109 protein-coding genes, 8 pseudogenes and 1 riboswitch are annotated in these 112487 nt (G+C 54.3%); of the genes and pseudogenes, 64 read left to right on the top strand and 53 right to left on the bottom strand.

Annotated elements, in window-relative coordinates:
• From ACR8BN_RS18940 to ACR8BN_RS18955, 4 genes are all read left to right on the top strand, one after another.
• The gene (locus tag ACR8BN_RS18940) at positions 1-930 is read left to right on the top strand and encodes a RepB family plasmid replication initiator protein (protein ID WP_010246820.1); all 930 of its coding nucleotides are present in this window, start codon (positions 1-3) and stop codon (positions 928-930) included.
• A gap of 351 nt (positions 931-1281) precedes the next feature.
• Positions 1282-1722, top strand: a complete 441-nt coding sequence (locus tag ACR8BN_RS18945; RefSeq protein WP_434747714.1) for a hypothetical protein — start codon at positions 1282-1284, stop codon at positions 1720-1722.
• 1262 nt (positions 1723-2984) lie between these two features.
• On the top strand, positions 2985-4184 hold the full coding sequence (locus tag ACR8BN_RS18950) for an AAA family ATPase (RefSeq protein WP_031591167.1): 1200 nt from the start codon (positions 2985-2987) through the stop codon (positions 4182-4184).
• 7 nt (positions 4185-4191) lie between these two features.
• Positions 4192-5163 (top strand): ParB family protein, encoded by a 972-nt coding sequence (locus tag ACR8BN_RS18955; RefSeq protein WP_424998878.1) that lies wholly within the window; start codon positions 4192-4194, stop codon positions 5161-5163.
• Positions 5164-6305: 1142 nt separating this feature from the next.
• Here the strand turns inward: ACR8BN_RS18955 and ACR8BN_RS18960 are convergent.
• The 4 genes from ACR8BN_RS18960 to ACR8BN_RS18975 are packed head-to-tail and all read right to left on the bottom strand — an operon-like array spanning position 6306 to position 10275.
• Positions 6306-7316, bottom strand: a complete 1011-nt coding sequence (locus ACR8BN_RS18960) for a transketolase family protein (RefSeq protein ID WP_031591166.1) — start codon at positions 7314-7316, stop codon at positions 6306-6308.
• Position 7317: 1 nt separating this feature from the next.
• The gene (locus tag ACR8BN_RS18965; protein ID WP_434747715.1) at positions 7318-8160 is read right to left on the bottom strand and encodes a transketolase; all 843 of its coding nucleotides are present in this window, start codon (positions 8158-8160) and stop codon (positions 7318-7320) included.
• A gap of 12 nt (positions 8161-8172) precedes the next feature.
• Entirely contained in the window at positions 8173-9471 is a 1299-nt protein-coding gene (locus ACR8BN_RS18970) for an MFS transporter (protein ID WP_434747716.1), read from the bottom strand.
• Positions 9472-9525: 54 nt separating this feature from the next.
• Entirely contained in the window at positions 9526-10275 is a 750-nt protein-coding gene (locus ACR8BN_RS18975) for an SDR family NAD(P)-dependent oxidoreductase (protein ID WP_434747717.1), read from the bottom strand.
• Between the two features lie 197 nt (positions 10276-10472).
• On the opposite strand from ACR8BN_RS18975, the gene ACR8BN_RS18980 reads away from it, so the two are divergent.
• The 4 genes from ACR8BN_RS18980 (at position 10473) to ACR8BN_RS18995 (ending at position 15443) form a co-directional block, all read left to right on the top strand.
• Complete coding sequence (locus tag ACR8BN_RS18980; RefSeq protein ID WP_311975193.1) at positions 10473-11375, top strand: LysR substrate-binding domain-containing protein; 903 nt, start codon at positions 10473-10475, stop codon at positions 11373-11375.
• Positions 11376-11574: 199 nt separating this feature from the next.
• Complete coding sequence (locus ACR8BN_RS18985) at positions 11575-13026, top strand: sugar porter family MFS transporter (RefSeq protein WP_031591158.1); 1452 nt, start codon at positions 11575-11577, stop codon at positions 13024-13026.
• A gap of 338 nt (positions 13027-13364) precedes the next feature.
• Positions 13365-13925 (top strand): lipid IV(A) palmitoyltransferase PagP, encoded by a 561-nt coding sequence (pagP, locus tag ACR8BN_RS18990; RefSeq protein WP_010246837.1) that lies wholly within the window; start codon positions 13365-13367, stop codon positions 13923-13925.
• A gap of 18 nt (positions 13926-13943) precedes the next feature.
• Positions 13944-15443, top strand: a complete 1500-nt coding sequence (locus ACR8BN_RS18995; RefSeq protein WP_434747718.1) for an alpha/beta hydrolase — start codon at positions 13944-13946, stop codon at positions 15441-15443.
• Positions 15444-15482: 39 nt separating this feature from the next.
• Here ACR8BN_RS18995 and ACR8BN_RS19000 read toward each other — a convergent pair whose 3' ends face one another.
• Entirely contained in the window at positions 15483-16337 is an 855-nt protein-coding gene (locus ACR8BN_RS19000; protein ID WP_434747719.1) for an aldo/keto reductase family oxidoreductase, read from the bottom strand.
• 95 nt (positions 16338-16432) lie between these two features.
• Here ACR8BN_RS19000 and ACR8BN_RS19005 point away from each other — a divergent pair, with 95 nt between their 5' ends.
• Complete coding sequence (locus tag ACR8BN_RS19005) at positions 16433-17380, top strand: LysR family transcriptional regulator (RefSeq protein ID WP_434747720.1); 948 nt, start codon at positions 16433-16435, stop codon at positions 17378-17380.
• Here ACR8BN_RS19005 and ACR8BN_RS19010 read toward each other — a convergent pair.
• Positions 17345-21874 carry an ATP-dependent helicase gene (locus tag ACR8BN_RS19010; RefSeq protein WP_434747808.1) on the bottom strand — a complete coding sequence of 1510 codons (4530 nt, stop codon included), beginning with the start codon at positions 21872-21874 and terminating at the stop codon, positions 17345-17347. The genes ACR8BN_RS19005 and ACR8BN_RS19010 overlap by 36 nt on opposite strands.
• A gap of 112 nt (positions 21875-21986) precedes the next feature.
• A complete protein-coding gene (locus ACR8BN_RS19015; RefSeq protein WP_434747721.1) occupies positions 21987-23177 on the bottom strand; it encodes an MFS transporter in 1191 nt (396 codons plus the stop codon).
• A gap of 152 nt (positions 23178-23329) precedes the next feature.
• Here ACR8BN_RS19015 and ACR8BN_RS19020 point away from each other — a divergent pair, with 152 nt between their 5' ends.
• From ACR8BN_RS19020 to ACR8BN_RS19030, 3 genes and pseudogenes are all read left to right on the top strand, one after another.
• Positions 23330-23602, top strand: a complete 273-nt coding sequence (locus ACR8BN_RS19020; protein ID WP_022624564.1) for an AbrB/MazE/SpoVT family DNA-binding domain-containing protein — start codon at positions 23330-23332, stop codon at positions 23600-23602.
• A complete protein-coding gene (locus ACR8BN_RS19025; protein ID WP_099257194.1) occupies positions 23602-23967 on the top strand; it encodes a type II toxin-antitoxin system PemK/MazF family toxin in 366 nt (121 codons plus the stop codon). Before ACR8BN_RS19020 ends, ACR8BN_RS19025 begins: the two co-directional genes overlap by 1 nt.
• A gap of 289 nt (positions 23968-24256) precedes the next feature.
• Positions 24257-24649, top strand: a pseudogene (locus ACR8BN_RS19030) (VOC family protein).
• Between the two features lie 123 nt (positions 24650-24772).
• Here ACR8BN_RS19030 and ACR8BN_RS19035 read toward each other — a convergent pair.
• Positions 24773-25390: a pyridoxamine 5'-phosphate oxidase family protein gene (locus ACR8BN_RS19035; protein ID WP_434747722.1), complete on the bottom strand. Its 618-nt coding sequence runs from the start codon at positions 25388-25390 to the stop codon at positions 24773-24775.
• Positions 25391-25800: 410 nt separating this feature from the next.
• Here ACR8BN_RS19035 and ACR8BN_RS19040 point away from each other — a divergent pair, with 410 nt between their 5' ends.
• Both ACR8BN_RS19040 and ACR8BN_RS19045 read left to right on the top strand, forming a co-directional pair.
• Positions 25801-26349, top strand: a complete 549-nt coding sequence (locus ACR8BN_RS19040; RefSeq protein ID WP_434747809.1) for a GNAT family N-acetyltransferase — start codon at positions 25801-25803, stop codon at positions 26347-26349.
• A gap of 401 nt (positions 26350-26750) precedes the next feature.
• Positions 26751-27317 carry a TetR/AcrR family transcriptional regulator gene (locus ACR8BN_RS19045; protein ID WP_033779949.1) on the top strand — a complete coding sequence of 189 codons (567 nt, stop codon included), beginning with the start codon at positions 26751-26753 and terminating at the stop codon, positions 27315-27317.
• Here the strand turns inward: ACR8BN_RS19045 and ACR8BN_RS19050 are convergent.
• Positions 27304-28185 (bottom strand): LysR substrate-binding domain-containing protein, encoded by an 882-nt coding sequence (locus ACR8BN_RS19050; protein WP_434747723.1) that lies wholly within the window; start codon positions 28183-28185, stop codon positions 27304-27306. The genes ACR8BN_RS19045 and ACR8BN_RS19050 overlap by 14 nt on opposite strands.
• 96 nt (positions 28186-28281) lie before the next feature.
• Here ACR8BN_RS19050 and ACR8BN_RS19055 point away from each other — a divergent pair, with 96 nt between their 5' ends.
• From ACR8BN_RS19055 to ACR8BN_RS19065, 3 genes are read left to right on the top strand one after another with little or no spacing between them, the layout of a single operon-like run.
• A complete protein-coding gene (locus ACR8BN_RS19055) occupies positions 28282-28587 on the top strand; it encodes a carboxymuconolactone decarboxylase family protein (protein ID WP_069026867.1) in 306 nt (101 codons plus the stop codon).
• The gene (locus tag ACR8BN_RS19060) at positions 28587-28976 is read left to right on the top strand and encodes a tautomerase family protein (RefSeq protein WP_033773596.1); all 390 of its coding nucleotides are present in this window, start codon (positions 28587-28589) and stop codon (positions 28974-28976) included. Before ACR8BN_RS19055 ends, ACR8BN_RS19060 begins: the two co-directional genes overlap by 1 nt.
• Positions 28973-29500 carry a DUF4865 family protein gene (locus ACR8BN_RS19065; protein ID WP_064703895.1) on the top strand — a complete coding sequence of 176 codons (528 nt, stop codon included), beginning with the start codon at positions 28973-28975 and terminating at the stop codon, positions 29498-29500. Before ACR8BN_RS19060 ends, ACR8BN_RS19065 begins: the two co-directional genes overlap by 4 nt.
• 25 nt (positions 29501-29525) lie before the next feature.
• Here ACR8BN_RS19065 and ACR8BN_RS19070 read toward each other — a convergent pair whose 3' ends face one another.
• Positions 29526-29903 carry a RidA family protein gene (locus ACR8BN_RS19070; RefSeq protein ID WP_069026865.1) on the bottom strand — a complete coding sequence of 126 codons (378 nt, stop codon included), beginning with the start codon at positions 29901-29903 and terminating at the stop codon, positions 29526-29528.
• A gap of 992 nt (positions 29904-30895) precedes the next feature.
• Here ACR8BN_RS19070 and ACR8BN_RS19075 point away from each other — a divergent pair.
• Positions 30896-31201 carry a hypothetical protein gene (locus tag ACR8BN_RS19075; protein WP_434747724.1) on the top strand — a complete coding sequence of 102 codons (306 nt, stop codon included), beginning with the start codon at positions 30896-30898 and terminating at the stop codon, positions 31199-31201.
• A 64-nt stretch (positions 31202-31265) separates the two neighbouring features.
• Here the strand turns inward: ACR8BN_RS19075 and ACR8BN_RS19080 are convergent, their stop codons facing one another.
• The 3 genes from ACR8BN_RS19080 to ACR8BN_RS19090 all read right to left on the bottom strand — a co-directional run bounded on the left by ACR8BN_RS19080 (position 31266) and on the right by ACR8BN_RS19090 (position 32302).
• Positions 31266-31505, bottom strand: a complete 240-nt coding sequence (locus ACR8BN_RS19080) for a hypothetical protein (protein WP_052259218.1) — start codon at positions 31503-31505, stop codon at positions 31266-31268.
• A gap of 116 nt (positions 31506-31621) precedes the next feature.
• Positions 31622-32053, bottom strand: a complete 432-nt coding sequence (locus tag ACR8BN_RS19085) for a hypothetical protein (RefSeq protein WP_434747725.1) — start codon at positions 32051-32053, stop codon at positions 31622-31624.
• Positions 32054-32110: 57 nt separating this feature from the next.
• Complete coding sequence (locus tag ACR8BN_RS19090) at positions 32111-32302, bottom strand: hypothetical protein (RefSeq protein WP_235321457.1); 192 nt, start codon at positions 32300-32302, stop codon at positions 32111-32113.
• An 892-nt stretch (positions 32303-33194) separates the two neighbouring features.
• On the opposite strand from ACR8BN_RS19090, the pseudogene ACR8BN_RS19095 reads away from it, so the two are divergent.
• Both ACR8BN_RS19095 and ACR8BN_RS19100 read left to right on the top strand, forming a co-directional pair.
• A pseudogene (locus ACR8BN_RS19095) lies at positions 33195-33317 on the top strand (transposase); the annotation flags it as partial.
• An 87-nt stretch (positions 33318-33404) separates the two neighbouring features.
• Positions 33405-33638 (top strand): annotated as a pseudogene (locus ACR8BN_RS19100) (IS3 family transposase); the annotation flags it as partial.
• A gap of 28 nt (positions 33639-33666) precedes the next feature.
• Here the strand turns inward: ACR8BN_RS19100 and ACR8BN_RS19105 are convergent.
• Entirely contained in the window at positions 33667-33987 is a 321-nt protein-coding gene (locus ACR8BN_RS19105) for a hypothetical protein (RefSeq protein WP_069026862.1), read from the bottom strand.
• 115 nt (positions 33988-34102) lie between these two features.
• A pseudogene (locus ACR8BN_RS19110) lies at positions 34103-34797 on the bottom strand (B3/B4 domain-containing protein).
• Between the two features lie 43 nt (positions 34798-34840).
• On the opposite strand from ACR8BN_RS19110, the gene ACR8BN_RS19115 reads away from it, so the two are divergent.
• Entirely contained in the window at positions 34841-35443 is a 603-nt protein-coding gene (locus ACR8BN_RS19115; protein WP_039387877.1) for a helix-turn-helix domain-containing protein, read from the top strand.
• A gap of 5 nt (positions 35444-35448) precedes the next feature.
• Here ACR8BN_RS19115 and ACR8BN_RS19120 read toward each other — a convergent pair whose 3' ends face one another.
• Positions 35449-35955: a MarR family winged helix-turn-helix transcriptional regulator gene (locus tag ACR8BN_RS19120; RefSeq protein ID WP_045139980.1), complete on the bottom strand. Its 507-nt coding sequence runs from the start codon at positions 35953-35955 to the stop codon at positions 35449-35451.
• A 137-nt stretch (positions 35956-36092) separates the two neighbouring features.
• On the opposite strand from ACR8BN_RS19120, the gene ACR8BN_RS19125 reads away from it, so the two are divergent.
• The 4 genes from ACR8BN_RS19125 (at position 36093) to ACR8BN_RS19140 (ending at position 39325) form a co-directional block, all read left to right on the top strand.
• A complete protein-coding gene (locus ACR8BN_RS19125; protein ID WP_434747810.1) occupies positions 36093-37250 on the top strand; it encodes an MFS transporter in 1158 nt (385 codons plus the stop codon).
• 67 nt (positions 37251-37317) lie between these two features.
• Positions 37318-38010, top strand: coding sequence for an aspartate/glutamate racemase family protein (locus ACR8BN_RS19130; protein WP_434747726.1), 693 nt, complete (start codon positions 37318-37320; stop codon positions 38008-38010).
• A gap of 33 nt (positions 38011-38043) precedes the next feature.
• Positions 38044-38373 (top strand): DHCW motif cupin fold protein, encoded by a 330-nt coding sequence (locus ACR8BN_RS19135; protein WP_010670565.1) that lies wholly within the window; start codon positions 38044-38046, stop codon positions 38371-38373.
• Between the two features lie 211 nt (positions 38374-38584).
• Positions 38585-39325 carry a YoaK family protein gene (locus ACR8BN_RS19140; RefSeq protein WP_424998890.1) on the top strand — a complete coding sequence of 247 codons (741 nt, stop codon included), beginning with the start codon at positions 38585-38587 and terminating at the stop codon, positions 39323-39325.
• Between the two features lie 46 nt (positions 39326-39371).
• Here the strand turns inward: ACR8BN_RS19140 and ACR8BN_RS19145 are convergent, their stop codons facing one another.
• Positions 39372-40097 carry an SDR family oxidoreductase gene (locus ACR8BN_RS19145; RefSeq protein WP_434747727.1) on the bottom strand — a complete coding sequence of 242 codons (726 nt, stop codon included), beginning with the start codon at positions 40095-40097 and terminating at the stop codon, positions 39372-39374.
• Between the two features lie 99 nt (positions 40098-40196).
• On the opposite strand from ACR8BN_RS19145, the gene ACR8BN_RS19150 reads away from it, so the two are divergent.
• Positions 40197-41081: a LysR family transcriptional regulator gene (locus ACR8BN_RS19150; protein ID WP_069026858.1), complete on the top strand. Its 885-nt coding sequence runs from the start codon at positions 40197-40199 to the stop codon at positions 41079-41081.
• A gap of 20 nt (positions 41082-41101) precedes the next feature.
• Here the strand turns inward: ACR8BN_RS19150 and ACR8BN_RS19155 are convergent, their stop codons facing one another.
• Together ACR8BN_RS19155 and ACR8BN_RS19160 are read right to left on the bottom strand one after the other, a co-directional pair.
• Positions 41102-41497 carry a (R)-mandelonitrile lyase gene (locus ACR8BN_RS19155; RefSeq protein ID WP_031591120.1) on the bottom strand — a complete coding sequence of 132 codons (396 nt, stop codon included), beginning with the start codon at positions 41495-41497 and terminating at the stop codon, positions 41102-41104.
• A gap of 116 nt (positions 41498-41613) precedes the next feature.
• Positions 41614-42630: a substrate-binding domain-containing protein gene (locus ACR8BN_RS19160; RefSeq protein ID WP_115759093.1), complete on the bottom strand. Its 1017-nt coding sequence runs from the start codon at positions 42628-42630 to the stop codon at positions 41614-41616.
• A gap of 425 nt (positions 42631-43055) precedes the next feature.
• On the opposite strand from ACR8BN_RS19160, the gene ACR8BN_RS19165 reads away from it, so the two are divergent.
• Positions 43056-43250 (top strand): hypothetical protein, encoded by a 195-nt coding sequence (locus ACR8BN_RS19165; protein WP_109651422.1) that lies wholly within the window; start codon positions 43056-43058, stop codon positions 43248-43250.
• Between the two features lie 475 nt (positions 43251-43725).
• On the opposite strand, the gene ACR8BN_RS19170 is transcribed toward ACR8BN_RS19165, so the two are convergent.
• The 4 genes from ACR8BN_RS19170 to ACR8BN_RS19185 form a co-directional block, all read right to left on the bottom strand.
• A complete protein-coding gene (locus ACR8BN_RS19170; protein ID WP_031591116.1) occupies positions 43726-43980 on the bottom strand; it encodes a biofilm/acid-resistance regulator YmgB/AriR in 255 nt (84 codons plus the stop codon).
• Between the two features lie 161 nt (positions 43981-44141).
• A complete protein-coding gene (locus ACR8BN_RS19175) occupies positions 44142-44435 on the bottom strand; it encodes a hypothetical protein (protein WP_010670560.1) in 294 nt (97 codons plus the stop codon).
• A 174-nt stretch (positions 44436-44609) separates the two neighbouring features.
• The gene (gene ycgZ, locus ACR8BN_RS19180) at positions 44610-44855 is read right to left on the bottom strand and encodes a regulatory protein YcgZ (RefSeq protein ID WP_010246891.1); all 246 of its coding nucleotides are present in this window, start codon (positions 44853-44855) and stop codon (positions 44610-44612) included.
• 247 nt (positions 44856-45102) lie between these two features.
• Complete coding sequence (locus ACR8BN_RS19185) at positions 45103-45396, bottom strand: hypothetical protein (protein WP_137229245.1); 294 nt, start codon at positions 45394-45396, stop codon at positions 45103-45105.
• A 482-nt stretch (positions 45397-45878) separates the two neighbouring features.
• On the opposite strand from ACR8BN_RS19185, the gene ACR8BN_RS19190 reads away from it, so the two are divergent.
• The 5 genes from ACR8BN_RS19190 (at position 45879) to ACR8BN_RS19210 (ending at position 49656) form a co-directional block, all read left to right on the top strand.
• Positions 45879-46769 (top strand): metal ABC transporter substrate-binding protein, encoded by an 891-nt coding sequence (locus tag ACR8BN_RS19190; RefSeq protein ID WP_374044885.1) that lies wholly within the window; start codon positions 45879-45881, stop codon positions 46767-46769.
• Positions 46766-47581 carry a manganese/iron ABC transporter ATP-binding protein gene (locus ACR8BN_RS19195; protein ID WP_031591112.1) on the top strand — a complete coding sequence of 272 codons (816 nt, stop codon included), beginning with the start codon at positions 46766-46768 and terminating at the stop codon, positions 47579-47581. The genes ACR8BN_RS19190 and ACR8BN_RS19195 overlap by 4 nt, the downstream gene beginning before the upstream one ends.
• 2 nt (positions 47582-47583) lie before the next feature.
• Complete coding sequence (sitC, locus tag ACR8BN_RS19200) at positions 47584-48444, top strand: iron/manganese ABC transporter permease subunit SitC (protein WP_010246899.1); 861 nt, start codon at positions 47584-47586, stop codon at positions 48442-48444.
• Positions 48444-49295: a metal ABC transporter permease gene (locus ACR8BN_RS19205; protein WP_064703906.1), complete on the top strand. Its 852-nt coding sequence runs from the start codon at positions 48444-48446 to the stop codon at positions 49293-49295. Before sitC ends, ACR8BN_RS19205 begins: the two co-directional genes overlap by 1 nt.
• Before the next feature lie 97 nt (positions 49296-49392).
• On the top strand, positions 49393-49656 hold the full coding sequence (locus tag ACR8BN_RS19210) for a hypothetical protein (RefSeq protein WP_064703907.1): 264 nt from the start codon (positions 49393-49395) through the stop codon (positions 49654-49656).
• Between the two features lie 130 nt (positions 49657-49786).
• On the opposite strand, the gene ACR8BN_RS19215 is transcribed toward ACR8BN_RS19210, so the two are convergent.
• The 3 genes and pseudogenes from ACR8BN_RS19215 to ACR8BN_RS19225 all read right to left on the bottom strand — a co-directional run.
• Positions 49787-50212, bottom strand: coding sequence for a putative T6SS immunity periplasmic lipoprotein (locus ACR8BN_RS19215; protein WP_109651426.1), 426 nt, complete (start codon positions 50210-50212; stop codon positions 49787-49789).
• Positions 50212-50739, bottom strand: a complete 528-nt coding sequence (locus tag ACR8BN_RS19220; protein WP_311967839.1) for a type IV secretion protein Rhs — start codon at positions 50737-50739, stop codon at positions 50212-50214. Before ACR8BN_RS19220 ends, ACR8BN_RS19215 begins: the two co-directional genes overlap by 1 nt.
• Before the next feature lie 528 nt (positions 50740-51267).
• Positions 51268-51384, bottom strand: a pseudogene (locus ACR8BN_RS19225) (phosphohydrolase); the annotation flags it as partial.
• Between ACR8BN_RS19225 and ACR8BN_RS19230 the strand changes: the two are divergent.
• A pseudogene (locus tag ACR8BN_RS19230) lies at positions 51384-51605 on the top strand (metal ABC transporter permease); the annotation flags it as partial. The pseudogenes ACR8BN_RS19225 and ACR8BN_RS19230 overlap by 1 nt on opposite strands.
• 20 nt (positions 51606-51625) lie before the next feature.
• Here the strand turns inward: ACR8BN_RS19230 and ACR8BN_RS19235 are convergent.
• Positions 51626-52519, bottom strand: coding sequence for a LysR family transcriptional regulator (locus tag ACR8BN_RS19235; protein WP_031591109.1), 894 nt, complete (start codon positions 52517-52519; stop codon positions 51626-51628).
• A gap of 439 nt (positions 52520-52958) precedes the next feature.
• On the opposite strand from ACR8BN_RS19235, the gene ACR8BN_RS19240 reads away from it, so the two are divergent.
• The 5 genes from ACR8BN_RS19240 to ACR8BN_RS19260 all read left to right on the top strand — a co-directional run bounded on the left by ACR8BN_RS19240 (position 52959) and on the right by ACR8BN_RS19260 (position 58459).
• Positions 52959-53447: a (2Fe-2S)-binding protein gene (locus ACR8BN_RS19240; protein ID WP_022624540.1), complete on the top strand. Its 489-nt coding sequence runs from the start codon at positions 52959-52961 to the stop codon at positions 53445-53447.
• Positions 53444-54436 (top strand): FAD binding domain-containing protein, encoded by a 993-nt coding sequence (locus ACR8BN_RS19245; protein WP_311967841.1) that lies wholly within the window; start codon positions 53444-53446, stop codon positions 54434-54436. Before ACR8BN_RS19240 ends, ACR8BN_RS19245 begins: the two co-directional genes overlap by 4 nt.
• Positions 54433-56817 carry a xanthine dehydrogenase family protein molybdopterin-binding subunit gene (locus tag ACR8BN_RS19250; RefSeq protein WP_109651436.1) on the top strand — a complete coding sequence of 795 codons (2385 nt, stop codon included), beginning with the start codon at positions 54433-54435 and terminating at the stop codon, positions 56815-56817. Before ACR8BN_RS19245 ends, ACR8BN_RS19250 begins: the two co-directional genes overlap by 4 nt.
• A gap of 95 nt (positions 56818-56912) precedes the next feature.
• Positions 56913-57479 (top strand): nucleotidyltransferase family protein, encoded by a 567-nt coding sequence (locus ACR8BN_RS19255; protein ID WP_039387890.1) that lies wholly within the window; start codon positions 56913-56915, stop codon positions 57477-57479.
• Positions 57476-58459 carry an XdhC family protein gene (locus ACR8BN_RS19260; RefSeq protein WP_425035756.1) on the top strand — a complete coding sequence of 328 codons (984 nt, stop codon included), beginning with the start codon at positions 57476-57478 and terminating at the stop codon, positions 58457-58459. The genes ACR8BN_RS19255 and ACR8BN_RS19260 overlap by 4 nt, the downstream gene beginning before the upstream one ends.
• On the opposite strand, the gene ACR8BN_RS19265 is transcribed toward ACR8BN_RS19260, so the two are convergent.
• Together ACR8BN_RS19265 and ACR8BN_RS19270 are read right to left on the bottom strand one after the other, a co-directional pair.
• Positions 58448-59554, bottom strand: a complete 1107-nt coding sequence (locus ACR8BN_RS19265) for an ABC transporter substrate-binding protein (protein WP_434747811.1) — start codon at positions 59552-59554, stop codon at positions 58448-58450. The genes ACR8BN_RS19260 and ACR8BN_RS19265 overlap by 12 nt on opposite strands.
• Before the next feature lie 22 nt (positions 59555-59576).
• A complete protein-coding gene (locus ACR8BN_RS19270) occupies positions 59577-61697 on the bottom strand; it encodes a TonB-dependent siderophore receptor (protein ID WP_434747728.1) in 2121 nt (706 codons plus the stop codon).
• 472 nt (positions 61698-62169) lie between these two features.
• Here ACR8BN_RS19270 and ACR8BN_RS19275 point away from each other — a divergent pair, with 472 nt between their 5' ends.
• The gene (locus tag ACR8BN_RS19275; RefSeq protein ID WP_163658741.1) at positions 62170-63060 is read left to right on the top strand and encodes a MurR/RpiR family transcriptional regulator; all 891 of its coding nucleotides are present in this window, start codon (positions 62170-62172) and stop codon (positions 63058-63060) included.
• Positions 63061-63264: 204 nt separating this feature from the next.
• A pseudogene (locus ACR8BN_RS19280) lies at positions 63265-65238 on the top strand (autotransporter outer membrane beta-barrel domain-containing protein).
• A 145-nt stretch (positions 65239-65383) separates the two neighbouring features.
• Here the strand turns inward: ACR8BN_RS19280 and sfnG are convergent.
• On the bottom strand, positions 65384-66469 hold the full coding sequence (sfnG, locus tag ACR8BN_RS19285; protein WP_191938837.1) for a dimethylsulfone monooxygenase SfnG: 1086 nt from the start codon (positions 66467-66469) through the stop codon (positions 65384-65386).
• A 311-nt stretch (positions 66470-66780) separates the two neighbouring features.
• Here sfnG and ACR8BN_RS19290 point away from each other — a divergent pair, with 311 nt between their 5' ends.
• Both ACR8BN_RS19290 and rluF read left to right on the top strand, forming a co-directional pair.
• Positions 66781-67251, top strand: coding sequence for a GNAT family N-acetyltransferase (locus ACR8BN_RS19290; protein WP_031594134.1), 471 nt, complete (start codon positions 66781-66783; stop codon positions 67249-67251).
• 103 nt (positions 67252-67354) lie between these two features.
• On the top strand, positions 67355-68233 hold the full coding sequence (rluF, locus tag ACR8BN_RS19295) for a 23S rRNA pseudouridine(2604) synthase RluF (protein WP_434747729.1): 879 nt from the start codon (positions 67355-67357) through the stop codon (positions 68231-68233).
• 57 nt (positions 68234-68290) lie between these two features.
• On the opposite strand, the gene ACR8BN_RS19300 is transcribed toward rluF, so the two are convergent.
• Positions 68291-69349, bottom strand: a complete 1059-nt coding sequence (locus tag ACR8BN_RS19300; protein WP_115758171.1) for an SDR family oxidoreductase — start codon at positions 69347-69349, stop codon at positions 68291-68293.
• Between the two features lie 97 nt (positions 69350-69446).
• Here ACR8BN_RS19300 and ACR8BN_RS19305 point away from each other — a divergent pair, with 97 nt between their 5' ends.
• From ACR8BN_RS19305 to ACR8BN_RS19320, 4 genes are all read left to right on the top strand, one after another.
• Positions 69447-70358, top strand: coding sequence for a LysR family transcriptional regulator (locus tag ACR8BN_RS19305; protein WP_434747730.1), 912 nt, complete (start codon positions 69447-69449; stop codon positions 70356-70358).
• An 89-nt stretch (positions 70359-70447) separates the two neighbouring features.
• Positions 70448-70792, top strand: a complete 345-nt coding sequence (locus ACR8BN_RS19310) for a toxin (protein WP_069026837.1) — start codon at positions 70448-70450, stop codon at positions 70790-70792.
• Complete coding sequence (locus ACR8BN_RS19315) at positions 70785-71099, top strand: helix-turn-helix domain-containing protein (RefSeq protein WP_109651448.1); 315 nt, start codon at positions 70785-70787, stop codon at positions 71097-71099. The genes ACR8BN_RS19310 and ACR8BN_RS19315 overlap by 8 nt, the downstream gene beginning before the upstream one ends.
• 209 nt (positions 71100-71308) lie before the next feature.
• On the top strand, positions 71309-71980 hold the full coding sequence (locus tag ACR8BN_RS19320) for a hypothetical protein (RefSeq protein ID WP_115388259.1): 672 nt from the start codon (positions 71309-71311) through the stop codon (positions 71978-71980).
• 90 nt (positions 71981-72070) lie between these two features.
• Here the strand turns inward: ACR8BN_RS19320 and ACR8BN_RS19325 are convergent, their stop codons facing one another.
• On the bottom strand, positions 72071-72922 hold the full coding sequence (locus tag ACR8BN_RS19325; protein WP_434747731.1) for a Vmh family MBL fold metallo-hydrolase: 852 nt from the start codon (positions 72920-72922) through the stop codon (positions 72071-72073).
• Positions 72923-73067: 145 nt separating this feature from the next.
• Here ACR8BN_RS19325 and ACR8BN_RS19330 point away from each other — a divergent pair, with 145 nt between their 5' ends.
• The 3 genes from ACR8BN_RS19330 (at position 73068) to ACR8BN_RS19340 (ending at position 75197) form a co-directional block, all read left to right on the top strand.
• A complete protein-coding gene (locus ACR8BN_RS19330) occupies positions 73068-73949 on the top strand; it encodes a LysR family transcriptional regulator (protein ID WP_031594128.1) in 882 nt (293 codons plus the stop codon).
• A gap of 38 nt (positions 73950-73987) precedes the next feature.
• On the top strand, positions 73988-74407 hold the full coding sequence (locus tag ACR8BN_RS19335) for a bleomycin resistance protein (RefSeq protein WP_031594127.1): 420 nt from the start codon (positions 73988-73990) through the stop codon (positions 74405-74407).
• A 487-nt stretch (positions 74408-74894) separates the two neighbouring features.
• A complete protein-coding gene (locus ACR8BN_RS19340; protein ID WP_434747732.1) occupies positions 74895-75197 on the top strand; it encodes a type 1 fimbrial protein in 303 nt (100 codons plus the stop codon).
• A gap of 314 nt (positions 75198-75511) precedes the next feature.
• Here the strand turns inward: ACR8BN_RS19340 and gabP are convergent, their stop codons facing one another.
• Both gabP and gabT read right to left on the bottom strand, forming a co-directional pair.
• A complete protein-coding gene (gene gabP / locus ACR8BN_RS19345) occupies positions 75512-76927 on the bottom strand; it encodes a GABA permease (RefSeq protein WP_109651458.1) in 1416 nt (471 codons plus the stop codon).
• A 76-nt stretch (positions 76928-77003) separates the two neighbouring features.
• Complete coding sequence (gabT, locus tag ACR8BN_RS19350) at positions 77004-78290, bottom strand: 4-aminobutyrate--2-oxoglutarate transaminase (protein WP_434747733.1); 1287 nt, start codon at positions 78288-78290, stop codon at positions 77004-77006.
• 110 nt (positions 78291-78400) lie between these two features.
• On the opposite strand from gabT, the gene ACR8BN_RS19355 reads away from it, so the two are divergent.
• From ACR8BN_RS19355 to ACR8BN_RS19370, 4 genes are all read left to right on the top strand, one after another.
• The gene (locus ACR8BN_RS19355; RefSeq protein WP_182687041.1) at positions 78401-79891 is read left to right on the top strand and encodes a PLP-dependent aminotransferase family protein; all 1491 of its coding nucleotides are present in this window, start codon (positions 78401-78403) and stop codon (positions 79889-79891) included.
• A gap of 97 nt (positions 79892-79988) precedes the next feature.
• Positions 79989-81365, top strand: coding sequence for a glycoside hydrolase family 10 protein (locus tag ACR8BN_RS19360; RefSeq protein ID WP_311967852.1), 1377 nt, complete (start codon positions 79989-79991; stop codon positions 81363-81365).
• Positions 81366-81448: 83 nt separating this feature from the next.
• Positions 81449-82189 (top strand): nitroreductase family protein, encoded by a 741-nt coding sequence (locus tag ACR8BN_RS19365; RefSeq protein ID WP_039389726.1) that lies wholly within the window; start codon positions 81449-81451, stop codon positions 82187-82189.
• Between the two features lie 166 nt (positions 82190-82355).
• On the top strand, positions 82356-83558 hold the full coding sequence (locus ACR8BN_RS19370; RefSeq protein WP_434747734.1) for an MFS transporter: 1203 nt from the start codon (positions 82356-82358) through the stop codon (positions 83556-83558).
• A 63-nt stretch (positions 83559-83621) separates the two neighbouring features.
• Here ACR8BN_RS19370 and ACR8BN_RS19375 read toward each other — a convergent pair whose 3' ends face one another.
• Both ACR8BN_RS19375 and ACR8BN_RS19380 read right to left on the bottom strand, forming a co-directional pair.
• Positions 83622-83837, bottom strand: coding sequence for a YdgH/BhsA/McbA-like domain containing protein (locus tag ACR8BN_RS19375; protein WP_434747735.1), 216 nt, complete (start codon positions 83835-83837; stop codon positions 83622-83624).
• 109 nt (positions 83838-83946) lie between these two features.
• On the bottom strand, positions 83947-84864 hold the full coding sequence (locus ACR8BN_RS19380) for a LysR substrate-binding domain-containing protein (protein WP_083069838.1): 918 nt from the start codon (positions 84862-84864) through the stop codon (positions 83947-83949).
• 161 nt (positions 84865-85025) lie between these two features.
• Between ACR8BN_RS19380 and ACR8BN_RS19385 the strand changes: the two genes are divergently transcribed.
• Positions 85026-85706: a type 1 glutamine amidotransferase domain-containing protein gene (locus tag ACR8BN_RS19385; protein ID WP_434747736.1), complete on the top strand. Its 681-nt coding sequence runs from the start codon at positions 85026-85028 to the stop codon at positions 85704-85706.
• 1101 nt (positions 85707-86807) lie between these two features.
• Here ACR8BN_RS19385 and ACR8BN_RS19390 read toward each other — a convergent pair.
• Positions 86808-87716, bottom strand: coding sequence for a LysR family transcriptional regulator (locus ACR8BN_RS19390; protein WP_434747737.1), 909 nt, complete (start codon positions 87714-87716; stop codon positions 86808-86810).
• Between the two features lie 160 nt (positions 87717-87876).
• Here ACR8BN_RS19390 and ACR8BN_RS19395 point away from each other — a divergent pair, with 160 nt between their 5' ends.
• Positions 87877-88392: an SRPBCC domain-containing protein gene (locus ACR8BN_RS19395; RefSeq protein ID WP_434747812.1), complete on the top strand. Its 516-nt coding sequence runs from the start codon at positions 87877-87879 to the stop codon at positions 88390-88392.
• 857 nt (positions 88393-89249) lie between these two features.
• Positions 89250-89774, top strand: a complete 525-nt coding sequence (locus tag ACR8BN_RS19400) for a phenolic acid decarboxylase (protein WP_434747738.1) — start codon at positions 89250-89252, stop codon at positions 89772-89774.
• Between the two features lie 19 nt (positions 89775-89793).
• Here the strand turns inward: ACR8BN_RS19400 and clcA are convergent.
• Both clcA and ACR8BN_RS19410 read right to left on the bottom strand, forming a co-directional pair.
• Positions 89794-91181 (bottom strand): annotated as a pseudogene (gene clcA, locus ACR8BN_RS19405) (H(+)/Cl(-) exchange transporter ClcA).
• Positions 91182-91275: 94 nt separating this feature from the next.
• A complete protein-coding gene (locus ACR8BN_RS19410) occupies positions 91276-91584 on the bottom strand; it encodes a YicS family protein (RefSeq protein ID WP_039389748.1) in 309 nt (102 codons plus the stop codon).
• Positions 91585-91749: 165 nt separating this feature from the next.
• On the opposite strand from ACR8BN_RS19410, the gene ACR8BN_RS19415 reads away from it, so the two are divergent.
• Together ACR8BN_RS19415 and ACR8BN_RS19420 are read left to right on the top strand one after the other, a co-directional pair.
• Entirely contained in the window at positions 91750-92976 is a 1227-nt protein-coding gene (locus ACR8BN_RS19415) for an FAD-dependent oxidoreductase (RefSeq protein WP_434747739.1), read from the top strand.
• Positions 92977-93128: 152 nt separating this feature from the next.
• On the top strand, positions 93129-94901 hold the full coding sequence (locus ACR8BN_RS19420) for a sensor domain-containing phosphodiesterase (protein WP_434747740.1): 1773 nt from the start codon (positions 93129-93131) through the stop codon (positions 94899-94901).
• A 35-nt stretch (positions 94902-94936) separates the two neighbouring features.
• Here ACR8BN_RS19420 and ACR8BN_RS19425 read toward each other — a convergent pair whose 3' ends face one another.
• The 6 genes from ACR8BN_RS19425 to ascF form a co-directional block, all read right to left on the bottom strand.
• On the bottom strand, positions 94937-95872 hold the full coding sequence (locus tag ACR8BN_RS19425; RefSeq protein WP_434747741.1) for an ABC transporter substrate-binding protein: 936 nt from the start codon (positions 95870-95872) through the stop codon (positions 94937-94939).
• Between the two features lie 23 nt (positions 95873-95895).
• The gene (locus ACR8BN_RS19430; protein WP_434747742.1) at positions 95896-96657 is read right to left on the bottom strand and encodes an ABC transporter permease; all 762 of its coding nucleotides are present in this window, start codon (positions 96655-96657) and stop codon (positions 95896-95898) included.
• Positions 96654-97394: an ABC transporter ATP-binding protein gene (locus ACR8BN_RS19435; protein ID WP_424996696.1), complete on the bottom strand. Its 741-nt coding sequence runs from the start codon at positions 97392-97394 to the stop codon at positions 96654-96656. Before ACR8BN_RS19435 ends, ACR8BN_RS19430 begins: the two co-directional genes overlap by 4 nt.
• Positions 97391-98092, bottom strand: a complete 702-nt coding sequence (locus tag ACR8BN_RS19440) for a TenA family protein (protein WP_434747743.1) — start codon at positions 98090-98092, stop codon at positions 97391-97393. The genes ACR8BN_RS19435 and ACR8BN_RS19440 overlap by 4 nt, the downstream gene beginning before the upstream one ends.
• 68 nt (positions 98093-98160) lie before the next feature.
• Positions 98161-98263: riboswitch (TPP riboswitch) on the bottom strand.
• Between the two features lie 106 nt (positions 98264-98369).
• Positions 98370-99800, bottom strand: a complete 1431-nt coding sequence (locus ACR8BN_RS19445; RefSeq protein ID WP_039389761.1) for a 6-phospho-beta-glucosidase — start codon at positions 99798-99800, stop codon at positions 98370-98372.
• Between the two features lie 36 nt (positions 99801-99836).
• Positions 99837-101303: a PTS cellobiose/arbutin/salicin transporter subunit IIBC gene (gene ascF / locus ACR8BN_RS19450; protein ID WP_418157152.1), complete on the bottom strand. Its 1467-nt coding sequence runs from the start codon at positions 101301-101303 to the stop codon at positions 99837-99839.
• Between the two features lie 256 nt (positions 101304-101559).
• Here ascF and ACR8BN_RS19455 point away from each other — a divergent pair, with 256 nt between their 5' ends.
• Positions 101560-102579, top strand: coding sequence for a LacI family DNA-binding transcriptional regulator (locus ACR8BN_RS19455; protein ID WP_434747744.1), 1020 nt, complete (start codon positions 101560-101562; stop codon positions 102577-102579).
• On the opposite strand, the gene ACR8BN_RS19460 is transcribed toward ACR8BN_RS19455, so the two are convergent.
• Positions 102576-103325, bottom strand: a complete 750-nt coding sequence (locus ACR8BN_RS19460; RefSeq protein WP_083069797.1) for a DeoR/GlpR family DNA-binding transcription regulator — start codon at positions 103323-103325, stop codon at positions 102576-102578. The genes ACR8BN_RS19455 and ACR8BN_RS19460 overlap by 4 nt on opposite strands.
• Positions 103326-103400: 75 nt before the next feature.
• Positions 103401-104663 carry a DUF1479 domain-containing protein gene (locus ACR8BN_RS19465; protein WP_434747745.1) on the bottom strand — a complete coding sequence of 421 codons (1263 nt, stop codon included), beginning with the start codon at positions 104661-104663 and terminating at the stop codon, positions 103401-103403.
• A gap of 254 nt (positions 104664-104917) precedes the next feature.
• On the opposite strand from ACR8BN_RS19465, the gene ACR8BN_RS19470 reads away from it, so the two are divergent.
• A complete protein-coding gene (locus ACR8BN_RS19470; RefSeq protein ID WP_139794655.1) occupies positions 104918-105739 on the top strand; it encodes a Cof-type HAD-IIB family hydrolase in 822 nt (273 codons plus the stop codon).
• A gap of 29 nt (positions 105740-105768) precedes the next feature.
• Here ACR8BN_RS19470 and ACR8BN_RS19475 read toward each other — a convergent pair whose 3' ends face one another.
• On the bottom strand, positions 105769-106161 hold the full coding sequence (locus tag ACR8BN_RS19475; RefSeq protein WP_039389774.1) for a winged helix-turn-helix transcriptional regulator: 393 nt from the start codon (positions 106159-106161) through the stop codon (positions 105769-105771).
• A gap of 111 nt (positions 106162-106272) precedes the next feature.
• Here ACR8BN_RS19475 and ACR8BN_RS19480 point away from each other — a divergent pair, with 111 nt between their 5' ends.
• Positions 106273-107322 carry an NAD(P)-dependent alcohol dehydrogenase gene (locus ACR8BN_RS19480; protein WP_143789356.1) on the top strand — a complete coding sequence of 350 codons (1050 nt, stop codon included), beginning with the start codon at positions 106273-106275 and terminating at the stop codon, positions 107320-107322.
• A gap of 221 nt (positions 107323-107543) precedes the next feature.
• Here the strand turns inward: ACR8BN_RS19480 and ACR8BN_RS19485 are convergent, their stop codons facing one another.
• From ACR8BN_RS19485 to ACR8BN_RS19495, 3 genes are all read right to left on the bottom strand, one after another.
• A complete protein-coding gene (locus tag ACR8BN_RS19485) occupies positions 107544-108230 on the bottom strand; it encodes a RipA family octameric membrane protein (protein ID WP_033760640.1) in 687 nt (228 codons plus the stop codon).
• Positions 108231-108323: 93 nt separating this feature from the next.
• Positions 108324-108566, bottom strand: a complete 243-nt coding sequence (locus ACR8BN_RS19490; RefSeq protein WP_045140060.1) for a hypothetical protein — start codon at positions 108564-108566, stop codon at positions 108324-108326.
• A 2-nt stretch (positions 108567-108568) separates the two neighbouring features.
• Positions 108569-108793, bottom strand: a complete 225-nt coding sequence (locus ACR8BN_RS19495) for a hypothetical protein (protein ID WP_010670434.1) — start codon at positions 108791-108793, stop codon at positions 108569-108571.
• Between the two features lie 230 nt (positions 108794-109023).
• Here ACR8BN_RS19495 and ACR8BN_RS19500 point away from each other — a divergent pair, with 230 nt between their 5' ends.
• A complete protein-coding gene (locus ACR8BN_RS19500; protein ID WP_031591637.1) occupies positions 109024-109332 on the top strand; it encodes a hypothetical protein in 309 nt (102 codons plus the stop codon).
• A 202-nt stretch (positions 109333-109534) separates the two neighbouring features.
• Positions 109535-110629 (top strand): sensor domain-containing diguanylate cyclase, encoded by a 1095-nt coding sequence (locus tag ACR8BN_RS19505; protein WP_115388274.1) that lies wholly within the window; start codon positions 109535-109537, stop codon positions 110627-110629.
• A 35-nt stretch (positions 110630-110664) separates the two neighbouring features.
• Here ACR8BN_RS19505 and map read toward each other — a convergent pair whose 3' ends face one another.
• Both map and ACR8BN_RS19515 read right to left on the bottom strand, forming a co-directional pair.
• Entirely contained in the window at positions 110665-111450 is a 786-nt protein-coding gene (map, locus tag ACR8BN_RS19510; protein ID WP_010247003.1) for a type I methionyl aminopeptidase, read from the bottom strand.
• Positions 111447-111692, bottom strand: a complete 246-nt coding sequence (locus tag ACR8BN_RS19515; protein WP_010247005.1) for a ParD-like family protein — start codon at positions 111690-111692, stop codon at positions 111447-111449. The genes map and ACR8BN_RS19515 overlap by 4 nt, the downstream gene beginning before the upstream one ends.
• Positions 111693-112019: 327 nt before the next feature.
• On the opposite strand from ACR8BN_RS19515, the gene ACR8BN_RS19520 reads away from it, so the two are divergent.
• Complete coding sequence (locus ACR8BN_RS19520) at positions 112020-112436, top strand: cell envelope integrity TolA C-terminal domain-containing protein (RefSeq protein ID WP_227028325.1); 417 nt, start codon at positions 112020-112022, stop codon at positions 112434-112436.
• Positions 112437-112487: the final 51 nt, after the last annotated feature.

Consider the following 112487-nt stretch of genomic DNA (forward strand, 5'->3'; position numbering starts at 1 on the left):
ATGGCAGATAAAGACAACGAAAACAAAGCGTTACTTGAACCTTTTCTGTCAGTGACAAAAAACAGTGGTGAAGTTATTCAGCTTCATCCCAACAAGAATAATACCGTTCAGCCTGTCGCTTTAATGCGTCTTGGGCTGTTCGTGCCGACGCTGAAATCTACTGCACGCGGTAAATCCGGTGCTATGGCATCAACGGATGCGACGAAAGAGCTGAAGAATCTGACGCTGGTGAAAGCGGAAGGCTACGAAAAGATTACCATTACCGGCGCGCGGCTGGATATGGATAACGATTTCAAAACCTGGGCGGGTATTATTCAATCTTTTTCCCGCTACCCGACCAAAGGCGATACCGTCACGCTGCCGTTTATCGACTTTGTGAAGATGTGTGGCATTCCCTCTGCCAACTCTTCAGCCGCCCTGCGTAAGCGTCTTGATGCCTCTCTGCGCCGCATCGCGACCAATACACTCTCTTTTGAAGGTAACGGTAAGGCGTATCATACCCACCTTGTTCAGTCTGCTTATTACGATCGCGAAAAAGATATTGTGCGCATCCAGGCCGACCCCAAGCTGTTCGAACTCTATAACTTCGACCACAAGGTCCTGCTTCAGCTCCGTGCGATATCCCGTCTGAAGCGTAAAGAGTCTGCACAGGCGCTTTACACCTTCCTGGAGAGCCTGCCAACCAATCCGGCGCCTATCTCGCTTGCACGCCTGCGTATGCGCCTGAACCTCGGCTCTAAGACCACCACGCAGAACCATGTCGTACGGCGCGCGATGGAGCAGCTGAAAGAGATCGGTTATCTGGATTACTCAGAAGTGAAGCGTGGACGCTCAGTCTTTTTTATTATCCACAGCCGTACGCCTAAGCTTGATGGCATCAGTAATCTGGAGAGCATCGATTCGCTGGATGAGATCGAGTTTGATGATTAACCCCTCACGTTCACTGTAATCAGTATTCCTGCGTGGCAGTGTCACTTTTTGCGTTACCGGTGACATTGCGCCATCTGCACTTCGTTCACTGTAATCAGTATTCTCCAGGCATTCACTGAGATCAGTAACGTTCACTGTAATCAGTATCCGGGCCGCTGCGCAAAAGTGTTTTCATCCCCCTCTCCCTTCTGCGTGCAATATTATAAGGCTTTGTAAGTAAGTTAGTACTTACTCTCGTACTGGTTAGCACTCACTTATACCGGCTTTACTGATTACAGTGAATGCCCTGAATCCGGTTGGCTAAGCCCCTTTCTGCTGATTACAGTGAATCCTTTATACTGACTATAGTGAATGCCCTTGCTCTGCCCTGTTCTCAAAGAGCATTACCGGCTGAACAGCAAATCAGGGTCTGATGCGCTTTACCGTGATGGGTCTGTTCAGCGTGTATCAGATGATACTTATGACCAGAAGGACCAGAAGGAGCAGAAGGACCAGAAGGAGCAGAAGGAGCAGAAGGAGCAGAAGGAGCAGAAGGAGCAGAAGGACCAGAAGGAGCAGAAGGACCAGAAGGAGCAGAAGGACCAGAAGGAGCAGAAGGAGCAGAAGGACCAGAAGGAGCAGAAGGACCAGAAGGACCAGAAGGAGCAGAAGGACCAGAAGGACCAGAAGGACCAGAAGGAGCAGAAGGACCAGAAGGACCAGAAGGAGCAGAAGGACCAGAAGGACCAGAAGGACCAGAAGGAGCAGAAGGAGCGCGTGACACTGTTACTGATTACAGTGAATGTTTGCTGATGGGCACAATTCTCGCAGTCTGGTGAGTTTCCTTCAACGGCTTTCCGAATCGCTACTGATTACAGTGAATGTTGTTGCAAGATGCCCGGTCTGAGGCATGTCATTACCGCCATGGCGGTATGCTGAAGTCCTACTGATTACAGTGAACGTTCTGCTGATTACAGTGAATGTTTGCTGCGGTGTAGCTGAAGGCATCGTGCACTCACTGATTATAGTGAACGTTAAAGTGAAACTGAGACTGCTGACGGCATTGCGAATGTATACGGGGCTGGTGCATGACTGCCTGTAGGGCGACAGATGAAGCCGTTGCTCGCATGGCCTGAGTCTTTCACGACCACTCGGCACACACTGATGCAGAACGGAATCGCCTCTGTCTTCTCACTGCTAACTACTGAATCATATTACGACCCTGTCGGCACGCCCTGATGCAGAACAGAATCGCTTCTGTCTACTTACTGCTAACTACTGACTACAGTGAATGTTTGTGTGGCTATTCTCCTTCTCATCCCTCTTCCACTAGTGTTGTTACTGACTATAGTGAATGTTTACTGCTTTCTGGATTTACTGATTACAGTGAACGTTAATGGGCGGTACGCTTCTGTATCGCAGACCAGAGTCGGTTGTGACGTTGCCGGTGTATATTCCCTCTCCAGATTCCGATGCTTTTATCATCCGCTGAGGATTTTTCAACCCATCCTTACTGACTACAGTGAACGTTTACTCTGCCCTGCTCCCTCTTCTGACCGCTGATCGGCAAGTTTACTGATTACAGTGAACGTTGCTCTTCACAGAGCTGAAAACGTAAAACGCCACTGACTATAGTGAATGTTGAAGTGATGCAGTGGCAAAGATCAGTCAAGCCATCTGCAACTACTGCCTGAAAATCCGTTTAAAACTGTATCCATAGCTCATTCGCCTGCTCCATAAGGTCACCGGATGAGACACAAGCTTTACTGACTACAGTGAACGTTTGATGTCGCCGGGGCTGTCTCCTGAGTTCTCCCCTTTCCCGCTTACTGTACCCGGTTTGTCTGATGATTTTTTAAACCTGTTTGCTCACTACAGTGAATGTTCTGCTGATTACAGTGAATGCCGACCGCAATTCACCTGCAAAATATATTCGACAAGACGAAATAATGTGATGAAGCTCACCACAACCCGTGCGGTTACATAAAAACGGAGATTATGTTGAGAAGATAATTTATTGCCTCACGTGCAGGATTTCTGTATAAAGTCATAAATCCTACATGTTTGGAGCAACTATGGCTAATGATGACAAGCAGGTGATGAAGGTTGCGCAGCGTTCAGAACGCATGCTGTTAAGCCTCACCGAGCAAATTCAGGCGCAAAAGCAGGAACTGCATGAAAATACCTACTATCAGGTCTATGCCAAAGCGGCGCTGGCAAAGTTGCCCAAACTGACCCGGGCCAGTGTGGATTACGCAGTTAATGAGATGGAAGAGAGCGGTTATCAATTTGATAAACGTGCGGCCGGTTCTTCCGTTAAATACGCCATGTCGATTCAGAATATTATCGATATCTATCATCATCGTGGCGTGCCCAAGTATCGCGATCGCCACACGGATGCTTACACCCTGTTTGTCGGCAATCTGAAGGGCGGTGTCTCCAAAACAGTTTCAACCGTCTCGCTGGCACATGCGCTACGTGCACATCCCCATCTGCTTTTTGAAGATTTGCGCATCCTGGTTATCGACCTTGATCCTCAGTCCTCAGCAACGATGTTTCTGAACCACGAGCGCTCCGTCGGGCTGGTGGAAGCGACTGCGGCACAGGCAATGCTACAGAATGTCTCACGAGATGAGCTGGTCAACGAGTTTATTGTTCCGTCTATCATTCCGGGTGTGGATGTGCTGCCTGCCTCGATTGATGACGCCTTTATCGCCTCAAGCTGGGATCAGCTTTGTGCTGAGCATCTTCCGCAACAGAACGTTCATGCCGTGTTGTACGACAACGTTATTGCCAAACTGAAAAAAGATTATGACTTTATCTTTATCGACAGCGGCCCGCATCTTGATGCTTTCCTGAAGAATGCGATTGCAGCGTCAGATCTGTTGATGACTCCGGTGCCACCGGCTCAGGTGGACTTTCACTCGACACTAAAATACCTGACACGTCTTCCGGAACTGATTGCGATTATCGAAGACTCCGGCGCGACCTGTCGGCTGCAGGGCAATATTGGCTTCATGTCGAAGCTCTCCAATAAAGCAGACCACAAACTCTGTCATAGCCTGGCAAAAGAGATTTTTGGTGGCGACATGCTTGATGCTGCCCTTCCCCGCCTTGATGGTTTCGAACGTTGTGGCGAATCCTTTGATACGGTTATCTCCGCCAATCCTTCGACCTATGTCGGCAGCAGCGAAGCGTTGAAGAATGCACGATCCGCCGCAGAAGACTTTGCAAAAGCCGTCTTCGACCGTATCGAATTTATTCGCCTGAACTGAGGTTTGTATGAGTGCAAAAAGAATTACGATTGGCAGAACCTTCAGCCAGACTCCACTGGAAAATGACACGCCAGACAGCCAGCACAACCAGACATTCGTTCTGGCAACAGGCAAACGCGCCCTGTTTCGTTTTGAACGCATTGCCGCCAGCGACGTTGAAAGCAAAACATTTGTCACAATGGAAACCAACGGTCGCGATCAGGCAGGCCTGACACCCGATTCACTGCGCGACATTATCCGGACCATTAAGCTGCAGCAGTTCTTTCCCGCTATTGGCGTGATGCGCGAAGACCGCATCGAAATCCTCGACGGCTCACGTCGTCGGGCAGCCGCACTCTACTGCAAAACCGGCCTGGACGTGCTGATCACTGACGCGGCCATTACCGCTGATGAAGCTCGCCGACTGGCGCAGGATATTCAGACGGCACGGGAACACAATCTGCGCGAAGTGGGGATGCGTCTTTTAACGCTTAAAGATGGCGGTTTGTCGCAGAAAGAGATTGCTGAAAATCAGGGCTTATCACAGGCAAAAGTGACGCGTGCCCTGCAGGCCGCCAGCGTTCCGTCAGATTTGATTTCACTTTTTCCTAATCACGCCGAGCTGACCTATCCCGACTATAAAGCGTTGTTACAGGCAGCTGACAAGTTAAGTGAGTCCGGGCAAAGCGTCGAAGCTTTGATCAAGTCTATTTCCAGGGAAATTGATGTGGTCTGTGCCCGTGAAGGTCTGGCCGAGGACGAGCTTAAAAATCATATCCTGCGTCTGATTCGACAGGGCAGCCAGACTCTGATCAAAGAACCTGAAAAAGATAAAACCCAGGCGACTGCGCTCTGGTCTTTTGCTGATAAAGATCGCTTCGCACGCAAAAAGGTACGCGGACGGATGTTCAGTTATGAATTTAACCGGCAGTCGAAAGAGTTGCAGGAAGAGCTGGATAAAGTTATTGCGGAGACCCTGAAAAAATATCTCAACCGTTAACATATCCGCACTCAAATCAGCCAGCGATGAACGCTGGCTTTTTTTTGATTTTTTAGCGAATCGTCGTTAAAAGAGATGGCGGACACCCAGATTTCAGGCTGAAATCGCCAGCTTTTTGAGGGTTGTTATTTAATTAAGTTATTGAAAATTAATAATATAATTTATTGCGTCTTGCTGAAAAACCGCATGAAATCGCCATTTCGCCGAACTATTTCGCCACATACCGATGCCGCCTCCAAATCCCCCAGGTCACTACAAACAGAGTTAACGCTTTTCGTCTGATGTTGTCGTTGTTCAATCTGATCGCCGCCAGCGCGCATCCGACGGTCAGAATATTGCAAGTAATGATTTTTCGGGGCTGGTTCATTAGTGACCAATCAACCTTGCTAAACCTCAGTCACAGCGTACCGCCTTCACGCACTCCGCTAATCCCTCTGCTTAGCCTTTCTCCATGCATTAGCCCGCCAGTGATATTTCATGATTAACTGATTGTTTTTAATATAAAAGATTAAAGAATTTCAGCCTGAAATCGCCATGCCTGCAGCTAATAGCTCCTTCGTTTCACTACTGTGGGATAACAGATAAGATCAGAAAAGAGGCGTATCTCACGGACATTAAAGTCCTGAACAGAGACTGAAAAAAGATACTCAGAAACTATCCCTCACTTATCCACAGAAAAAGTGGATAACTTTTAACGTGCGATAAAATTTTTTTTGAAGAGGTGCACCAGAAGACGCAGCTTTGGCTTTGACTACCCTGGAATCCTGATCAGTGGAAAAAGATTGTCACAGTCTGGTCATAACGGAAAGGTAGTTGCATGGCATCAGATTCATTGCATTGGGTAAAGCAGATGAAATCGGCGGCTTACGGATGAAGAACCCCTATCGGGCCAACTGATAAAAGGCGATGGCTCAATGCACTGCTGTTTACAGTGAATGGCGACAAATAACGGCTATATGGCAGTGAACCGGGTGATCAGTGGCTGTTATCGGCATACAGCGTAGTTGCTGATGCGCAGAGAGTGCTGACCACTGCAATCAGTAATCAGACCGTTGTGAAGTGACGTAATGCAATGATGATCTTCCACGGCAGTACCGAACCTATGCAGAAGAAAACCGGGCCAGGCCCGGTTTTGATATGAATCAGGCTTCAAGCCAGGCGGTTATTTGCTTAACCATGGCATCAGTTGAGATGCCATAACGGTCATGCAGCGTCGGTAGTGCACCTGCTGCAAGGAAAGCATCCGGCAGAGCAATCTGTTTAAAGCGAGGCGTCACATGGTTTCGCATTAACAGGCCGGCAATAGCTTCGCCTAATCCACCCGTTATCGAATGATTTTCAGCGGTGATAACCAGCTGGTGATGATGCAGTGCTTCCCCCGCCTCACGCAGGATGGTCTCTTCATCCAGAGGCTTAATCATGGGTGAGTGAACCACACCTACCTCAATCCCCTGCTTCTCCAGCGTTTCAGCGGCTTCAAGCGCGCGCATGGTCATCAATCCGCTGCTGATAATGACGGCATGCTTACCGCCTCGCAGGCGCTGAGCCTTACCGTGCTGATAGCGATAGTCATATTTATCCAGCACCAGCGGAACCTTACCGCGCAGCAGGCGCAAATAGACCGGACCCTGATGTTCAGCAATAGCCGGTATTACCTGGCTAATCTCCAGTGCATCGCAGGGATCGATGATAGTCAGGTTCGGCATGCCCCGGAAGATTGCCAGGTCATCAGTCGCCTGATGACTTGGTCCATAACCGGTGGTCAGGCCCGGCAGCGCGCAGGCGATTTTAACGTTCAGATTCTCTTCTGCGATAGCCATGCAGATAAAATCATAAGCGCGGCGGGAAGCAAAGACGGCATACGTGGTGACAAAGGGCATAAAGCCTTCGCGCGCCATACCCGCTGCGGCGCTCATCAGTAACTGTTCCGCCATGCCCATCTGATAAAAGCGTTTCGGAAAAGCCTCTGCGAACAGGTGCAGATCGGTGTATTTACTTAAATCAGCCGTCAGCCCGACCACATCTGAGCGCTGCTCTGCCAGAGAAACCAGAGCATGCCCAAAAGGAGCTGAAACCGTGGGCTGACCTTCAGCGGCGATCGAGGCGATCATGGCGGATGTGGTCAGACGTTTTTTTTGCGGTTGTGAACTCATCTCATACTCCTTGCTCAAGTGCGGTCAGGGCTTTGTCCCACTCATCGGCATCAACCCGAATAAAGTGGGTTTTCTCACGACTTTCCAGAAACGGCACGCCTTTGCCCATTCGGGTATCGCAAATGATGACGCGCGGCTGGGGTTCGGGCCAGCTGCGAGCCGCATCAAAGGCGGCCTGCAAAGCAGAGATATCGTTGCCATCAACCCGCTGGGTGTACCAGCCAAAAGCCTGCCAGCGATCCACAATGGGTTCAAAAGCGAGAATCTCACTGCTATGGCCGTCAGCCTGCTGATTGTTGACGTCGATAAGGGCGATCAGGTTATCAAGTTGCCAGTGTGAGGCGGACATTGCCGCTTCCCAGGTAGAGCCTTCATTCAGTTCACCATCTGAAAGCAGGTTATAGACTCGTGCCTGCGAGCCTTTCTGCTTCAGCCCAAGACAGGTACCCACAGCAATACCTAACCCATGTCCCAGTGAACCGCCGGTAATTTCCATGCCTGGGGTATAGGCGGCCATGCCGGACATCGGCAAGCGGCTCTCATCAGTCCCATAGGTTTCCCTCTCCTCTTCAGGTATCACGCCTGCTTCCAGCAGGGCGGCGTAAAGGGCGATAGCGTAATGGCCAATCGACAGATAGAAGCGATCGCGCTCTTCCCACTCAGGTTGATCCGGGCGGTAATTCATGGCGTGGAAATAGCTGACAGCAAGCAAATCGGCGGCACCCAGCGCCTGACCGATGTATCCCTGCCCCTGAATCTGCCCCATTAATAAGGCATGGCGGCGAATATTGGTGGCTCGTTGCTGCAATGAAATCTCGTATGAAATGTGACGAGGGTCAGTCATGTTTCCTCCTGATTAACGATTAACGTCCGCTGCCCGGATGCGCAGCACGCATATCGCGCCACCCAGCAGGACGGCAGCAATAAAGTACATTCCGGAAGCGGGCGTACCGGTTGCGGTGGTGATGGTGCCTATCAGCCACGGTGAGAAAAAACCGGCCAGATTAGCAATGCAGTTCACGGCGGCGATGCCTGCGGCGGCAGAGACGCCACCTAACAGATTGGTCGGCAACATCCAGAACAGTGATGAGGCGGAAAGAATGCCCGCAGCGGCAATACAGAGGGAGAGCAGTGACAGGGGGACGCTATGGCTCAGCAGAGTTGCCAGCGTCAGTCCGGTGAGTCCGATCAGCATCGGAACAATCAGATGCCAGCGGCGTTCACGATAGCGATCGCCACTGCGTCCGGCCAGCAGCATAAAGATAATGGCGCAGAGGTAGGGCAGACTGGTCAGCAGCCCAATATGCAGTGGCTCACTGACGCCTGAGTTTCTCACCAGCGTCGGTAACCAGAACGTCAGGGCGTACTGACCCATCACCACACAGAAGTAGATCAGCGCCAGCAGCCACAGACGACGGTCGGCGACAAAGGCTTTTACCGTGCCATGACAGGCTTTCTGCTGATTATCCTCGTCCAGATCGGCACGCACCCGGCGTTTCTCATCTTCATCCAGCCACTCTGCCTGTTCAACGCGATCCTTCAGCACCAGCAGTACCACTAATCCCATAACAAGGGTGGGGATAGCTTCAAGCATAAACATCCACTGCCAGCCTGCCCATCCGTGAAAGCCTGCAAAGGTCGCCATAATCCAGCCTGAGAGCGGGCCGCCAATCATCCCTGAGAGCGGAATGGCGACAAACCAGAGCACGGTCATACGTGCGCGACGATGTGATGGAAACCAGTAGGTCAGGTAGAGCAACAGACCAGGCGCAAGACCGGCCTCGGCGACGCCGAGCAGAAAGCGCAGCAGGTAGAACTGCCATGCGGTTTCTACAAAGGCGAACAGGGCTGAGATGATTCCCCATGTGATCATAATGCGGGCAATCCAGCGGCGTGCGCCGACACGGTGCAGGATCAGGTTACTCGGCACCTCAAAGAAGAAGTAGCCGATAAAAAATATCCCGGCACCCAGTCCATACACGGTTTCGCTGAGTGACAGGTCATCCATCATCTGTAATTTAGCGAAGCCCACATTGACGCGATCAAGATAGGCGCAGAGATAACAGAGCATCAGCCAGGGCATCAGGCGCCAGGCAATTTTGCGATAGGTGATATCGCGCGCAGCAGAGGCTGCGCTCAGGTTAAGCGTGGTCATGGTGTTCACTCCCGAAGTTAGCCCGCCAGGCGTGCGGGCAGGGAAGGGCGCTATTTAATGGATCAGCATGCCGCCGTTCACATCCAGCGTGATGCCGGTGAGATAACCGGAGAGATCGCTGGCGAGGAACAGCGCAGCGTTGGCGACGTCACTGGCGGACCCAAGGCGGCCGAGCGGTATCCCATCGAGAATGGCGTGGCGGCGTTCATCCTGTAACAGGCCACCAGTGATGTCAGTCTGGATCAGACCGGGCGTCAGGGCATTAATGCGTATCTGGTCAGGGCCAAATTCGCGCGCCATCGCTTTTGTCAGGCCCAGAACGCCCGCTTTAGCGGCACTGTAGTGCGGGCCACCGAAAATCCCGCCGCCGCGCTGTGCTGAGACCGAGGACAGGCAGACGATGCTGCCGCCTTTCTGCTGCTGCATGGTGGGGATCACCGCCTGAGACATCAGCAGCGTGCCGCGCAGATTGACATCAAGAATACGGTTGTAATCCTCGATGCCGATTTCCAGTGTTTTAACCGGCTGAGTAATACCTGCATTATTGACCAGCACATCAATACGGCCGAAGTGCTCAAAGACCTGGTCGATGGCCCGACGAACAGAGAGGGGATCGGTCACATCGGTGGCCAGGCCGAGATGCCCGTCACCACAAGACAGTGCGCTGGCCTGGGCGGCCTGCAGATCTAAATCGAGCACTACCACGCGCGCGCCATGCTGAGCAAAACAGGCGGCTGTGGCCCGGCCAATGCCGCGCTGAGAGGCGGCACCTGTAATAATCGCAACTTTATTTTCGAGTAACATTGTCCACTCCAGAAAAATAATTATTAGTGGTTCGGTATCGCTACCGGCAGGGTCACGATCAGAATTGATAAAGCGGCTAATATTGGCAATGCAAAAAAATTCATTTGATGCTGAATGAATTTGTTGGTTTGATGCAGTTAACAATTCTGCGATTTAAAAATGGACACATATCACAAAATTCCAGTGTGGAGAGGCGGATGGAAAAGCAGTCTGATCACTTACCTTCGATTAAATCACTGCGGGTTTTTGAGCAGGTGGCCCATTTTGGTAATGTCGCGCGTGCGGCCGAGGAATTAAGTATTACGCCTTCGGCGGCCAGTCATCAGCTGGCAAAACTGGAGCGTGAACTGGGCTGTATTCTGTTTAATCGTTCGGCAAAGGGCGTAGTGCTGACGCTGTCGGGTGAGCATTACCTCAGGGAGATTGGTCCGATACTGCTGAGTCTGACGCAGGCGACTGCACGCATCAGTAACGAGAAAGCCCGCAGCAACCTCAGGATCCACTGCGCGCCCAGTTTCGGTCTGCTGTGGCTGTTGCCGCGCATCCATAAATTTCGCGACAGCTATCCTGAGTTCCAGCTCACGCTCTCCTGCTCTTATGAGAATTTATCTTTCAGCCGCGACAATATTGATATTGCGATACGCCATGGATTTCCGGACTGGAACTCATTCGAGATTAAAACGATCCGCCACGAAAGAATGTCGGTGCTGGCCTCGCCTGAATATCTGAAAAAGCATCCTGTTAATCAGGCCGCTGATTTAATTCATCATGCGCTGATATTATCGGAGTCGCCGCTTATTCAGTGGCCGCAGTGGTTTGCTTCTCAGCAATTACCTCAGCCGGATAAAGAGTGGTTATTTCGCTTCGATCGCTCTTATATGAGTCTTGAGGCGGCGATGTTAGGCCACGGTCTTATATTTGAAAGTGAATTGCTGGCGGAGGATTATCTGCGCAGCGGAAAACTGGTCAGAGTCTTATCCGAACAGGAGAGTCTGCCCGTTAGCGCCCATCATCTGGTCTTCCCGCGTGGATTTGCCCAGTTTCCCCGCGTCGCGCATTTCCTGAGCTGGATCCAGCAGGAACTAAAAGTGTTAAGCTAATGTTAAAATAACTTTCGCGGCGTCATTATTGCGCTGGTTTATTTCTCAGGTTAACTATCCCCGTTATAAAAATCGCATTGCTAAAGCTAACTTTTAAATACCGTCTACACTTCTTTACCCACTCGGTAAATATGATCCATTTCTATTCCGTATGAAATTTAATCAAACGGATGTTTAACTAATTAATGGCAGGGATATTATGAGTACGAATACACCAGACTCTGGTGAAGCGGGCGATCACGCGCCTGCGGATACGGTACGCCAGCGCATTTTTTTAGTGGTACTGGTTGCCACTATGGGCGCGCTGGCTTTTGGTTATGACACCGGGATTATCTCGGGTGCGTTACCTTATATGACCTCACCACCCGATCAGGGTGGACTTGGACTGAACTCATTCACTGAAGGGCTGGTAGCCTCTTCGCTGGTGTTTGGTGCCGCGATCGGTTCTTTCCTGAGTGGTTTCTTCTCTGACCGGTTTGGCCGGCGTATTACCCTACGCAGCCTGGCGGTTATTTTTGTGCTGGGTTCACTGGGAACAGCGCTGGCGCCTTCTGTCAACGTCATGGTGGCAATGCGCTTCCTGCTGGGGATTGCTGTCGGCGGCGGTTCTTCTACCGTGCCGGTGTTTATCGCCGAAATTGCCGGACCGCGCCTGCGTGCGCCGCTGGTCAGCCGCAATGAGCTGATGATCGTTACCGGACAGCTCATTGCTTATGTTGCCAGTACGCTGCTGAGCTATCTGCTGCATGATGAGCACCTGTGGCGCTACATGCTGGCAATTGCCATGGTGCCGGGGCTTTTACTGTTTATCGGCACGTTCTTCGTTCCCGCCTCACCACACTGGCTGGTGGCGGAAGGGCGTCTGAAAGAGGCTAAAAAGATCCTGAAGTACCTGCGTGAAACGCCGCGTGAAGTGCGCCATGAGATGGCGCAGATGAAGAAGCAGGCGAGGGCAGCAGAACGTGGGCCGGATGCGAAAACCCTGATCCGTGAGAAGTGGGTGATTCGCCTGATGGTTATCGGCGTCGGGCTGGGCTTTGTTGCCCAGTTCACCGGGGTAAATGGTTTTATGTATTACACCCCGATCATCCTTAAACAGACCGGACTTGGCACCAGCGCGTCGATTGCCGCGACCATCGGTAACGGCGTGGTCTCAGTGGTGGCGGCGATTGTCGGTATCTGGGCGGTCAGTCGCTTCCCGCGCCGGACGATGCTGATTACCGGCCTGTGTCTGGTGGTCGCTTCGCAGATTATGCTGGGCAGCGTGATGACCTTTATCGCTCCCAGCCTGATGCAGAGCTACCTCGCTCTGGGCTGCATTCTGCTGTTCCTGTTCTGCATGCAGATGTGCATCTCGCCGGTCTACTGGCTGATGATGTCGGAACTGTTCCCGATGCAGTTGCGCGGCGTGTTAACCGGCGGCGCTGTCTCACTACAGTGGATCTTTAACGCGATAGTCGCCTTTGGTTTTCCACCGATAATGGAATATGCCGGCAGCACCACCTTCTTCATCTTTGCCGCGATTAACGTCGGGTCGCTAATCTTCGTGATGGCGATGGTGCCGGAGACGCGGGGCAAAAGCCTGGAAGAGATTGAGTCACACATGAAAGAGAAGTTCGGTGAAAAGCCGAAAGAGGCTGAAGCCTCCTGAGTCTCCCACCGGATTCAGCCCACCGGCTGAATCCGGTTTTACCTCCTTACCTCCTTACCTCGTTATCTTCTTACTTACTATTGCACCGCATTTTCCCGGTCCTTGTCCTCATTAAGTCCTATACGACAACATTCACTGTAATCAGCCATTTTTCCCCGATTAATTTCCATACAGGGTCTGGCGATTTCAGGCTGAAATCGCCAGACCCTGTTTAATGATCGGTCGTTGTTGTCTTCAGAAACTACCGGTTAAGCGAAGCATGACCGCTGACAAAGATTGCCTCAGGCTCTGCGCTATACTCATTTTTCATCTGCTCCGCACGCTGACCGGTACGCACTATGAAAATTTCAACCACGACGGCAGTTTTTGCCGCATTGCTGACTGCTGCGCCATTGCATGCTGAAAACACACCAATCTCCTCCTGGTGGAATGGATTCACTGACGATGTTGCGCAGACCTGGAACGCGCCTCAGCATACCGATCTCTACCTGCCATTTATCAGCTGGCACGCCCGCTTTATGTACGACAAAGAAAAAACCGATAACTATAACGAGAATCCCTGGGGAGGCGGTCTGGGCATTTCCCGCTACAGCGACAGCGGCAACTGGAGCGCGCTTTATGCAATGGCTTTCAAAGACTCACACAATGAGTGGCAACCGATTGTCGGTTATGGCTGGGAGAAGGGCTGGTATCCAGGTTCGAATCAGGACTTTCGTCTTGGCGCGGGATTAACCGCGGGTATCACCGCACGTGAAGATTTTGGTAACTATATTCCGCTACCGATTATTCTGCCGCTGTTCTCTGCCGGTTATAAGGCGCTGAATGTACAGTTCACCTATATTCCGGGCACGTACAATAATGGCAACGTGCTGTTCGCGTGGTTTCGCTATGCATTTTAATTTTTCAGGAAAGGATTTATGAGCCGGAGATGGAAAACCATCACCCGCAGGCTCTGGCGCCTTGCGATTGCGTCTGGAGTACTGTTACTGCTGCTACTGATTGTCCGAATCTATGAAGCAGAGCGCGGGCCGGAGTTACATCGCTGGCACACCTGGGTCCCGCATGAACTGACAGTGGAACAGCTCGATAATGCGACGTATGCCGACTACCTCAAGGCCGAAAATCATCTATTTGACGAGATGAAGCAGCAGGTCAGCGACCGGCTGGATGCGGAAGAAAAAACACCACTCAACCGATACTATGCTGGCAGCATGATCTATCCGGGGCATTTTGCGCAGGACTGGAACCGTTCCTATATTCTGCAACCGACGGGCACGCCGCGCGGTGCGGTGGTGCTGTTGCATGGACTGACCGACAGTCCTTACAGTCTGCGGCATGTGGCAGAGGCTTACCGTCAGCAGGGTTATGTGGCAGTGGCGATACGGTTACCGGGTCACGGTACGGTGCCTGCGGGTCTGACCGATGTTGACTGGCAGGACTGGATGGCCGCTACACGCCTGGCGGTGCGGGAAGCGACCCGGCTGGCGGGCAAGCAGACGCCGCTGCATCTGGTGGGTTTCTCGAACGGTGGAGCGCTGGCGGTAAAATATGCGCTCGACAGCCTGGGCGATCAAACGCTGCGTCGTCCGCAGCAATTGATTCTGTTATCGCCGATGATCGGTGTGACTCGTTTTGCCCGGTTCGCAGGTGTTGCCGGGCTGCCCTCTGTTTTCCCTGCCTTCTCGAAAACGGCCTGGCTGAATATCGTACCGGAGTTTAATCCGTTTAAATATAACTCTTTTCCGGTTCACGCTGCCCGGCAGACCTATTTGCTGACGCAGGCGCTGCAGAAAGAGATCCTGCAATACGCGCGTAATCAGCAGCTCTCCGGTTTCCCGCCCGTGCTGACCTTTCAGTCGGTCATGGATTCCACCGTCAGTACGCCATCGGTCATCCGCGCGCTCTATAACTATCTGCCAGTGAACGGCAGCGAACTGGTGCTGTTCGATATCAATCAGGCGGTCAGCGTCAGTCCGTTATTCCGCCACTCCTCATATACTGCGGTTAATCAGCTGTTGCCTGCGGCGCGTCGGAATTACTCATCCACGGTGATCACCAATGCCACCACCACCTCGCTGGAGATGGTGACAAAAAGCGTTCCCGCCGGAGAGATGCAGGAACGGATTCAGCCGCTGTCAATTGCCTATCCGGCGGGTCTCTACTCGCTGTCGCACGTTGCGATTCCGTTTCCGGCTGAGGATGGGTTATATGGCAGTGCGCCCGTGAAGAAGAATGAGTTTGGTATCAGTTTTGGTACTTTATCACTACGCGGTGAGAGTGCGGTGCTGATTGTCGGGCTGGACTCGATTATGCGCGCCACCTCTAACCCGTTTTATCCTTATATGATTAACCGAATCGATCACCACATCAGTTGTAGCGACAAGCCGCAACTTGCGGCCTGCCTCAGCAGTTTCTGAATCAGTACAGCATCAGGCCCGCATCGTGCGGGCCTGATGTTAAATAGCGTTCAGCTTTTCCATCACCTCATCCGACAGTTCCAGGCTGCCGCTGGCAAGGTTCTCTTTAAGATGTTCCGGGGAAGAGGTGCCTGGAATAAGTAAAATATTGGGCGATCGCCGCAGCAGCCATGCGAGTGCGACCTGCATCGGCGTGGCATTCAGGGATGCAGCCACTTCATTAAGCTGATCCGACTGCAACGGAGAGAAGCCGCCCAGCGGGAAGAACGGCACATAAGCAATTCCCTGCTGCGCCAGCTGATCCACCAGCTCATCATCCTGTCGATGCGCCAGGTTATACATATTCTGCACGCAGACAATCGGCGTCATCGCCTGAGCTTCTGCGATCTGCGTGGCGGTAACGTTACTCAGGCCAATATGGCGAATCAGTCCGCGCGCCTGTGACGCCAGCAGCGCCTCCAGTTGTGGCTTCAGAGAGCCTTCTTTCGGCCTGGCCGGATGCAACATACTGCGCAGGTTCACCACCTCAATCACATCCAGCCCCAGGTTGCGCAGGTTATCTTCAACTGCCTGCGTCAGCGCCTCTGGCTCCATCGCCGCCAGCCAGCCGCCTTTGGCGTCGCGGCGGGCACCCACTTTGGTGACAATGCAGAGATCCTGCGGATAGGGATGGAGCGCCTTTTTAATCAGCTGGTTGGTTTCGTGCGGGCCATAAAAGTCGCTGGTGTCGATATGATTAACACCTGCCGCGATAGCGTCGCGCAAAACCTGAATTGCCCGGGCTTCATCTTTTACCGGGCCAAACACGCCCGGCCCGGCCAGTTGCATAGCGCCGTAGCCAATACGGTTAACTTCACGATCGCCTAACGTAAAAGTCATGGTGATGTTTGACATGAAAACCTCCTGCGTGAATGTAGATCAATTGTAACGGTGATTCAGCTGTGCAACTATCCGGTAAAATCAGGACAGACTGTACGGGGTGATGCACAATGGCGATCGATATGGCGCTGCTGGATGCCGTCGTGGCGGTGGCAAAAGCGGGGGGATTTAGGGAAGCGGCACGCGTCACCGGCAGCAATGCGTCACGCCTGAGCGATGCGGTACGACGGGCGGAACAACAGCTGGGTATTCGTCTGTTTCACCGTACCACCCGCACCGTGGTATTAACCGAAGCAGGCAGGGCGCTGATGGAACGTCTGCTGCCCGCGATCAATGAAGTTAACGCCGCGCTGGATGCGGTGAATCGCTACCGTAACACCCCTGGTGGCACGCTGCGGCTGAATGTGCCGGTCAGTGCTACGCGGCTGGTGCTGCCCGCGCTGGTGCCGGAATTTTTGCAGCATTATCCCGACATCCGGCTGGAAATTGTGGCGGAGAGCAGCGTGCAGGATGTCTTTCGTGACGGTTGTGACGCCGGGATTCGTTATGATGAGCGGCTGGAGCAGGATATGGTGGCGATGCCCATTGGCCCCAGACAGCAACGGTTCGCGCTGGCGGCTTCTCCGGCTTATCTGGCAGAACATGGACGGCCGGAACATCCGCGCGACCTGATCAATCATCGCTGTCTGCGTGGCCGTTATGCCAGCGGCATCATGGCTGACTGGACCTTCAGCCACGAGGGCGAAGAGATCAGCGTTGAAACCAGCGGGCCGCTGGTGGTTTCGGTCGGTGGCGCAATGGATCTGGCGGTGGAGGCGGCCATCGCCGGAAGCGGCGTGATATATCTGTTTGACGAGTGGCTCAGGCCAGCCCTCGACAGCGGCAGGCTGGAACCGCTGCTGCAACCCTGGTGGCTGACTTTCTCCGGTCCGTGGCTTTACTACAACGATCGCCGCCTGATTCCTGCCCCGCTTCAGGCGTTTATCGACTTTGTGCGCGAAAAAAACGGGCGCGAAAAAACCTCAGCTATACCAGCTGAGCCCCTGCGGCACCCGTGAAAATCCGGCATGTCGCAACGCGTTAAGCAGCGGTGACTGCGACACCGGTTCACCATCTACCTTCTCCAGCGTGAAACTCGCGGGCTTTTCACGTTTCAGCGCCAGGCCCAGTGCCGCCACCGCGACCTGCTGCAGCGCGGGATCGTCGATGAATGTCAGCAACTCTTTGCCTCCCGGCGTCAGGTAGAGTACCAGCGCGCCGCCTGTAATCACCACGCGTCCCCCCTGACGGCGGGTCGGGCGGATGCCGCTGGCGTGGAGCGGCCAGCTCAGCAACGCGCCAAACGGATTCGCCGGGTCCGGTGCGGCCAGCGCCACCGTCTCTGTCGCGGTCAGCGGCTTTTCTGCCAGCTCCCGCAGCCGCTCAATGGTGTTATGGTCGGCAAACTGCGCACCGCCCGCACCAGCGACAAACCGGCCACGCAGCAGTCGTCCGGCATCTTCCATGCTGCGTAATATCGGCTGTAACGCCGGGAATCCGCCGGGGATCTGTTCCGATATCGCGCTACCCCGGCTGATCACCCCATAACGGTCGAGAAGATTTTCCACCAGCGACAGGGCCAGCCGGGCAGGGGCTATCTCCAGTCGGTTAACCCGCGACCATCGACCAGCCAGCGTGTTGACCGCCGGTCGGCGTGCAGAAAGTGCGCCCGGGGTGAAGCGCTGACCAAAACGAGTGCGCAGGGTACGCGCCGGACGTGAGCGGGTCGCGCCTGGCGTGGTCAGCAGCCCACGCACCGCAATCCAGCTATCGGCAGTGACATAGCCCTGCCACACCAGTTGCCACAGGGCAGCATAAATATCGGTGGTTTGCGTCTCTGCCTCGTTCATCTGTGCCATGATCTCATGAACAAACCACGATCCACCCCGGCTCAGTGCGTCGAGAGTCGCCTGCTGAATCGGCGTCAGAGGCTGCGTAGTGTCATTCACCGGCAGTGTTTCAGCGGCATATTCCGTGAGGTGCAGTGAGATCAACCCATCATTCTGACCCAGGGCTTTGTGTCCGCACCAGGTAACCTCGCCACTGGCTAACAGTTCATCGAGCATCGCGGGCTGGTAGTCGGCTATCCTGGCGCGCAGGATTTGTGACTCCCACAGCGATGCCGGTAGCGGCACGCCCGCAAGTTGCTCAATCACCCGTAACAGCCCGCTGACACCCTGATGCTCTTCACGCTGCGTGTTAAGCACACCGTGACGCTCCAGCAGCAGACTAATCCAGGCGGCAGGTGGAACAGGCCGGGTTGCCTCACGTGCTGATTGCAGTGAACGTAAGCGTAACCGTTTGAAGATCTCTGTGGAAACCCACTCCGTTTCCGATGCGCCCTCTGGCGAACCCATATTGAGCAGGTTGCCCTGCTGATGCAGGGAAAGCAGCACCTCATTCACAATGGCGATACCCAGACCAAAATACGTGGCCAGCTGTCGGGCAGTGAACAGGGTATGGGTTCGGGCGTAGCGGTTAATGAGATCGCGTAGCGGATCGGCCTGCGGCTCCAGAAATGTTTCGGGCAGATCGTCAGGCAGTACAACGGCCAGTGCATCGCGCAGGCGGGCTGCATCTTCAATGATCGCCCAGCGCTCTTCACCGGCGAGGGTAACCGGAATCATTCGCTGCACGGCCGCGAACTGCGTCATGGCTTCCGCGATCTGCTGGCCGTTGCCACTGAAACGTGCCGCAATACCGGCAGCCGGGAGCGGGCCAAGATCGCGCAGCAGATCGATAATGCCTTCGGTGTGCTGCGCCTGATAGCGGGAATCGATGCGCTGCAGTTCCTGTTCAACCTGCTCAACGACGTCAGGTGCCAGCAAATCACGCTTGCTGGTCTGGCCGAGTAGCTCACCCAGCAGATTACTGTCGAGCGCCAGCAGTGAGGCGCGCCGTTCTGCCTGGGGGGCGTCGCTGGCGTAAATAAACTCTGCAACATAGCCAAACAGCAGCGGCGCGGCAAAAGGGGAGGGCTGTTCGGTCGTCACCTCGACCAGCTTTACTTTCCCCTGTGCTATCTGTTCCATCAGCTGGTGCAGGGCAGGCAGATCGTAGACATCCTGCAGACATTCGCGTGCAGTTTCGATAAGGATGGGGAAATCGTCATACTGTCGTGCGACTTCCAGCAACTGACCGGCGCGCAGCCGCTGCTGCCAGAGCGGCGATCGTTTGCCCGGATTACGCCTCGGCAGCAGCAGAGCGCGTGAGGCACATTCACGGAAGCGGGCGGCAAACAGCGCCGACTGACCGACACTCTCAGTAACTTCCCGGGTCAACTGGTCAGCGTCGAACATAAACAGGTCAGCGCCGGGTAACACTCCCTCGCTGGCGGGAAAGCGGGCCACAATGCCGTCATCGCTGGCCGCAACAGAAGCATCAATGCCCAGGCGTTGCTGGATTCGGGCGGCAATCGCCAGCGCCCAGGGTGCATTGACCCGCTTTCCCCAGGGCGAATGCAGGATCACCCGCCAGTCGCCGATTTCGTCACGACAGCGTTCAATCAGCAACGTGCGATCGTCCGGCAGTACGCCGGTGACGGCGCGTTGTTCAGCCAGCAAAGCCAGCAGATTCGTGACTGCGCGGGCATCCAGCCCCAGCGCGCGCAACTGCTCCTGCGCATCCGCCGGTAAAGCCGCATCCAGATGACGCAGAAACAGCCCGAGGCTGGCACCCGAATCGGCCGAGCGGCCCACACCTTCTCCGCGCCAGAAAGGCAGACGAGCCGGACGGCCTGGCGCAGGCACCACCAGTACCTGGTCGTGGGTAATCTGCTGAATCCGCCACGACGTTGCGCCCAGGGTAATAATGTCATTGACCCGCGACTCATAGACCATCTCTTCATCCAGCTCACCGACACGACGTGAGCCAGCCTGCTCTTCGCCTTCCGGCAGGATGACGCTGAACATGCCGCGATCGGGAATGGTGCCGCCGCTGGTCACGGCCAGATGCTGAGCGCCGGGTCGCGGCGTCAGCAGTCCGCTCTGACGATCCCACACCAGCTGCGGCCGTAGCTGAGCAAAGGCGTCTGAGGGAAACTTGCCCGCCAGCATATCGAGCGTGGCATCAAACAGCCGACGCGACAGAGTGCGAAACGGATCGGCCCGACAGACCTGCGCGTACCACGCATCGACCTGTAAGGGATCCATTGCGACGGCCGCCAGGGTTTGCTGCGCCAGAATATCGAGCGGGTTACGCGGCGGAGCCAGCGCATCGAGCTGGCCCGCACGCATTGACTGCAATATGACGGCCGAATCCAGCAGATCGCGTCGGGTGCGCGGAAACAGGATGCCGGTTGATACGCCGCCGACCTGATGCCCGGCGCGTCCCACCCGCTGCAGTGCGCTGGCGACTGAAAGCGGTGCGCCCACCTGGATCACCAGATCCACCGGCCCCATATCAATGCCCAGTTCAAGACTGGAAGTCGCCACCACGCAGCGCAGTCTGCCCAGTTTCAGTGCGGCTTCAATCTCGCCTCGCTGCTCTTTCGAGACGGAACCGTGATGCGAGCGGGCAATAAGATCGTCACTGTCGTCGCGTTCTGCATCCCGATCGCCAGCGGCTGTCTGCTGCGCCAGATAACGCGCATTGAGCCGCGCCGTCAGCTTTTCTGCCAGGCCACGCGAATTCACAAACACCAGCGTGGCGCGATGGGCCATGACCTGCTGCAGAATGCGCGCTTCAATGTGCGGCCAGATCGAACCGCTGGCAGAGGTGGCTTCACCGGTCAGATCATCGGCGCTGGCGATATCGGTCATATCTTCGACCGGCACCTCGATGGTCAGGTGCAGCGTCCGGTCGGCGGCCGGATTAACGACCTGAACGGGCTGACAGCCGCCAAGGAAGGCGGCCACCCGCTCAACCGGCCGTACCGTGGCGGAAAGCCCGATACGCTGGGCGGGCTGTGGCAGCAGCGCATCGAGCCGCTCCAGGCTCAATGCCAGCTGGGAACCCCGCTTTGTTCCCGCCACCGCATGCACCTCATCGACGATGACCGTGGTCACGCCCTGCAGCGTCGTTCGCGCTTTTGAGGTCAGCATCAGAAACAGCGACTCGGGTGTGGTGATCAGGATATCGGGCGGGCGGCGCACCAGCCTGGCGCGCTCTGCACCGGGCGTATCGCCGGAACGCATTCCGATATTCAGAGTGATCTCTGGCTCATTCGTTGCCTGCCGCTCAGCGTAAACGCCCGCCAGCGGCAGATTAAGGTTGCGCTGTACGTCCGCGGCCAGCGCTTTAACCGGTGAAATATAGAGTATGCGGGTGGTCGTTTCACGCGAGGGTGAGGGCTGGTTGGTTCGGAACTGAAACAGCGTGTCGATGGCGGTGAGGAAGGCCGCCAGCGTCTTCCCTGAACCGGTCGGGGCGATCACCAGCGCATGTTCTCCGCTGGCTATCGCCTGCCATGCCGCCTGCTGCACCGGCGTGGGTGCAGCGAAGGTGGCAGAAAACCAGCGTCGTGTGGCGGATGAAAACCGGGCTAAAACCGCATCAGATTGGGATTTCGACATCATACTCACGGTATCACGCAGCAACTGCGCCTGAAATTAATCCGTTGAGTGTATGTGAAAATTACCGTTTGTGGATGACGCGGCAGATATCTGGCCGCGTCGGGTGGGTTTGTTAACTGACCGCTCCGGCTAAAGCGCGACCCCTGATCGCCAGCAGCGACACCAGTGCCAGCACGATGATGGTCATGCCATAGAACCAGGCGGTCTGGTTCAGCCCGATATGGGGCGCTGCCATTCCGGCGGCAATCGCAGGCAGGGCAAAGGCGAGATAGCTTTTGATCAAAAAGGCGGAGAACAGTCCGGCGCGTTCATGACTTTCAGCTAACTGCATAATGATCTTCAGCACGCTGGAGAAAATCGATCCAAATCCCTGACCCGCAATCGCGGTGCCGAGATAGAGCCAGGCTACGCTGTGCAGAGAAAGGCCTGTAAGCGTGACGCTGACGCCCGCTATCAGCATCAGCGTACCGATAACTAATGCCCGCGCAGGCGGTAACGGGCGGAAGAGAAATACTGCTGCCGTTGCGCTCAGCATCAGCGTCGCCACAATCGAGCCGCCGATAAAAGGCGATGTCAGGCCGGTTGCGTTCGCCACCATTGAGGGCATCAGTGAAAGGTAAAATCCGCCCAGCATCCAGGTTGCGACGTTAACCGGCGTCACCATTAACAACGGACCCAGTGCGCGTCGCGGTATGCTGACCTGGGGTCGCAGTGCGGCCAGAACACCCGGTTGAGGCGCAATGGTTTCAGGTATCAGCGGCAACAGCGCCATGGCAAACAGCATCAGTATCAGCAGCAGCGCATAGAGCGTCACCGTGGGAAAGGGCGCAAAGGTGACCAGTATGCCGCCCGCCAGCGTGCCCAGCGTCATCCCCAGAAAGGCGGTGAACGAGTTCAGCAGAGGTCCGCGGGTTTTACTGGCGTCAATCAGGCTGGCACCAAAGGTCGGCAAGGCAATACCGGTAGCAAAGCCCTGCACCAGTCGGGCAACGATTAAGGTGGTAGCAGAACTGGCAGTCATAAAGATCACCAGCGCGATCGCATTGATGGCCAGCGCAAGCAGCATCAGCGGACGGCGGCCGGTATAGTCTGACACTTTACCCACCGTCAGCAGCGCAGCCAGCAACGCGAATGCATACGCGCCAAAGATTAGCGTCAGCATGGTCGGCGTCAGATGGAACAGGCTGCGATAAAGCGGGTAGAGCGGCGTCGGCGCACTGCTGGTGGCGGAAATCAGCGCCGCACCGGTAAAACTGAAAAGCGTGGTGCGGGCAGCAGCCTGAGGCGTCAATGTGGGATTCATGGAAATCACCTTAATGCAAAGTATTAGCTTTTAATAAGGTATACGGCTATCTGTGCCTTAATGCAATATCTTTGCTTTAACCTATTTTGCTGTGTGACTTAGTGTCACCCTGTGGTAAGGTTTGTGTTACTAAGTCACACATGGGAGGAGATATGGCTTCAACAAGACTTCGTCAGCAGGGCGGGGCGGTCGTGCTGACTATCCCCAGCGAGATTGCTGCCAGAGCGGGCTGGACCGTCGGCATTGAGCTGGACGTCACCGCAGAAGGCGAATCGGTGAATATTGTGCCGGTAACGCGTGTACCACGCGGTCGCCGCACAGTTGCTCAGTTGCTGGCCGGTATCGATCAGCAGGAAATTCAACAGTATAACGAAGAGGCCGCCGACGGGTTGAACGACGCGCCGCAGGGCAGGGAGCATATCTGATGGTTTCAAGGAGAGTGCCGCAGAAAGGCGAAATCTGGCACGTTAATGGCGATCCGGTTGAAGGGCGAGAGTTTAAAGGGCCGCATTATTACCTTGTTATTTCGCAGCGGGAGTTGGTTGCGGCTTTGGGAACGGCAGTGTGCGTACCGGTAACAAGCGGCGGCGGCGCATCACGCTCACAGGGCGTGACTGTTTATCTGGACGGTAACAGTACAGATACCGGCAAAGTGACCGGCGTTGCGCTGTGCTATCAGGTGCGCTCGCTTGACCTGACTGCGCGCAAGGCAAGCTATGCCGCCACAGTTGAGCCACATGTTATGGATGAAATATTGTCTTTAGTCGTAGACCTTATCGACCCGCGGTAAATCAACACTGTCTGACAGTTAAAACTTAATAATTATAAATTCCTGAAATGCATAAAGATCAGGTCCATATTGTGATCGCGTGACCTGATGGAAGCGTTGCAACCCCAAATGGGGCCTGTTTAAGCTGACGTACATCCGCTCTCTCTTCGCCTGCGCTTTGTCTCTCCGGGCCGCTTTACTGCGCTCTTCTCTGTCCATTTCCTGTTGAGTGTTGTTATGTGCTTTGCGGGTTGTTTATCAACAACGTGTCGGCGAGTCTCACTGTTAATAGCAATCAGGGAGCCAGATGATGAAGATAGCTGAGATTGATCATATCCATCTCTACGTTGAAAATATTGAACAGGCAGAAAAGTGGTATAAAGAGATCCTGGGCTTTGAACGCGACCCTTCACTGTACTTCTGGTTTGAACAGGGTGGGCCGCTGGTCATAAGGAATAACAGAGCATAACTCTCTCTTTTCCTGCGAAAATCTCATCCACCAGGCCATACGGTGGCTTTCGGAGTGGCTGCCTCGTCTTTTAACGAACTTATACCTGTACTCAGTAAGAAGAAAATCCCTTTCAGCGTCAGTGACCACGACGTGTCGATGTCCGTCTATTTCAGCGATCTCAGTAATAATAAAATTGAAGTGACCTCTTACGACTACCTGCATGCAAAGCAGATACTGGAGAGCTTTGCGTAACGCTATCGCTGTTTGCGCTTAGAGGCATGACTGCAGGCGCACGATGATCTCCGTTCCGAAAGTATAAGTACTTCACTCATCGGCACGCCGGATGAAGTGAAGCATCCTGGCCCTGAACGGCGATCAGTAAAGTGAGTTCTTCAATCTATCAGGCAGCGCTTTGTCGTAGGCGTCGCCATCAATTTCTGCAATCTGTTTGAGGATGGAACCGGTGCTGGGTAGCGACTGCCGTAAGATCTGCGTTTCGGCATCCCATAATCCGGAGCGAATAATCGCCCGGCTGCACTGAAAGAAAACGCTCTCCACAGTGATGCGCAATACGGTTTTTGGCAGCTGATTGTTGATGGCAAAGCGCTCTAGCAGCGCCGGGTCGGTACTGATCGCTGCCGTGCCGTTCACGCGCAACGTCTCGCCAATGCCAGGGATGAGAAAAAGCAGCGCTACCCGATTGTCATGCAGAATGTTGCGCAGGCTGTCGATGCGGTTATTTCCGCGTCTGTCGGGTAATAGCAGGGTCTTGTCATCTTCGATTTCGATAAATCCGGCCGGATCGCCGCGCGGTGAAACATCCAGTCCCTCGGGCCCCGACGTTGCCAGCGCCACAAAAGGCGAGGCGGCGATAAACGGACGATAAGCGGGATGAATATGATCGGCCACCTTAGCGACAGAGGGCCGGGCGACCGTGCCGTAAAGACCTACAAGTTCGGTAAGTTCAGTAATAATGCTGCTCTGTTCAGCCATTTTTGCACTTTCCTTTCACTATTCAGATCCTCATGACGCTGAAGGTGAGACTACACAGACCCGACGCGCCAGTTTAAGCAGCACTTTAACACCCATGCAGCGTATTCAGAACCCGTGCGCCACCCTTTATGGCAATCGCCCCAGGTGAATCCGTCTTAGTGCCGCTAAAACAGCTTATTACCTGGGGCGACAACCACTATCCACCCTTTACCAATATCATAAGCACAACACAACGTAGTGACAGCCTCTGATGAGAGATCCATATTTTGCAATCAGATGAGCACGAAAACCGCGGCTTGTGCTCTGAAATTAGCCACCGTTCGTTAAGAGTATTAACAGAGTTGGTGACAGGCGAAGTTGCTGATATAAAGAGTAAAGATTGCTTATTCAGCACCCAAAAGGAGCGCAGGATGGTTTGGGAATCAGAGCGGCTGCTCTACAGATATACTCTTCGCGAGGATCTTGACGACCTCTTCAGAATTTATGGCGACCCCGAAACGCATAAATTTAACCCGCGAGGTCCATGGCCCGACAGAACGTATGCCATTCAGGCCATAGAGCGCATATTACAGAGCTATCAGGAACAGGGTTTTGGCGACTGGACGATATTTGAGAAAGCCCATCCGGAAAAAATCATTGGTTTTGGGGGCGTTTTCAGAAGCCAGTTTGATGGTCGTCAGACGAATAATCTCGGTTACCGGTTTGAGCCTGCTGCCTGGGGAAAAGGGTATGCCACCGAGCTTTCCCGCAGAGCCATTCGTTACGGATTCGAAGAGGCCGGGCTGAGCCTCATTACGGGTGTGACGCGCGAAAACCATCTGGCTTCGCGCCGGGTACTGGAAAAAGCGGGCCTGACCTTTTTGAAAAAGGTCGACGATCCTGAGGGGTTTCCTCCCAGCCTGATGTACACCCTCACACGACGTGACTGGCTTGCGGCTGGCAACATCGTTACCGCATAAGTATGATCTTTCCCGTTTGTGATTCAGGCGTGGCGAAAGCTGCGCCACCTTTTCGCGCCAGGTCCCTTTAAATCCTCTCTTATCCCGCGATTAACATTCCGCTGTGTGGATTACTTTAGCCACCTTAATCAGGGGAGGCTTTATGGATATTCGTACAATTTTTATTTCAGCAGTCATGGCAGTCAGTCTTTTATGGATAGGCGCATCAGATAACCGTTCGTCACATCTCACCGCCGAGCCGGTTAAATCGGTCCTGAGTAAACTGCAGCCTTGATGCTCAACCGCCCGATAGCACACATTAGCGCCTGCTCAGCCTGAGATGCGGTACACTGCCGCTATCTGTTAATGCAACTTCGTTGCTTTAACCATGACGTTGAGGCTGATAAAAGCGGGAGAAAGTGATGGCGAGGGAGATGATTCGGCAGGGTGGACGCAGCGCACGTATTCAGGCGGAAGTGCATAACACCGTTAACCGGTTGCTGGAAACGCTTGATCGTTCAGCTATTACAGTGCCGATGATCGCCGAACAGGCGGGTGTGACACCCTCCACGATCTATCGGCGCTGGGGCGATCTGTCCCAGTTGCTGGCGGATGTGGCCGTGGCACGGATGCGGCCCATTGCAGAACCGGAAGATACCGGATCGACGGCCGGCGATCTTACTGCGTTCATTCAGCAGTATGCTGAAGAGATGTCGTCCAAAGTCGGTCGTGAGCTTCTGGCTGATGTGATAGGGAGTCAGGCTGAAGCGGCGAGCCAGAAATGCTGTGGGTTTACCTATCAGCATCTTGAAACACTGAAAAGTCGGGCCGAGGCACGCGGCGAATCAGGTTTTGACGTTGATCGCATCATCGATGTGGTCGTGGCACCGGTGATGTTTCATATTCTGTTCGGTGACCGCGACATCTCAGCAGAATACTGTTCGTCTCTGGTTCAGCGGGCATTTCAGACAGCAGTCAGCGCTGAATAAAGGGCAGGGCGGCTTGCGTGATCAGATGCTGCAATAGCGCTCGCGCCGGATCGTCACCCTGATCGGAGCGGGCGAGCGCGATACCCAGATTGCCGGGCATTGGCAGCCGGTGTGATTCAATCATCAGCGTCTCCGGCAACCCGGCGCGGGTGCGCAGGGTGATGCCCAGCCCGGCCTGTAATGCCGCCCAGATCCCGCTAAGACTGTGGCTGGTGAACACTACCCGCCACGGAATACCTGCCTTATCCAGCGCCTCGATGGCGCGCGATCGCATGACACACGGCGCATCGAATGCCACCAGCGGCAGCGGCTCGCCGCGCTGCAGATATCCCGCCAGATCAAACGCCGGATGCTGTATCCAGGCTAACGGACACTGACCAATTAACTGCGTGCCAGCCTGCTGCTCTGCCTGCCACAGCAGCGCCAGGTCCAGCTCATGACGGGCCAGCGCCGTAAGCAGCGGCAGATTTCTGTCGACGCGTGCGGTCAGCATCACCTCCGGATGCTGCCGGTTGAACGCGCCGAGAATGGCTGGCATCAACGCCTCGCCAAAATCCTCCTGCATCCCGATGCGTATTTCGCCCTGTAACGCTTCGCCTTTCACTGCCCGCAATGTCTCATCGTTCAGCGACAGCAGGCGTCTGGCGTAACTCATCAGCTGTTCACCGCTGCGGGTCAGCTGCACATGCCGCCCTTTTTTCATCACCAGCGCCGTGCCGCATTGCTGCTCAAGTTTCTTAAGCTGCGCACTGACGGCCGAGGCAGACCGACACAGATGCTGTGCCGCCAGGGCAAAGCTGCCGGCATCAATGCCCGCGACGAAACTGCGCAGCGCATCCAAATCGAAGGACTCCGGTACCTTGTTCATTATTGTCCTGTAAATCTGGATGATAAATGCTGATTAATTTGATTTTCAGGATTGAAGGCCTGAGTGACACTCTGTCTCACCACTGAGGAGTGTGCAATGAAAAAATCGCTTGATCGGGAAACACTGGCGCAGCGCGCGCCAAAACTGGCCGAACTGACGCAGCAGGTGCTGTTTAGTGATATCTGGCAGCGCGAGCTGCTGTCACCGCGTGAACGCAGCCTGCTGACGCTGGCAACGTTAACCGCGCTGGGGAGAGTCCAGCAGCTGCCGTGGCACATCGATTTCGCCCGACAAAATGGGCTGACGCAGGATGAGCTGGTGGAGAGCTTCACCCATCTGGCGTTTTACGCAGGCTGGCCCGCCGCCGTCACCGCGCTGGGTTATCTGGAGGATAATCACTGATGCCCTTTACCCGAATTACCCTGCGTCAGGGCTACAGCGAGGCGGCTCTGCATCAGATTTCCACGCTGCTTCAGCAGGCGCTGGTCGCGGAATTTGACGTTCCTGAGCATGATTGCTTTCAGGTGATTGAGATGCTGCCCGCCGGACAGCGGGTATTTGATCGTCACTATCTCAGCGGCGGGCGTAGCGATAATTTCGTGCTGTTTCAGGTGACGGCAGGCCGACCGCGAACCCGCCAACAGAAGCAACGGTTTTATCATTCACTCTGTACGACGCTTCAGGCAGAGATGGCGATCGATCCTGACGATGTGATGATCATTATTCAGTTTAACAGCACCGAAGAGTGGAGCTTTAGCGGCGGCCGGATGCTGGCACAGGAGGCGTTATGATTATCATGCACTACCGTTTTACCCTGCCCGCTGACTACGACATGGGCATCATCGAACAGCGCATCAGTCTGAACGGAGCCCGGCTTGATGGCTTTCCAGGGCTGGTGGCCAAGGCGTATCTCTACGCCTGCCGTGATGATGACGGACAGAATGAAAACCGTTATGCGCCGCTCTATTTCTGGCGGGAGGCGAGTGGCATGCAGCGTTTCCTGCAAAGTCCTGGCTTTGCGACACTGGTCAGGGATTTTGGCTGGCCGATCATCGAAAGCTGGCTGGCGCTTGAGGGGCAGACCCACATCCCTGATCTGGCCGACGCCCGCTTTATAACGCTGAACCGCTGGACGATTCCACCGCATTCAGACCTCACGACACTGCCGGTAACAACAGGGATCAGCGCCTGGGATGTGAGCCGCTGGCAGGGAGTAGATGTTAACGCGTCCCACCTGTGCCCCGCTGGCGAGCAGGAAGTCTATCGCATCGGTTATCTGGCGCGGGGCGCAGCCGCCGCGGATCTGCAGCTCTAGCATCGGGAATGTCGCTGCTTTCTACTCAGAGGGCAAAAATGGCTTCAATCTCTATGCGCAGGTCAGTGGAGAAAAGTCCGCTGACCTGTACCAGCGAGCTGGCGGGCAGATGCTCGCCGTAGTTGCGATAAAGCACTTCCCGCAGCGCGGTGATCTCTGTGAAAGAGGTGATGAATATCGTGACCTTCAGCAGCGATGCGAGCGACGTATGCTCAGCCGCGGCAACCGCCCTGAGTTGATCAAAAATGGCTTCTGCCTGTTCAGCCATATCTCCCTGCTGAGCCGCCGTACCGAAAGCGGTCAGTCCTGAGACATACAGCGTCGCGCCATGTTTCACTGCGTGGACATAAGGTGCTTTTACTTCGCCCAGTTGCGGATAATTTTTGCGTTCTGGCATCATCATATTTTCTCTTTTTAAAGTGATTTCATACCATACAGGCTACCGGCATTAAAAAGGCCGAAAGTTGATAGCGGGTTGAAGGATGTTTTGAATAACGAGGAGGTTCGGGAAGCCAGCCGTTTACAGGTTCCGCTCTCTACCTGCACGCCGTGCAGCGATGCAGGCCATTGCTGTCGTCAAAACAGGCATGACGAAATGCGCATTGTGCAGACTATCCGTATGCACAAGCTTTTTTCGGATTCTCAGGGGCAGCAAGTGGGGAGACAGAAAGAAATTCGCTTTTGCGGCCTTCAATGACTGACGCCGAATTCAGAGGTAACAGGCAGGCATGGCTGGCAGCACTTACAGGCTGATTGTTATAGCGGGTGAGGACTGCCCGCATCCACTGAACAGTTATGATGCTCACGATCTGTTTCCGGATGGCGGTGTCAGGACACGGAGCTTAGCGATGAGAAGTATTCCCGCCAGTTCCGTCGTGAGAAAGAGGAGTGAAAACGGACTGATCATACGGCAAAAGGCCAGGCTGAGAGTGATCTGGCTTTCCATACGCCGGCAACTGTCATCAGATGGATATCCCGCTGGTTAGATTCGCTGCTGCATCATATCGAACCGGAGATCATGTTTTATCGCTGGAGTGAGGGATTCTCTTCCATGAAGGCTTTTGAGCGCTGGGAAATAGAAGGCCAGCCAGTGTGGAAACTGTAGGCAGAGGTCGGGCGGGAGCTGGATTGTCGGGTAGTGCTGAATAAGCTGCCATTTCTCAGGCTGAAACTATGCGGTTTTTTTAGGAGGCTCGGGGTTTGCCGGGCTGGTAAAAACGACTGATATGACTTCACGAGCTTTCGCCGTTCAGGCCCTGCAGCACGACGTCTCAGCATTGCTATGCTGTCCGTTTAGTCTGCAGGAGTGAGGTTGCCGGAGCAATCAACCTCCGGCAGACCGCGTTAACGGCATACGGATAGCTATTTAGCTCCACTCATCCCGGGAGAACCATCATGTCCTCCCTGACTCCCGCCGCTACCAGCCTGACCGCCGACGCCGCCGGGACCCGCATCGCCTCCGTTTCCGCCATCACCGGATCCGTCACCATTACCTCCGTTTCCGCCATTTCCGCCGTTTTCACCCCCATTACCGCCGTCGCCGCCATCTCCATTGCTGCCAGAACCAGCATTCCCTCCGTCTCCCCCGTTTCCGTCACCGCCACCGTCGCCACCATCACCGTCTGCCCATGCCGCAGTGCTGAATATTCCGGCCGCCAGAGAGGACGTTACAGTGAATACGACAATGAAAGGTCTCAGTAAAGCTGAGGTCAGAATAATGAGGTATGCAACTTTCATGAGAAGGTTTTTCATATCATCCCCTGCGTTATGAATTATATGCCGCCGCCATCACCACCATCGCTGCCGCCATTACCGCCGTCACCACCATCACCACCGGGTGAATTATTCCCGCTTCCTCCGTTGCCACCATTCCCTCCATCGGCTCCGTTTGTGCCTCCATCTCCGCCATTACCGCCATTTGAGTCGGAACCTGTGCCAGCATTACCGCCGTTACCTCCATTTCCGCCGTTTTCACCCGGACCGCCGTCTCCGCCGTTTCCGCCATCAGAAATCAGTGATAAAGAATCAGGAGAAAGGACGGGGTATGCCGGAGAGGCATAACCGTAATGTGTTAAAACCGCCAGTATCAGAGCTGAGCACCTTAATAAGGTCCGGCATCGTTTACAGATGTTGTGACTGGTCATTGTTACCTCCGTCGCCGCCAGCACCTCCGGGGGCATTGTCTGTTGACCCACCATCACCACCGTTTCCACCATTAGCGCTACCGTATGTATTTTTATGATGTTTATGGTGCTTGTGATGTGGTTCAATCCCGCCGTTTGCACCGTTTGCACCGTTTCCACCATTTCCGCCGTTACCACCAGAAGCAGAACCGTTACCGCCGTTACCTCCGTTCAGGCAGCCGGTGCCGGGCACGCCGTCTTTACCGTTTTCCCCGTTGGGCGAAGTGGCATTCCCATCCTGTCCGTTCTGACTCTCACAGGCAGACAGCTGGATAGTGCTCTGCGGAAATGTCTGACTGAATACCGGCAGGGAAAAAAGCAGCCCTGCAGAAAGCGGGAAAAGAATCAGAGTGTTGTGCAGCTTTGACATAAAAGTTTCATCCTTTGATTAATGGCCGCCTTCAGGAGGCGACCATTTTTAGTTAGATTAAGCAGCCAGATTACGCACCGCCGCCGTCACCACCACCGTCACCACCATCACCACCGCCGTCACCGTCACCGGAACCATTGCCGTTAGCTGAGCCGTTGCCAGTGCCGTTACCATTACCGCTGTCGTTACCGTTACCGCTGCCGCTGTTATTGCCGCCATCGCCTCCGGGGCCACCAGGAGAATTGGCACCAGCACCTCCGTTCCCGCCGTTACCACCATTAGCATCGTCGATAAGTAAGAAGGTGTGTGGGGAGTGATCAGTCAACGGTTCGTTATGTAAGGGTGCGGCGACAGAAAATCGCGCCGCAGAGAGAACAAAAATACCCAAAGCAAGAGCTAATTTTTTATGTCTCATAATCCATCCTTAAAGGTAAGAAATACATGAGATAATCGTTGGCCCATCCCGTAGCTAATGAGCCATTTAATTAAAAGTAAATTAACTGAAAATTAAAAACTAAGGATTGTAATGAAACGTTTACCGATGTTTTATTATGTTTTTATTTGGATTTAATCGAAGTTACCGGAGGTATTATGTTATTGTTAAGTGGTTAAATTTAAAAGATATTGATGCATAATGATTATCCTGCTAACAGTTTACTGTTTTCATGAAAATATACACATTATATTTTTATTAAAGCAGTGCACTTATCAAAAGCCGGAAAATAAAAAATTAAATTCAAAAAAAGCAGAAGTAAATATCATTTTTATATAATTAATCTGACTTTTAAGAGGCATGGTCATAGGGGAAACTGTTTAACCACTCTGAATTCGTTTTATCGAACCTGTGAAATCCAGAAATTTCAGGAAGCATTATCAGAACTGCGGCAGGCGGGACCTCAACAGCTAAAAAAACCGGCTCATTATCGTGCGTGCAGCAAACAAAATAGTGGTGCTGTGAGAGCGTTCAGCTTGCAACCGGTCAGGAGTATGCGTGAATTTACGTCAAACTCTTCACTGCATGACCCTCCGGCTCCTGCCCTGGCGGGCAGTCGTCGAGCTTCACTCCGCTAAGCTTGCAGGCGAGTTCGTGCCTGACGGCTGAGGACAACGGTTGCAACCGGCTATCAAAAGAGAGGTGCTCATGAGCGGTAAACGTTATCCCGAAGAGTCAAAAATCGAAGCGGTTAAACAGGTCGTTGATCGTAGCCATTCCCTTGCAGGTGTCGCCACCCGTCCTGGTATCATCACGCACAGCCTCTATGCCTGAGTAAAAAAGTAGGGCCCTGATTCATCAGCCACTAAAGCGCATTCTGATACCTGGTCTGAGAGTCGGCGACTTCAGAAAGAAGTGAACCGGGTCTTGCGACTGATGAAGCGTGCCGGAATAAAAGCTCAGATCGAGTACCGGAACCTACGAGCACGCAAAGGTGAAGCCAGCATAGTGTCACCCAACAGACTCCAGCGTCAGTTCAATCTGGAGGCACCTGATGAGCGCTGGGTGACGAACATAACGTACATCCGGCCGCATGAAGGCTGGCTTTATGTGGCCATGGTGGTTGATCTGTTCTCCTGGAAAGTTATCGGCATTGTCAATGCAACACGCCCGTCAGAAATCAGCGTTTCAGCAATTGCTGGCAGGCGAGGTTATCCTGCACGGCGCGCTGCTGCTCATCAGGCGTCAGTTGCTGCCAGCGGCCAATCACGCTGCGACCCAGCCCCGATTTATAGGTGATTTTTTGCAGCGCATAATCAGAGTTGCCGCCTTCAATGACGTTCTGCATCTGCTGGTCGAGTGGCTGCTTACTATCATGATCAATCGCGCAGAACACCGCGACGTAATACGCTTTATCTTCCTCACTGTCGTGTGGGATAAACCACCAGGCGGCCAGGGCGAGGATCAGCAGCAGGGGCAGGATATATTTTACTTTAGCCATCGGAGTCATCGGTTGTGGGCAGTTAAGTCAGCCAGATATGGCCAGACGCAGGGCGTGTATCCTGCCACAATTTCTGCTCACCGTTAACCTCGTTCAGCCGCTGTTGAGGCAATGTTCAGTTTGCTGGCGCTTCAATCAGCGTCGTACTGATTTGCGCACCCGGCATCATCTGCTTTAATCCCGAAACCAGATCGTCGCTGGCCTGTTGCAGCGCGGAAAGCGGCATAGCGGGCAGACTTTCCAGAATGAACCACATCTGCTGCGCGCTGGCATCCAGTCGGGTTCTTACACCCTGACGCCAGTTCCAGCGGCGACAGGTCACGCCCTGATCGTCGCGCCAGATCACTTCGCCCGGTTCCGGCGACTCATAAACCACCTCGCCCTCTTTAACGGTATCGAAACGTTCACTGCCGTCAGCAATCACCAGACGTGGCGCGCCAGCATAGGCCGCGATATTTTCCCCCCGACCGGCAGCGCATAACGAATGCTGATGGCGTTATAGAGATCGACAACCGGATCGATGGCAGGCAATGCGCCATCCCGCAGCACACGCTTACGCAATGCTTCTGCCGAACAGGGTGTACGTTTCGCTTTGGCACCAAAGGCTTTAAACACCTCAGCCCAGGCGGCGAGATGCGCGTCTGCCCACGCCGCATCATCATTTAATACCTGCTGGCATGCACTCTTCAGTGCTTCGCTGGCAACTTCTGGTTGGGTAATCGGTGTGGCTTCCACCACAATACTCATGGCACGAAAGCCGGGAGCGAGCGCGAAAACAGCGGGATCGATTGACGGATGAACAGATAACATCGGATACTCTCTCAGTGACTAATTTATTTCATAGTAATGACCGATGACCAAAAAAGTCAATATAACGACCGATGCGGGTGCCGATGTCGCCAGTGTCAATCAGGCTGTTTCGGACAGCATCAAAAGCTGGCGTAAAAGTCAGAAACTCTCGCTGGATGAGTTATCGCGCCGGGCTGGCGTCAGTAAAGGCATGCTGGTGGAGATCGAAAAGGGTGCCGCCAATCCCAGCATCGCCATTCTCTGTAAAGTGGCTGCCGCGCTGGGCGTCTCGGTGGCAGATATCGTTAACGTTGCGCATGCGCCTGACGCCTGGCTGATTGAGAACAGCGAAATGCCCCGGCTGTGGCAGGGTGAGCAGGGTGGTTATGCGCAGCTGCTGGCGGGAACCCGTGGGCCGGATATGATCGAGCTATGGCGCTGGCAGATGTTTGCGGGCGAAGCTTTCCGTTCTGCCGGTCACTCCTCAGGCACACTCGAACTGTTGCATGTCGAGCAGGGCTCGCTCGCCTTAACGGTGGGTGAGCAGACCCTGGTGGTGCAGCAGGGCTGTGCAGCCGTAGCGCGAACCGATATGCCGCATGCCTATGCCAGTGCCGATCAACTGCCGGTTATCTTCACCATGACAGTGGCCGAACTGCAGCGCTGACGGCGCTATTCTGCGGCGGTCGCTTCGCCTGGACACACCAGCAGCAGCGTTTTCAGCAACCTTTCCAGTTCGGCACGCTCTGAAGCGCCAAGCGGGGCCAGCAGCGCCTCCTGCGTAGCGGTATGGACGCGGAGTGCATGCTCAATCTGCTGCTGCCCGTGCGGCGTCAGCCCGACCAGCATGCTGCGCTTATCCTCTGGCGCGGCAATACGCTCAATCAGATGCTGCTGCTCCAGCCGGTTCAGACGATTTGTCATCGCACCGGAAGTCACCAGCAGCGCCTGGTAGAGCTGGGTGGGCGACAGGCGAAAAGGCGATCCCGCCCGTCGCAATGTCGCCAGCACATCAAATTCCCCCTCCTGAAAACCAAAAGGCTCCAGTGCCTGACTGCGCGCTTTCGCCAGATGTTTCATCAGGCGCAGCACCCTGCCGAAGATCCGCATTGAAGAGGCGTCGAGATCGGGCATTGCGTCGTCCCACTGGCTGACAACGAAATCAATATGGTCATGCATAAATCACCTTTAAATATTGTGGTTATGTTGTCGGGTTGTGCGCAGCCTCTTAACACCGGGGGGAATTTATCTTAACGTTAAGATAAATGGTGGCGGCCCGGTGCTGTCATCGTCAATCCTCTGTTAAGGCGTCGATGATGAAAAATAAGGTGTTGTTCCCCATTCTGTTTGCCGTGATCGCTTTTCTTATCGGGCTGAATCTGCGCCCTATGCTGGCGATTATCGGCCCGCTGTTCCCGGTGTTGCAACTGCAGGCCGGGTTGTCGTCGACAACGTTCAGTCTGCTGACTACGCTGCCGGTGGCGATGATGGGCCTGGCCGCACTCTCTGGCCCGTCGCTGATCGCCCGCGTCGGGCCGGTAAGGGGAATCGCCGCCGGTTTGCTCTGTCTGACGGTCGCCTGCCTGTGGCGCGGCGTTACGCTTACTCCCTCTCAGCTGCTGCTCACCGCGCTGGCGGGGGGCGCAGGGATTGGCGTGATACAGGCGCTGATGCCCGCTCTGATCCGGCAACGCTTTGCTGAGGCCGCGGCGACGCTGATGGCGCTGTTCAGCACGGGCATTATGGCGGGCGCGGCACTGACTGCTGCCGGTGCTGACCCGCTGTTTTCATGGCTGGGCCTGCAACCCGCGCTGGCGCTTTCCGGCGGGTTAACGCTGGTCACACTGCTGATCTGGCTGACTTTAGTCAGGCGATCGCCGCAGGTGAGCGTGGCCTCTGATGCAACGACGCTGCCTGTGCGGCGTACCCTGTTGCTGATGCTCTTTTTCGGCATTGGCACGGGTGCTTATACGTTAGTGCTGGCCTGGATGCCGCCATTCTATATTCAACTGGGCTGGAGTGCTCGCCACAGTGGCTATCTGCTCGCCGCGCTGACGTTAACCGAAGTGGTAGCAGGATTCATCGTCTCGGCGACGTTACATCGCTTTCCCGATCGCCGTCCGCTGCTGCTCGGCGTGCTGGCCCTGTTGCTGCTGGGGCTGCTGAGTCTGGTGTTTTACCCGGGCACGATGCCGATACTCTCTTCACTGTTACTGGGTACGGGCATCGGTGCGCTCTTTCCGCTGTCGCTGATCGTCACGCTGGATCATGCGCGCAGTGCCAGAGAGGCGGGCATTCTGCTGTCACGCGTGCAGGGAGGCGGATATCTGATTGCGGCTCTGATGCCGCTGCTGGCAGGCTGGGTGCGTGATAGCGGCACATCAATGACCCAGGCCTGGCTGATCATGAGCGCTGGCGTAGTGCTGTTGATGGTGATTGCCCGACGCTTCAGACCTCAGAACAGTATCAACTGAACAAAGCCGTTGCCGATCAATGTCGATCTGGCATGCTGGAATAAAACCCCTGAACCCGGAGTGCATTGTGAAAGTGATTGGTCTGTTAGGCGGTATGTCGTGGGAGTCTACCGCGCTCTATTACCGCATTCTCAATCAGCAGGTTAAGCAGCGGCTGGGCGGCCTGCACTCGGCGGAGCTGGTGCTCTATAGCGTCGACTTTCAGCGCATTGAGCAGCTACAGGCCGCGGGCGAGTGGCAGCAGGCGGGAGATATACTGGCTGAAGCGGCACGCAATCTGGAACGGGCTGGCGCGCAGTTCATCGTACTCTGTACCAACACCATGCATAAAGTGGCATCACAGATCAGCGCCGCAACAGGCATCCCGCTGCTGCACATCGCCGACGCCACCGGACGACGCATTCAGCAGGCCGGGGTGCGTAAGGTCGGATTACTGGCGACGCGATTCACCATGGAACAGGATTTCTATCGCGGGCGACTTCAGCAGCAGTTTGGTCTTGAGGTGATCACGCCGGATAGAGAGGATCGGATTTTTGTGCATGAGGTGATTTACCACGAGCTTTGTCTGGGCGAGATCAATCCCGCGTCGCGTCGCCGTTATGGTGAGATCATGCAGCAGCTGGTCGCGCAGGGGGCGGAGGCCATTATTCTGGGCTGCACCGAAATCACACTGCTGGTGGATGCCACGGATGCCAGCGTGCCACTGTTTGATACCACGCTTATCCACGCGGAAGAGGCTGTTACCCAGGCGCTGGCCTGACGTTTATCCTGCACTTAGCCTTGAGGGAATCGCATGAAAATTGAAAATCTGCCGTTTGGCCTGACCCAGTGGGATCAGATTGAAGAGACGATTCATCCCGGCGACCAGGGGCAGGCGACCTGGCGAACCGTGAAGTTTAACGATATCCGGGTGCGGATGGTCGACTATTCACCAGGCTATGTCGCCGACCACTGGTGCACAAAGGGCCATATTTTGCTGTGTATGGCGGGTGAATTGCACACTGAACTGGCAGATGGTCGCCGTTTCGTACTGACACCGGGCGTCAGCTATCAGGTGGCGGACGATGCTGAACCACATCGCTCCTTTACGTCCACAGGCGCACAACTCTTCATCGTTGACTGAGTTCACCGTCAGCCTCTCTGGTGATCACCTGCTGGTGAATCATCGCGTCGTTGACACTTTTAAAAGTAAACTGAATCAGCTTTATAAAAATCAGCAAAATTAATGGCTTATTTCATCAGAGTTATCTGGTTCTGACAGGAATAATTCCCATCAGGCTGTATGCTGGAAGCCTTATAAGAACGTTTTGCATTCACCTGAGGTGGGGAAGCCTGTGCTGATAAAAAAGAAGAAAGTTCGTTCGCATACCGAAGATCGACTGCTGGCGCTGGTGCTTGCCACCACCGCCGGCATCCTTAATGCCATGGCGCTGGGTGCGTTTGGATTTTTTCCATCGCATATGACGGGTAACACGTCGCAAATCTCCCAGGAAGTGACCACCAGCGACCTCCATACCATGCTGTTTTTGATGGCACTGATTATTGCCTTTGTCATGGGCTGTACCGTTGCCCGACTGGCGGTGGTGGTGGGGATCAGACATAAGTTACGCACCATATTCTGTCTGATCATTCTGGCGGAAGGGGCGGCGCTGACGGTGGCATCGATCTTTGAGATCGTGTTCTACCGGCCAAGCTTTAACGGGGAAGTGCTGTTGATGCTGGGCTTTTTAATGGGGATTCATAATGCGACCTCAACGCAGCTCTCCAATGGCCGCGTCAGATCGACCCATATTACCGGCACGCTGACCGATGCGGGTATTGCGCTGGGTTCGTGGATCTTTGCCCACACGTCCCACGCCGTGCATCTTGAAACCGACGATCGTCGCTTTTTCCAGAAGGTTCTGCACACCCATCTGACTACCGTGTTTTCATTCCTGAGCGGCTGTATTGCCGGGCTGCTGCTGTTTAAAGTCTATGGCTTTAACGCCATGGTTGGACTGGGGATATTTCTGATGCTGGTGGCACTGACGGCCATCGCCATTACCGTGCAGCGTACCCGCAGAAGCCTCTACTGACAGTAAAACCTCCCGCCCGATGCACATAGCGCATCGGGCGGGTTGCTTACTGCTGCGTTCGGGTTGGCCGCACCACGATTTCGTTCACATCCACCTCTTCAGGCTGTTCAATGGCATAGCGCACGGCGCGTCCAATGGCGTCCGGCTGCAATGCGATAGCGCGATAGTGCTGCATCGCCTCGGCGGCTGCCGGATCGGTAATGGTTGATGCCAGCTCGCTCTCCACCACACCGGGATGAACACAGGTTATCCGCAGCTGGCTGTTCTCCTGGCGTAATCCGTCGGAAATCGCCCGCACCGCAAACTTGGTGGCGCAGTAGACGGCCGCGGTGGGCGACACGGCCAGCGCACCTATCGACGCGATGTTAATGATGTGACCGCGCTCGTGGGCCAGCATGGTCGGCAACACTGACGCAATGCCATACAGCACCCCTTTGATGTTTACATCGATCATCTGTTCCCACTCTTCCACCCGCAGCGACGCCATCGGTGACAAGGGCATAATACCGGCGTTATTGATCATTACATCCACCCGGCCCCATCTCTCCAGCGCATACTCAACAAACTGCGTCATCTCTTCGCGGCGTGTAACATCCAGCGCCTTGATCGCCACCTCTGCACCATTGAACTGCAGCTCTTCAGCCAGCGCGGCCAGGCGGCTTTCCCGCCGCGCACCCAGCAGCAGAATGGCATCTGTTTTCGCCAGTTCACGTGCAATGCCTGCCCCGATGCCGCTTGAGGCGCCGGTAATTAAAATCACTTTCTGAGTCATTTTGTTTCTCCAGTCAGGTTGTCACTGGCGATCATACGGCGACTGGATTATAAAGATAATACACCGAACGCTTTACTCACTGGTAACTCAATCTGACCAATGAATGCCGATAAAAATGCTCTCGAAGTTTTTGTGATTGTGGCGCAGACGCGAAATTTCCGGCTGGCCGCAGAACAATTGGGTGTTACGCGTCCGGCGATCAGCCAGAGTCTGCGACGTCTGGAAGACCGGCTTAACATCACGCTGATGCAGCGCACCACACGCTCGGTTCAGCTGACAGAAGCCGGGCAGCGGCTTTATGCCGAAGTGGCGCCGGCGATCAACCAGCTCAATCGCGCCGTGACCGATATTGCAGAACTGGCTGCAGAACCTCGGGGCCAGCTGCGGCTGGCTATTTCCTCGATTGCAGAGCGGATGCTGGGGGGAGAACTGCTGGCGAGCTTTATGACCGCTTACCCGCAGGTTGAGCTGGATATCACCGTCACCGATGAGGAGTTTGATATTGTCGGACAGGGCTATGACGCGGGCGTGCGGCTGGGGGAGGTGATTGCTCAGGATATGATTGCGGTGCCGGTATCTACCGCGCAGCGTCAGGTGGCGGTGGCGTCACCCGCCTATCTGGCTCGCGCAGGCACGCCGCAACATCCTCAGGATCTGGTCAGTCACCGCTGCATCGGCTGGCGAAAAGGGCCAGGTCTGGCCCCTTATCGCTGGGAGTTCGCAGAGCAGGGGCGCGAGTTTGATGTTGCCGTCAATCCGCAACTCACCACCAACGATATGGGGGTGATGATTCGCACCGCCTGCGCCGGGGGCGGCATCAGCTTTGGCATGGAAGAAACCTTCCAGCCTTACATCGCACGTGGCGAACTGGTGACCCTGCTCGACGCATGGTTGCCCGCCTTTGCCGGTTTCTATCTCTATTTTCCCAGCCGAAAAAATCTGGCGCCCAAGCTAAGGGCGCTGATCGATCACGTCAGACTCTAGCGACAGAATGCACGTCTGATTTAGCGCTGATATTGCCGATCGCTGACCTGCTCCAGCCAGTCCACCGGCGAGCCGTTCAGTGACTCAGCGATAGCAATATGCGTCATGGCGTTATCCGGCGTTGCACCGTGCCAGTGCTTCACGTTTTCCGGGATCCAGACGATATCACCGGTGTTCATCACCTGAATGGCTTCACCCTCACACTGAATCCAGCCCTGGCCATGCGTGACTATCAGGGTTTGCCCGAGTGGATGGGTATGCCATGCGGTACGGGCACCGGGTTCAAAAGTCACCGTTGCGCCACCCACGCGGGCGGGTTCGGTTGCCTGGAATGGCGCATCAATCCGAACCGTGCCGGTAAAATATTCAGCAGGTCCTTTACGCGAAGGCAGCGATCCGTTGGCGATAATTTTCATTACTCACTCCTGTTGTTAACGTGTCATGCACAGTGTAACCGGCAAGCCGGAGTGTGATTAGCCCGCTCAGTCGGCAAACGGTTATGAGCCGGGCTCATTAATTGCCTGACAGTTTTTCAGGCTGTCATGTTGTAACGGGTGATGATGTTGATTTTAGAGTAGGGCGCGGGCGGTTCTGAGGCGGGCAAAAATCCATGAAACGCCAGCAGCGTTCTGAAGGCGTGCAGCGCATCAAGCTGTAAATTATGCTCGATCAATGCATCAATTTTACCGGCCTGCAGCAGTGCACGATTTTCCCGATCGAGATCGTGACCAATAAAAGCGTTAACTGTCCGCTTTTGTTCGGCAAATGCGCGCAGTATGCCGGGATTACCGCCACCGACTGTATAGACCGCATCTGCATCCGGATGGCTCTGCAAAAACTGTGTCACCGACTGCTGCATCCGGGCGTCAATGCCATAACCGCCTGCCACCACGCTTACCTGATGCTGGGGCGCAAACTCCTCCATTGCTCGCTGAAACCCCTGAATTCTCTCCTGTTCGCCAATGAAATCGTGACTGCCGGTGACTGCCACAATATGCGAACGACTCACCCGCAGCCATTTAGACATCAGAAAAGCCGCCACTTTACCGGCATCAAAATTATCCATGCCAATGTAGCGCAGGCGCGCGCTACCGGGCAGGTCGCTCATCATGGTGACCACCGGAACGCGTTGTTTCAGCAGTGATTCAAGGGTGGGATTAAGTTCACCGGAACAGGCTGCCTTAAGAATGACGCCGTGACTATGCAACGCTTTTTTATTCAGCAGCGCGTTAATCGCCTCCGCTGTAAGATTCGCGCCGAAGTGGAAACGTAACTGAAGTTTAAAGGCAGTAAAGCTGGCAATCTGACTGCTGAACGCCTCACGTATCAGTGGCTGAAAGCGGTCAGGTGTATGCATGATGACGTCAAAATAGATTGTTCTTCCCCTGGCGAGCCCCGCTTTTTGCATCAGTTCCAGGTCTGCTATCGCCTGCTGGATTCGGTGCTGGGTCGTGGCATGCACATTGCCGCGCTGATGCAGGGCCCGGTCGATGGTCGCCAGACTGAGTCCCGACTGGGCCGCAATCTGTTTCAGGGTAAATTTAGCCATATGCTGCTCGTGACACCAGAGGATGACGATAGTTTTATCATACTGCTGGCCATTGTCTGATGATCATTTGTGAAAGGCTGGTCAGAACATATCAGGCCGGGAAAGCTGCCGCGCAGGTTATCGCAATAAACTGTAAGTCGTAAAAGTGTTTATAACACATTCAGCCGGGAGTCTGTTTCCCCGATATATAAATACCCGACTATCATCATAAACGGGCAAAAATAGATTACAGCGCTTGCTACCTCCGTTTTAGCTATTTATAGCTTCAGGGCTGCGCCGGGTAAAAATAAATCCAGATAATATTCTGAGGCTGTATAGTTAATAACCTTTCTGCCGCTTCGCTTATATTTCCCGCCCGACGGCTTTTTTGTTTTTTGGCTCCCGATAATGATAGACTGTATATGCATACACCATCGGGAGGTCGTGTGAAGTACGACAACGATAATGAAATCCGTGCGCTGGTTGGTGCGGTAGTCAGTGATTTGATCAAGGCGGGAGAGCCGGTTCATTTCCACCACATTACGGACGCGCTGTTTCGCCTGAGCGAAGAGACGCGTGACAGCAGGCTGAAAGCATTGTGTCAGGAAGCGATAAGCTTTTTCACTCGTAAGATGCATTAAGGCTGACAGGGCTGATGCCGGGCGTTATCCCGGACTGTGTCATTATAGCGGCCCTGCTACCTTTGACATCGGCGAGCATAAGAGGCTTTGCATATTGCTCGCAGCCTTTAAAAGGGATTTTACTGTGAGTCGATCGTTTCTTTTTTATTCAGCGAGACGGTTGATGACAAAATTAAAAATGTCAGTCAGATCCTTCTGTTGATTATTCATAATGAGTAGCGAATTTCTGATAAAGAAGTGCATCTTTTCATTGGCAGGTCTTATTAGGTCTGAATGATCTTCTTCAGGCATGATTGCAGAAAAGCGTTATCGTCGGGATCAAATCCCTGCCACATCATTAACCTGCAAGAGAATTTTTATATCGGATAATTTCTGTGTGGCATATCGGGTATACAGTGAAAGTCAGGGATGGAAACAAAAGCGGGCGTTGCAGGCAGGGGATCCTGCGTTACCAGAGATAACGCAGAATGGCGTATCAGATGCCGGTATCGTCTGGCGTGCGGCCAACCACGATTTCCAGCGTTTTGCGTAACACATCCAGCCTGACAGCATCTGAAGTGCATTCCAGTTCAGCGATCAAATAGAGGATGATCGCTTTATTGGTTACACGTCCCTGATCAGCAACAATGTCACGAATCACTGCGCCCAGCAGTTCAGTTTCCGGAGCAAGCTGATCGCCTGCGCTACGGAAGTAGTCAATGATTGAAGAATCTGATGATGAATGCTGCATGATTATTCTTTCTCTGAGGAAAATGAGTCAGATGCAATGGTTGAAGTCAAAAACGAGTGTAGGCGCAGTTTTCGTTTTGCCCAGCCCGCCTTAAAAATTCTGTTCAGGTCTGCCGCTTCGCTTAAAATTAGCCGCATGTATCAGGTACGCAGTACGCTCAATCAGTGCTTTTTCGAACCTTCAGGCGGGCCATCACTGTTCATACGATGAGCCGTGTTATCACGTTCGGCACCGTCGCCCTGTACGCGTTTGCGCGCGGCAACCATACCATTACGGACTTCAGTGATGGCTTTGCGAATCACTGACACTTTCACGGCGTCGTCAGCATCAGCAGCCATCAGTTCGAGCTGTGCGATTAAGGCGTTGCTGGATACCGGTTTGTCTGACTTGAGTAATGTCAGAACGGCTTCGCCGATCATAACATCTGTCAGTTTCTCATCTTCACTTCTGTACATACTGGCTTCTCTGATTGCGAATCAATGGCCATGCTGCGGGTCCGTATGCGTCAGCGGGTGCGACTTAGTGCACCCGATACGGGAAGCAGAGCTGGGCTTTATTGCTAGGATAGATCTTCCTGGGTGATGGCTGAAACAGACGTCCTGATTAACATGCACGACCGTGAGAGGGCATTAATCTTCGCGACGAAACAGCATCGCAATGAGTTCATGCAGATGACTCTCTTCTTCTGGCGTGGCAGCCAGTTCAAGGCGACTCAGCAGTTTACTGCAAATCGTTTTCCGACTAAGGCTATGACCTGCGCGCAGAATTTCCACCACAACCGAACCCAGCGTCTCCTGTTGCGACGGTGAACTGGCCTGATTGAAGTAACGGGCAATATCGCTGATCGTTTCCGGGGCTTGTCCGTTCTGACGCATGTTGTTGTCCTCAGGTGGTTTAAATGTATGCACTCTTGATGCGCAAGTTATACATCTTTGCAAAACTTGTACAGAATTTTGGATTTTTGGGATTAATTTTTTTGTGCAAAAAGTGCTAAGACTTTTAAAACAGGGTGTTACGAGGAGTTTGTGGCGAGGTAAAAATTGTACCAGATTCTTGTATCATTCACACCCCACCGACGCTCCGACCTGAAGATTAAGGCCGGAGAGGAACGGCACACATAGGTTAGTGTTTAAAGAAGATGTCATCGGCAGAGACGGGAGCTGCGGGCTCTTTGCCAGTGGTTTTGGCAAGCCAGTTCGCCGGGGCGGTGCTGCGGGAACCGATGGTTTTGAACCCCATCAGCCATTGAAGCGCATGCTGCATCTGCTCAAGGCGAGTCTCATTAACTTCAGAGTCAGCCATGACCCTTAGTTCATTAATTAGCAGTTCAACATTCACTTCCTGACCGACATTAAACAGGTTCATTGCGGCTTCGCCAATGATGACATTCGCTTTTTCGTCGCTGGAAAAATACAAATTATCCTCCTGGGTGATTGCGGTAAGTAACATTAACTGTAGCAAAAAAATTTACGAAGCTTAATCAATTCAGCCTATTAATAAGATTATTTTAATTGTCGGTCTGCTGTGCGTGTCATGTGGGTGCCGCCAGGTGTCAGAACGCTTTTCGGTAAATTGCGCCGTCAGGATGGCCTCTTTTTAATCCTGTTTTCGTTCCTGCGGTTTACTCAACCACAGATGAGAAAGGTGTAAAACCCGGTTATAGCTATACATCACACTTTCCATAAACTTCCCATCATTGAAATTAAATTTTTACATATCAACAAGTAAAGCGGTTCGCTTACAAAACTTCACATTCGGGCCCGGACGCTGAAGAAACTTCACAACCCTTCGCTGTTACAAAGGTATAGCCTGTGCTATAAAAAATAGCCTATGCTAATTATGTTCTGTTTTTAATCACCTCTGGAGATCGCCCTATGGTCCCGAAAAGAAAAATAACCATGATGCTACTGAGTGCGCTACTGACAACCCTGATGGCGACCAGCAGCTATGCAGCAGAAAAATTTAAGGTAGTGACGACGTTTACGGTCATCGCTGACATGGTAAAAAACGTGGCGGGGGATGCGGCCGAAGTCACTTCCATTACCAAACCGGGTGCTGAAATACACGAATATCAGCCGACACCCGGCGATATCAAACGGGCGCAGGGTGCGCAGTTAATCATGGCGAACGGGCTTAATCTCGAACGCTGGTTTGAGCGTTTTTATCAGCATCTGGATGGGGTGCCGGAAGTGATTGTCTCTGCCGGGGTAAAACCGATCGGTATTGGCGAGGGGCCTTATAACGGTAAACCGAATCCGCACGCCTGGATGTCTCCGGACAATGCGCTGATCTATGTCGATAATATCCGTGATGCGCTGGTGAAATATGACCCGGCGAATGCGGAAACCTATCGCCAGAACGCAGCCGCCTATAAGCAAAAAATCACCGCAGCACTGGATCCCCTACGCCAGCAGATTGCCGACATCCCGGAGGATAAACGCTGGATGGTGACCAGCGAAGGCGCATTCTCCTATCTGGCTCGCGACCTGGGCATGAAAGAACTCTACCTGTGGCCTGTAAATGCTGATCAGCAAGGCACGCCGCAACAGGTGAGAAAAGTGATCGACCAGGTGAAGAAAAATGCTATTCCGGCGGTGTTCAGTGAAAGCACCGTGTCGGATAAGCCAGCCCGGCAGGTCGCGCGGGAAACGGGTGCGCATTACGGTGGGGTGCTTTACGTCGACTCTTTAAGCAACGCTCAGGGACCGGTGCCGACCTATCTGGATCTGCTCAGAGTCACCACGGAGACGCTGGCGCAGGGCATTAAAGCGGGAGAGAAAGCGCAATGACAGACACCATCGTTGTTTCCGATGTCACCGTGACCTATCGCAACGGTCACACCGCGTTGCATGATGCCAGCTTCAGCGTGCCGGGTGGATCGATTGCGGCGCTGGTGGGTGTGAATGGCTCCGGCAAGTCAACCCTGTTCAAAGCGCTGATGGGCTTTGTCCGGCTCGCCAGCGGCAGCATCTCGGTGCTCGGCATGCCAACCCGTGAAGCACTGCGTCAGAGTCTGGTCGCTTATGTGCCGCAGTCGGAAGAGGTAGACTGGTCTTTTCCGGTGCTGGTGGAAGATGTGGTAATGATGGGTCGCTACGGTCATATGGGCCTGCTGCGTCGACCCAAACCACACGACCAGCAGATTGTCAGTGATGCGCTGGCGCGGGTCGATATGCTGGATTACCGCCATCGTCAAATCGGTGAGCTCTCCGGCGGACAGAAAAAAAGGGTATTTCTGGCGCGCGCCATTGCCCAGCAGGGCAGCGTTATCCTGCTGGATGAGCCGTTTACCGGCGTGGACGTTCAGACTGAGGCCAGAATCATCAGCCTGCTGGGTGAGCTGCGCGATGAAGGCAAGACGATGCTGGTCTCAACGCATAATCTGGGATCGGTCACGGAGTTCTGTGATTACACCGTGATGGTCAAAGGCACCATTCTGGCCAGCGGCCCGACCCGCACCACCTTTACCGCCGCCAACCTTGAGCGCGCGTTCAGTGGGGTGCTGCGTCATGTAATGGTGAAAGGGCTGGACGATCAGATTATCACCGACGATGAGCGGCCTTTTATTGCGCCACGTACGGCACCTGAAGACGGGAACTGACCATGGAACTGTTACTGGAGCCTTTTGGTTATCACTACATGCTCAACGCGATGTGGGTCTCCGCCATGGTCGGCGGCCTGTGTGCGTTTCTCTCCTGCTACCTGATGCTCAAAGGCTGGTCGCTGATTGGCGATGCGCTGTCGCACTCCATCGTGCCGGGCGTAGCGGGTGCTTACATGCTGGGACTGCCCTTTGCGCTGGGCGCGTTTCTCTCAGGCGGGCTGGCGGCGGGCAGCATGCTGTTACTCAATCAGCGCACCCGCTTAAAAGAAGATGCAATCATCGGCCTGATCTTCTCCTCCTTCTTTGGTCTGGGTCTGTTTATGGTGTCGCTCAATCCGACCGCGGTAAACATTCAGACCATTGTGCTCGGCAATATTCTGGCGATTGCGCCCGCGGATATACTCCAGCTGGCGCTGATTGGCGGGCTGTCGATCATCATTCTGCTGTTTAAGTGGAAGGATCTGATGGTCACCTTCTTTGATGAGAATCACGCGCGCGCTATCGGACTGCGCCCTGAACGACTGAAAGTCCTCTTCTTTACCCTGCTGGCAGTCTCAACCGTGGCGGCGCTGCAAACCGTTGGTGCATTTCTGGTGATCTGTCTGGTGGTGACGCCAGGCGCGACAGCCTGGATGCTCACCGATCGCTTCCCGCGTCTGCTGATGATTGCCGTAGCGATTGGCAGTATCACCAGTTTTCTCGGTGCGTGGGCAAGTTACTACCTGGATGGCGCAACGGGCGGCATCATCGTGGTGGCGCAGACGTTGCTGTTCCTGCTGGCGTTTGTCTTTGCGCCCAAACATGGCTTGCTGGCTAACCGGCGTCGTGGCCGACATCGTCCCGAAAAGGAGCCTGGCTGATGTGGATCTTTGAACCTTTTCAGTTCGCTTTTATGAACAGTGCGTTGCTGATTGCGCTGGTGGTGGCGATCCCCTGTGCGCTGCTGTCGGTCTTTCTGGTGCTGAAAGGCTGGGCGCTGATGGGCGATGCCATGAGCCATGCGGTATTCCCCGGCATCGTCCTCGCCTGGATGGCCGGGCTGCCGCTGGCGGTGGGTGCGTTTGTCGCCGGTCTGTTCTGTGCCGTTGCCAGCGGATTTCTGCAGGACAACAGTCGCATCAAGCAGGATACGGTGCTGGGAATCGTCTTCTCCGGCATGTTTGCGGTGGGATTGATCCTCTATATCGCCGTGAAACCGGAGGTGCATCTTGATCACATTCTGTTTGGTGACATGCTGGGCATTACGGGCGCTGACATAATTCAGACATCGCTTATCGCAGCGGTTATCGTCGGGGTCATTGCGGTGAAATGGCGTGATTTTATGCTGTTCAGTTTTGACCCGCAGCAGGCACAGGTCTCTGGCTTACCCGCACGCTGGCTGCATTACGGGCTGCTCTGCATGGTATCGCTGACCATTGTGGCGACGCTGAAAGCAGTAGGGATCATTCTGTCGATTTCCCTGCTGATCGCGCCCGGTGCTATCGCAGTTCTGCTTACCCGCCGCTTTTCACATGCGCTGCTGGTGGCTGTCGTGGTGTCGGTGCTGGTGTCGCTGAGCGGGGTCTATCTCTCGTTCTTTATCGATAGCGCGCCAGCACCCACGATCGTGGTGCTGTTTGCACTGGTGTTTATCGTGGCGATGGTGATTTCAGGCCGCAAAACGCGACAGCTGGAGCGTCTGAAACTTCACGAGAGCGGCAGGTATGAGTAGAGTGATGACCAGCATGAATGCGGTAAGTTGGGGCTTTATGTGCAAGCGGATGTTCAGAGTATTCTAAAACTATGAACATTACTCAAAGGAAATCGTAATGATATTTGAGATCAGAAAAGGAAGTAACGTGATTGGTCTCACTGAACTGGAGTTCGGTGATCCTCCGATGGGGTATGTTGATGGAGAATTTAAGCCTACCACATGCTATCAAAGAAATGATTCAATGACTGAACTTGCACTTTTTAAGCGAGATGAGAGTCTGCATATTCATACGAAGTTTATAACTATTGTGGATAGCTCCGAGCAAATCGATGAAAAGCTCACAGAAGTGACGATTTTAATTGAATCAGCTGAAGAATAAGAAAGATATTTTCATCACCATGTGAAAAAAATATAATAATAATTTTGGTTGAATTGACTGGTTTGGGGTGGAAATTGGTTGGCTGCAATCTGGTAAATTAACCCGCATACAAAGTGTGCGGGGTTTCAATTTATTGTTTCATTGCTGGGGTGATCGTCAGGTTGTTGCCTTGTTGTACAGCCTGGAAGGTAGAGACATAGGCCTTTCTTGTTGCCTTTTTATTCTCATCGCCTGCTTTTTTATTCACTTCAATGTAAATGAGGTATTTTTGCCCATTTTCAAATTTTATTTCTTCTGGCTGAATGCAAAAAAGGCCAGCTTTGGGTTTTTTGTCAGCAGGGAAAATAACTTGTTCTGAGGGTTTTTTCATATTGTAAGTTAACGCGGATACAACCTTTTCATCACTTTTTATTGGTAAAGAAACACATACATCGCTATTCTGGACATGGGCCGGAACAGGTGTTTCTTTAGTATATCGATTATCCAGGTTTTCGCCCAGCGTGCAACCACTCAAGAGAAAAACTACAGGGATTAAGGTCTTGGTTAAAATATTCATTAGAACGGGAACCCCTCAAGAACTTTTTGATATTTTGAATAAATCTTGTTGTCTACTGATCCAACATAAGAAACTTCGCCATCTTTACCACGTCTTGCCAGCCACATATTAAGCCCAAATTTAGAAAGCAAGAAGTAATCAGCAATAATTTGTGCTTGCTGTTCTAATCTATAATCAAACAGCTTTTTATTGTCTTCAAAAGAGTATTCGTAGCTAACAAAACCACTAACAAGGCCTCTCATACGTACCCATATGCCCCTTTGATACTGCCAGACATGCGACATTTCATGGATGAAAAGATGTTGAAACTGAAAAGATTGAATTGAAAAGTTCTCGCAATACCAGTCCCGGAAATATAATTCTCCATTGGGGCTCATTGCGGTATTTCTACCCTGAAGTTTGAAGGGAAAGTAACTTGCATGATGAATCCACACGCGAGGATAGACGATTGAATTTCCGAATATTGATTTTGCTAACACTATTTCGCCAGGTGTCAGGAGCCTTTGACTCCCTTCATTATCACTCATGAAATCCTCCTTAATCTCTTGATTTTAATTAATGAATAGAGTGTTCCGACTCAATTCACCTATAGTTAACTTATCTGAATACCACGACTGGTGATGGATTTTAGCAAAAAAGACGGGAGTTGTCTCAAATATGGTTTTGGCCGTTAATCGAGGAGCTTTTAGCTTGAGGTGTAATCCCGGTGGCAAACTATTGCCATTTTTTATCCTGAAGTCCCTGTCCTACACATTGTAAAGGATTGAGATCATCATCTGGTGAATAAAATCTCAAAATCTAAATTTTCAGTAAGCCGAAAAGGATGATGCACGTTCATTACTTTTTTCACATCCGCGAGTATACCTGTAAGTTCGTCACGTTAAAGTAACTATGAGCGGTCTGCCGATAGGGATCTCACAGCTGACCAAACTGTTCAGCAAAGGCGTATAAAACAAAAATTATTAAAGCTCTCCCTGAAAAGCGCCACAGAAAATGGCAGGGTTTCTGCCAAATGTGGCGCTTTCATGAGATCTGCCTTTTTACACCGTCTGGTATCAGCTCTGCCACTGCGACTGGCGGACAATGCTGCAGAAGTTAATCAGTTTGAAATGGGCATCCTTGTCTGACAGTACATCTGCTTTTACATTACCAAAAGTCATCTTTGGCTTGTGCTATCGCAGTTCTGCTTACCCGACGCTTTTCACATGCGCTGCTGGTGGCTGTCGTGGTGTCGGTGCTGGTGTCGCTGAGTGGGGTCTATCTCTCGTTCTTTATCGACAGCGCGCCAGCACCCACGATCGTGGTGCTGTTTGCACTGGTGTTTATCGTGGCGATGGTGATCTCAGGCCGCAAAACGCGGCAGCTGGAGCGCCAGCGGCTTAATGCCAGCTGACTGGCTATCGCGGCTGTCTCTCAACCGCGATAACGCACCGCATCAATCAAACGTGTAAAGGCGCTGGTGTGCTGTCTGCGGCTGGGGTAGTAAAGATAATAACCTGGAAAAGGCTCACACCAGTCAGCCAGCACCTGAACCAGACGGCCACTTTTGAGGTGTTCCGCAACGCTATCCTGCGGCACATAGCAGATCCCCATCCCGCTCAGTGCCGCATCAATGCGCGACGCGAGATGATTAAAAATTAACTGACCCTGCGTTTTGACCCTGATCTCCTTGCCATCACGCATAAACTCCCAGTTATAGAGGCCACCCAGCGTCGGCAGCCGCAGGTTGATGCAGTTATGATGCTGTAAATCATAGGGCGTCTCGGGTCTGCCATGCTGCTCAAAATAGCTGCTGGCTGCCACCACACACATATTCCAGTCCGGCCCGATGCGCACCGCCACCATATCCTTTTCGACCTGCTCACCCAGTCGCACGCCGGCATCGAAACGGCCGCTGACAATATCGGTCAGACTGTTATCCACCGACACTTCAACATGGACATCGGGGTATTGCTGAAGAAAGGGCCTGAGCAGCGGCCAGAGTGTAGAGGTGAGCGCATGTTCGCCTGCGGTGATACGAATGTTGCCTGAGATTTTCCCCTGACTGTCAGTGACACTGACCAGTTCAGACTCAATCTCGCTGAACAGCGGGGCGAGGGTAGTGATCAGCCGTTCACCCGCTTCTGTCGGGGCAACGCTGCGTGTAGTGCGCGTCAGCAATCGGACGTTAAGACGCTCTTCCAGAGCGCGAATCGCGTGGCTCAGTGCCGACTGCGACACACCCAGCTTCGCCGCTGCCCGGGTGAAGCTGCGCTCTTCTGCTACCACCACCAGATAGATCAGATCGTTAAAATTTTCTTTCAGCATAGGCCCTCTGACCTGTTTGATCGGTTATCCCGGTCGGGACAGGCCGATTTATCGACGTTACCTGCGGCTTCGCTACCCGACCTGCTATCAGACCCCAAATAGCCTGTCAGGGTTGCACATTTCGCGGCAGGATTAATGAGGCGCACCGATAAACCCTATGAATGACGGCTATAAAAGATTTTTTCAATAAAATTAATAAAATCATTAAGATGAATGTTGTACGAATACGTATTTATCCCGATTCAACCTCGCTCCGCCATTCAGATAACACTTACTTTTCCCGGCTTCCCCGCAAAATTGCCAAAAAGCTGCTAAACCTTAAAGCAGAGATACGCGCGTAAAGATTAGGGTTATCACGATTTTCCCCCGATTCGAACCCCGTCAGAAATAAACCTATAAAAAATTACATCTTTTGGCCCCCAACAATGGGAAGCAGACAATGTCGGAAAAAATATCGCTAACAATGCAGGTTAATGGTCAGTCGCAGCAGATGCAGGTCGATCCCCGTGTCACCCTGCTTGATGCGCTGCGTGAGCATCTTAACCTGACCGGCACCAAAAAAGGGTGCGATCAGGGGCAGTGCGGTGCCTGCACGGTACTGATTAATGGCCAGCGGGTGCTGAGTTGCCTGACGCTGGCGGCCCAGGCGGATGGCGCCGAAGTAACCAGCATTGAAGGGCTGGCTTCCACCGAAGGTGAGCTGCACCCGGTGCAGCGCTGCTTTATGGAGAATGACGCCTTCCAGTGCGGCTACTGTACACCGGGTCAGATTATGTCCGCCGTCGCCTGCATCAAAGAGGGTCATGCGGGTTCAGAAGATGAGATCCGTGAATATATGAGTGGCAACCTCTGCCGCTGTGGAGCATATCCGCACATTGTGGATGCGATTAAACAGGCCGCAGCAGAGATGGCGAAGGAGTCCGCATGAATGAATTCAGCTGGAAAGTCGCGCAGTCGCCTGAGCAAGCCGCAGCCCTGAAACAGCAGTCTGGCAGCCAGTTGCTGGCAGGTGGCACCACACAGCTCGATCTGATGAAGTGTGGGGTCTTTACGCCCCCACAGCTCATCGGCATCACTGGATTGAGCGGGCTTAAAAACCTGCAGTTTGACGACGATAAGATCATGGCCGGCGCGCTGGTCACCATGAGCAGCCTGGCGGATCATCCCGCCTGCCAGCAGAACGCGCCAGCCATCTACGGCAGCCTGTGGCAGGCCGCGTCACCGCAGATTCGTAACATGGCCACGCTGGGCGGTAATTTACGCCAGCGTACCCGTTGCGCCTATTACCGCGATCCGGCGACCTTTTCCGCCTGCAACAAACGCAATCCGGGTTCCGGCTGCGCCGCACTGGATGGCGTTAACAGCAATCATGCCATCCTGGGCGCCAGCGACAGCTGCATCGCGGTCTATCCCGGCGATCTGGCGGTGGCGCTGGTGGCGTTTGACGCCATCGTGGTCCTGCAGAATCAGCAGGGCGAAACCCGCCGCATCGCGATTGATGATTTCTTCCTGCTGCCGGGTGACACACCTGACCGTGAGCACGATCTGCGCGATGACGAAATTATTGTGGGCATTGAAGTGCCGCAAACCGAGTCACTGCGACACTCACACTACCTTAAAGTCCGTGACCGCAGCTCTTATGAGTTTGCTGCAGCCAGCGCGGCCGCAGGCTTCACCCTGGAGAACGGCGTGATGCGTAAGGTGCATATTGCGCTGGGCGGCGTCGCCACCAAACCCTGGCGGGTCAGGTCGGTGGAGCAGGCGCTGGAGGGCCAGCCGTTTAATGAAGAGACGGTCTTCCAGGCGGCAGAACGGATTACTCAGGAGACGCAGGCGCTGACCCACAACGCCTATAAAGTAAAACTGGCGCCGCGTGTGATTGCACGTGCGCTGATGGCAGCAGGAGAAACCGCATGAGTGACGTAAATGACAAATCACGTCGGGAGTTACTGAAGGCGACGGCGGCGATCTCAGCGGCGGGCAGCCTGGGTCTGAGTATGCAAAGCGCCAGTGCCAGTGATACTGCCACGGCGGAACCAGAAACCACCGATTCGATTGAGGGACTGGGCGCCGGGCGCTCGCGGGGTGACGGCAAAGTAAAAGTCACCGGTGAGGCGCGATATGCGGTAGAACATCAGCCGGAAAATCCGCTTTATGGCGTGGTGATCCAGTCTACTGTTGCCAGCGGCCGTATCAGCCGGATGTCGACGGAAAAGGCGCAGCAGGCCTCGGGTGTGGTGGCGGTTTATACCCATCTGAACACCCTGAAAATCAACAAACCCACTGCGATTGCAGACGGCGGCGCGGCGCAGTCAACCTATACCCCGATTCAGGACGATGTGATTATTCACAACGGTCAGAACATCGGTCTGGTAGTGGCAGAGACGTTTGAGCAGGCGACTTATGCTGCCTCGCTGGTGGAGATCGACTATGAAACCTCGCCTGCACTGATTTTTGCCACCGATGAGGGTGTCGAACCGAAACCGGTATCGAAACAGGATATCGATATGGGCGATGCACAGGCGGCGATGCAGCAGGCCGAGGTGCGTCTGAGCCAGCGCTATACCACGCCGCGCGAATACAACATGCCGATGGAACCGCACGCCTGTGTCGCTGAGTGGCAGGATGGACGCATTACCGTCTGGGAGCCGAGTCAGTGGGTGGCAGGCGCGCAGGTGGAAATCGCCGAGTGGATGGGCATTGACGTTGAAGATGTGCGGATTATTTCGCCCTATGTCGGCGGGGGATTTGGGTCCAAGCCGGTGCCTTACACCCACGTCGCACTGGCCAGTGTGGCATCACGAGCACTAAAGCGTCCGATCAAAGTGTCGCTGACCCGACCGCAGACCTTTACCGGTCTGGGCGGACGTCCCGCCACCTCGCAGCAGCTGGAACTGGGTGCCTCGCGTGACGGCAAGATCCAGGCGATTATCCAGCGCAGCTTCAGTGAGACCTCATTAATCGATGTATTTGCTGAGAACTGCAGCAAAGTCACCGCCCGCATGTATGCGGTGGGCAACGTCTCCGCACAGCATCAGGTCAGGCCGATCAATACCGTGACGCCAGGCTGGATGCGTGCGCCAGGTGAAAACCCCAGTGCCTTTGGTCTTGAAGTAGCGATGGATGAGATGGCCTATGCCCTGAATATTGATCCGCTGGAACTGCGTCTGCGCAACTGGGCGGACAAAGATTATCAGCTCGATCTGCCGTGGAGTTCGCGTCGCCTGAAAGAAGCCTATCAGAAAGGGGCTGAAGCCTTTGGCTGGGATAAGCGCATTATGACGCCGCGGTCAATGCGCGAAGGGCGTGAACTGATTGGCTGGGGCATGGCCTCTGGCACCTATCCGGTCAACAAACTGCCTGCTGAGGCAAAAATCATCCTGACGCCACAGGGTAAATTTGTGGTGCAGTGCGCCGGTGCGGATATCGGCACCGGGACCTACACCATCCTGGCGCAGACCGCTGCCGACATTCTTGGCGTCGCCTCCACCACCATCGAGGTTCAGCTGGGTGATACTGAGCTGCCGCGTGCCGGTGTCGCAGGTGGATCGCAGCTGGCGGGCAACGTGACCGCGGCGGTGAACGATACCGCCAGACGAATGCGCGACCAGCTGCTGAAACTCGCCAGCGAGCTGCCACAGTCGCCACTGAATGGCACTCCGGCATCTCAGCTCACGCTGAAAGGCGACGGGGTTCAGCATAATCTGCGCAGCGGTCTGGCGGTCTCATTTGCCCGCCTGGCAAGCCTGGCACCGGCGGAGAGTCTGACGGTGAAAGGCGGCACTTTCCCGGACGATCTGTCACAGAGCGAGCGCGACAAGATGGTGCGTAATCTCAATGACATGAGCCGGCCTGAAAAATTCTCGGCCCACAGCTGGAGCGCGCAGTTTGTCGAAGTGCGGGTCGATGAAGATTTCGGCACTATCCGCGTCAAACGGATGGTGGCGGCGCTCGACAGCGGTCGTCTCTACAACCCTAAACTGGCGCGCAGCCAGTGGATTGGCGGCATGATCATGGGCGTCGGTCAGGCGCTGATGGAAGAGGGCATCGTCGATCCGCGCAATGGTCGGGTGATCAACAACAACCTGGCCGACTATCTGGTGCCGGTTAATGGAGACATTCCGAGCATTACCACCATCAACGTTGGCGAGCCCGATTTTGAGGCGACAACCATGGGCGGTAAAGCCGTGGGTGAGCTGGGTATCGTGGGCGTTGCGGCAGCCATCAGTAATGCGGTGTTCCATGCCACCGGCAAGCGGGTGCGCGACTTACCTATTACTCTCGATAAGATTATCTGAGCCTGTTCCTGACCTGCTGCCAGCAGGTCGATGTGAGGATATGCGGGCGCGGGCTGAAACCTGCGCCCGTTTTTCACGCTTAGCGGAGAGAAAAAGTGAAGATAGCGTTGATTGTGCTGGCTGCCGGGCTGAGTCGCCGTTTTCGCCAGCAGGCAGGTGGGCATAAGCTGCTGGCCGACCTGAATGGCAAACCGGTGCTGCAACGCACACTGGAACAGGCTGCTGCCTGTGGTCTTGACCTGTTTGTGGTCACGCGCCCGGACGCCGCTGCGCTTAAGGCGCTCTGCTCGCAGGCTACCCTGGTGCTGTGTGACAGCGGCGGGCTGGGCGAATCGATCGCCGCAGGTGTTAAAGCCAGCCGTGACTATGACGGCTGGCTGATTGCGCTGGGCGATATGCCGTTTGTCACGCCCGAAAGTTACCGCGCCGTCAGCGCTGCGCTGGCGGACGCGCCGATCGTCAGGCCGTGGATTGACGGCAGGCCGGGCCATCCGGTGGGCTTTCAGCACCACTGCTACCCGATGCTGAGCACGCTACAGGGCGATGCCGGGCCGCAGGCGGCGGTGAAGTCACTCGCCGTCCGGTTGCCGCTTCAGGATCGCGGCTGTTTGTGTGATATCGATCTCCCCGCTGATCTGCAGTTGATAGAGGAATTTTCATGATAACGCTGGATCAACGTGTGATTAATGCGGCACTGAGCAGCTGCCAGGCGGGTCAGCAGGTCTGGCTCTGCACGGTGCTGCGCACCTATGGATCTTCGCCGCGCGCGCCTGGCACCCTGATGACGGTCAATGAAACGGGTGCTTACTGCGGATCGCTGTCGGGCGGCTGCATTGAAGAGGACTTTCTGGCGCAGCTGGCGGCAGGTGCCTATCGCGCCAGCAGTCAGCGGGTGCGGTACGGTGAAGGCGGAATGCGTCCTGACGTCAGCCTGCCGTGCGGCGGCAGCCTGGAGATCGTCATTGAGTTTCTGCCGCCCGATGATGCCACGCTGGCGCTGCTAAGGGCGATGCAGCGCGCGCTGAGCGGACAGCAGCCGATGGTGAAAATGATACGACCCGGTGAACGTGCGCAGTGGGAAGTGATCGCCCCGGACAGGGTGTTGCCTGCGCTGGATGCCAGTGAACAGCAGATGTTACTGCCGGTTGGTGCGATACCTGAACTGCTGATCGCGGGCTACTCGACTGTGGCATATGAGTGCATCCGGCTCGGGCAGATGCTGGGATTTCACGTGCGGGTCTGTGAGCACCGACCGGAGATGCTGACGGAGCTGGAGAGTCACTTCAGCGCTGCGGACAACGTGACGCTGGTGTCACAGCATCCGGCGCGCTGGCTGGAGCTGAACGGCGCGCATGCAGCGGTGGCGATTGTGGCACTGACCCACGATCCCCGCATTGACGACCTGACGATGATGGAGGCGATCGCGACACCCGCGTTCTATATCGGCATCATGGGCTCGGCGAAAAACAGCGAGAAACGACGGGCGCGACTGCAACAGATCGCCGGAATGGATCGTGCCGAACTGGACCGCATCCATGCGCCCATCGGCCTGCCCATCGGCAGCAAAACCCCGGCGGAGATTGCGCTGTCGGTGATGGCCGATATTGTCCGGGTGAAAAATCGCGGGCTGTCAGCCGCCTGATCCCGGCGTCGCCTCGGGCGCGAGCCGATAGAGGTAGCTGCCTGAATAGGGGATCGGCAGGAAATCATGGAACAGCTGCCGCAATGTCTGTTCAGGATCGACATCGCGGAACAGTTGCGGGTAGAGCGTGGTGGCGAAGAATTCTGTCGCCACCACGTGCCACGGACTGAGGTAAAAGTTGTGCCAGATTGCCCCGGCGTGACCGTCCCGTAATGCCGTCAGCTGCTTCAGCGCATTCTGCTGACCGGTCAGCGCCAGCAGGCTCTGCCGGGTCTGTGCTGTTGTGATGGCAGGGCCGAGTTTTAAGGCTCCCGCTTCATCGGCGCTGCCAGTGCCGGTGGCGAAGTAATAGTCCGGCTGTGCCGCAATCACACTCTCCTCACTCAGCCGCCCGAACACGCCTTTGATCTGCTGACTGGCGATGTTGTCGCCTCCGGCAAAGCGCAGCAGCTCACCCAGATTGCCATTCACCGACGTCACGCAGCATTCACTGCGCCGCCCGAGATGCAGCTGCAACAGAACTTTAGGTTTAGCACCGTGATAGTCCGCCAGTCGGCTCTCAATGCGCTGCATGTGGCTGCGGTAAAAGCGATTGAAGTCAGCAGCCCGTTGCGGCTGATTCAGCACCTCACCCAGCAGCGTCATGCTGCGCTCGGTATTTTTCAGCAGCTCAACCCGCAGATCGATCTTCACCACCGGAATATGCGCCGCGCTGAGCATCTTCTCCAGCACTGCTCCGCTTTCATTGCCGCGCGCCAGCTGCGGCAGGATCACCAGGTCCGGTTTCAGTGCGATCACCTGTTCGGGATTCATGTCATTGACGCCATCCAGACCCAGAACGGGAATGTCCTCCATCTGCGGAAACTTCCTGGCAAAAATCTGCCAGGTCTGGGGATCATACTTTTTCAGATCCTGTGGCCAGCCAGCGATATGCTGCAGCGGATTGCCGGGCGTAAGCAGCGCGATGCTATAGAGCATCCGGCTTTCACCCAGCACAATACGCTGCGGATGATCGGGTATCTCTACCTCACGGCCGGTGATGTCGGTCAGCGTCCGGGCGGTCGCGCCGGTGCTGACCAGTATCACGCTAAGCATCAATAATGCACAGCGCAGCGATTTAAAATTCAACACGGGCCTGTACCATCAGATTGCGGGTTTCACCTTCACGGACGCGCAGGTTGCCGCCGCTTGAACTGTAGTAGTGCTGGTTAAACAGGTTATTGATGTTCAGACGTAGCTGTGTTTTTTCACCGAACAGGCGGTTGTTCCATGCCACGAAACTGCCTGCCACCACATAGTCGGGCAGGGTGAAACTGTTATCGGGATCGCCCGCACGGCTGCCGACATAGCGTGCGCCGCCGCCGAGCCGGAACGAGCCGGGCAGGCTGCTGATCTGCATCTCATGACTGAGATAGAGCGCACCGGCATGACGCGGCGCATTCTGCAGACTATTGCCATTGTTATCCGGATTTACCCGGTCATTAACGATCTCTGCCTGATCATAGCTGTAGTTCGCACTCAAATCCCAGCCGGGTGCAATTTCGCCATTCAGCTCAAACTCAGCACCGGTCGAACGGGCTTTATCAATAGCCCGCGTGCTGCCATTAATATTCAGCGACATCGCTTTTTCATCTATCCGATAGAGCGCGACGGTGGCAAACAGTTTCGGCGAGAGTTGCCATTTACTGCCAACTTCCCAGCTGGTGCCCTGTTCCGGTTTGCCGACATTGCCATCATCATCGACATCGGTTGACGGCGTGAACGACTTACTGACGCTGGTGTAGAAAGAGAGGTCAGGTGTGAGTTTGTAGATCACCCCCGCCTGCGGCAGAAACTTATTACCCTCATCATTCAGGGTTTCCACCTGCGGATTAAATCCGCGCGAGGCGCGCTGTTCATAATGCTGATAACGACCGCCAACCACCACAATCCAGTCGGGTGACAGAGAAATGCTGTCTTTGGCGTAGAGCGACCGGCTATGAATGCGGTTCAGGTTATTGGCGGCTGCGCTATTTTCCGTGCTGGCGTCCGTGACCGGTGACAGCAGGTCATATTCAGGCGAGTAATAGTTGAACTGGCGGTTGACCTTGCCCTGATACTGATGGGCACGATAAGTCTGGTTCATCTCATAGTCGGTGCCCACCACCAGCGCGTGCTGCATACCCAGAATTTCGGGATTGCCCAGCAGATCCCAGCTCAGATATTTGGTTTTATGGTTAAACCCGCGATTGGCATCGGCGCGACGTGTGACCACGCCGCTGCTGGCGTTCACCGCCGTCACGCGCACTTCATTGTTATCATAGCGCCGCTGGTTCCAGCCCAGGGTTAACCGGGTTCGCCACTCATCATTAAACTGCCAGTCATAGTGGGCATTCAGGGTTTTGTTATGGCCCCAGGCGTGATTGGCTTTGTCATCCAGCCGATCTTTATAACCGATGTCGATTGGCTTGCCGTCGATAAAGGCCGTGCCGCGATCGTAGGGAATGTCATAGCGGTAGTCGGCATAGCTGATCAGAAAACTTGCCTGCTCGCCATACCATTGCAGAGAGGGTGCCAGCAGTGTGTGCTCTTCACTGCCAAAGTTGCGCCAGTAATCCTGATCCTGCTTTTCGGCGATCAGGCGGAAGGCGAAACCGTTGCCCAGCGGACCGGTGACATCCAGCGTGCCTGCACCGCCACCTTCACTGGCGTAACGTCCGCTGACGCTGGAGTGCCAGCTGTATTGCGGCTTTTTGCTGACCACATTGATAATGCCGCCCGGATTCTGAATGCCGTAGAGCAGCGAGGAGGAGCCTTTCAACACCTCAACCCGCTCGGTCGTGGCATCGAAATTCAATCCCTGACTGCTGCGGATACCATCCCGGTAGATGGAGCCATCGGCGTTGCTGCCAAATCCGCGTCGGACAAAGCCATCTTCAGTGCCAGCCAGCGTGTTCGCTTCGGTCACACCGCTGACAAAGCGCATCGCATCCGCCAGTGAGCTTGCCTGGTAATCGTCCAGTTGCTGCTGCGTCACCACGCTGACAGACTGCGCCTCATCAAGCCGCGCGGTCGGCATTTTACTGGCGACGCTACTCTGAGTGGCGCTGTAACTTCCCTCTGAGCTGGCATCCGCGGTCACGGTCATATCCGGAGCGCTGTCGGTTGCTGCATTGACCTGTGGCAGCATAATGCTGCTGCAGATCGCCACGACCAGAGCGGGGTGCCGGGCCGGATATCGTGAGTCTTTGTTTTTCATTTTTCTTTTGGTGTCTGTTACTGGCAGTTTCTGAAGCAAATACGCCCTGCATGACGGTCTGTCACTCAGGGCTTCCCTGGAGGTGGTCTGCAATATGCAGCGCTTTAAGCAGAGGAGAATCGCATCAGGGGTCAGACATCATTTCGTCTCCCGGACGACAATACTTCTCATCTGTAATTGAGAATCATTCAAGCATCCGCTATTGTAGTAGTAAACATAATTTGAATAGAATTGACTACATTTTTGCCGTGTCGTTTATCGCTGCAAAAATGTTGGCTGTCAGTTTTATTTTATTGAAAATAATGAATATGTTTTTATAGAGAGGTAAGGGGTTTGGTTAAATCCACATTGTCAGCAGGTGAAATATAAAGCGGCATGATGCTTTTACTACATCTCCCGGCCCTGAAACCTGACCCCTTAGCCAGACTACCGATGAGCCTTTCACACGTTTAACCCCAGTTGCAGGTGCAGCATGAAACAAAACAGGCCCGTTAAAAACAGAGTGGATGTGGTGGCAGAGCGTCTTCGCGCCCGTGAAAAGCAGCTTTCACCCCGCCTGCTGGCGGTGGCGCGTTATATCGATCAACAGCGGGAAACTGTGCTGGAGAGCACCGCGATGGAGATCGCTGTGGCGAATCACACCTCTGATGCCACTGTAATCCGCGCGATTCAGGCGCTGGGCTTCAGCGGGCTGCGCGACCTCAAGCAGTCACTTAAGGCCTGGTTTGGCCCGTCACTGACCTCTGAAGATAAGATGATCACCACTGTCAGTGAGGTGACCAGCGATGTGAACAGCGCCATCGACTTTGTGCTGGAGGGCCACCGGCACGCCTGTGAGGTGCTGTCGCAGCCGCAGAATCGGGTGGCGGTAGCGGATAGCGTGGCGCTGCTAGGCGAAGCGCGGCAGGTCGCTATTTTCGGCATCAACGCCTCTGGTATTCTGGCGGACTACAGCGTGCGGCTGCTCAACCGTATCGGGCTGCCCGCCTTTTCCCTTAACCGTGCCGGTATTGCACTGGCAGAGCAGATGCTGGCACTACAGCGTGGCGACGTGCTGATCATGATGGCGCAGCAGTCGGCGCACCGGGAAGGGACAACCGTGGTGCGTGAAGCGAAGCGGCTGGATATACCGATAATTCTGCTGACCAACGCCACCGACTCCTTTTTCGCCCGCGAGGCGGATGTCGTAATCAATGTGCCGCGCGGCGGTGAGAAGGGACGCATTCCCCTGCACGGCACGATTATGGTCTGTCTGGAGATGCTGATCCTGTCCGTTGCCTCAACGCTGCCACAGCGCACCGTTAAGACGATGAAACGGTTACAGGATCTTAATCGCGGACTGAAACCCGCCGGCAAAAAGTAGCCAGTGTAACGACGCCGTGGCGGGTTCCCGGTATTTCACCTGAACCGGCACTGCTGATCTTTAAGTCAAATTTCTCCGCTTTGCGAGCGCGATCCCGTATTTTCTGCCACCCCTTTCCTCAGCCGTCTACGCTTACAGCTTGCTGCGCCAGCCGGCGCGGTTCTTACTCATACTGACTTTCATTTGATTTGTGCGGAGCTACTGATGAAACCCCTTCACGCGCAATACCTTTTCTGCTGTGCCACGCTTAGCCTGCTGTCGCCGCTGCCTGCGATGGCCTGGAGCGACCTCACCGTCTTTGGCGATAGCCTGAGTGATGGCGGGAACGTCGGGCGCTTTACCTATGATGGCGCGACCCATCCGCTCTATGACGAGATCGTAGCGCAGTCGCTGGGTGATAACCTGCGCCCTTCATCGCAGGGCGGAAACAACTATGCCGAAGGTGGCGCAGTTGCGGTGCCTGCGATTAATCCCCTGTTTAACACTCAGGATCAGCTTGATAACTACCTTGCGGCGCGGGGCGGACGGGCTGATCCGGACGGTCTCTATATTCACTGGATTGGTGGCAATGATTTAGCGGCGGCGGCTCTTGCCCCTCTCGCTGCCCGGCAGATAGTGGATAACAGCGCCAGTGCAGCGGCCTCACAGGTCAGCCGGTTGCTGGATGCCGGAGCAGGAACGGTGATTGTTCCGACGGTACCCAATGTAGGGGCAACGCCCGCCCTGCTGCAGGCGATTCTGCAGGTGCTTGGCCCAGCGGCACAACCTGCTACGGCGGCGCTGTTTCAGTCGCTGAGCACCACCACTACGCCTGACCGTGCCGCAAGAGAGCAGGCGATTGAAAACGCGCTTGGCGAGGCGGCCGGACAAATCTCTTCAATCCCGCTGATCCGGGATGCCATTGCGCAGCAGCTGATTGCCGCCTGGGAGTTACTGAGTCAGGAGGCGGCGACACTCACCGACCGTTACAACCAGGCTGAAGAGCAAGGGCTGGTGGCCGCGCGCGGGAACATCGCGCGGGTGGATATCAATGGCCTGTTTAATGAGGTGATCGATAATCCGGGCCTGTATGGACTCACTAATACGGCCGGAATGGCCTGTCCGCTAGGTGTCTCGGCGATGGACTGCACCTCCTCGACGACAGGATTTTCACAGTCACAGCAGTATCTGTTTGCAGACAGACTGCATCCCAGCCCGGCGGTCCATGCGCTGATCGCCGATTACATTCAGTCGGTGCTGAATGCGCCGCTGCAGGTGGCGGCGCTGAGTCGGGCGCCGTCGATGCTGGTGGGCGATGCGCACAATACGCTGGATGGACATCTGCAGCAGCAGCGTCAGCAGCCCGCTAACGCCGGGGAGTTTACGGTCTTCGGCGGTTATGCCGGACAGCAGCGTGATTTCCGCGGTGACAGCCTGCAGGATGGTGATGCCACCAGTGCCAGCGGCACCGTGGGAGTGGGCTATCAGCTGACCGATCACTGGCAGGCCGGTGCCATGCTCTCTACGACCTCGCAACGTCAGGATCCCTCGTCGCGCTTTGATTACCGTTTACGCGGCAATCTGGTGGCGCTCTGGAGTCAGTTGAATTATCTCGATCGGGGATGGATTAATGCGGATGCCCATTATGCGGATCTCGACTTTGATGATATTGAGCGTCAGATCAGGCTGGGACCGGCGACCCGCACGGAAAAGGGCAACAGTAACGGTAAGGTGCTGGGGATGCGGCTGTAGACCGGCTGGGATTTGCCGCTGGGTAGTTATGTTTCTACCGGCCCGGTGGCCAGCTATGCGCTCGACTACACCCAGGTCGATGGCTATAAAGAGGAAGGCAACAGCAGCACCTCAATGCGCTTTGGCGACCAGACGCTGCACTCTCAAATCGGCGCAGTGGGCTGGCGTATCGACAGCAAAGATTTGCTGATCAATCCCTGGGCGCAGGTCAGCTACAACCACCAGTTTGGTGACAGCGATTCGGCTGTCACCGCCGGACTGAAATCGACCCGCACCGCCTTTACCCGCAGCAGCGATTCCAGTGATGATAACTGGATCGATATGGCGGTGGGTGCGAGCGTGCCGCTTGGCACCTCGGTGAATGCCTTTGCGGGCGTCTCGGCGGTCACAGGCAACAGCGACAGGCATCAGGTGACATGGAACGTCGGGCTTAACGCCCGCTTTTAACCGATCTGCTTTGCGGAGTGAAAAGCCCTGCAGACGTCGTCTGTCGCTCTCATAATGATAGCGGCGGGCGACGTTGCAGCAGATCTGAGCATTCATCACGCCCCGGATGCAGTCGGGTATAACTCTCTTCTGTAGCGTACCTTTTTCACGCTTCGATCAAAGCCTGAGCCTCCAGTTCGCGGACCCGCGGTATCACTTCGCGGCCAAAGAATTCGACCTCTTCATGAAAGTGCAGAAATGCCAGCAGCAGCAGATCCACACCGGCCTGCTTCAGTTCGATAATACGTTCAGCAATCTGCTGCGGTGTGCCAATCAGATTGGTTTTAAAGCCGTCGTTGTACTGCACCAGATCCTCAAACGACGATTTCGCCCAATTCCCCTCTCCTTCGGGTGAGGCACTGCCAGCATTTTTGACCTCATGCTGAAAGCCTTTTACCGCATCCGGGTTGGCTTTGCTGATGATCTCATGAAGCACCGCCTGCGCCTGCTGTTCGCTCTCGCGGGCAATCACAAAACCGTTCAGCCCGATTCTGACCTGATGCTGATTACGCCCGGCTTTTTCACGGATATCCGCGACCTGCAGACGGACGCCGTCCGGGGTATTACCGTTGGTAAAATACCAGTCTGACACCCGGGCGGCCATGTCGCGCGCCGCGCGTGAACTGCCACCCTGGAAAATTTCCGGTAGCGGTGACAACGGTTTAGGTTTCATCACATAATCGCGGAAGCGATAGAAATCTCCGGCAAAGCTAAAGCTCTCTTCACGCCAGATGCCGCGCAGGCAGCGAATAAACTCTTCTGAACGCAGATAGCGCTCTTCATGATCGAGCCAGGGTTCACCAATTGCTTTGAACTCGCCCCGGAACCAGCCGCTGACAATATTAACGGCGATGCGTGGACCATAAAGATGGCTGATGGTGGCAATCTGCTTTGCCGCCAATACCGGATTCCACGGGCCGGGAAGCAGAGCGGCAATCACTTTTAATTTCGAGGTGTGGCTGAGTAAGTCCTGCGAGAATGTGACCGATTCATGCTGATTATCTGCGCCATATCCGGCAGTAAACCGAATCTGCGTCAGCGCGTAATCAAAACCCGCCTGTTCAGCGATCTGCGCCAGTTTGCGGTTGTATTCGGCATCCCAGCGGGTACGCTGCTCTATCTGACTGATCACCAGTCCGCCCGAAACATTCGGCACCCAGTAGGCGAACTGTAAAGGTTGCTTCAGTGACATAGTTTTCTCCTGGCATATAGCTGGATTAATGGAATAGTTAATTTTTCCAAACTTTAAGATATAAAAGAAAAAACTAAGCAGTAACCGTGCCAGAGATTAAATGATTGAAATTAATGAATTAAAATCCAGTTTGCATAAGCAAGCTGTTGCAAATGCAGCAACACGGAAACAGTCCGGTTGCTGATGCAGCAGCGCTTCATGACCGCGCGTAACTGCGGAGAGGCTACGGCCGTCAGAACCCGGCGGTATTCGCAGATAGCCGCAAAGCGATGTGATAACGTAGCGGCTCTGTTCAGAAGCCGGAGGGCACTATGATTGTCAGACAGGCATCGCCCGAAGAGGCGCACCATTTATGGAACATCAGAAATCTGGCCATCCGTCATGGCTGCCAGCACGCCTATCCATCCGATGTCCTTGCCGCCTGGACGCCGGACCGGATGCCCGCCAGTTTTCCCGCGATGATCCGCGTGAATCCCTTCTTCGTGATTGATGGCCCGGACGGCGTGCCGGTTGCTATGGGATCGCTGGATCTCGCCGCCGCGAGCGTTGAAGCCATTTTTACGCTGCCCGGCTTCGCCGGACAGGGAATGGCGGGGCTGATCATCGACACGATTAAAGCGGAGGCGCTGCAGCGTGGCTATCGCCGGTTGACGCTCGAGTCAACGCCGAACGCCGTGAGCTTTTATCAGCAGCATGGCTTCCGGCAGCTGGGAGAAAGTCTTTATCCGTCAAAGCTGGCGGGTTGCGCGTTGCGCTGTATGGCGATGGAGATTGACCTGTAATTACGGACAATCATCGGGCTGACAACGAGCGGCAAAAGTTTCCGGTGCAAAGACTTCGCAAGCCCCCGCCGGTAAGGTATAGTCCGCGTTTTTTGGAGGAATCATGCTGACTGACTCATCAACTCGTCTTAATAAATACATCAGCGAGAGCGGCATCTGCTCCCGTCGTGACGCCGATCGTTACATCGAGCAGGGCAACGTTTTCATTAACGGCAAACGCGCCACTGTGGGCGCGCAGGTATTTGCAGGCGATGTGGTGAAGGTCAATGGTCAGCTTATCGAGCCGCGCGATGAAGACGATCTGGTGCTGATTGCCCTGAATAAGCCGGTGGGGATTATCACCACCATGGAAGAGGGCGAGCGCGATAACATCAGCGATTTCGTCAATCACAGCAAGCGCGTCTTCCCGATTGGCCGCCTCGATAAAGATTCTCAGGGCCTGATTTTCCTTACCAACCACGGTGATCTGGTCAACAAGATCCTGCGGGCCGGTAACAACCACGAAAAAGAGTATGTCGTTACGGTCGACAAGCCGATCACCGATGTGTTTATTGCCGGAATGAGCGCGGGCGTGCCGATGCTGGGCACCGTGACCAAAAAGTGCAAAGTGAAGAAAGAAGCGCCGTTTGTCTTCCGCATCACGCTGGTTCAGGGGCTGAATCGCCAGATCCGCCGCATGTGTAAGCATTTTGGCTTTGAAGTGACGAAGCTTGAGCGCACCCGCATCATGAACGTCAATCTCAAGGGATTACCGCTGGGTGAATGGCGCGATCTCACTGACGACGAACTCGTTGAGCTGTTTAAACTGCTGGAGAACTCCTCCTCAGAAGATAAACCTGCGAAGAAAGCTAAAGCCCCGGCGAAACCGGCCGCCGCCAAAAAACCGCAGAAGAGTGCGGCGAAACCCGCTGAAAAAGCGGATGCTAACGGTGCCTCGCGCAAGCGTTTTGTCCAGCCGGGACGTAAGAAGAAAGGGCGCTAAGATGGCCCGATGCAGAGAGCGACTTTCCTGCTCTCTGCATCTGTAATCAGCGGATCATTACGGAATGATCCGGGCCGCCCGGAAGCGGGCAAACAGATCGCAGAACATCTTATCTGTTGCGCGATAACCGTGGAATCCCGCCCGCCGCAGCTTGCTGCCGTCGCCAAACATGTCGTAATCCCAGCCAAAAACAAAATCAGCGAAGGCACCATCACTGAGCGCCAGAATATCGGGCTGGATCAGCGCGTTTGCAGCGGCGATTTCCTGCCACAGCGCACGATAATCCTGAAATAGCTGCCGGAAAGACAGCGAAACCGGCGGCGCGATCTCCAGTTCAAACCAAGCTGCAATGACCGGCCACAGCTCACTCCAGCGCCAGAGATCGCCATTGTTGATATTAAACGCCTGATTGCGTGCGTCAGAAGTGCGTGCGGCCCAGATCGTCGCGTCGGCCAGCAGAGTGGCATCGGTAAAATCGACCATACTGTGCCAGGTTTCCGGCGAACCGGGAAAGCGTAAGGGCAGCCGCGCCGCGCGACAGATTGAGGCGTACAGCGCCAGGCTCAGCGCCAGGTTCATGCTGTTGCCCGGCCTGTCACTGCCGACCACACCGGGCCGCAGCGCACTCCAGTGCCAGGCTTTACCGTGCTGTTGTGCGCTCAGCCAGTTCAGCTGCGCGGCGTTAAACTCAGCACCCGGTACGCCGGGATCGCTTTCCCGCGCCGGCGTTTTAAAGCGTCCGAGATGGGCGCCATACACTTTGTATCCCTGCATCAGGCTGACATGCTCAAGTGGGGCAACATCCTCCATGGTCTGAACCAGATTTTGCAGCATGGCAAGATTCGGCCCGACCATGGTTCCCCAGTCAGAAGCGTTCAGCCAGGCGCTGTAAAAGATATGCGTGACGTCGGTGAGTGATGCCAGCCGTTGCTGGCACTGCTGGCTATCGCGCAGATCAACCGCAATAACCTCTGTTCCGCTGAGTGCATAGTCTGACCGATGCGTCAGTGCTTTGACCTGCCAGTGGTCTGCTACCAGTGCCTGACTCAGTTGCTGACCGACAATCCCGCTGGCACCCGCCACCAGCGCAACCTTCTTATCCTGCGTCGTTTTCATGATCATTGCCCTGTTAAGAGAGAAGCCGCATTCTCACCTGCGTTTATTTCTGATTAAATCCCCTGAACCGGATGTCACTTATCAGGAAAATCAATAAATGCAGAACAAACTGAATGCGATTCAGACCTTCATCCGGGTGGCGGAAGCGGGATCTTTTTCGGCGGCGGCCCGGCAAAACGGCATGAAGCAGTCTGCGGTAAGCCAGCAGATCGCCGCGCTTGAAGAGGCGCTGGGGGTGGTGTTGCTGCACCGCACCACACGAAAAATGGCGCTGACGGAGCAGGGTCAGCATTATCTGCAGCAGGTCAGGCAACTGCTCAGCGCGATGGAAGAGCTGGAGCAGCAACTACGGCCTGAATCGCAGCCTCTGCACGGCAAACTCTATATGCAACTGCCGAGCGGCATCGGGCAGCGGCTTATGCCGCATCTGATTGCATTCCAGCAGGCGCATCCCGCGCTGCGTCTGAATATTGCGCTGGAGGATCGCCTGTCGGATCTCATTGGTGAAGGCGTTGATGTGGCGATCCGCCTCAGCGAATCACCGCCCGCTACACTGGCTGCCCGTTCACTCACTACGGTTGAAACCGTGCTGGTGGCTTCCCCTGAGTGGATAGCGCGAAACGGCACGCCGCAAGCCCCCAGTGACCTGCAGCACCATCCCCACATACGTTTTAGCGGCGTGTCGCCCGATGCGCCGCTGCAGCTGGTGTCCGCGACCGCGAGGGTGTCTGTGCCGGTGGAAAGTGCATTTCGTTCTAACAACAGTGATGCATTGATGCTGGCCCTTGAAGCGGGGCTGGGGATCGGCGGGTTACAAAAGCTTATCGGCGCAGACGCGCTGGCATCCGGCCGACTGGTGCGGGTTTTACCGGACTGGCGGCTTCCCGACCGCTATCTTTATGCTGTGTTTCCCGATGCCCGCTTTATCCCGGATAAAGTGCGGAAGCTGGTCACGCACTTAAGTGAGGTACTGGTGGGGTTGCAGGGAACAGGGCAGAAACTCATCTGATGTGGTGAAGAAAAAATCAGGTCTGATTGAAATGCACCTGACTCAGGGGTAAAGTATGCCCAGGTTGGGGACAGGGAAATACTCAGCACATGGACGCACTATTCATTGAACTTTCCAGCTTCCAGAAATACCGTGCTGATTATCTGAATGATGATCAGTACAGGCTGTTTCAGAACATGTTGCTGGCTGACCCTGAGAAGGGCGATGTGATACCCGATACCGGTGGACTGCGTAAAGTTCGCTTCAGGGATGAGCGCCGACACAAGGGCGCACGTGGCGGGATCAGGGTTATCTATTACTGGACCAACACACAAGGCCAATTCATCCTGTTTACCATCTACGATAAAGATCAACGCGACGATTTGACCAGGCAACAGCGTGATGCCCTGGCGACCGCGCTGAATGTGATCAAAAAAGGGCTGAGACATGACTGAACGCGATATCTTCAGTGAACTGATGACGGGTATGCAGGAGCTTAGGGATCATCAGGAGGGCAAAATTACGCTTAAGAGTTATAAGGTCACTAAGCGTGCCCCTGTAACTATTGCGCCGCAGGAGTTACGCGACGTACGCGAAAAACTGAACCTCTCACAGGCCGTATTCGCCCATTATCTTCATACTGGCGAAACGACATATCAAAACTGGGAACAGGGCAGGGCAAGACCTAACGCCCAGGCTGTTTTACTGATCCGCATGGTGCAGCAGAACCCAGAAACGCTGAAGACGCTCGCCAAGCTCTGACAAGCCAGCCCGTATGGCTGGCATCCTGTTTCATTATGGATGCCTCCGGTTTACCCTCTCTGAAGAATTTAAAACCCCTCTCCCCCGATCCCGCAGTCCGTTCAACGCCACCCGCCAGATTTTAATAGGGGTCACATTCAGACCAACGACACTTTTCACCCTGATCAGGGCGTGGCAGGATAAGCGCAATCTATCAAGGAGTGTGCCTGATGTTACTGAAAGGTATGAACGATCCGCTGCTGAAAGCGTATCAGCATCCCAAATCACGGATGATGATCAGTCGTTTCAGGGGGCTGGCGGGGGATCGAAGACTCAGTGACTGGCAGGCGTTCTGTATTCTGGTCACCGGCTTTACCAATTACTGGTATGTGCATGCAGGTCACTACACTATTAATGTCACACTGACTAAAACCCGCCAGTTCGACTTCCTGCAGGATTTCCTGCATTTCACGGTCACGCTGGATGGGTTAATTGGTGATGAACATTTTCGGAGTCCGGACTTTGTGCTGCCCCATTACGATGTGCCCTACGAATTCTGCCGCTGGCGTAACAAGCGCGGCTATGATGCGTTAACTACCTATGTCAGTAAGCAGGGGGTGAAATCCCATAAAGGGATATTTGTTGCCTCTGAAGGGGCTTCCCCGGAAGAGCAGGTGATGAAATGGGAAGGCGTGGTCAACGTCTATGACAAAACCTTTTTTAGCGTGACTAACTTCAGCACGACCCAGGAATTTCTGATCAAAGACATCAGTAAATCCATACAGGAAGGATTGCTGAAGCATCTGAGTTTTTACCGCGATCTGTTTCACTATATCTTCCCCACACCGGCGGAGGCGCGGTTGCAGGCACGCGATGACAGGCGCTATCTGGCGAAAAGATAGCGCCCGGGCATCTTTAGATCAGGTCAATGATTTCAGCCGGGTCTGCTTAAACGTTGCAAACCCGGTAGTCAGCTGACCTCTCAGCGGGGTTTACCACTTCATCTCGCCGGTATTGACTTTGGCGCTGAGTTCCAGTGAAGCCGGTTCTGCCAGTTTCGGACAGGCGGCTTTCATGGCGGTAATCACCTGCGCTGAGGTTTTATGTTGCGCCAGCGCCGCTTCAAAACTCTTCAGATAATTCAGGGTGAAATCCACCGCCTGTGAACCGGCCGGACGGGCACCAAGATAGTGACCCGGAATCACATTCTTCGCGTTCAGCGTCTGCATTTCTGTCAGGATATGACGCCATTCAGCGCGGCTCTGAACGGTCTGAGTGTCAGCCGTCCAGACATGAATGTCCGAGGAGAGGGCGGTACCGCCCAGAATGGTGCTCGCAGACGGGATCCAGATATAAGCCGCGTATTGCTCCGGATGACGCAGCTCCAGCACCTCGCCGTCGACGCTAAAGCGGGTCTGATGGGTCACTTCAGGCACAAACACCTTATCCGGCGCGCCCTGCTTCATCTGTGGACCCCAGTATTTCAGCTTGGCGTCATGCGTCTGCTGGATATGCTTCACCACCGCAGGCGCAGCAACCACCTTCACGTCCGGCCAGGCTTTAACAATCGGCTCCAGACCAAAGTAGAAATCGGGATCGCCAGAAGTGATCACAATTTCCTTTAGCGTTTTTCCACTCTTTTTAATCATCTCTGCCAGTTTTTCACCGTCCTGGGTGCTGAACTGGGCATCAAACAGAATCGCTTCGGTTGGCCCGGTAACCAGCGTCGAGGAGACGGCAAAGATGCCCTTTTCCTGCGGATTATAGGTTTGCAGTTGCAGGGTGGCCGCGCTGGCGGAGGCCGAGGCCAGCACCAGCATCACAGGTAAAAACTTAATTTTCATTGAGGATCCTCAGAGATAAATGCCCGATCAGGCAGGCGTAATGGGCGATGTTCAGTATCAGTGGCGCTATTCTACGCATCTGGCTATCTGTTAGAATTCCCGCAATCAGAGATGCTGAGTTTCATGATCCGAACAGGTGAAGTGGATGGACAGAGTCACGGCGGCAGCCGTTTTCAACCGGATATGTGAACTGGGCAGCCTGAGTGCCGCCTCACGATCGCTCGGGATATCCCGACCGATGGTCAGCCGTTATCTGGAGGAGATGGAAAAGTGGGCGGGAACGCGTCTGCTGCATCGCTCTTCGCGCCAGCTGACCCTTACGCCTGCCGGTGAGGCGATCCTGCAAAAAACCCGTCAGCTGGCCCTGCTCTCAGAGGCGATCCAGCAGGAAACCACTCAGGGCGTACCGGCCGGAACGCTTCGCATCGCCTGCGCCCACTTTACGGCTCTTCATCTTGTCGGCCCGGTGATCCCCGATTTTCTGACGCGTTATCCGGCACTGCGCATTGAGCTGGAAATTAACAATCAGCCAGTAAGCCTGATTGGTGAGCGTATCGATCTCGCTATTCGCATCACCGACTCGCCAGAGCCGGGGGCGATCGCACGCCGTCTTGGCGAATGTCACTCGGTACTCTGCGCCTCACCTGAGTATCTTAAGGCGCGGGGTAACCCGGAAACCCCGGACGATCTGGCTCAGCATAACTGCCTCTACTACAGTCGCTTTGCCGGACAGAGCTGGCATTTCACGGCGGCTGGCGGGGAGAAAATCGCGGTTGCCGTGAGAGGAAATTTCAGTGCAGGTATCTCTTCACTGTTGTGTGACGCGGCGATAGCGCACTGCGGGATAGCGATGGTGCCTGAGCAGGAGGCTCGCCACGCACTGGAAGCAGGGAAGCTGGTAAAATTACTGCCCGATTATGAGCCACAACGCATAGGCATATGGGGGCTTTACCTGTCGCGTGAACACCAGTCTGCCGCACTGCGGTTGATGCTGGATGAACTGCAAAGCAGAATCAAGAGCCGGTGATCAGAGGGGAGTGTAATCGATAAAAATGAGATCTTACTATGAGTGATAATCAAACCCTTTACTGGAACCCTATGGTGCCAGAACTGACCGTCACTGACTTTACCGCTTCGCTGCATTTTTACACCGTGGTGCTGGGGTTCAGTGTGAGAATTCAGCGCCAGCAGCCTGATTTTGCTTACCTCTGCTATGGAGAGGCGCAATTGATGATTGAGCAGTTCCATCCGCAGGGCTGGAACATAGCCGATCTGCGCTGGCCTCTGGGGCGGGGTATTAATTTCCAGATTGAGGTCGATGATGTTCAGGCTGTGCTGACCCGTTTGCAGCAGCATGCCGTTCCGCTCTTTCGGGCGTTACGGGATAACTATTACGACACCGGTGAGACCACCGCCTGTCAGCGGGAGTTTCTGGTGCAGGACCCCGATGGTTATCTGCTGCGTTTCAGCCAGTATCTGGAATAAGCTGAACGTGTATTGGCAATATTAATCAGCAGGAGAATAGCTTGAGTATAATAAACATTCTCTTCGGATGTTTTTATATTGACTGTTCAATCATGATCAACGGAAGCCTTTAATAGCAGCGTAGTAAAGTCATCTAAAGCGCGAAGAGTTACCTGCTGTTTACCACCGTCACATTAATCATGACCTTTTCCACTAACGGAAGGCGCTAATGAAAAGCGTGTTAACTATTGCAAAGCGTCATTAAGTCACAGGCGGCCGTGATTTGCTGCTACAAGGCCATAATAAAAAAATAATGTAAGAAAGAAAATTTATCCAGCGATGGTCTACACTTTCGTTAGCTGGCTGGATTAGGATTATTCTCAACAAAGGTTTTTAAGGGATTTCATTGGGCTAAGCGCCAGTACATTTACATTTATTCTTTTACTTAGCACTTAATCTTTGAGGATGTGAGCCGATAACAGGTGATACATACTCAGGAGGACGCACAATGAAATCTTTTTTATCTGTCTGCACTAGCACGCTACTGATAGCTTTGGCCGGGCCTGTTGTTGCTGATTCAAACTCAGGCACTATTACTTTCAGCGGAGCCATTACCAATGGTTCATGTAATATGAATGTCGGAAAAAATCCTGTGGTGTTTGACTGTTATGATCCCGCCAGTGGTAAGGCTGTGGTTACTACTGCTGACCTGATGAATCCCGAATTGCTGACCAAACTATCCCTGGAAGTAAAAATGCATTGGTTAAATCCTGAAAAGAGCAAAGGGATACTTTACGTTACCTATCTTTAACGCTTCTCCTGAAGTTTTATTCTGAACGACAGTGAAATGCCTTAGCAGCAACGGTGACATAGAAAGTAAAGATATAAACCCATAGCCAACACAGGGTTTATCATTAAGTCACTAAGAGCCAGTAAAGTATCTTTTGTGAAATTTTAAGTCAGCATCGGGGAATTCAGTTTGCCGGATTGATCATCAGATAATGTGCGCATCTTATTAAACCCCTGCATAATTGAGGGTTAACACACGTTGCATCTGTTGATATGCAGAAAAAACCCACCTCTGTTTTCAAAGGTGGGTTTCATTTATAAAAGCTTCCGTGAAGGTCAGTAAGAGTCAGAAGATCGCTGAGTAAAGTACTTTGTGCTCTGCCGCTTCTCCTTTTTACGACGCAGCACCAGGCTGGTGGTAATAATCAGCAGCGTTAAACCGCCGGTTGCCAGTAATTCAGCCTGATGTTTCGCATCAAACAACATGATCACCAGCACCGTGACGATAAACAGGATAGTGACCCACGTCAGGCCAGGAAATAACCACATCCGGTAACTCAGGACTTCACCCGCTTTCTCGCGCTTTTTACGCAGCACCAGGTGGGACGCGGCAATCACCAGATAGACCAGCAGTGCAATCGCTCCCGACGTGGCCAGTAAAAATTCAAACACCACGCTGGGCGCCAGATAATTGGCGATCACCGCCAGAAATGCAGCCGCGGTAGAGAGCAGTACCGCAATCCACGGCGTGCCGCTGCGATTGGTGCGTGAGGCAGCCGCCGGTGCATCTTTGCGGCGTGAAAGGGAGTAGAGCATGCGCGAAGAGGTATAAAGCGCCGAGTTAAGACAACTGCACACCGCCATCAGCACCACCAGATCGACAATCAGTCGGGCGTGCGGGATGTTCATCGCCTGTAACACCGTCTGCCATGAACCCTGTTCAACCAGTCCTGGCGCATTCCACGGCACCAGCGCCACCACAAAGAAAATCGACAGCAGATAGAACAGCGCAATACGCCAGATGACGGAGTTAGTCGCCTGAGTAATCTGCTTACCGGGATTCTTCGACTCTGCGGCGGCAATCGTGACAATTTCTGTGCCCATAAAAGAGAACATGGTGGTCAGGATGGCAGCCACGACCGCGCCGATGCCATTCGGCATAAATCCGTGAGTGTCATAGAGATGCGACAGGCCGCTGGTATTACTGTCAGGCAGCAGACCAAACACTGCCGCACCTGCCACGCCCAGGAACAGGATGATGGCAACGACCTTGATCAATGCAAACCAGAACTCAAACTCACCATAATTTTTCACGCTGAGCAGATTAGTAATGGTCAGCAACAGGGTGATAGCAAACGTGAACTGCCAGATGGCGACAGCGGGGAACCAGGCATGAAGAATGGTTCCCGCCGCATTGGCTTCCAGCGGGATCACCAGCACCCAGAACCACCAGTAGAGCCAGCCGATGGTAAACCCGGCCCAGCGTCCCAGCGCTTTCTCGGCGTAGGTTGAGAAAGAGCCTGAATCTGGTGAGGCGACGGCCATCTCGGCCAGCATCCGCATAATCAGGACCACCAGCGCACCGGCGGCGGCATAAGAGATCAACACCGCTGGGCCCGCTTCAGAAATAGCATGGCCTGAGCCAACAAACAGCCCGGCGCCAATCACGCCCGCAATTGAGAGCATACGCACGTGGCGCGGTTTCAGGTTTTGAGCCAGCGAATCTGCATTCGCACTCTGAGTCATCGTCATGTAAACGTCTCCTGTCGACGTCCGGCCTGGATGGCCGGACGAACGGGGATGAACTTGCGTTAACGCGTCAGCGAAATCAGGCCGGGACGACGGGATGTCCGGCGGGTGCGACACAGTGATCGATCACCGTGGAGAGAATGGTCAGCGCCTGGCTGAACTGGGCATCCGGAATGGTGAGCGGATAGAGGAAGCGGATGACGTTGCCTTTGGCTCCGCAGGTCAGCAGCAGCAAGCCCTGTTCCATCGCCATCTTCTGAACCGCCTGCGCGGTGCTGGCCTGATAGAACTCCATCGCCACCATCGAACCCAGCGCACGCACTTCAGCAATATCCGGATGTTTGCGATGATGTTCCTGGAGTTCTGCTTCAAGCCGGGCACCGAGATCAACGGCGCGCTGGCAGAGCTGCTCCTCTTCTATCACATCCAGCACCGCATGGGCCGAGGCGATAGCCAGCGGGTTGCCGGCATAGGTTCCGCCCAGACCACCTGGTGCAGGTGCATCCATCACCTCTGCACGACCGGCGACCGCGGAGAGCGGCATCCCGCCTGCCAGGCTTTTCGCCATAGTGATGATATCGGCCTTCACCGGGTAGTGTTCCATGGCAAACAGTTTGCCGGTACGGGCAAATCCACTCTGGACTTCATCCGCAATCAGCAGAATGCCGTGCCGGTCAGCCAGCCCCCGCAACTGCACCATAAACTCTGCGGGTGCCGCATGGAATCCACCTTCGCCCTGCACCGGCTCCAGCACGATTGCGGCGACGTCATGAGGCGCAATGTCCTGCGTAAAAATTTCTTCAAGGCTGGTCAGTGCCGCCTCGATGCTAATCCCCTGAACCGCACTGGGATAGCGTGCATGGAAGACTGACGGCGGCATCGGGCCGAAATCCCGCTTATAGGGCGCCACTTTTCCGGTCATCGCCATGGTCATAAAGGTGCGGCCATGGAATGCGTTACCAAAGGTGATGATGCCGTGACGGCGGGTATAGGCACGCGCCACTTTAACGGCATTCTCTACCGCTTCCGCCCCGGTGGTGAAGAAGGCCGTTTTCGCCGCACCGGCGATGGGAACCCGCTGATTAATACGCTCGGCCAGTGCGATGTAGCTTTCGTAAGGGGTGATCTGAAAAGCCGTATGGGTAAACTTTGTTAATTGATCGGCAATCGCCTGTTCAATGCGTGGATGGCGGTGGCCGGTGTTCAGTACCGCGATGCCGCCAGCGAAATCAATCCAGCTGTTCCCATCCTGATCCCATAAGGTGGCGTTCTCTGCCCGGGCAACGTACCAGTCGCACAGCGTACCGATACCTTTGGGGAGAGCCTGTGCTTTGCGCTGCTGCAACAGGTTATTTTTTTCGCTCATTTATTCCACCTCGTTAATATGCGTGTTTACAATTCCCGACAAACACGTTTATTTATGCCTGAGGCGTGGTGAGTTGCCAGAGCCAATTGTCAGAGGAAAGGTGGAGCCAATTGCGACTCTTATACGCAGATCATCTATTAGCGCGGTTACAGTTTATAAGAACTGGCTCATTACATCAGCGGCTACTGAACTGCATGCAGGCCGCGATCGCTGAAGAGGTGTTTCCGCGCGGAAGCCGTTTGCCGCCAACCCGCGATCTGGCGCGCGAACTGGGTGTGTCGCGAAACACGGTTATGCATGTTTATGAGAGTCTGATGGCTCAGGGCTATGTCACTGCGCGGACCGGCAGCGGCACCTGGATTGCAGAGACGCTGCCGGAAAACTCTCTGCAGAGTGATGCGATAGCCGACCTTCAGGCGGTGAAGGCGCAACGACCGGCGACGCTGTCGAAGCGGGGCGCCAGTTTGCTGGGGCACGCTACAGCATCGCCTTATCAGTGGGGCGCGTTTGTCCCCGGTGCGCCCGATGTGACCGAATTTCCCCACAAGCTGTTCAGTCAGATTCAGGCGCGTCTGAACCGTGAGCCTGACGTTCACCGCCTGGTCTACAGCAGCGGCGGTGGCTGTCCCGATCTGCGCCATGCGCTGGTGGATTATCTGCGGGTGGCACGCTCAGTGCGGGCCGATGCTGACCAGATCCTGATCACCGAAGGGGTTCATCAGGCGGTTGATCTGGTGACGCGGGTGTTGTGCGATCCTGGCGATCGGGTCTGGATGGAGGAGCCAGGCTACTGGGGAACACGCAATCTGCTGCGCATGAATGGCCTGAAGATTCGGGCGATGCCCGTGGATGAGCAGGGACTGGTGCCGGACAGCGGCCCGCCACCCAGGATGGTGTTTGTGACGCCCTCTCATCAATATCCGCTGGGTGTGCATCTGAGCCTGGCCCGTCGTCAGGCATTGCTCTCTCTGGCTCGACGCCATCAGAGCTGGATTGTGGAAGATGACTACGACAGCGAATTTCGTTTTTCCGGCCAGCCTCATCCCTCACTGCAGGGGCTGGAAGCGGATGCGCCGGTCATTTACATGGGAACGTTCAGCAAAACGCTCTATCCCGCGCTGCGCATTGGCTACATGGTGGTGCCGAAACCGCTGGCACAGCCGTTGCGCATCGCCGCGGCAGAACTCTATCGCGGCGGACATCTGCTGATTCAGCGTGCGCTGGCGGAGTTTATCCGGCTGGGCCATTACATGGAGCATATCCGCCGGATGCGCCTGCTTTACCGCCAACGGCGGCAGTTTCTCTGCCGGCTGATCGAGCGCTATCTGGGGCCAGCCTTTTTACCGGCATTCAATCATGAAGCGGGGCTGCATCTGGTGATCCCGCTGCCAGCAGGCGCGGATGACGTGGCGATAGCCGCGGAGGCGCTGAAGCGCGGCGTCAAAGTACGGCCACTTTCGCAATATTATATGCACCCTCAGGAGGCGCGCGGATTGCTGCTGGGTTACGCCTGCGTCAATGAGCGGCAGTGTCAGGATGCGTTTGGCACTCTCAAAGCCTGTCTTGCGTCCGCCGGAATGGTATTCACTCCGCAGCGCTAGCGGGTTCAGGGGCGCTTATTTTGAAGGAGGGCGGTTTTACTGCCGCCTCAGTGCTAACGCATTGACATTTAATCAGAGTCACCGAGAATACTCCTCTTTGCGCCCCGACCAGACAATACCGGAGTCTATCATCGCCTTTAATCCCTTTACTGCACCGGCCCGTGCGGCTATTAAGCGAGGCGCCGCGCTGGCTGCCGCGTTGTTGCTGGTCAGTTGCGCATCCGAGCCGCCGAAATCGCTGGTCACTCCTTTTCCGCCTGTGACGAAACAGCCGTTACCGACGCCCGGCAAGCCAGCACAACCTCAGGCGCAGGAACCGATGCGGGGCGTCTGGTTAGCCACGGTTTCGCGTCTTGACTGGCCGCCCGTTGCGTCGGTGAATGGCACCAGTCCGGCGCAGCGTATCCGCCAGCAGCAGCAATCGCTGATCGACAAGCTGGATAAGCTGAAAAGCCTGGGCATCAACACAGTATTTTTCCAGGTGAAGCCAGATGCCACGGCGCTCTGGCCCTCAAAAATCCTCCCATGGTCAGATATGCTGACAGGAAAAATTGGTGAAGATCCGGGCTATGATCCGCTGCAGTTTATGCTGGATGAGGCGCATAAGCGCGGTATCAAAGTCCATGCCTGGTTCAACCCTTACCGGGTGTCGGTAAACACTAAATCGTCTACCGTCAGCGAACTGAACCGCACGCTGTCACTGCATCCGGCCAGCGTTTTTGTGCTGCATCGCGACTGGATCCGCACTGCAGGCGATCGCTATGTGCTCGATCCGGGTATCCCTGAGGCGCGTGACTGGATCACCAGTATTGTGGCCGAGGTGGTGGCGCGCTATCCCATCGACGGTGTGCAGTTCGATGACTACTTCTATGCGGAATCTGCCGGTTCGCTGCTCAACGATAATCAGACCTTCAGCCGCTACGGTCAGGGATTTGCCAGCAAAGCGGACTGGCGGCGTCACAATACTCAGCAATTGATTGAGCAGGTGTCACATACCATCAAACAACTGAAGCCGGAGGTGGAGTTTGGTGTCAGTCCTGCGGGCGTCTGGCGTAATCTTTCGCATGATCCTGCCGGTTCCGATACTCGCGGAGCGGCAGCATATGATGAAGCTTTTGCCGATACCCGCCGCTGGGTGCAGCAGGGCTTGCTGGATTACATTGCGCCTCAGCTCTACTGGCCTTTTTCCCGTCAGGCGGCCCGTTACGACGTGCTGGCAAACTGGTGGGCAGAGGTTGTTAAACCGACCAAAACCCGGCTCTACATCGGCCTTGCTCTCTATAAAGTGGGCGAGCCGTCAAAAATTGAGCCTGACTGGGCACAGCAGGGTGGCGTACCGGAGCTGAAAAAGCAGCTCGATCTTAATGAATCGAATCCCAATATTGATGGCACGATTCTGTTCAGAGAGAACTATCTGAATCAGCCGCAGACTCAGCAGGCGGTAAGCTATCTTAAAAGCCGCTGGGGAGGCTGAGAAACGCCGCGACAGCATGACCAGTGCGGTTAAGTTTTTCCCTGTGACTTGCTGCTATTCTTGCACTTTATATGGGAGGAACCATGAGCGAACTGATTGATATTTTTACAAGTCACAAAAGTGAACGTAGTTTCACTGAGCAACCTGTCGATGAAGCTGTGCTGGATCGGATTATCAGTACCGCTTATCGCGCACCGACATCAGTAAACTCGCAGCAGGTTTCTGTGGTGATCACGCGTGATGCCGGACGTCGCGCACAGATCGCCGCCATTGCTGGCGGTCAGCCGTGGATTGCCAAAGCACCGGTGTTTATTACCTTTGTGCTGGATATGCATAAATCAGCCGTGGGAATGGCCGCGGTCGATCAACAGCAGATCGCTCATCAGAGCATTGAGAGTATCGTTTCGGGTTCTACCGATATCGGTATCGCGCTGGGGTCGGTAATGGCGGCTGCGCGTGCCGAAGGTCTGGGGATTGTGCCAATTGGCGGTATCCGTCGCGACCCACAGGCGATGATTTCACTGCTGGAGCTGCCGCCGCTGACCTTCCCGGTGGCGGGGGTGGTAATCGGTCACGTAGATGAACCGGCTCATCAGAAACCACGTCTGCCTCTGGCGACGTTCCGCCATGATGAGACTTACCAGACGCAGGGTCTGGAGCAGCAGATTGCGGCCTACAACGATGAGATGGTTCAGCACTGGAAGACGATTGGCCGTAATGACGGTGAGAGCTGGAGCGAAAGCGTCAGCGGTTACTATAAAAACATCTACTTCCCGGATGTACTGCCAGCACTGCTGAAGCAGGGTTTTGGTACAGATAAATAGTTCGCTCTCGTTATTGAGTGAATAGCATAAGGCCATCCGTACTGTTTACGGGTGGCCTTTTTCATTTTGTTACTATAACGAAAGGTGACTTTCCACGTCGTAACACATAATTTCCCTTTTAACCGAAGCGCAACCGCCTTTAACACTTATCTTCCAGGGAAATAACATGTCTCAGCGTTCACTCTACGCGCTCTGTTTAATGAGCTTTTTTCTGGCCGATGTCCGCGACGGCCTGGGGCCATTTCTGGGCATCTTTCTTACGGAGCGACACTGGCGACCCGACGAAATCGGTCTGGTAATGACCTGTGGCGGCATCGCCGGATTACTTGCCACGCTGCCGGCAGGGATCGCCGCCGATGCGACCCGCCATAAAAAAATCATTGTGCTGCTGGGCTGTCTGGTGATTACCGTTGCCACACTGCTGCTGTGGTACAGCAATCAGACCTGGACGGCGTTGGTCTCTCAGGTTGTAGCAGGCCTGGCTGCGGCGTTTATCGGCCCGACTGTGGCGGGGATCACCTTAGGACTCACGGGTCAGCGCGGCTTTAACCAGCAGATGGGACGCAATGAGGCGTTTAATCATGGCGGTAATACGATTGCTGCATTGCTGGCCGGTTTTTCAGCCTGGTACTGGGGTATGGGTGCCGTTTTCATTCTTATGACGGTAATGGCGATTTTCGCTGCTTTCGCTACGCTGGCAATTCGCGGAAATGAGATCGATAACGATGTGGCGCGCGGTTATGAACCGCATGAGGAGCGTCAGCCAGCGCTGCGCTTATCAATGTTGTTGCGAAACCCGGCGCTGATGATCGCCGGTGTGACGCTGCTGCTGTTTCATCTTGCCAATGCCGCACTGCTGCCGATGCTGAGCATGCGCGTTGCCTCGGCGGGCGGCCAGGCGGCAGTCAGTCCGGGCCTTTACGCGGCGGCAACGGTGGTGATTTCCCAGCTGGTGATGATCCCGGTCGCGCTGTGGGTGTCTAAGCGGGTTGATACGCACGGCTATCGCCTGTTTATCATGGTCGCCCTGATGATATTACCGCTGCGCGCGGTTCTCGCCGCCGGCTTTGCCGGGCCGATTTTTGTCATTCCGGTTCAGGTTCTGGATGGTATTGCGGCCGGGATTCTCGGTGTGGCAGTGCCAGGCTATATTGTCTCCCTGCTGCGGGGTACGGGGCATGTTAACGCCGGGCAAAGCGTTATTATGCTGATGCAGGGCGCAGGTGCAGCGCTGAGTCCCGCCATGACGGGTATGATCGCCGCACGTTATTCCTACAGCACTGCGTTTGCGGTACTCGGCGCAATTGCGCTGGCAGCGCTGATTCTATGGTGGCGCACCAGTAGCGCCCCAGCCGCCCGTCTGGCCTGATCAAATACAAAAAAGGCTGCCCATTGGGCAGCCTGTTCTGGCAAATCCGTTTGCGACCATCCGTTATTTATACAGTTCTGCGGTCATGTGAACACGGTTGTTGGTGTTCGCTTCCGTAATTTTATACTGCGCGCCCTGTTCCTGAGCCTGAGCAGCGATTTTTGATTCTGCGCCATCCAGTGTGGATGAGGTGACAGAAACGCTCTCGGCAAAGCTGCCAAAAGAGATCAGAGAAAGAGTTGCGAGTGCGGCGATTAAAAGTGCTTTTACGTTTTTCATGGTCATATTCCTGAGTTATGAATTGGGAGGATGTTTGCCTCCGATGGGAATAATAGTAACTCAGGTTATGATATCAATGTTAACTATTAGTGCGGAAATGGTGATCGTGCTAATTGTTTATCTGCGGATCAGACAGTGACTGTGCCGTCTCCGTAATCAACGTCCTGAACCAGCGATGGGCAGGATCGTCGCGATAGCGTGCATGCCAGCCCATTTCAACCGGAAAGGTGCCCAGGTCAACCGGCGCGGGAACAATTCTGAGCCGCTGATCGCGTGAAAGATGCTGACAGATCAAACGCGGCAGGGTAGCGCAGTAGTCCGTGACCGCAATCATTTCCGGCACGGCCAGAAAGTGTGTGACGGAGACTGCAACCTGACGACGCAGGCCCCGCTGTTCAAGCGCCTGATACAAACCGGCACGCATACGGCCAGGCGGCAGAACGTTAACGTGCTTTAGCTGCTCATATTGCTCCGCGCTGAGCTTTTCGCCCACCAGTGGATGATCGGCGCGTATCACGCAGGCCAGACCTTCATTCATCAGGTGCTGAACGACGAGATTGTCGGGCGGCTCCACGATACGACCCAGCACCATATCGGTATTACCTGAAATCACACCGGTTTCAGTGACGTCATTGCCAAAAGGAGTGAGGCGGAGTCGGATGCCGGGCGCACAGCTCCTCAGGCGGGCCACGATGGCAGGCATCATGATGAATTCTACATAGCTGTTAGGCGCAAGCGTGAAGAGCCGGGTGGCATTAAGTGGATCAAAGTCCTGCTGGCCAAGAATAACCTTGTCGATCGATGACAGCGCAGCACCGACCACCTGGGCCAGCTGTTCCGCTTTCGGCGTCGGTCGCATCCCGTAACGTTCGCGGATAAATAGCGGATCGTTAAGCGTTTCACGCAGCCGGTTTAATGCATTAGAAAGTGCCGGCTGGGTTATGCCAAGCCGTTCCGCTGCGCGGGTAACGTTGCGCTCCTCCATCATGACCAGCAAAACTGGCAGTAAATTCAGATCGTATTTCATTAAGCTATAATGCTATGTGAATAACTGAAATTGAAGAAATAAATTTCATAAATATTCGTAACCCCGCCATGATTAACGGGTCAACGCAGAAGATGGCGGCTCAGACGCTGGTTCTGACTATCCTTACACCTGAAACCGACTAACTGTTATATGGAGCGGAAATGAAAATTTTAATGGTTTTGACCTCGCATGATGAGTTGGGCACCACTGGCAAGAAGACCGGTTTCTGGCTGGAAGAACTTGCTGCACCTTACTATGCATTTCTTGATGCGGGCGCAGAGATTACCCTGGCTTCACCGAAGGGCGGACAGCCTCCACTCGATCCAAAAAGTGATGAACCCGATTCTCAGACTGATGAGACCCGCCGCTTCCATGCCGACTCTGCTGCTCAGGCAGTACTGGCCTCGACCGTCAAGCTTGATACTGTTGAGCAGGAAGCATTTGACGCCGTTTTCTATCCAGGCGGCCATGGCCCTTTATGGGATCTGGCAAACGACAAACACTCCATTTCGCTGATTGAGAAAACCCTGCAGGCGGGAAAACCGGTTGCGCTGGTCTGTCATGCTCCAGGTGTCCTGCGTGATGTGAAAAATGCTGATGGCACGCCTCTGGTCAAAGGGAAAAAAGTCACTGGCTTCACGAACAGTGAAGAAGAGGGCGTTGGCCTGACAGAGGTGGTGCCGTTCCTGGTTGAAGATGTGCTGAAACAGAACGGGGGTCTCTACTCACGAGGCGATGACTGGCAGTCCTACACGGTTCAGGACGGTTTGCTGATTACCGGTCAGAACCCAGGTTCATCAGCCGAGACCGCGAAGGTTTTACTGGCAAGCCTGGCAAAATAAAGCTCTTTACAGCAAGCTGAGTTCTGAGTTCTGAGTTCTGAGGGCGCCTGCGGGCGCCTTTTTTTATTCCTTTAGTTAAGTGCCGGGGCAGATAGTGACCTGCTTAATTATTCAGGTTGAATAGATTAGGGGTCAATTTTTCTTAACATTGATAATAAATTTACGGGCGCTTCAAAGCAAAATTATTGCCTGAAAAATTCACTGCAAATATAAACATGTTTTTAAAACCAGTGTTGACATCGTTTTTTATATCCGTAAAGTAGGACTCATCAGCGGCGTGCAGTTGCCCTGATAAACCGGAAACAAAAGCGTTATGAGTAAAGTAAAAAGGCCCGACAAATTTGTGAGTTGAACTTGTCGGTGGTTCTGTTAAACATTGTTCTTTAAAACTGTTCGTTAGTTAAGATAACCCTGTTAAATGGAGTCGAAGTAAGTCTTTAAGAAGTATGTAGTATCGCGTCGCGATGATGTAAGGCCTCGTAGTTCTGAACGTTACGTTACGACAGGATACGATTGCGGTTTAAACGTCGTAATGAAAGTAAGGCAACGCATCAAAGAGTATATATCGCGATGGGGGTGTGCAGATTTATACGGGCCTGACCTGTCTTTGTCTCCTGAAAGACTATCAGGTGGTTGAAACCGCTAATAATAGTGACATTTAATTATCGTGATCATTATTATCCGCAGGATCTGTTCATAAATAGCAGTACCGAAGTAGTACCTATCAATTAAGTTAGTTAATGGTAAACGTAAAATCTGTAGTAACTTAAAAGCCCTGGCTATTTCAGTCAGGGCTTTTATCTTTTTACGATGTCTGTCAGTTCTTTTCAGAACGTAAATGTGACTAATTACCATTACCAAAACAGCTTTTAAAAAATAACCTGGGTGCTTCACGCGCGGTTTATTCTTCTGCTATTTTTTCCTCAGCTCAACACTCTCTTTCCTGATCTCCCCAGCATCAATTTTTACCCCGCTATCGACATAGTAAAGCGCGATTTTGCCTTTTCGACGTCGGACAGAATGCGACATAACGCCCCGTTATCCTGTCTGTTACTTAAACAAAATCGCAAAACAGTGAGCCGCAGTCCGGTATCACTGTCATTACACCACCGTTTTAGCCACGGACGCCAGTCGCTCACGCAGCCACTCATGCCCTTTGTGATGATGGGTTCGGTCATGCCAGGCCATGATTTTACTGAAGCCGGGGATGATCAGAGGTGGCGACAACATGACCAGACCCGAGGTGTCGACCACCAGTCGTTTCGGTACCACGCCTACCAAATCAGTGACGCGCAAAATTTCCGGGAGCACCAGAAAACTGCAAACTGAGAGCGTTACCCGACGGGCCCGGCCAATCGCAGCCAAAGCCTGATCGGTAATCCCTTGAAAATTTCCACCGGGCCACGAAACCAGCGCATGATCCTGCTCACAGAACTCATCCAGCGACAGCGTCGCACTGCCCGCCAGAGGATGATTTTCACTCAGCAGACAAACATATTCTTCATTGAACAGTTGCCGCTTATGCAATGCCGGCGGCGTGGTCTCTGGCGTCAGCAACGCCACATCAACTTGCCCATGTTCAAATTGTCCTGACAGAGTCTCGTTGTTCACGGGTACCACCGCGACACGTATACTTGGCGCTTCACGCCGTAAATGCGCGATAAACGGCACAATCACCGCACTAAGCGCATAATCCGTTGCAGCAACATGTAACGTCATTTGCGACTTTGCCGGATCAAACTGTTGCGGCTGAAGCAATTCTCCCACCTCCGCCAGTATCGCTTTTACCGGCCCGGCCAGTTCCAGCGCCCGCAGAGTCGGCACGATGCCGCGTTGAGCCCGGATAAACAGCGGATCATCAAAACTTTCACGTAGTCGTGTCAGCATACCGCTTACCGCAGGTTGCGTCAGGGACAGACGTTCAGCCGCTCGGGTCACGCTGCGTTCATCCAGCAGCACGTCCAGCGTTTTTAATAAATTCAGGTCAACGTTAAGCAGATGATTGTTCATCCTTCCCCTGTGGCACAAGGTTGAATCGTGATATTAATATAAATAATATCATAGATAAATTATAACGATTGGCATTATATGTGGAGGGATCAGATACTGCGTTTTCCACGGCACTGATTACCGGTGCAACCGTTATAAGGCAGGAAAACGTAGAATGAAATTGAACGCGATTCACTGGCCAGATGGATTTATCCCGGGTCTGACTGATAATTTCTGTTCAAACGAGGTGATTGTCACTGACCTGGCGCCAGAAGCCGTCTGGCCGTTGCTGGCCACCCCCGCTTGCTGGCCTGAATATTATGCTAATTCCGCTAACGCACAGTTTTATGATAATAAAGGGCCTGTACTGGAGCAGGACGTGCGTTTCTGCTTTGAGACTTTTGGCTTCCGGGTTGAGGCAAAGGTGACGGAATGTGTTCCGCCACTAAATGGCGAAGCGGCACGTCTGGCCTGGCACGGTTGGTCGGGTGAGGAAGGGGCTGCCGACAGGCTTGATGTTCTTCATGCCTGGTTGATTGAAACGCTGCCAGGAAACCGGCTGCGCATTCTGACGCAGGAGACGCAAAACGGAAATCCGGCGAAAGAGCTGGCGGTCGCTAAACCTAATCCGATGATCAATGGGCATCAGGAGTGGCTGGATGGACTTGTCGCTGCGGCAAGGTCGACTAAACGCTGACTGGCGAAGAGGATGATTATTTCTAACCGGCGCGTTATCGGCGCGTCGGTTGCCTGTTCCGGCTGGGTTTAACATTAAAGTGAGTTTCAGACAGCGCTACCCTCTTATGTATTTAATGTCAGCAATAGGGTACGCCGTTTTATGCCGGGCGGGATTGATAATAATAAAAGGGTTTACCTGACAGGTCTGAGACGCCTTTTCTATATCGACGATTTTTACCTCTCTGAATAGTCGAGCCTTTAGGGGTATCACGCTACTCACCATTCTGAAACCTGATAAATACCTGAGCATAAGTTGTGCACAAAAATGTCAAAAAATCCCACTAAGTCAGCAAAAATAAATCTATCCTCATTTGAAGTTGGTGGAAGATTAAAGTTGAATTCATTAAGGTTAACTTATTGATTTAAATCAATTAAGTTGAAATGCTAAGTTATTACTATCCACTCGTCTATCTGACAGAGAAAAGGTGGATGCTTAAACAAATAGAAAAAAGCTGAAATGCATAAGAAATAACCCTCTAGGATATTGAATTTATTGAAAATACATGAGGTTCTGATAGTAAATTATCTTTTTTATTGAGTGATTTAAGTTGAATATCATCCCATTTAATAATACTGCATTCTCAAGTATTTCAAGGTTTTAATATAAAAAAGATCGCTTTTCTGGTATCTGTTAACCTGAATAAATTTATAAGGGTTTTTTATAAATATTATCATTTGTCCATCGCGGAGAGTTTCCGTTTTCAGATGACAAAAAAATCAATCTGCGTCATAGTCAATATTGACCGATTCATTGCCGTATAGCTTATTTTGAAATCATCGGCGCCTGTAAAGTGCGCTATTCAAACAGAGGTTAAAATGTCTGCAGAATCTCCAGAGAATATCTCCAGCGATCTTTCTCAGTTCGTCGGTACGCATTTTGTCTATACCTATGATAATGGCTGGAAATATGAGTGGTATGCTCGCAACGAAACTACCTGCGACTACCGCATTCATCAGGGACTGGTAGGTGGCCGCTGGGTGACCAACCAGAAAATGCACGCGATTCAGTTCGCCCCGGGCATTTACAAAGTAGACTGGCATGAACCCACCGGCACCTGCGTCAGCCTGCTGTTTGATCTGAATCGCACCCTGGTTCACGGCACAATTTTCTTCCCGCAGTGGATTGCCGGTGAAGATCAGCATCCGGAAAAAACTATCTGTTATCAGAATGACTTCATTGAAGATATGCATCGCTTCCGCGATGAGGGCCCGGCCTATCCGTATGTGATCATTCCAGAGTTTGCGAAAGTGACTTATATGAAGAATGAAGGACCTGATAACGATGAAGTCATTAATCAGGCACCTGGACAGATGCCTGCTGACTATTTTGATGATAAGTAACTGAGCCGGCTAGCCGCCCCTAAGGGCGGGTAGCTTCTGCCTGACGCGCCAGCGTGCGGGCCAGTATTGAGGAGTAGAGTGGTTTCCCCCCAGAAACTGCGCCAGCAGCGTAGCGCCCAGACAGGTAATAATCATCGGCAATATCAGCTGATAGTTATCGGTCATCTCCAGCACCAGCACGATACCGGTCAGCGGTGCTCTTACCGACGCCGCAAACAGCGCTCCCATCCCCGCGATAGCAAAAGTGCCCGCTTCCAGATGATAAAACGGGAACAGGTCCGTCATTGCCACTCCAAAGGCTGTCCCGAGCAGCGTACCCAGCGCCAGCATCGGCGCAAAAATACCGCCCGGCGCACCTGAGCCAAAACAGAGCAGAGTGGTCACCAGCCTGACCAGAAAGATGATCAGCAGCAGGGTGAACGGAAAGACGCCATGGACCGCCTGTGGAATCAGTTCTGAACCGCCGCCTGCGCCAGGTGCAAACAGCAGAGCCAGAATACCGCATCCGCCGCCCAGCAATGCACCGGCCAGCACCACGCGTGCCGTTTTACCGGCATAAAAGCGGGCAAAAAGATCCTGCGTGATAAATATCAGGCGGTTAAACAGGACGCCGACCATACCGATTATCATACCGAGCACCAGATAGAGCCACAGCGTCTGCACGGGCGCATCAGCCAGCTTGCCGACGGAGATCACCGCCTGTTCGCCGTTGAAACAGCGAAACACGATGCTGGCCATAATCACACCGGTAAACACGGCTTTAATTGAAATCAGGTTATAGCGGAATTGCGGACGCATCTCCTCGATGATAAACAGGATGCCTGCCAGCGGCGCATTAAACGCCGCCGCCAGACCGGCCGCCGCGCTGGTTGCCAGCAGCGTATGACGTGCCTCATTGCTGCGCATCCCCAGAATATCAATGACCATGCGGCCAATGTTCCCGCCCAGCTGCACTGTCGGGCCTTCCCGGCCCAGCACCATACCGGCACCCAGCGTGCCCATGCCGCCAAAGAACTTCACCGGAATCACCCGCCACCAGCGCACAGGCCTGAGCTCTTCCAGCGCCCCTTCAATTTCAGGGATACCGGAGCCACCCGCTTCGGGAGCAAAGCGCCGGACGAGAAAATAGCCCACCATCGCCAGCAGAGCGGAGATGGCAAAAGCAGCGGCGTAGAGCATCCAGCCCTGAAACTGCGATGGTATAAGCGTGTCAGCACGCCACTGCTGTATTGCTTCAACGGCCCGGGCAAAGGCCACACCTGCCAGGCCAACCAGCGTACCGACCAGCGCGGCACAGAACAGCATCGCCAGCGGCGTTTTATCACGATAGAGCAGGGCGCGAAACATCCGGCTGCGCGCCGCGATGGAGCGGGGAACATAAACCGGCTGCGGTGATTCTTCATTCATTGAGAGGCATTCTTGTTCAATCAGACCAGCGCCCCAGTTTACTGAGTGATAAGGTGAAAACAAACGTCAGGATCAATTTCATCGGGGTAAAGGGTTAATTCGTCTGTGGTGGACAAACCACTTGCGCCATGCGTTCGCGGTAGGCTGGATCATCCTGGTTTTTCAGCGCCTGAGCCGCCGCGGTCAGCGTGACCTGATTCTGCTTCTGGTTCTGCTTATCGTTAAGAAACGTCTGACGCAGTTTTTCATCGGAGAGGGCTGGCGATAACTGGCACTTCTGGCGCAGATCGTCAGTTATCTGCTGCTGACGCAGCGCAAACTTTAGCGTGTCGTAGGGTGCGGCTGCCACAATCAGCGGGCTTAACAGCGGCAGAATAAACAGCGTGTTGCGGATCGCGTTCATGATGGTCTCCTGACTGCTGAGGACAAAATCGGGTCTTCGGCAGTTTTCATTTGATATTAATCGCATTGAGTGATTAGCCTGAGCACAATATTCCCGACCGACTGCGGCAACATCGCCACGGTCGACGCAATAATCATAGCAATACTGGCGTGACAGGGAGCTGACATGCAGCCACATTCCACTGAAATTCTCACCGCTGACTGTTGTATCGTCGGCGGTGGCCCGGCCGGATTAATGCTGGGTTATCTGTTCGCCCGCGCAGGCCTGCGCGTGGTGGTGATCGAAAAGCACGCCGATTTTCTCCACGATTTTCGCGGTGACACCATCCATCCTTCGACGCTGGAAATTATGCATCAACTCGGTCTGCTGGAATCTTTCCTGACGCTGCCGCATCAGCGTGCCGAAAAGCTGGAGGCGGAAATCGGCGGACAGAGTATTACGATGGCCGATTTTTCACGCCTGCCGGTTCAGTGCCGTTTTATCGCCTTTATGCCGCAGTGGGATTTCCTGAACTATATGGCTGAACAGAGCGCCCGGTATTCGGGCTTCAGCCTGCTGCAGTCGACCTCTTTTGAGTCGCTGAATGTTGAAAATGGCAAGGTCAGTGGTGTGATAGCTTCCCGCGGGAATCAGCAACTGCACATCCGCTGTAAACTGGTGGTCGGTGCAGATGGCCGCCATTCACGCGTTCGCGAAGCGGCAGGACTGACCGGACAGGAATTCGGCGCAGCACGTGATGTCATCTGGTTCCGCTTAAGTAAACAGCCGCAGGATCCCGATTTGGGCATGGGCCATAAAGGGCCACGCCAGAACTTTATTGTTATCGATCGCGGCGACTACTGGCAGTGTGGACTGACCATTCCGAAAGGGGAGTTTGAAGCGAAACAGGCCGCAGGACTCGACGCGTTTAAAGCAGAAGTGGCGGCCCTGTCGCCCTTTGAAGCGACGCGCATGGCGGAAATCAAGAGCTGGGAAGCCTTTAAGCTGCTGTCGATACGGATTGACCGACTGGATAAGTGGGCGAAACCTGGTGTGCTCTGCATTGGTGATGCGGCACATGCTATGTCGCCGATTGGCGGGGTTGGCGTAAATCTGGCGATTCAGGATGCGGTGGCGACGGCGAATCTTTTGACCGATCCCCTGAAGCGGGGAGAACTGCAGCTGCGCGATCTGGAAAAAGTGCAGAAGCGCCGCCAGTTCCCTACCGTCGCCACGCAGTTTTTGCAGATCAAAATGAGCCGCAGCAAAGCAAAAAGAAAACCTACGGGAAGCAGCAAGGTTCCCGCGATTATCCAGGGCCTGCCGTTTCTGCGTTTTGTACTGGGACGCCTGATCGGTCTGGGCTTCAGGACGGAGTCGCCGCAGGTTGCGCGCATAAAAGAAGAGCGTTAAATGATTTCGACAGCGATCAGATATCATGCGACACTGTTTCACTGTGAAAGTACTGTCAGATTGAGCCGCTATTTATCTGATAATTGGGCGCTAATTGAGCATTTCTGAGCTAAATTATTTTCGATTTTTGCGCCTGCATAGGAGAGGTTTCAGTGCATAACGAGCAAAATGGCAGCGACATAAAACGTCTGAGTACGATTAAGGCGCTTTTATCACCGGATGAAGCCCGTGATAAAGTGCTGGAAAGATTCGTTAATCTTGCCAGCCAGGTGCTGGGTATTTCTGGCAGCTTCATTTCGATTATTGACGATCATAATCAATATATTAAAGCGTCACGGAACTTCGATCTTAAGCAATCGACCCGTGATGAGTCTCTCTGCCGCCACGTCATCGATGGTGAGGGTCATCTGGTGGTGTATGACACCTTACTGGATGAGCGCTTTGTTACGCACCCGTTTGTTAAAGGCGATCCGCATATTCGTTTCTACGCCGGTGTCTCGCTGCAGAATCTCGACGGCGCGACGCTGGGCACGCTCTGCGTGACCGACACGCAGCCACATCCCTTTACGGATGAGAAACTCGCTACGCTGCGCTCACTGGCTACGCTGGTTACCTCTTTTCTGGATGTCTGGAACAACGCAGGTTTTGCCGATGTCATTACGCACCTGCCAAATCGTCCTCGCCTGATTCGTGATATTCAGCAACTAACCCTTGTTGCACCACAGAGCCGCTTTCGCCTGATTCTTATCGACTGCCTCGACATCATTCGCGCCTATGAGCTTTCCCGTGCGGTGGGTATTGCACCGATGGAGAAACTCTTAAGGCAGATGGCGCAGGATCTGGCACACCGGCTTAATCTCCCGGAGAATGAGACGCTCTATACTTTCGCCCCAGGCCGTTTTGCCATTGTCCAGCCCTACTCGGGTCGTTATACCGCACATAACATGATCGACCTGTTTAAGGGCATGAAGGCCGATCTGGCGGAAAATATCACGCTCGACCTGGATGTCTTTACCGGTGAAACAGAGTTTGTGCCGGGCCAGATGAATGCCAATGAAACGGTACGTCAGGCGGTGAGCGCGCTGCATGAGGCGATTGATGAGAATATCAGTGCGATGTGTTTTGAAGAGAGTTACGACTCGCGGCGCACCGATGACTTCATGATCATGAACGATCTGGCTCAGGCGCTGAATAAAGACGAAGAGCTTTACCTGGCCTGGCAGCCTAAAGTGTGTCTCAAAAGCGGTAAAACGGTCGGGCTGGAGGCGCTTATCCGCTGGAATCATCCTGAGCGGGGCGAGCTTTTCCCTTCAGAATTCATTCCGTTAGCGGGTAAAACCAACCTGATCTCCGATCTGACCAACTGGGTTATCGATCACACCATTGAGCAGCTTGCGCGCTGGGATCGCGAGTACGATCTGATTCCGGTTTCGATAAATGTCAGCGAGCGCGACTTTGCACAGCCCGATTTTGCCGATCGGCTGGTGGCGAAATTAGCGGCGGCTAAGTTACCCAATTCTATTCTGGGCATTGAGTGTCTTGAAAATGAACTGATCACCAAAACCAATGTGGCGATCAGCGGGCTGGAAGCGCTGAAATCACACGGCTTTGTGATCTCACTGGATGATTTCGGCACCGGCTACAGCAACATCAGCTATCTGCAGGATATCCCGCTGGATGTGATCAAGATCGACCGATCCCTGATCTCGCGTATGGGTGAAGATGATGCATCAAAAATCATCGTCAGATGCATTATTCAGATGCTGAAAGAGCTCAATTACACCGTGCTGGCCGAAGGCGTTGAGACGGAAGCCACCCTGACGTTGCTGAAAACTTACGGTTGCGATCAAATCCAGGGCTACTTCTTTTCAAAACCGCTGCCAGCCAGCGATATTGAACACTGGCTTTATCAGAAGTCACACTAGACAAGTGCCCGCAGCGATCGTTGCGGGCTCTCATATTACTCACTGCCGGTGGCGTAGCGCTCAACCGGCGTGATGCTTTTAATCAGCTTGTTATCAAACAGAAATTGCTCGTAAGCCTGATAGCGTGCGCGATCCAGTTTTGCCGGATCGGCGGCAAACAGCGGCAGGGTGGCACGCCATGCCTGATGATTCAGCGGCGTGTTCAGCTCCGGATGCGCGCGGGCAAAGGCCCGCCAGCTCTCCTCCGGGTGCGCCTGCAACTGCGCATTACCTTTCTTCAGTGCCCGCAAAAACTTTTTGATTTTCTCCGAGTGAGCCTCATCACGGTTGGCGACGATGATCAGTTCGTCATAGGCCGGAACACCATAATCCTCGACGTTGAAGACCACCGGGTTTTTACCCTGCTGTTTCATCTCCAGCGCTTCGATATTGCGATAGCCGCCGATAACGGCATCCACCTGCCCGGTCATCAGGGCGCTGGTGAGCTGGAAATTGACGTTAATCAGCTTAACCTGATCGGCCTTTACGCCATCATGGTTCAGCATGGTCGCCAGCGTCGCCTGTTCAATGCCGCTGACGGAATAGCCGATGCGTTTACCTTTTAAATCGGCTGGTTTTTTTACCGTTTTGTCTAACGTCATCAGCGTATTCAGCGGACTGTTAATCAACGTCCCCACCCGCATCAAGGGCAATCCCTGATCGGCGAAGAAATGCAGCTGTGGCTGATAGGTAATCGCTAAGTCCGCCTGCCTGGCTGCCACCAGACGCGGCGGCAGCGCCGGATCGGAAGGCGGCACAATGTTAACCTCCAGCCCTTCTGCCGCAAACGCGCCGGTCTGCTGGGCCACCATAATTGGTGCGTGATCGGGATTGATATACCAGTCGAGCACCAGTGTCAGTTTCTCCATCGCCTGAGCCTGTGTGGCTAAGGTGGCGCTGAACAGCAGGGTAAACAGAGGCATTTTTGTCATGGGTTTTCTCATTGGTTTGGTCATTAATGTGTCTCGGGTGCCCAGGTAATCAGGCGGCGTAGCAGGATGTCGAGGGTCAGCCACAGGGCCAGCGTCATCAGCACCAGAATAAACAAGGCGGCGAAACAGAGGTCGCTCTGCATCCGGGCGTTGGCATTCAGCATCACGTAGCCCAGCCCCTCGGCCGAGCCGACCCATTCGCCGATGATTGCGCCTATCGGCGCGACGGCTGCCGCCATCCGCAATCCTGAGCCCAGGGCGGGCAGCGCGGCTAACAGCCGGACATGGCGCAGTTGCGCTGCAGGTGATGCGCCTAGCGTGCGAGCCAGATCGAGATAGCCGGGCGTGACGCGACGCAGGCCATCAAAAAAGGCGGAGGTCACCGGGAAGAAGATCACCAGGATGGCCATCGCGACCTTTGCGCCCATGCCGAAACCAAACCAGAGCACCAGCAGCGGCGCCAGGGCAAAAACCGGAATCGCCTGGCTGGTGATCACCAGCGGCATCATCCAGCGCTGCAGCCACGGCGAAAAGGTCATGCCCAGCGCCAGCACACTCCCCAGCAGCACGCCGAAAGCCATGCCGCTGACGATCTCGGTCAGGGTAATCAAAGTGTGATGGCCGAGATAGCCTGCGTTTTGCCACAGTGCGATGGCGACCGCAGCGGGTGAGGGCAGCAGAAAGGCCGGAACCGAAGTCAGTGTGGCGAGCCACCACAGCGCAATCAGTCCGGCAAACAGCATCACTCCACGGTGAAGACCGGCAAAACCTTTGTGTAATCTCATCCCGCTATCCTGCTCAGCTGCTTCAGCAATGCGGCCTGACTCTGCAATACCTGTATGTCGTCTGCAGCCCTTGGTGGCTGGCCCGGCAGAGGCGGGCAGGTTTCAATTCCCGCAGAACCAATCATCAGCACGTAGTGACTGAGCCGACAGGCTTCGGCGGCGTCATGGGTAATCAGCAGCACGGTGTGTCCGACCAGCACTTCTGCAGCCAGCGTCTGAATCTGAGCGCGAGTGAGGGCATCCAGTGCGGAGAAGGGCTCATCCATCAGCACAACCGGCTGACGGGTGTAGAGGGTGCGGGCCAGCGCGGCGCGCTGACGCATTCCGCCGGAAAGTGTCGCGGGTCGCGCGTTCGCAGAGTGGCTAAGACCTACCCGCATCAGCAGATGCTGCGCCCAGTCGCGATCGGCCCTTTCACCTTTCAGGCGACTGGCGAGGCAGACATTTTGTTCAACCGTGAGCCACGGATAGAGCAGATCCTGTTGCCCCATCCAGGCGATGCGTCCGGTCAGCGGCAGGCCGTCGCTGCCGCTGACCTGACCGGCACAGGGTGGCGTCAGACCAGCAATGACCCGCATCAGGCTGCTTTTTCCGACGCCGCTGGCACCCAGTAAAGCGGTAAAAGCACCGCCCGCGATCTCCAGATCAAGCTGGCTGAAGAGTGGCTGCTGGCCATAATTCAGGCTGAGCTGGCGAATTGAAATGCCTGGCGGCACCGGACTGCACGGCAGGTTCATGAGCTGCTCCGCTGGGCGGCTGCATGGTTGAGACCCATCTGCCAGAAAGCGGCTTCCAGCCGGGTCGCGGTGGTGAAGATCTCCGCCAGCGGGTGAAACCGATGTTCACCGGCGCGCTGCCGGGCCTGGGTTTCAAACAGTGAAAGTGAGGAGCGAACGCCAGCCAGATACGCTTCGTTGCCGTAATTTTCTATCCATGCTGCGTAAGGATTCCCCTCAAAGCGGGTCGCGGGGTCATGCAGTAGTGTCAGGCCAGTTTCAGCATAACCGGCAACGCACGGCATCAGCGCGGTCAGCAGTTCCAGCGCATCCCCGGTGTGACCCACGTCAAGCACGTAGCGGGTGTAGTTGAGCGTTTCCACTGCCTCGGGTTCGCTCGCCTTTGCCGCCTCACTGATGCCCCATTGCTGGCAGTACGCCTGGTGAAGCGGCAGTTCGCTGACGATGGCGTTAAGCGATGCCGTCGCGCGGCGTAATGCGTCTGGCTCAGAGAGTTTGCTGATCAGCAGGCCCCAGGCACGGGCGAAGTGCAGCAGAAAGAGATAATCCTGAGTGAGATAGTGGCGAAAGGCCGCGGGTGGCAGGGTGCCCTGACCGAGTTGCCGCACAAACTCGTGCCCGATATAGGCGTGCCATTGGCCGCCCGCCTGCTGGCGCAGACGACCATAAAAGCCGGTGTCGAAAAGCGGATGTGACATAGGATCTCCAGTAACAGGGAGATCCGGGCATACGGTCTGGAACAGGGAATATTGCAGGAGATGACGCAGAAAATCTGCCGACCCGTCCCTTCGCTGGCATGACCCAGATCAGGTTCAAAGGGTTCGGCTTGCGCCATCTCAGCCCATTACAGGACACCCCTCGGAGACATTGGTTATACGATAATTACTGCCAGAGTACAACGGTACAAATAAGCGTGCTGTTCCGGCGTTTTTGTCGCGCCAGTAACAGCATGACGACAGATTTTAAGTGACGTTGTCACTCAAGATCTGCGCCATTACTGGCAATGACTTTTTTGTACCACCAGAACGATTTCTTCCGCGTGCGCGCCAGCGTACCGTTACCCAGGTCGTCGCGGTCAACATAGACAAATCCGTAACGCTTGCTCATTTCACCCGTTGAGGCGGCAACCAGATCGATACAGCCCCAGCTGGTATAACCCATCACTGGCACGCCATCCTCTATTGCGTCACCCATGGCGCGGATATGTTCGCGCAGATAGCTGATGCGGTAATCATCGTTGATCTCGCCATTGGATTCGATCTCATCGCGCGCACCCAGGCCATTCTCCACCAGAAACAGCGGCTTCTGATAGCGGTCATACATCATATTCATGGTGATGCGTAAGCCGAGCGGATCGATGCCCCAGCCCCACTCACTGCGCGGTACATGGGGATTGGTGAGCGATTTCACCACATTGGCGGCACTACTGTTCTGCTCGTTCATCTCTGCCGAGGCGCAACGTGAGGCGTAGTAACTGAACGAGACAAAATCGACACTGTTTTTCAGGATGTCGGCATCACCGTCAGCAATCTCAAGCGTCACCCCTTTTTCACGGAATACGCGGGCGGCGTAGGCCGGATAGGCTCCGCGCGCCTGCACATCAATAAAGAACAGGTTTTCGCGATCCTTTTCCAGTGCTGCCCAGACATCTTCCGGCTTGCTCGACCAGGGATAGAAGTTGCCACCTGCCAGCATGCAGCCGACCTGGTTCATCGGATTCACTTCATGCGCAATGCGCGTCACCAGCGCACTGGCGACCAGTTCATGATGGGCCGCCTGATACTTTACCTGATCCTTGTTCTCACCGGGTTCGAACACCAGACCGGCGCCGGAAAACGGGCTGTGCAGCAGGATATTAATCTCATTAAAGGTCAGCCAGTATTTCACCAGGCCATCAAACGCCTCAAAGCAGCTGCGGGCATAGCGGGCAAAAAAGTCGACCATTTTGCGATTGCGCCACGAGCCATATTCAGTCACCAGATGCATCGGCACATCAAAGTGACAGAGCGTGACCAGCGGTTCGATATTATATTTGCGGCACTCCTCAAAGACCGCGCGGTAAAAGGCGATGCCTTGCGGATTGGGCGTCAGTTCATCGCCATTGGGATAGAGACGGCTCCAGGCAATCGACGTGCGGAACACGCTAAACCCCATCTCCGCCATCAGCGCAATGTCCTCCGGATAGCGGTGATAGAAATCGATGGCTTCATGGCTGGGATAGAATTCATCGTCACGCAGGGTAAAACGCTTTTCCAGACCGAGTTTGACCGGCATACGGTGCGGGCCATGTGGAATCATGTCAACGGTGGTTAAGCCCTTTCCGCCCTCACGAAAGCCGCCTTCACTCTGGTTGGCGGCCAGTGCGCCGCCCCATAAAAATCCTTGCGGAAACCTTGAATCAGACATGCAATCCTCTTTTCCGGGTCAGCATGACCCTTTCCTTTAGTGGCTATTAATCGCGTTAGCGCGTTCGGTAACGGGCGCAGGTTGCGTTGCGCTTTCTGGTGCGGTTTTGGTTTCAGGCTCGGTTTCAGGAATATCTTCAAAACCTAACAGCAGCGTCAGCACAAATGAGAGCACCACAGACAACACCATGACCGCACCGACCCAGACAATACTCATGGGATTGGTGGGATCGAAGAACTGTACGCTGGTAAACAGGCCGGGAGAGGCCATGGAGTGGCTGGCCAGCCCGCCAATGCCCGCGACCGCGCCGCAGATAAAACCACTGATCAGACAGGCGATCAGCGGTCGTTTTAAGCGGACCGCAACGCCATAGAGCGCCGGTTCTGAAATGCCGGCAATAATCGCTGATGCCGCCGCTGCCAGCGCGGTCTGGCGCAGTTCACGGTTTTTAGTCCGGAACGCCACCGCCAGCGACGATCCTCCCAGCGAGAGGTTGGCACCAATCTCTGACGGCATCACCATGCCCTCTTTGCCGGTTTCGGCAATGGTCTGGATGATGGTGGGGGTGAACACCCGATGCATCCCGGTCATCACCAGTAGCGGCCAGATTGCGCCCATAATCGCGACAGAAAGCCAGCCAAGATAGCCATGCACGGTGTAGACCAGCGCGGAGATGCCGCTGCCGATCCAGATGCCAATCGGACCAATCAGCACAATCGCGATGGGTGCCGCAATCAGCACAATCAGCATCGGTTTCAGGAAATTTTTAGTGACGGCAGGCGTAATACGATCCACGCCGCGCTCAATGTGCGACAGGATCCAGGTCATCACCAGCGCAGGGATCACCGTGTAGGTATATTTCACCGCGGTCACCGGGATATAAGCAAATTCCACCGCCTGACCCTGTGCCGCTTTCGCCATCAGTTCAACAAAATTGGGATGAACCAGTACACCGGCAATGGCGATCGCCAGTGACATGTTCGTTTTGAATTTCAGCGCCGCAGAAGCGGCTACCATAATCGGCAGGAAGAAAAATGCGCCATCGCCAATTACGTTGAGGATGACCAGCGTTGATGAGCCTTTCTCAAACACGCCCGCCATATCCAGGATCATCGCCAGCAGCTTAACCATTGACCCGCCAATAATGGCCGGAATCAGCGGCGACATGGTGCCCACCAGCGCATCAAGAATACCGGCGCCGATGCCCCGCAACGTGATTTTACGTTTTACGGGTGCAGCCGATGTCGCTGCGGGCGAGCCCAGCTCCAGCACCGCCTGATAAGCCTGTGACACGTTGTTACCAATGATCACCTGGCACTGGGTGTCGTTGTGCACCACGCCCATTACGCCATTGATCGCCTTGAGCCGGGGATAGTCGACCTGAGTTTCATCTTTCACCACAAACCGCAGGCGGGTCATGCAGTGAGTTACGGCTTCGATATTGGTGAGGCCGCCTAGCGCATCGACGATGGCGCGTGACACCTCGGCATAATTTCTGGGCATGATCGCTCTTCTCTGTAGGGTAAATCGGTCAAAGTTTTTATGTTTTTGCGCCTGCGGACAGGCAAATAGGAAACCGGTTTCACAAAATCATGAAGTGCTTTTACAGCGCCGACAAGCGCCAAAATCAACCAGATCTCTTTTTTGTGAACTCCATCACCTGATGCTGCCAGGTAACTTCGTTGAAAGGCGGGGTAAATATTTCCAACATTGAGAGGCTTAGGTAGACTGCAGGACGACGCAGCAAAGGAGCATCACCATGGCAACGATTCAGGAAGTGGCAAACAGGGCGGGCGTCTCAAAAGCGACAGTGTCACGTGTGCTCTCGGGCAATGGCTATGTCGGGCAGGAAAAGCGTGAAAAAGTACTGAAGGCGATTGCCGAAACCGGATACCGGCCCAATCTGCTGGCGCGCAACCTGGCGACAAAAACGTCTCAGACCATTGGACTGGTGATCACCAATACGCTCTACAGCGGCAGCTACTTCACTGAACTGATGGCACACTCCGCGCGCATACTGGAGCAGCAGGGCCGCCAGCTGATTCTGGCGGACGGCAAACACACCGCTGAGCAGGAAGAGGCGGCGATACAGTTTCTGCTCGATCTGCGCTGTGACGGCATCATTATCTATCCGCGCTTCCTGAGCATTGACGCGCTGGATGCGATTATCTCGCGGCATAAACAGCCGATACTGGTGATCAACCGGCGGCTGCGCGTCAACCACAGCTACTGTATTTACAGCGATCAGCACGCCAGCAGCGCCACAGCGGTGAGCCATCTGCTGAATCAGGGACATCGCGAGATCGCGTTTATCACCGGTTCGCTCGATTCGCCGACCGGCGTGGAGCGGCTTTCCGGCTATCACGCTGCGCTGGCCGCGCAGGGCATTGAAGCCGATTCCCGGCTAATCGTGACGGGTAAATGGACGGCGCAGAGCGGTATGGCGGCCGTGGACACGTTGCTGGAACGCAGGGTGACATTCAGCGCGCTGGTGGCGAGTAATGATGAGATGGCGATTGGTGCAATCAAGCATCTGACTGAATGCAACATTGCGGTACCCGGGCAGGTTTCGGTGATTGGCTTCGATGATATTCCGCTGGCGCCCTACATCACGCCGTCGTTATCCAGCATGAAACTGCCGGTCACCGAGATGATCGATGAGACGATTAACCGCCTGCTGACCATGCTGGATGGCGGAGACTGGCATACTCAGGCACCTTTCACGGCCAGCCTGATGCAGCGGGACTCCGTTACTAAAGGCCCCAACCGTTCTGCTTAACCTGCGGCGATCTGTATCACCTCTATCGCCTGTTCCCTGAGCTGCGCTACCGTCGCCGCATCCAGCGTCTCATCGGTGATCACATGCCCGACCTGATAACCGGATGAAAGCGGATAGGGGTGAATCTGACCAAACTTGGAGGCGTCGGTCAGGGCATAGCTCTCAGCGCCTTTCGCCAGCACGGCATCCACCACATCACAGCGCAGCATGTTGCGGCCGGTAAAACCGGTCTCCGGATGCCAGCCATCCACGCCAACAAATGCCCGGTGAAAATGAACCTGCTGGATGGAATACCGCGTCAGCGGGCCGACCACCGACTCACTGCTTTTCTGCAGCAGGCCACCGAGCACAATCACCTCACAGGCGGCTTCCCGAAGAAGCTGGGCAATATAGTGACTGACGGTAATCAGCGTAAGATCGGCGCGGTCAGCCAGCGAACGCGCCAGCAGCGCATTGGTGCTGCCACCTTCGATGAACACCGATTCACCCGCCTGTACCAGGCTGGCCGCATGTCGTGCCAGCGCCTGCTTGATGGGATAGCGGGTATTCATGCGGGTGCCGACGTTATCGCTGTCCAGCGCCAGCGCGGAACCGTGAACCCGCCGCAGCAGTCGGTCGCGTTCCAGCAGCGTGAGATCCTGACGCACCGTCACTTCAGAAACCCCGGTAAGCTGCGCAAGCTCACTGACCGTTACGCTGCCCCGGCTATTAACCAGTTGAATAATCTGATGATGTCGCGGGTTCATAATTGCGTTTCGCAGAAAAAAGGAGCTACAGTGTAGCAGGGATATCCCGCGCCGGTGTACAACGCGGGATTGGGGTCAGGACAAATCCAGCGCCCGGCGTCCGTTGAGATTGAGATCCTGCAGCGTAAAGCGCTGGTCCCACTCTGTTTCATAATCTTCCGGCGGAAAATCTCCCGGCGAACGTCCCTGCTCCAGGGCCTGTGCAACCCGCCGGGCATAGGCGCGGTTTTTGTCACACATTGGCGCAGCAGGGATATACATCACATTGCCCCAGCCCTGCTGATCTTCAACCGGTGCAACGGCGTGGATCACATCACAGTGCCACCATACCGAATCGCCCGCCTCTAAGGCCGGTATTGAACAGAGTCCGGCAATCAGGTGCGGATGCCACTGTTCATTTATGGGCAACACCCGGCCTGGTGCGACGCCACACAGTTCATCTTCAGGTACGTCTGAAAGCAGCGGGCGCAGCAGGACATAGGCCATCGCCTGCGGCACAGGTACCACGTGCAGCAGGCCCTGACCGGGGATCATGTCAGAGAGTGCGGTCCAGCCCTGAAAGGTCCGGAATACGGAACATTTGGTGGTACCCGGCAGATCATACTCATCCACTTCGGTGCGGTGAGCCGCATCCCACGGATCGTAAGCGGCAAAATCACCGTGAAACAGCTTACTGAAAACCTGCTGATACGCGGGGAGTAACCAGCGTTCCAGCGCGCCGGAATCGGTATGGGCGCCTAATCCTTTCGACGTGGTGCCCGGCAAGCGGCGACGGATGCGATCGGGATAGATAACGCTGACATCCGGGTCAAACCACTGCCTGCCCTGCGATTCAGACTTCCATAACCGGTTCAGAAAAGATTGCGCGTCAGCCATTGCCGCGCTCTGCCGCGCCTGCATTTGCGCCTGTGACCAGTAAATCGGATAGATTTCAGGACGGGAGGCGGCCAGCGATCCAAAAAAGTCATCTCCGGGGCCGCGATAGTGTTCGTCAAACCGGTTGTGATCCAGATAGTCGAGCATCGACTTATCCCATGCCAGCGCCTGCTCACGCGCGAAGTGCTGCTTAATTACCACACAGCCGCGACGTTTAATCAGCGCCCGGGTTTCATCCGAAACCTTGCCCGCCGCAATGTCCTGCATGGGCACTACTGGCCAGGCGCTGCCCGTGCGCTTTTCATCTGCTTTTGCTTCAGCAATCGCAGCATTAATGTTGTCGCAAACCTGGCGGAATAGGGCATCGACATCACCAATCTGTTGACGTAACTGCTGTTTCATCTCGCGAATAGCGGCTTTGACGTCGTCAGGTAAAGGGGTTGATCGGGATTCTTCACGCATCTCATGCTCCTGAATGTCTGGGGTTGAGTTACGAATGTAATTGAAATAACCTTCATTCGTAATATGTGGCTGAGGTTAACATCCTTTTAACGAAAAAAAACGTGCGTGATAACACAACTCCGGAACCGGAACGCTCTGAAAGCCGTTAGCAAAGTCACTATTTGCATTCTCATTAATCCACACAGCGAGTAAGCTTTATGAATCAAATCAATCAGCCGAAAGGACAGAACGGCGAACGTAGAGGGGCAGGCGAGATGGCGGTTAAGATGATTGCGGTGGATATGGACGGCACCTTTCTGGACGACAATAAGCAGTACAATGTTCAGCGGTTTTCACGTCAGTATGCGCTGCTGAAGCAGAAGGGCATCCGTTTTGTGGTGGCCAGTGGTAATCAGTATTACCAGCTGCAGCGCTATTTTCCCGACATCAAAGACGAGATCGCTTTCGTGGCGGAAAATGGCGCATGGGTCTCTGACTGTAATGAAGAGATCTTCTGCGGAGATTTAGCTCAGGAGAAAGTGCATAAGATCCTTGATATCCTGGCGCATGAACCTGACATCGCGGTCGTGGTCTGTGGACGCAACGGCGCCTATATGCATTCATCTACCTCTGACGAGGTGATGGCAATGCTTGCAAACCACTATCACCGGCTGGAAAAACGCGATGACCTCTATGCCATCGACGACACCATATTCAAATTCTCGCTGAAGCTGGAGCACGAAGGGGTGGATGCACTGCTGCAAAGACTGCATTCCAGTCTGGGTGAGCTGGAAAACATCATGCATCCGGTATCCAGCGGTTTTGGCTTTATTGATCTCATTATTCCCGGCTGCCATAAGGCACATGGCATTGCGTTGCTGCAGGAAAAATGGGGCATCAGCGATTGCGAAGTGCTGGCGATTGGTGACAGCGCCAATGATATTGAGATGCTGCGTCAGGCCTGCTTCAGTTTCTCGATGGCCAATGCGGCTGATTCGGTCGCTGCCGTGGCGCGCTATCAGACTCAGAGCAACAATGATGAAGGCGCGCTGAATGTCATTTCCCGCGTGCTGGCGCGCGAATTCCCGTTCGATTAAGCCTGCACTGCGTGAGAACAGGCGGTGTTCTATCCGCCACTCTCCTGATGGCTGCGCGTGTGATGTTCCATTTCATCCAGCGCAGCCTGATTCTCCAGTCCCCACTGATACATCTGCTCAATTGGCTGGGCGAAGGTATGTCCCAACGGCGTAAGGCTGTATTCCACTTTTGGTGGCACCACCTGCCAGACCTGACGCGACACCAGTCCGCGCTGCTCCAGCTCACGCAACGTCTGAATCAGCATCTTCTTCGAAATACCCTGCAGGCTGCGCTCCAGTTCGCCTGTGCGTGCCCGGTTTTCCGGCCAGTGATAGAGCGCATGCAGCACCATCGTGCTCCACTTCACCGAAAAAAGTTCCAGCAGGCGGCGCGGCGGTGAATCCGCATAAAAGCAAAGTTTTCCTTCAACCCAGACCGGCATAGTGACTTCCCAATTAGTACGGTAACCAAAAGGTAACTACTACCAAATGGGTTTCCGTGTGTCTATAGTGGGCCGCTTTCTTTACGACCACCAGGTGAGAAGAGGCAACAGATGAAAATTAACGCGCTGATAGCGTCCCAGGCAGACCAGCCGCTTCGGGCAGGCCAGGTAGAGTTACGCGAGCTGCAGGCTGACGATGTGAAAATCGAAATTCTTTACTGCGGTGTCTGTCACTCCGATCTGCATATGGCCCGTAATGAATGGGGCGTCAGCCGCTATCCGCTGGTTCCCGGTCACGAAATTGTCGGACGTGTAGTCGCTGTGGGGGGCAACGTCACTAAATTTGCCGCCGGGGAAACGGTTGGCATTGGCGTGATGGTCGACTCGTGCGGTGAATGCCATTTCTGTCAGCAGCAGGAAGAGCAATATTGTGAGGCGGGTTTCACGCCGACCTACAACGGCACGGATAAATACACCGGCAATACGACATTTGGTGGCTATGCCCAGCATGTCATCGCCGACCAGCACTTTGTGGTCACGGTGCCCGACAATCTGGCGCTGAATGCGGTGGCACCGCTGCTGTGCGCTGGCGTGACCGTCTGGTCACCGTTGCAGCATTTTAACGTCAAAGCAGGCGATCGTGTGGGTGTGGTCGGGCTCGGGGGACTGGGTCATATGGCGGTTAAACTGGCCAGTGCACTGGGCGCAGAAGTTACCCTGTTTACTGCTTCTCCGGCGAAAGGGGAAGATGCACGCCGGCTCGGCGCTAAGAACGTGGTGATCTCACGAGACGCCGCACAAATGGCTGACTGCCAGGCGTCACTGGATATCATTCTGGACTGTGTCGCTGCACCACACGACCTCGATCCTTATCTCGGTGCGCTGAAAACCAATGGTCAGCTGGTGCTGGTGGGCATTCCCGATCAACCTCATCCGTCACCGAATGTGACACCGATGGTGTTTCGTCGCCTGAGCATCAGTGGCACCTCGATTGGCAGTATTCAGGAGACGCAGCAGATGCTCGACTTCTGTGGTCAGCACAACATCACGGCTGACGTTGAGATGATCACCGGTGAAGAGGTCGAAACTGCCTTTGAACGTATGCTGACCAGCGATGTGAAATATCGTTTTGTCATCGATATGCAGAAAACCCACTGGTGATGAATACACGGTCCGCTGTGAAAGCGGACCGTCTGACCTTTACCCGGGCTGAACCCGAATGATAAAGTCCGTCTATAGTTACAACATGCCAATATGTATTAGTATCGGCCCACCTCATTAAATTCCGTGCAGCAGAGGTCTTGCAGCAAGATCGTTCTGATTAAACAAAAAAATACCCGGCTCATTGACCGGGTATCTGTTTTGACGTTTACGGGGTGCAGTTAATCCTGCTCTTTATCCGTGTCGCTCTTTTCCGCTTCTTCTTTCTCAACAGCATGGGTAAAAGGCTTGAGAAGCTGAATATCCAGAATCACATAAACCATGGTGCTGATAAACAGAGAGATGACACTGCCAAACACCCCGCTGGTGGTAAACGTCAGATAATTATAAATCACCAGCCAGGTCAGGCAGATAAACAGAGCGAGCGAAATGGAAAGATTGGGTACGGAGTAGTTGCTGGTACCACCGCCCTGGGTATGCGTCGCTTTAAACAGATTTCCGATGGAGTATTTCTCCAGTACCAGGATAGTCCTTTCCCAGTTACGCTGTTTACGCGCGCTGGCGCGGGTCAGGAACAGATAGAGAATAGAGATGAAGAAGCCGGAGAAGGCGATCAGCACCGGAATCGCTTCCAGCGCATATTCAATACTCTTATGAGGCGTGCCCGTGGTGCTGAGATCAAGCGTCAGCGAGGCACCCAGCGCAGCATATAAAAAGAGAAACAGAATCAAAAAAGTCAGGCTACGTTTCCAGTCGCCATCGGCCTCTGCACCTTTTTGCTGGATGGCCAGCTGTAGCGATTGTTGAATCTGTTGTGCCTGTGGTGAGTCTGTTTCAACGGTGTGGCATGGCGCAGCAAAGAAGTTGTGCATAAACAGCTCATCTTCTTTGTGAATGGTGATTTTCATCAGAAACCTGTATTCGGGAAATTTTCTTTATTCTAATCAGCACAGCATGAATTAACAGTAACTTTGGCTTTATACCTTCAGCCCCGCACTGACTCAGCGGGATATCAGGTTTATCAGACTACTTAAAACTGAATCGTTTGCGAAATTCTGCTCAGCATTATCCTCTTCGTGACGCAGTTGCTGATAGCGCAGCAGGGCGGCATCGGCGTTATCTGCATGCACCACGTCCCACGCCATCTTATAGCCATCAGCCATTAACGCGTCCTGCTGATCCTGCCGCTCAGTGTTCACGGCTCTGACTGTTTGCTCTTTCTGAAACAGACGATAGTCTGGCATGGCTATTTCTCCCCAGGCTGGTCCAGCGCTTTAAACTGCTTAATGGCTTCATTGATATTGTTGGTATCGACGGTCGCTATGCAGCGATCGCCGTTGAAAACCTCATAGCGTGCGTTGTGCAGCTGAAACAGCAGATCCCTGCCACGGAAGTGTATACGTTTCTGTTTAACGCCAATCCCATGCCGCCGTAATAATGCCTGTGACAGGCGATCGGTCTCTTTTATCATTCCTTCAGCTCCTCGGCAGTACGTGGTCACTGCCAGTAAACCTGATGAACATTAGTTTTATATTAAGAGATAACCCTAATTATTACAGGGCTAAGCGCAGGTTTCAGAGAAATTACCGGGTTGCGTGTGCTGACGGAATCAGAAGCCCACCGGATTAATGCCATTCCCTGCGTTAACGGACCGCAAATGCGGTACACTTGCCGGGATAACTCGCCACAGGACACGCCGCTATGAACGATAAAAAGATGATTTCCATTGATCAGTTCAACGCTGATGAACGACTGGCCGTCGAGCAAACCTATAAGGGCCTGGCCGAGAAGTACCGTCAACGAACCGGTAAAGAGCCAGATAGCAAAAAAGAGAAAGAATTCAATAGTGAAGCTCGTCAGATCATCATGACCAGCAAAATGGAGAAGCAGAGAGCGCAGGCTGAAAAGGAGAAGAAAAAACCACTGCGTAAGAAAAAACCTTCTTCAATGACCGCCAGCGAAGTCAGCGATTTCAACTGGTCTGCCTCAGTGGTTAAAGGCCGCCGATAAACAGCCTCCGCGCGTATTCATGGCGCGCGGTATCTTCTCACATTACTGCCATTGTTCCCTGACTGCCATCGTCCCCGACACACAAGTCACAGCCTGACGAGATGTCTTTTGCGGCCCGCAATAAGAATATTCTGTAAATAATTTACCCAGATTTATTAATTACCGATAAACTGCCATAACCCGTTGCTGCTTCAGTCTGCATATGAACTACTACACTCCTGACGATATTCAACTGAAGCGCCGTTCGACGCGATTTGTGCGCCGCATGTTCATGATGCGCCAGCTCGGCACCTTTCTCTGTTTTCTGCCCATTCTGTCAGTATTGATGGAGATGGGAAAAAGCCCGGAGCTCTGCGCACTGCTATTTACTAATGCGTTTGTCTGGCCCTATGCGGCCTTCAGACTGGCATTGCGATCGCGCGATCCCACAGGTTTTGAACGTAAGAATCTGACACTGGATGCCGCTTTCGGCGGCTTCTGGGTGGCAACCATGGCGCTGAGTCCGCTTCCCTCGATTATTATCATGGCGGTACTGATCTCTGATCGTTACTCGGCGGGCGGTTGGGTTCAGCTGAAGTCTGCTCTGCAGGCTTTTCTTTTGACCTTTTTAATGGTCTGGTTAGCGGAAAAGGCGCCTTTGCAGCTGACTTTCTCTACCCGCACCGTCTGGCTGACTCTGCCGCTCGCCAGCGGCTATCTGCTGGCGCTCAGCGTGGTTTCACACAATCTGACCCTGAGTCTGCGAAAGAAGAATCAGGAGCTGGAACGCATTGCGCTGATGGATCCCGGTCTGAAAATACCTAACCGCCGTCTGTTTGAGCGGCGGCTTGAAAGCGAGTTTTTACGTACACAGCGAGGTGAGGGTAAAGCCTGGCTGATGCTGCTGGATGTCGATCACTTCAAACAGGTTAATGACACCTTCGGGCATGAAGCGGGCGACTTTCTGCTGGCAGAGATCTCGGCACTGCTGCGGGACAGCGTCGGCCTGAAAGATATACCTGCCCGCTTTGGCGGCGATGAGCTGTGTGTGATTGTGCGGGATGCGGATGAACCCAGCATCATGTTGCTGGCAGCGCAGATCAGACAGGGGATTGCCCTGCTGCGGCTGCCGGCTTCATCCACCTTTCAGTGCTCGGTGAGTATCGGGATTGCACCGGCATGCGATGCGGCGACAATTCATGAATGGCTGAGATGCGCCGACGAGGCGCTGTATCAGGTCAAGCGCGCCGGACGTAACGATGTGCAAGTCTGGCATTCCGGCACGCTGGAAACGCTGAGTGAAGTCAGGAGCAGTTAACAATGCAGCCTGAGAGCGTGGCTCAGGCTGAGAGATTAAATCGCCGGGTAGTCGCCGGTGCCTTCAGGCCAGGGCGTGAGCAGATCAAAACCCTCATCGGTGACGGCGACGGTGTGTTCCCATTGCGCCGAGAGCGAGCGATCTTTGGTGACCACCGTCCAGCCATCTGACAGCACGCTGGTTCCGGCTTTACCGGCATTAATCATCGGTTCGATAGTGAAAATCATTCCTGCTTTCAGTGGCATTCCTTCGCCCGGCGTGCCGTAGTGCAGCACCTGAGGATCGGTGTGGTAAATTTCACCGACGCCGTGACCGCAATATTCACGAACTACCGAGAAGCCAGCCGATTCGGCAACACGCTGGATAGCCGCGCCCACATCACCCAGCGTCGCGCCAGGACGGACGGTTTTGATACCGGCGACCATCGACTGATAGGTGATCTCCACCAGACGTTTGGCACGGACTGACGGTGTGCCGACAAAGTACATCCGGCTGGTATCGCCATACCAGCCATCTTTGATGATCGCTACATCGATATTAACGATATCGCCATCCTTGAGTTTTTTGCTGGCCGGGATGCCGTGGCAGACCACATGATTGACCGACGTGCAGGTGGTGCGGGTATAACCGTGATAACCGATGTTTGCTGGCGTCACTTTAAGCTCATTCACAATAAAATCGTGACAGATATCATCCAGTTCTTCAGTCGTGATGCCGGGGCGCACGTGAGGTGTAATCATCGCCAGCACCTGAGCCGCAGCCTGTCCGGCTGCCCGTGCCATTTCGATTTCCGCTGCGGTATGAATTTTAACGCTGTTCATGACACGTCTCCTTGTGTGGTGAGGCTCTCTTTAGGGAGCATATTGCGTATATCAGCGCTGCCTTCCAGTTCAAGCCGGATTAGCATCTGCGCCAGTTGATGTTGGGTCTGCTGCGGATAGAGTTCAGCCAGCATACCGAGTTTTAGCCAGTGTTCTGCCTGTGCATTAATTGAACGGCTCATCGCCTGACTGGCGATGCGCAGATTCTCATGCATCAGGTCGGAGATTTTTACGATACCCATGCAAGCCTTATATGAAACGTATATGTTTCGTATAGCTTAACGCCAACGGCGTGATTTGAAAAGAGGGGGGAGATTGTTGCGCGTCTGAAGCAGGGTACAGAATGATGACCAACGGCAACGCATTTCGGTCGGGACAGAAAAATTTATAGATAACAGGAAGGTGTGTATTGCCAGGTAACAGTAGGGCAGCCCCGCCGAAAAACTGTCTTTTTCCTGAAAACGTAGCTGATGACTGAGCAGATGAAATACTGGGTTTTTCTGGTGGCTATGGATATTAAGTCTGTAGCATTGATGCTATAAAATCCGGGAAATATCAGGGATGTAATTATGAAAAGAATAATTGCTTTAACTGCCACATTGGCCGTTTCAGGATGCCATATGAGCACAAATCACATCCGGCAAAAGGGAATTAAGACTCCCGACGCGCCAGAGATTAAAAGTCAGTGTGAATCTCAGACACCACAGCAAACTCAAGAGCGTGAAACTCAGCTTTGGCTCTGCCAGGCTGTTACAGCAATACAATATCGGTTTTTCGATGCAGATAATTATCGCGGTAAAACATGTGATGTAAGGATCAGGCAGCCGGAAGGCGAGCCTCCGATAAGCATCAATGTTCAGGGCGGAGATCCAGCTCTGTGCGCTGCTGCAATTGAAGCAATTAAACAAGCTGCAAATGCCCACACTTTTCCAAAGAGACCCGCCTTTATGAAGGATGAAATTCCGATACATTTTGCTCCGCAATAAGATTACATAGCTTAAGGAAAGTGTTAAGCGTTGCACTTAAAAGTCTAAACT

Origin of the sequence: Pantoea sp. Lu_F5_004, from assembly GCF_051136245.1 — a bacterium.
GTDB lineage: Bacteria > Pseudomonadota > Gammaproteobacteria > Enterobacterales > Enterobacteriaceae > Pantoea > Pantoea agglomerans.

Bases quoted from the DNA above. Each gene is read 5' to 3' on its own strand.
- ACR8BN_RS18940 (WP_010246820.1), top strand. From the start codon at position 1: ATGGCAGATAAAGACAACGAAAACAAAGCGTTACTTGAACCTTTTCTG.
- ACR8BN_RS18945 (WP_434747714.1), top strand. From the start codon at position 1,282: ATGCCCTTGCTCTGCCCTGTTCTCAAAGAGCATTACCGGCTGAACAGC.
- ACR8BN_RS18950 (WP_031591167.1), top strand. From the start codon at position 2,985: ATGGCTAATGATGACAAGCAGGTGATGAAGGTTGCGCAGCGTTCAGAA.
- ACR8BN_RS18955 (WP_424998878.1), top strand. From the start codon at position 4,192: ATGAGTGCAAAAAGAATTACGATTGGCAGAACCTTCAGCCAGACTCCA.
- ACR8BN_RS18960 (WP_031591166.1), bottom strand. From the start codon at position 7,316: ATGAGTTCACAACCGCAAAAAAAACGTCTGACCACATCCGCCATGATC.
- ACR8BN_RS18965 (WP_434747715.1), bottom strand. From the start codon at position 8,160: ATGACTGACCCTCGTCACATTTCATACGAGATTTCATTGCAGCAACGA.
- ACR8BN_RS18970 (WP_434747716.1), bottom strand. From the start codon at position 9,471: ATGACCACGCTTAACCTGAGCGCAGCCTCTGCTGCGCGCGATATCACC.
- ACR8BN_RS18975 (WP_434747717.1), bottom strand. From the start codon at position 10,275: ATGTTACTCGAAAATAAAGTTGCGATTATTACAGGTGCCGCCTCTCAG.
- ACR8BN_RS18980 (WP_311975193.1), top strand. From the start codon at position 10,473: ATGGAAAAGCAGTCTGATCACTTACCTTCGATTAAATCACTGCGGGTT.
- ACR8BN_RS18985 (WP_031591158.1), top strand. From the start codon at position 11,575: ATGAGTACGAATACACCAGACTCTGGTGAAGCGGGCGATCACGCGCCT.
- pagP (WP_010246837.1), top strand. From the start codon at position 13,365: ATGAAAATTTCAACCACGACGGCAGTTTTTGCCGCATTGCTGACTGCT.
- ACR8BN_RS18995 (WP_434747718.1), top strand. From the start codon at position 13,944: ATGAGCCGGAGATGGAAAACCATCACCCGCAGGCTCTGGCGCCTTGCG.
- ACR8BN_RS19000 (WP_434747719.1), bottom strand. From the start codon at position 16,337: ATGTCAAACATCACCATGACTTTTACGTTAGGCGATCGTGAAGTTAAC.
- ACR8BN_RS19005 (WP_434747720.1), top strand. From the start codon at position 16,433: ATGGCGATCGATATGGCGCTGCTGGATGCCGTCGTGGCGGTGGCAAAA.
- ACR8BN_RS19010 (WP_434747808.1), bottom strand. From the start codon at position 21,874: ATGTCGAAATCCCAATCTGATGCGGTTTTAGCCCGGTTTTCATCCGCC.
- ACR8BN_RS19015 (WP_434747721.1), bottom strand. From the start codon at position 23,177: ATGAATCCCACATTGACGCCTCAGGCTGCTGCCCGCACCACGCTTTTC.
- ACR8BN_RS19020 (WP_022624564.1), top strand. From the start codon at position 23,330: ATGGCTTCAACAAGACTTCGTCAGCAGGGCGGGGCGGTCGTGCTGACT.
- ACR8BN_RS19025 (WP_099257194.1), top strand. From the start codon at position 23,602: ATGGTTTCAAGGAGAGTGCCGCAGAAAGGCGAAATCTGGCACGTTAAT.
- ACR8BN_RS19035 (WP_434747722.1), bottom strand. From the start codon at position 25,390: ATGGCTGAACAGAGCAGCATTATTACTGAACTTACCGAACTTGTAGGT.
- ACR8BN_RS19040 (WP_434747809.1), top strand. From the start codon at position 25,801: ATGGTTTGGGAATCAGAGCGGCTGCTCTACAGATATACTCTTCGCGAG.
- ACR8BN_RS19045 (WP_033779949.1), top strand. From the start codon at position 26,751: ATGGCGAGGGAGATGATTCGGCAGGGTGGACGCAGCGCACGTATTCAG.
- ACR8BN_RS19050 (WP_434747723.1), bottom strand. From the start codon at position 28,185: ATGAACAAGGTACCGGAGTCCTTCGATTTGGATGCGCTGCGCAGTTTC.
- ACR8BN_RS19055 (WP_069026867.1), top strand. From the start codon at position 28,282: ATGAAAAAATCGCTTGATCGGGAAACACTGGCGCAGCGCGCGCCAAAA.
- ACR8BN_RS19060 (WP_033773596.1), top strand. From the start codon at position 28,587: ATGCCCTTTACCCGAATTACCCTGCGTCAGGGCTACAGCGAGGCGGCT.
- ACR8BN_RS19065 (WP_064703895.1), top strand. From the start codon at position 28,973: ATGATTATCATGCACTACCGTTTTACCCTGCCCGCTGACTACGACATG.
- ACR8BN_RS19070 (WP_069026865.1), bottom strand. From the start codon at position 29,903: ATGATGATGCCAGAACGCAAAAATTATCCGCAACTGGGCGAAGTAAAA.
- ACR8BN_RS19075 (WP_434747724.1), top strand. From the start codon at position 30,896: ATGTCCTCCCTGACTCCCGCCGCTACCAGCCTGACCGCCGACGCCGCC.
- ACR8BN_RS19080 (WP_052259218.1), bottom strand. From the start codon at position 31,505: ATGGCGGAAACGGCGGAGACGGCGGTCCGGGTGAAAACGGCGGAAATG.
- ACR8BN_RS19085 (WP_434747725.1), bottom strand. From the start codon at position 32,053: ATGTCAAAGCTGCACAACACTCTGATTCTTTTCCCGCTTTCTGCAGGG.
- ACR8BN_RS19105 (WP_069026862.1), bottom strand. From the start codon at position 33,987: ATGGCTAAAGTAAAATATATCCTGCCCCTGCTGCTGATCCTCGCCCTG.
- ACR8BN_RS19115 (WP_039387877.1), top strand. From the start codon at position 34,841: ATGACCAAAAAAGTCAATATAACGACCGATGCGGGTGCCGATGTCGCC.
- ACR8BN_RS19120 (WP_045139980.1), bottom strand. From the start codon at position 35,955: ATGCATGACCATATTGATTTCGTTGTCAGCCAGTGGGACGACGCAATG.
- ACR8BN_RS19125 (WP_434747810.1), top strand. From the start codon at position 36,093: ATGAAAAATAAGGTGTTGTTCCCCATTCTGTTTGCCGTGATCGCTTTT.
- ACR8BN_RS19135 (WP_010670565.1), top strand. From the start codon at position 38,044: ATGAAAATTGAAAATCTGCCGTTTGGCCTGACCCAGTGGGATCAGATT.
- ACR8BN_RS19145 (WP_434747727.1), bottom strand. From the start codon at position 40,097: ATGACTCAGAAAGTGATTTTAATTACCGGCGCCTCAAGCGGCATCGGG.
- ACR8BN_RS19150 (WP_069026858.1), top strand. From the start codon at position 40,197: ATGAATGCCGATAAAAATGCTCTCGAAGTTTTTGTGATTGTGGCGCAG.
- ACR8BN_RS19155 (WP_031591120.1), bottom strand. From the start codon at position 41,497: ATGAAAATTATCGCCAACGGATCGCTGCCTTCGCGTAAAGGACCTGCT.
- ACR8BN_RS19160 (WP_115759093.1), bottom strand. From the start codon at position 42,630: ATGGCTAAATTTACCCTGAAACAGATTGCGGCCCAGTCGGGACTCAGT.
- ACR8BN_RS19170 (WP_031591116.1), bottom strand. From the start codon at position 43,980: ATGCAGCATTCATCATCAGATTCTTCAATCATTGACTACTTCCGTAGC.
- ACR8BN_RS19175 (WP_010670560.1), bottom strand. From the start codon at position 44,435: ATGTACAGAAGTGAAGATGAGAAACTGACAGATGTTATGATCGGCGAA.
- ycgZ (WP_010246891.1), bottom strand. From the start codon at position 44,855: ATGCGTCAGAACGGACAAGCCCCGGAAACGATCAGCGATATTGCCCGT.
- ACR8BN_RS19190 (WP_374044885.1), top strand. From the start codon at position 45,879: ATGATGCTACTGAGTGCGCTACTGACAACCCTGATGGCGACCAGCAGC.
- ACR8BN_RS19195 (WP_031591112.1), top strand. From the start codon at position 46,766: ATGACAGACACCATCGTTGTTTCCGATGTCACCGTGACCTATCGCAAC.
- sitC (WP_010246899.1), top strand. From the start codon at position 47,584: ATGGAACTGTTACTGGAGCCTTTTGGTTATCACTACATGCTCAACGCG.
- ACR8BN_RS19205 (WP_064703906.1), top strand. From the start codon at position 48,444: ATGTGGATCTTTGAACCTTTTCAGTTCGCTTTTATGAACAGTGCGTTG.
- ACR8BN_RS19210 (WP_064703907.1), top strand. From the start codon at position 49,393: ATGATATTTGAGATCAGAAAAGGAAGTAACGTGATTGGTCTCACTGAA.
- ACR8BN_RS19215 (WP_109651426.1), bottom strand. From the start codon at position 50,212: ATGAATATTTTAACCAAGACCTTAATCCCTGTAGTTTTTCTCTTGAGT.
- ACR8BN_RS19220 (WP_311967839.1), bottom strand. From the start codon at position 50,739: ATGAGTGATAATGAAGGGAGTCAAAGGCTCCTGACACCTGGCGAAATA.
- ACR8BN_RS19235 (WP_031591109.1), bottom strand. From the start codon at position 52,519: ATGCTGAAAGAAAATTTTAACGATCTGATCTATCTGGTGGTGGTAGCA.
- ACR8BN_RS19240 (WP_022624540.1), top strand. From the start codon at position 52,959: ATGTCGGAAAAAATATCGCTAACAATGCAGGTTAATGGTCAGTCGCAG.
- ACR8BN_RS19245 (WP_311967841.1), top strand. From the start codon at position 53,444: ATGAATGAATTCAGCTGGAAAGTCGCGCAGTCGCCTGAGCAAGCCGCA.
- ACR8BN_RS19250 (WP_109651436.1), top strand. From the start codon at position 54,433: ATGAGTGACGTAAATGACAAATCACGTCGGGAGTTACTGAAGGCGACG.
- ACR8BN_RS19260 (WP_425035756.1), top strand. From the start codon at position 57,476: ATGATAACGCTGGATCAACGTGTGATTAATGCGGCACTGAGCAGCTGC.
- ACR8BN_RS19265 (WP_434747811.1), bottom strand. From the start codon at position 59,554: ATGCTTAGCGTGATACTGGTCAGCACCGGCGCGACCGCCCGGACGCTG.
- ACR8BN_RS19270 (WP_434747728.1), bottom strand. From the start codon at position 61,697: ATGAAAAACAAAGACTCACGATATCCGGCCCGGCACCCCGCTCTGGTC.
- ACR8BN_RS19275 (WP_163658741.1), top strand. From the start codon at position 62,170: ATGAAACAAAACAGGCCCGTTAAAAACAGAGTGGATGTGGTGGCAGAG.
- sfnG (WP_191938837.1), bottom strand. From the start codon at position 66,469: ATGTCACTGAAGCAACCTTTACAGTTCGCCTACTGGGTGCCGAATGTT.
- ACR8BN_RS19290 (WP_031594134.1), top strand. From the start codon at position 66,781: ATGATTGTCAGACAGGCATCGCCCGAAGAGGCGCACCATTTATGGAAC.
- rluF (WP_434747729.1), top strand. From the start codon at position 67,355: ATGCTGACTGACTCATCAACTCGTCTTAATAAATACATCAGCGAGAGC.
- ACR8BN_RS19300 (WP_115758171.1), bottom strand. From the start codon at position 69,349: ATGAAAACGACGCAGGATAAGAAGGTTGCGCTGGTGGCGGGTGCCAGC.
- ACR8BN_RS19305 (WP_434747730.1), top strand. From the start codon at position 69,447: ATGCAGAACAAACTGAATGCGATTCAGACCTTCATCCGGGTGGCGGAA.
- ACR8BN_RS19310 (WP_069026837.1), top strand. From the start codon at position 70,448: ATGGACGCACTATTCATTGAACTTTCCAGCTTCCAGAAATACCGTGCT.
- ACR8BN_RS19315 (WP_109651448.1), top strand. From the start codon at position 70,785: ATGACTGAACGCGATATCTTCAGTGAACTGATGACGGGTATGCAGGAG.
- ACR8BN_RS19320 (WP_115388259.1), top strand. From the start codon at position 71,309: ATGTTACTGAAAGGTATGAACGATCCGCTGCTGAAAGCGTATCAGCAT.
- ACR8BN_RS19325 (WP_434747731.1), bottom strand. From the start codon at position 72,922: ATGAAAATTAAGTTTTTACCTGTGATGCTGGTGCTGGCCTCGGCCTCC.
- ACR8BN_RS19330 (WP_031594128.1), top strand. From the start codon at position 73,068: ATGGACAGAGTCACGGCGGCAGCCGTTTTCAACCGGATATGTGAACTG.
- ACR8BN_RS19335 (WP_031594127.1), top strand. From the start codon at position 73,988: ATGAGTGATAATCAAACCCTTTACTGGAACCCTATGGTGCCAGAACTG.
- ACR8BN_RS19340 (WP_434747732.1), top strand. From the start codon at position 74,895: ATGAAATCTTTTTTATCTGTCTGCACTAGCACGCTACTGATAGCTTTG.
- gabP (WP_109651458.1), bottom strand. From the start codon at position 76,927: ATGACGATGACTCAGAGTGCGAATGCAGATTCGCTGGCTCAAAACCTG.
- gabT (WP_434747733.1), bottom strand. From the start codon at position 78,290: ATGAGCGAAAAAAATAACCTGTTGCAGCAGCGCAAAGCACAGGCTCTC.
- ACR8BN_RS19365 (WP_039389726.1), top strand. From the start codon at position 81,449: ATGAGCGAACTGATTGATATTTTTACAAGTCACAAAAGTGAACGTAGT.
- ACR8BN_RS19370 (WP_434747734.1), top strand. From the start codon at position 82,356: ATGTCTCAGCGTTCACTCTACGCGCTCTGTTTAATGAGCTTTTTTCTG.
- ACR8BN_RS19375 (WP_434747735.1), bottom strand. From the start codon at position 83,837: ATGAAAAACGTAAAAGCACTTTTAATCGCCGCACTCGCAACTCTTTCT.
- ACR8BN_RS19380 (WP_083069838.1), bottom strand. From the start codon at position 84,864: ATGAAATACGATCTGAATTTACTGCCAGTTTTGCTGGTCATGATGGAG.
- ACR8BN_RS19385 (WP_434747736.1), top strand. From the start codon at position 85,026: ATGAAAATTTTAATGGTTTTGACCTCGCATGATGAGTTGGGCACCACT.
- ACR8BN_RS19390 (WP_434747737.1), bottom strand. From the start codon at position 87,716: ATGAACAATCATCTGCTTAACGTTGACCTGAATTTATTAAAAACGCTG.
- ACR8BN_RS19400 (WP_434747738.1), top strand. From the start codon at position 89,250: ATGTCTGCAGAATCTCCAGAGAATATCTCCAGCGATCTTTCTCAGTTC.
- ACR8BN_RS19410 (WP_039389748.1), bottom strand. From the start codon at position 91,584: ATGAACGCGATCCGCAACACGCTGTTTATTCTGCCGCTGTTAAGCCCG.
- ACR8BN_RS19415 (WP_434747739.1), top strand. From the start codon at position 91,750: ATGCAGCCACATTCCACTGAAATTCTCACCGCTGACTGTTGTATCGTC.
- ACR8BN_RS19425 (WP_434747741.1), bottom strand. From the start codon at position 95,872: ATGACAAAAATGCCTCTGTTTACCCTGCTGTTCAGCGCCACCTTAGCC.
- ACR8BN_RS19430 (WP_434747742.1), bottom strand. From the start codon at position 96,657: ATGAGATTACACAAAGGTTTTGCCGGTCTTCACCGTGGAGTGATGCTG.
- ACR8BN_RS19435 (WP_424996696.1), bottom strand. From the start codon at position 97,394: ATGAACCTGCCGTGCAGTCCGGTGCCGCCAGGCATTTCAATTCGCCAG.
- ACR8BN_RS19440 (WP_434747743.1), bottom strand. From the start codon at position 98,092: ATGTCACATCCGCTTTTCGACACCGGCTTTTATGGTCGTCTGCGCCAG.
- ACR8BN_RS19445 (WP_039389761.1), bottom strand. From the start codon at position 99,800: ATGTCTGATTCAAGGTTTCCGCAAGGATTTTTATGGGGCGGCGCACTG.
- ascF (WP_418157152.1), bottom strand. From the start codon at position 101,303: ATGCCCAGAAATTATGCCGAGGTGTCACGCGCCATCGTCGATGCGCTA.
- ACR8BN_RS19455 (WP_434747744.1), top strand. From the start codon at position 101,560: ATGGCAACGATTCAGGAAGTGGCAAACAGGGCGGGCGTCTCAAAAGCG.
- ACR8BN_RS19460 (WP_083069797.1), bottom strand. From the start codon at position 103,325: ATGAACCCGCGACATCATCAGATTATTCAACTGGTTAATAGCCGGGGC.
- ACR8BN_RS19465 (WP_434747745.1), bottom strand. From the start codon at position 104,663: ATGCGTGAAGAATCCCGATCAACCCCTTTACCTGACGACGTCAAAGCC.
- ACR8BN_RS19470 (WP_139794655.1), top strand. From the start codon at position 104,918: ATGGCGGTTAAGATGATTGCGGTGGATATGGACGGCACCTTTCTGGAC.
- ACR8BN_RS19475 (WP_039389774.1), bottom strand. From the start codon at position 106,161: ATGCCGGTCTGGGTTGAAGGAAAACTTTGCTTTTATGCGGATTCACCG.
- ACR8BN_RS19480 (WP_143789356.1), top strand. From the start codon at position 106,273: ATGAAAATTAACGCGCTGATAGCGTCCCAGGCAGACCAGCCGCTTCGG.
- ACR8BN_RS19485 (WP_033760640.1), bottom strand. From the start codon at position 108,230: ATGAAAATCACCATTCACAAAGAAGATGAGCTGTTTATGCACAACTTC.
- ACR8BN_RS19490 (WP_045140060.1), bottom strand. From the start codon at position 108,566: ATGCCAGACTATCGTCTGTTTCAGAAAGAGCAAACAGTCAGAGCCGTG.
- ACR8BN_RS19495 (WP_010670434.1), bottom strand. From the start codon at position 108,793: ATGATAAAAGAGACCGATCGCCTGTCACAGGCATTATTACGGCGGCAT.
- ACR8BN_RS19500 (WP_031591637.1), top strand. From the start codon at position 109,024: ATGAACGATAAAAAGATGATTTCCATTGATCAGTTCAACGCTGATGAA.
- ACR8BN_RS19505 (WP_115388274.1), top strand. From the start codon at position 109,535: ATGAACTACTACACTCCTGACGATATTCAACTGAAGCGCCGTTCGACG.
- map (WP_010247003.1), bottom strand. From the start codon at position 111,450: ATGAACAGCGTTAAAATTCATACCGCAGCGGAAATCGAAATGGCACGG.
- ACR8BN_RS19515 (WP_010247005.1), bottom strand. From the start codon at position 111,692: ATGGGTATCGTAAAAATCTCCGACCTGATGCATGAGAATCTGCGCATC.
- ACR8BN_RS19520 (WP_227028325.1), top strand. From the start codon at position 112,020: ATGAAAAGAATAATTGCTTTAACTGCCACATTGGCCGTTTCAGGATGC.